The sequence below is a fragment of the Roseisolibacter agri genome, from assembly GCF_030159095.1.
GTDB classification, from domain to species: Bacteria; Gemmatimonadota; Gemmatimonadetes; order Gemmatimonadales; family Gemmatimonadaceae; genus Roseisolibacter; species Roseisolibacter agri.
The window spans coordinates 788,961-904,303 of the sequence record NZ_BRXS01000002.1; the positions used below are offsets into that span (position 1 = coordinate 788,961).

Consider the following 115,343-nt stretch of genomic DNA (forward strand, 5'->3'; position numbering starts at 1 on the left):
CCGCCCGGCAACGATCCGCGCGACAACCTCAAGGCCGGCCTGCACGACGCGGGCGAGGCGGCGAAGGGGATGAAGCTCGTCGGGCACACCGGCAAGCCCGCGCCGTTCGACTCGGCGCGCGGGCTGACCTTCGTGAACTCCGACCTCGCCTTCAAGGGGAACCTGGTCTACCAGGGGAACTTCGCGGGCTTCTCGATCTGGGACGTCAGCAACCCGGCCAGCCCGGTGATGCTGTCGGCCGTCGAGTGCTTCACGTCGCAGGGCGATCCGTCGATCGTCGGGAACCTGCTGTTCGTGTCCGCCGAGGGCGGCGGGAACCGCAAGGACTGCGGCAAGGGCGGCGTCGAGAACCCGGCCGACCACATGGCGGGCGTGCGCATCTACGACGTCTCCAACCCGCGCGCGCCGCGGCTGGTGAAGAACGTCGAGACGTGCAAGGGCTCGCACACGCACACGGTCATCCCGGACCCGAAGAACAAGGACGTCATCTACCTCTACGTCTCGGGAAGCCAGGGCGCGCGTCCGGACAGCGAGCTGGCCGGCTGCCGCAACGGCACCGACCCGGCGGACACGACGAACTCGCTCTACCGCCTCGACGTCATCAAGGTCTCGCTCTCCAAGCCCGAGGACGCGGCGGTGGTGACGGGCGCGCGCATCTTCACGGGCCTCACGCCCGCGCCGCGCCGCGGCGGGCAGCAGCGCCCGGCGCGCCAGCTCTCCGGCGCCGACAGCGCGATGATGGCCGCGATGATGGCGAACGGCCCGCGCAACTGCCACGACGTCACCGCGTACCCCGAGATGGGGCTGCTCGCGGGCGCGTGCGCGAGCCACGGCCTGCTCGTCGACATCTCGAACCCCGAGAAGCCGAAGCGCCTGGCCGCCGCGGCCGACACGAACTTCTCGCTCTGGCACACCGCGGTGTTCAGCAACGACGGCAAGAAGGTCGTGTTCACCGACGAGTGGGGCGGCGGCACCTCGCCCAACTGCCAGAAGCAGCACCCGCTGGAGATGGGCGGCAACACGACGCTGACCATCAACCCCGACAAGACGCTGAAGCAGCGCGCGTACTTCAAGCTCCCGTCGGCGCAGAGCGCGCAGGAGAACTGCGTCTCGCACAACGGCTCGCTGATCCCGATCCCGGGCCGCGACGTGATGGTGCAGGGCTGGTACCAGGGCGGCGTCGACGTGATCGACTTCACGGACGCCGACAAGCCGGTCGAGATCGCGTACTTCGACCGCGGCCCGATCGACAACCCGCCGCTCATCGACCAGGGCCCGCCGTCGCAGACGCGCCAGCCGCAGCGTAGCACGATCGGCGGCTCGTGGGGCGCGTACTGGTACAACGGGCGCATCTACTCGTCGGAGATGGCGCGCGGCCTCGACATCCTCGAGCTGACGCCGAGCGAGCACCTGACGCAGAACGAGATCGACGCGGCGAAGCTGGTGATGATGCGCGAGTTCAACCCGCAGAGCCAGCCGAGGATCGTGTGGCCGGCGGCGTTCCCGGTGGTGCGCGCGTACCTCGATCAGCTCGGGCGCAACGACGGGCTGCCGGCGGCGCGCCGTTCGGCCATCGCGGCCGCGCTGGACGCGGCCGAGAAGCAGAGCGGCACCGCGCAGCGCTCGGCGCTGATGACGCTGGCGACGCAGGTGTCGCGCGACGCGAACGGCGCCAAGGATGCCGCCAAGGTGCGCACGATGGCGCAGGCGATCCGCGACCTGGCGGGGGCGACGAACGCGGTGACGAAGTAGTGGTGCGGTAGTCGCGCGGTGGTCGCGCGACACGCCGTGTAGTGCGGAACGCCCGGCCAGCTGGCCGGGCGTTCCGCGCTTCCGGGGACGATTCAGGGCGTCGGCGCGAGCGCCCGCAGCGCGCGCATGGGGTTGGGCTTCCGCATCGCCGCGCGCCACAGGTCGCCCACCTGCTCCAGCCGCGCCGGCACCGTGCGCAGCGTGAACGCCGCGGGATCGAGGGCGTCGTCCAGCTCCTCCCACGCGAGCGGCGTCGACACCGTCGCCCGTGGACGCGCGCGCACCGCGTACGCGCCCGCGACGGTCTTGCCGGGGATGTTCTGCAGGTAGTCGACGTACACCGCGCCCGCGGACCGTGCACGCAGCGAGCGCTCGATCGTGGCCTCCTTCGGGTGCGCCGTCGCGACGCGCGTTGCGATCAGCTCCGCCAGCAGCAGCGCGCTGTCGGCCTTCGTTCCCGCCGGCAGCGGCAGCGCGATGTGCAGCCCCGTGGACCCCGACGTCTTGAGCGCCGCGTGCAGGCCGAGCGCGTCGAGCTCTCCCTTGATCCACCGTGCGACGTCCACGACGCGTGCGAACGGCGCCTTCGGGCCGGGATCGAGGTCGAGGATCGTGTAGTCCGCGGTGTCGAGCGCGCCGACGCGCGAGTGCCACGGATCGACGCTGATCGCGCCCAGCTGCACGCTGTACAGCACCGTCGCGAGGTCGCCGCCGACGAGGAAGGGCACCGACTGCCCGTCGCCGTCGGCGTCCACGGGCTCGGTGCGCACGCCGGCCGGCACGTTGTCGGCGCGGTGCTGGTAGAACGCCTTCCCGCCGATGCCGTTGGGGAAGCGGCGCAGCACGAGCGGCCGATCCGCGAGCACCGGCAGCACGTGGGGCGCGACGGTCGCGTAGTAGCGCATCACGTCGCCCTTCGTGATGCCGTCGTCGGGGAAGTAGACCTTGTCGAGGTTCGTGACGTCGAGCGAGGTGCGCGGCCCGAGGCGCACCACGCCGTCGCCACCCTCGGCCTCGATGCGCGCGAGCTGCTCGACGACCGACTCCTTCGCGTTGGACGTCGCGCCCTTCACGACGGTCTTCTTCGCGGTCTTCTTCACTGTCGCCTCGACCTCCTGCACGCTCTCCGCTTCGCGCCGCACGCTCGCCGCCGGCTTGTCGTCGCGCACGCCGACGAAGATCGGCTGCCGCAGCCGCTGGTCCTCGGTCCACTCGATGAACTTGATCTCCACGACCACGCTCGGCCGCACCCAGTGGGCGGGCTCGTTGGTGCGCGGCGGCTCGGCGAACGGCGACGTCCTGCGCGCCAGCGGCGCGAGCCGGCGCGCCATGTCGCGCAGCCCCTCGCGCGTGAAGCCGCCGCCGGCGTGGCCCGCGTACACCAGCCGCCCGTCGCCGTCGTAGTAGCCCAGCAGCAGCGCGCCGATGTGCTCCCGCGAGTTGCGCGGCTCGGTGTAGCCGCCGACGACGAACTCCTGCCGGTGCTCGACCTTGAGCTTGAGCCAGTGCCGCGCGCGCTGCCCGGGCGTGTACGGCGCGTCGGTGCGCTTGGCGATCACGCCCTCCCAGCCCTGCGCGCGTGCGCGCGCCACCATCGCCGCGCCGTCGCCCGTGACGGTCTCGCCGAGCTGCACACGCTCGGTGGCGCGCTTCCCGAGCAGCCGCTCGAGCCGCGCGCGGCGCGCGGTCCACGGCTGGTCGAGCAGCGAGTCGTCGCCCGCGTGCAGCAGGTCGAACGCGACCAGCGTGGCCGGCGCGTCGGCCGCGTGGCCCGCGATCCCCGTGGCGTCGCCGAGGTGCATGCGGCCCTGCAGCGCCTGGAAGCGCGCGGGCCTGCCGTCGACGAGCGCGACGATCTCGCCGTCCAGCACGAGGGCGCGCCGCGCCTGCCGCGCGAGCGCGCGCAGCGCGTCGACGATCTCGGGGAACTGCGCCGCCTTGTCGTTGCCGTTGCGCGTCACGAGCTGCGCCGCGTCGGCGGTCGCGAGCGCGAGGACGCGCACGCCGTCGTACTTCGGCTCGAAGGTCCAGTCGTCGCCCTCGGGGACCGCGGTGCCGACGCTGGCGTACATGGGTTCGAGCACGGGCATGCCGGTCGCCGCCTTCCAGAGGCGGTCGGCCGCGCGCACGGCGCGCACGCCGCGGGCGTTGGGCTTCGGCTCCTCCGCGGCGACCTTCTTCACCGCCGTCTTCTTCGCCGTCTTCTTCGCGGCCTTCTTGGCGGGCTCCTTCACCGCCCGCTTCCGCGCGCCGCCCGCGATCTCGTCCATCGTGCGCCCGCTGTCGATCGACGTCGTCTCGTCGGCGACGATGTCGGCCTCGCGATCGGCGTGCGCGTCGTCGCGCTTGATGAGCAGCCACTGCTGCCGGCTGCCCACCTTCCGCGTACGGACCAGCGCCCACGCGCCGCGCAGCCGCTCGCCCTGCAGGACGAAGTCGAGCTTCCCCGCCGCGTAGCCCTCGCGCAGCGCGTCCACGCTACTACCGTCCGCCGGCTCGTACGTCCCGCGGTCCCAGAGCATGACCGTGCCGCCGCCGTACTGCCCGCCCGGGATCGTTCCCTCGAACGTGTTGTAGCTCACGGGGTGGTCCTCCACCTCCATCGCGAGCCGCTTCACCTTCGGGTCGAGGCTGGGGCCCTTGGGCACGGCCCAGCTCTTCATCACGCCGTCGATCTCGAGGCGGAAGTCGAAGTGCAGCGCGCTCGCCGCGTGCTTCTGCACGACGAAGCGCAGCCGGCGCGACCCGCGCGCCGGCGCGTCGCCCGACGGCTCGGCGGTCTTCGTGAAGTCGCGCTTGCGCCGGTACTCGCCGAGCGCCGCCGGCGGCGCGGTCCTGGCCGTCTTCTTCGTCGTCGTTCGCTTCGCCATCGATCGGTACGGGTCAGGCGGTCTTCTTGCGCGCCGCCTTCTTCGGCGCGGCGGCGCGCGGTGCGCGCTTCGTGCCCGCGGCCTTCCGCCCCGCGGACTTCTTCGACGACTGGCCCAGGCTCGCCTGCAGCCGCGCCATCAGGTCGAGCACCTTGCCGTCGGCGGACGTGTCGTCGGTGGCCTTCGGCGCGACCTTCTTCCCCTTCAGCTTCGCCTGGATCACGCGCATCAGCTTCGCGCGGTAGTCGTCGGTGTACTTCGACGGGTCGAACGGCTCCGCGAGGTTCTGCACCAGCTGCTCGGCCATCGCCAGCTCCTGCGGCCGCACGAGCGACGCGTCGGGGAAGCTGTACTCGTCGGCGTCCACCAGCTCCGTGGCGAAGCGCATCGTCTCCAGCACCAGCGCGTCGCCCTCGACCTTGATGCTCACCAGGTGCTGCGTCTGGCGCATGGTCACCTTGCCGATGCCGACGACGCCCGCCTTGCGCACCGCCTCGCGCAGCAGCGCGTACGGCTTCTCGCCGCCCTTCGTCGGCACGAGGAAGTAGGGCGTCTCGAAGAAGCGCGTGTCGATCTCCGCGTGCTGCACGAAGTCGCAGATGTCGATCGTCTTCGACGACTCGAGCGCGGCCGACTTGAAGTCCTCGTCGGTGAGCACGACGAACTGCCCCTTCTCGTACTCGTACCCCTTCACGATGTCCTTCCACTCCACGGGATCGCCGTGGCGGTCGACGCGCACGTTCTTCACGGGCGCGAGGTCCGCCTTGTCGAGCATCCGGAAGCTCACGTGCTCGGAGCGCACCGCGGTCCGCATCTCGACGGGAATGTTCACCAGGCCGAACGTCAGCGCGCCTTTCCAGATGGTGGCCATGTCGTCGCCGGGCTGGGGTGGACGGGGGCGTCGGGTGTTCGTGAAAGGAGGCAAGAGCGGGGCCGGCTGCGACGCCCGGCGCGCCGGCTCTCGCGCGGTCGACGGAAGGGCCTATGTTCGCGGAGGCAGTGCGCGGATCCCCGAGATGCTCCTCAGGATGGGCTCGCCCGATCTACGATCCGTGACGGAACTCGGTGCCGGCGCTCGGCAGCCCCTCGCACCTGGCGACGTGCTGGGGGGCCGGTACGCGCTCGCGCGCGAGCTGGGCCGCGGCGGAATGGCCACGGTGTATCTGGCCGACGACGTCCGACACGAGCGGCAGGTCGCCGTGAAGGTGCTGCGTGCGGAGTGGTCGGCGACGCTGGGCGCGGACCGGTTCGCGCGCGAGATCCGCGTGCTCGCGCAGCTGCAGCACCCGCACGTCCTGCCGCTCTATGACTCCGGCGCCGCGGACGGATCGCTGTACTTCGTCATGCCCTTCGTGGATGGCGAGTCGCTGCGCGCCCGGCTCGATCGGGTGGCCGCGCTCGCCTTCGAGGAGACGACGCGGATGGTCCGGCAGATCGCCGACGCGCTCGACTACGCGCACGCCCGCGGCGTGGTCCATCGCGACGTCAAGCCGGAGAACATCCTGCTCGCCGGCGGACAGGCGCTGCTCGCGGACTTCGGCATCGCACGCGGGGCCGCCGCGTCGGCGACGGACGGCCACACGCTGACGTCCGTCGGCACCACGCTCGGCACGCCGGCGTACATGAGTCCCGAGCAGGCCACCGCGGACCAGTCGATCGATCATCGGACCGACGTCTACAGCCTCGGGTGCGTCGCCTACGAGGCGCTCGCCGGCGCACCGCCGTTCCGGGCGCGGAATGCGGCCGCGTTGATGGCGCTGCACGTCTTCAGTCCGCCGCCGCCGCTGGTGGGATCGCGCGCCCCACTCCCCGACGCCGTCGTGCGCGCGACGGCCCGCGCGCTGGCCAAGGACCCGGACGAGCGCTTCGCGCGCGCCGGCGACTTCGCCGCCGCCCTGGAGGAGGCACTCGTCGCCATGCGCGCCCCGTCGCCGGCGGAGCTGCACCTGCGGAGCGTGGCGGAGCGGCAGGCCGCGCGGTGGCGCGTGCTGGTGCTGGAGTTCGCGAACGTCGCCGCGGCGCCGGACGCGGACTGGCTCTCGACGGGCATCGCGGAGACGCTGAGCGCGGACCTCGGCCAGATCGCGGGCCTCAAGGTCGTCGGGCGGGATCCGGCGGCCAGGCGGCGCGCCGCGGCGGACGGCGAGGGGCGGCCCGTCGACGCCGCGCAGGCGGTCGCGCTGGCGCGATCGGTGAGCGCCCACTGGGTGGTCTGGGGCGCGTTCCAGAAGCTCGGCGCGCGCATCCGCATCACCACGCACCTCGCGCGCGCGGAGGACGGCGCGCCCGTCCTGGAGGAGAAGCTCGATGGCGTGATGGACGAGATCTTCGAGCTCCAGGACCGCATCGTCGCCGGGCTGTCCGCGGCGCTCGGCGTCGAGCCCACGACCGCCGAGCTGGCGCGCATCCGACGGCCCGAGACGACCGGCCTGACGGCCTACGAGCACTACGCGAAAGGCTATCGCGCGTTCTACCGCTTCGGGACGGACAGCGTGCGCACCGCGGTCGAGCACTTCCGCGCGGCGGTCGCCCTCGATCCCGGGTACGCGCTCGCGCATGCGGGGCTCGGCATCGTACACGGGCCGCTGTACATCGCGACCGGGCGTCGGGAGACGCTCGACGAGGGCGCGGCGCTGCTGGAGCGCGCGATCGCCCTCGACCCGTCCATCGGCGAGGCGCACGCGTGGCTGTCCTACATGCAGGCGCGCCAGGGCCGCTTCGACGACGCCGAGCGGACGGCGCGCGGCGGCATCGCGCGCGAGCCGGAGAGCTTCATCAGCTGGTACATGCTCGGCATCACCCACCTCGGTCGGGCGGTCTCGGTGCCGCAGCCGTCGGCAATGGCCCGGGCGGTGCCGCCGCTGCTGCGCTGCATCGCGATCAACCCCACGTACCATCCGGCGCACATGGTGCTCGGCATGAGCTACCTGCTGCGCGGCGCCCAGGGACACGCGGCCACGGTGCTCGACCGCGCCGTCGAGATCGAGCGCGGCGGCGTGGGGTTCCAGTTCGTCGGCTCGCTCGCGCAGCGCGCCGTCCTGCACCTGGGCGCCGGCGAGCTGGGGGAGGCCGCGCCGCTCCTCGATCAGGCGATCGAGCGCTACACCGGCACGGACCACGTCTACGCCGAGACGGTGACCGCGTACGCGCACTGGGCGCGCGGCTGCCTCGCGGAGCGCACCGGCGCGCTCGATCACGCGCTCGCGGACTTCGGTCGCGCGTGCGAGATCGCCGACGCGCACCCGCATCGCATCAGCATCGGTGCGCACTGGGTGAAGGCACGGTTCGGCCTCGCGCGCGTGCTCCACCGGCTGGGGCGACCGGACGATGCGCGACAGCGCCTCGCGGAGGGACACGACCTCGTCGCGTCGCGCGCGCGCTTCGTGTGGGCCTGGCTGAGCGGCAGCACCGATGCGGACATGACGTACGAGCTGTCGTCCACGCTCGCCACCCTCGGCGACGCCGACGCGGCACTCGACGCCCTGGCGCGCGCGGTGGACGCCGGCTGGTCGGACGTCCCCTGGCTGCGGCACGATCCGGCGTTCGCGGTGCTGCGCGACGATGCGGACGTGCGCCGCGTGTGTGCCGCGGGACTCTCCCGCGTCACGCTCCCCCCGCCCGTGGGGAGCGGCGGCCTCGCCTGACGCGCCCGTTGACGGCGCGCCCGTTCCGTACGATCATCCGCGCGCCCACCGGCGGCGTCGCGCTTCGACGCCGGACCGCGTCGGGAGCGCTCCCACGGACGTCGAGGTCTGCATGCGCACGGTCCCCATCGGTGTTCACCTCACGCGAACCGACGGGACCGGAGTGCTTCCGCATGCCAACCACGACCCACGCCGCGCACGCGGCGGGCGACGCGCGCATCGTCGCCACGCGCCTCTCGTACGCGCCGCCGCACGGCGCTGACGACCGGCCGCTTCTCCACGACCTCACCCTCGCCGTCGGCCGGGAACGCACCGGCCTCGTCGGCGCCAACGGGTCGGGCAAGACCACGCTCCTCCGCCTCCTCGCGGGCGAGCTGACGCCGACGGCCGGCTCGGTGCAGCGCACCGGCACGGTCGCGGTGCTGCCGCAGGACTTCCGCCCGGCGCCCGACGCGCCGCTCGCCACCGTCCTCGGCATCGCCGAGCGGCTGGCGGCGCTGCAGCGTCTGGAGGCGGGCACCGGCACGGCGGACGACTTCGATCTCGTCGGCGACGCCTGGGACCTGCCCGAGCGCACGCACGCCGTGCTCGCGGGGCTCGGCCTGGGCCATCTCCCGCTGGACCGGCCCGTGGGCACCGTCAGTGGCGGCGAGGCCACACGCGTCGCGCTCGCCGGCCTCGCGCTCGGGCGACCCGACGTCCTGCTGCTCGACGAGCCGACGAACCACCTCGACGCCGCGAGCCGCGCGGCGCTGTACGCGTTCGTCGAGGGGTGGACGGGCGGGCTGCTGTGCGTGAGCCACGACCGCGCGCTGCTGCGCCGCATGGACCGCATCGTCGAGCTGTCCACGCTCGGCGTGCGCGTCTACGGCGGCGGCTACGACTTCTATCGTGCGCGCCGCGACGCGGACGACGAGGCCGCGCGACGCGAGCTCGATGGCGCGCGGGCCGCGCTGCGGTTGGCCGAGCGGGAGGCGCGGGAGGTGCGCGAGCGTCAGGCGCGCCGCGCCGCGCAGGGCCGCCGCGACGGCGCCGCCGCCAACATGCCGAAGATCCTGCTCGGCGCCCGCAAGCGGCAGGCGGAGGCCACCGGCGCGCGCGTGCGCGCCATCACGGCCCGGGAGGTGGAGGAGCGGCGCGCCCGCACCGACGCCGCGCGCCAGCGCGTGGAGGAGCGCGAGCGCCCGCGCTTCGCGCTGCCGTCCACGCAGCTGCCCGCGGGACGCACGGTGCTCGCGCTGGAGGACGTGACGGTGCACCATCCGGGCGCGCCGCGGCCCGTGCTCGACGGCGTGACGCTGCACCTCGTGGGGCCGCAGCGCGTGGGCGTCGTCGGACCGAACGGGAGCGGGAAGTCGACGCTGCTGCGCGTCGCGACGGGAGAGCTCGCGCCGGACGCGGGCACGGTGCGCCGCCTGCCCGACGACGAGACGGCGAGCCTCGACCAGCACGGCGCAGCGCTCGACCCCACACGTTCGGTGCTGGAGAACTTCCATGCACGGCATCCGACGATCGAGGCGTCGGCCGCACGGCACGCGCTCGCGCGCTTCCTCTTCTCCGACGAGGCGGCGCTGCGGACGGTGGGGACGCTGAGCGGCGGCGAGCGGCTGCGCGCGTCGCTCGCGTGCGTGCTGGGCGGGGCGCGGCCGCCGGCGCTGCTCGTCCTCGACGAGCCGACGAACCACCTGGACCTCGACGCGCTGGAGGCGCTGGAGGCCGCGCTGCGCGACTACGACGGCGCGCTGCTCGTCGTCAGCCACGACGCGTCGTTCCTGGAGGCGATCGGCGTGGAGCGGTACCTCACCCTGGCGACCCCTCGCGCGTCTCCATAGCATCCACGCCACATGGCGACGAAGTCCGCTCCCGCTTCCCACTCGACCTCCGGACCCGATGGCGACGATGCCGCGCGCATCGCCGCCGCGGCCGACCAGTGGAAGCGGAAGCTGCTCGACCTCACGAAGCGCAACCGCGCGCTCAACTTCCGGCCGACGAAGGTCTCCACGGTCGCCGTCGTCGACGAGCATCCCGCGGAGGTCTTCCGCCAGCTCGTCGTGCGCGAGGCCACGATGCGCTTCAAGGCCGCGCCCGAGCGCGCCGCCACGACCGCACTCGCGCCAGTCGCGGATCCCGCGCCGCTCGTCGAGAGCCCGGAGGACGACGAGGCCGACCTGCCGGCGCAGGACTTCGCGCCGTACGACCCGGCCGTCCTCGACGAGCGCCACACCGACGACTGGCTGCAGACGACGCTCACGCCCGAGGCGCTGGACCGGTCGCTGCGGCGGCTCGACGAGCAGGCGCGCCTCGCGATCGAGGAGCAGGGCGTCAACACGCTCTTCCTCGGCCTCGGCATGCTGCACTACGTCGAGTCGTCGGACTCGACGCAGGCGTTCCGCGCGCCGCTCCTGCTCGTGCCCGTGCAGCTCGCACGCAAGTCGGCGCGCGCGGGCTACGCGCTGCGCGCCACCGGCGACGATCCGCTGGTCAATCCCGCGCTCGCCGAGTTCCTACGGCGCGGATACGGGCTGCAGCTGCCCGAGCTGCCCGACGCCGCCACCCTCGGCGACGCGTACGACCTGCAGGCGTTCCTCGGCGAGGTCGCGACGCGCGTGGGCGATCGTGCGGGATGGGCCGTCAAGACCGACGTCGTGCTCGCGCTCTTCAGCTTCCAGAAGTTCGTGATGTTCAAGGACCTGGAGACGAACGCGCGCGCCATCGGCGACCACCGGCTGATCGGCCAGCTCGTCACGCGGCAGGGCGGTGACGGCACGCACCTGGTCGGCCTGCCGGACGACGTGCGCACGATGGACCTCGACGCCGAGTATCCGCCGGAGCGCACCTTCCAGGTCGTGGACGCGGACGCGAGCCAGCTGCGCGCGATCGCCGCCGCGGCGCGGCAGCACGACCTCGTGATCGAGGGGCCGCCGGGCACCGGGAAGTCGCAGACGATCACGAACCTCATCGCGCAGGCGCTCGCCGCCGGGCAGTCGGTGCTCTTCGTGGCCGAGAAGATGGCGGCGCTGAGCGTCGTGCACTCGCGCCTCGTGGAGGCCGGCTTCGGGGAGTTCTGCCTCGAGCTCCACTCCACCAAGGCGAACAAGCGCGCGGTCATGCAGGCGCTCGGCGCCGCGCTGGACGCGTCGCTGCAGGCGGTCGCGGCGCCCACCGCGTCCACCGAGCGGCTGCCCGTCGTGCGCGCGACGCTGACGGACTACGTGCGCGCGCTGCACGCGCCGCGCGGCGCCCTGGGCGTATCGCCGTACCGCGCCTACGGCGAGATCGGGCGCGTGCTGGACGCGCCGCGCGTGGCATACGCGGGGCCGGTGGACGGCGTGACGTCGCCGCAGCTGGAGCAGGCCGTGCGCGACCTGCACGACCTCGCGCAGGCGGGCGCGTCGCTCGGCGTCCCGGACCGCCATCCGTGGCGCGACACGGCGCGCACGTTCTACACCGGCGACGACGTCGACACGGCGCGCGAGCTGGCGCGCGCGGTGGTGACGACGATCGAGGCGCTGACGAGCGCCGCGGCGCGCGTGCAGGCCGCGCTGCAGCTGCCCGCGATCTCGACCTTCGCGGACGTGGACACGGCGGCCGCCGTCGCCGACGTGCTGCACCGGTCGCCGGGCGCGCCGCTCGCGGTGCTGGAGAGCGACGCGTGGAACGCGCCGCCCGCCGAGGCGACGCGGCTCGTCGCGCAGGGGGAGCAGCTGGTGGCGCTGCGCGACCGGCTGCTGGCGCAGCTCACGCCCGAGGCGCTGGAGCGCGACCACGCGGACAACGCGGCCTACGTCGAGCGGAAGGCGCAGGGCCTCTTCGGCTTCCTCGCCTTCCTCGACGGGCGCCACCGCGCGATCCGGAAGCGCTGGACGGCGTACCGACGCGCGGGCTACGCGCCGTCGTCGCTGGTGGAGCAGGCGGACGTCATGCGCCAGGTGGACCGGCTGCGCGCCGAGCGCGCCGCGCTCGTGGCCGCGGAGCCGGCGGCGCGCGCGCTGTTCGGCGGGCTGTGGGCGGGCGAGGCGTCGGACTGGCGCGTGCTCGCGCAGTACGTGCGCTGGGTGGTCGAGTTCCGCGGCGTGTGCGTGCGCCACGGGCTCACCGGCCGCGCGCTGGAGCTGGCGACCCGCCCGAGCCCCGACGTCTCCGCCGTCGACGCACTGCGCGCCGCGGCGCACGAGGCGGACGCGGCGCTCGGGCGGCTGCGCGCCTTCGTCGAGTGGCCGGCCGACTACCTGGCCGCGGCGCCGTTCGCCGAGGTCGCGGCACGCACGGCCGCGCTGGCCGACGCGGCGCACGAGGCGCCGCGCTGGGCGGTGTTCGAGGTCGCGCGCCGCGCCGTCGACGCGGGGATCGCGCGCACGCTGCTGCCGCTCGGCCTCTCGGGCGAGCTGCCGCTCGACGCGCTGGCTCCGGCGTTCCGCCGCGCGTTCTGGCTGGCGTGGCTCAACGGCGCGCTGCGCGAGCGGCCGCCGCTGGAGCGCTTCGCCACGCTGACGCACGAGGCGCGCATCGCGGAGTTCCGCGAGCTGGACGCGCGCGTGCTGCACGAGAACCGCGCCGCGCTGGTGGGCCAGCTCCGCGAGCGCGTGCAGCAGCGGCTGCGCGCGCCCGAGGCGGCGGCCGGGCTGCCGGTGCTGCGCCGCGAGATCGCGCGCCAGCGCGGCCACGCGCCGCTGCGCCGCACGCTCACGCAGGCCGACGCGGCGGTGCGCGCCATCAAGCCGTGCTGGATGATGTCGCCGCTCACGGTCGCGCAGTACGTCCCCGGCGACCGGCCGACGTTCGACCTCGTGATCTTCGACGAGGCGTCGCAGCTGCCGGTGGAGGACGCGGTCGGCGCGGTGAGCCGCGGCGCGCGCCTCGTCGTCGTGGGCGATCCGAAGCAGCTGCCGCCCACCAACTTCTTCGCCGCGTCGCTGGGACAGGCGGACGTCGCGCGCGGCGAGGACGGCTCGCCGATCTACGAGGACTCCGAGAGCATCCTCGAGGAGTTCATGGGCGCCGGCGTCCCGATGAGCCGCCTCAAGTGGCACTACCGCAGCGCGCACGAGTCGCTGATCAACTTCTCCAACGTCTCGTTCTACGACGCGGACCTCCACACCTTCCCGAGCGTCGAGACCGCGAGCGCCACGGCGGGGCTGCAGTTCCGCCACGTCGCGCAGGGCGTGTACGAGGGCAAGGGGCTGAACCTCGCCGAGGCGCGCGCGGTGGTCGACGAGGTGGTGCGGTTCGCGCGCCAGCAGCTGGAGCGGCGCGCCGCGGGCGAGCCCACGCAGTCGCTCGGCGTCGGCACGTTCAACCTGCGGCAGCAGCTCGCGATCCAGGACGAGCTGGAGCAGCGGCGGCGCGACGAGCCCGCGCTGGAGGCGTTCTTCGACCGCGGCGTGCACGAGCCGTTCTTCGTGAAGAACCTGGAGAACATCCAGGGCGACGAGCGCGACGTGATCTTCCTCAGCGTGACGTACGCGAAGGGGCCCGACGGGCGCCTCCGCTACAACTTCGGTCCGCTGAACGGCGAGAACGGCTGGCGGCGCCTGAACGTGCTCACGACCCGCGCACGGCAGCGCATGGTCGTGTTCTCGTCCATGCGCGGCGAGGAGATCAGCGCCGCGGCGACGGCGTCGCGCGGCGCGCAGCTGCTGCGCGAGTTCCTGAGCTACGCGGAGCACGGGCGGCTGGAGAGCGCGGCCGCGTCGCGCGCGGCGGACACGGAGTCGCCGTTCGAGCGCGACGTGCTGCAGGAGCTCACCAACCACGGTCTCACGCTGGTGCCGCAGGTGGGCGTCGCCGGCTACCGCGTCGACCTCGGCGTGCTCGACGACGCCACGCCGGGGCGCTTCCTCTGCGGCATCGAGTGCGACGGTGTGTCGTATCACGCCTCGGAGACCGCGCGCGACCGCGACCGCCTCCGGCAGCAGGTGCTGGAGGCGCGCGGTTGGACGATCCAACGCGTCTGGTCTACCGACTGGTTCAAGGACCGGAAGGGGCAGGTGGAGCGCCTGCTCGCGCTGGTCGCCGAGTCGCGCCGGCGCGCGGGCGAGGAGCGCGAGGCGGAGCGCGACGCGCGCACCCGCGCGCTGGCCGACGCGGAGGCGCGCGCCGCGGCCGCCGCGGAGGAGCGCCGGCAGGAGGCGGTGGCGCTCGCGGCGGTGGCGTCGGTGCCGTACGCGCGGCCGGCAGCGGCGCCGTACGCGCTCGCCGCGGTGGAGGACCGCTTCGCCGGCGGCGACCTGCTGGCCGCACCCGAGAGTCAGCTGATCGGCGTGGTGCGCGACGTCGTGACGGCGGAGTCGCCGATCCACGAGGCCGACGTCGTCGCGCGGACGGCCGGCGCATGGGGCACGCGTGCGGGCAGCCGCATCACGGCACGCATCCTGGCGGCGTGCCGCGCGGCGGAGCAGGCGGGCCTCGTGCGCCGCCGCGGCGCCTTCCTGTGGGACCCCGCACACGCGGACGAGCGCGTGCCCGTGCGCTCGCGCGCCGAGGTGCGCATGCCCGCCGACCGCATCGCGCCGGAGGAGTATGCGTCGGCGATCCGCGCGGTGCTGTCGGGCGGTCACGCGTTCTCGCGCGCGCAGCTCACGACCGAGGTGCGCGCGCTACTCGGCTACGCGCGGACCGGCGCGGCGCTGGACGAGGCGATCGGCGGTGCGCTCGACGGGCTGCTCGCCACGGGTGTCGTGGGGGAGGGGAGCGCGGGCGTGCGGCTGCGACGCGAGTCGCCTGGCGCGTAGCGTCGCGCGCAGTCGCGCGCGCCGCCACTCGACGGCCATCAGCACGGCGAGGCCGAGGAGGATCGCGCCGACCGCGGCGACCGGCGCACGCAGCTCGCGCGGCACCGCGTGCGCCCATGGCCGCGACAGCGCGACGCTGAGGACCGCGGCGACGAGCACCACCGGCCACGCCGCGGCGGCGCGCGCGACGTCGGTGCGTGGCCGCGTCATCGCACACCCGCCACGTCGTCGAGCGGGCCCCAGAACGCGAGGCGCGACTCGGGTGGGAGCCGGCGCCGCGCGTCGGCGCTCGCGCGCAGCACGGCGCGATAGCGCGCGTACAGCCGCGGCGCGCGGCCCCAGAAGCTGCCGGGCAGCTCCATCAGCCCGCGCACGAGATCTCCCGGAAAGCGGCCGCCCGACGCGAGCGGATCGCGCTCCACGAGGTCGAGCGTGCTCGGCACGACGTCACTCAGCCGCCAGCCGTTCACGACCGCGGCGAGCAGCTCCTCGGGCGCGGGCGGCGGTGACGCCTCCGCGACCTCCGTTCCGGTGACGACTCGTCGGCCATGCATGACGCACGCTCCTGCCGTGAGGGGATCGATGTGTGTGGTGGGTGACGTCAGGCCGCGTCGGACGTGACGCGCGGCGCGGCCTCGCTCGCGAGCGCGTGCACGGCCTCGCCCATGAGCTGCGCCGCCGCGACGGCGAGGCCCTCGTGCGCGTACGATGGCAGCGCGAAGGCGAGCGTCAGCCCGTACGCGTGCGGCGCGTCCACGTGCGTGTCGTGCGGCGCGCGCAGCACGAGCGCGAGGCGCGTGTGGCCGTCGGAGAGCCACTCGTCGATGCCGTCGTGGATGACGCGCAGCGCGTCGAAGGCGGGCGCGTAGCGCGGCCAGCCCGCGAACGTGCGCCGCAGCACGGCGTCGAGCGCGCGCCACGCCGGCGCGGTGGCCGCGATCGCGTGCCGCTCGTCTGCGAAGCCGCACAGGCCGATGATGCGGCCGCGGATCCAGCCGACCTCGCGGCCGGTCGCGTCCTCGATTCGATGTCGATCCTCGCCGTCGGCGAGCACTCGCAGCATGGGGGTCCTCCGGGCGCGTGTCATGTGGGATGCGCCGCCGACCTCGCGCTCCACGGTGGTCCCGGGAGTCGCGAGGTGGCGTGCGCGTCGAGTGCCTGGTCGAGCGGGATGCGGTCCTCCACCGCCTGAGGTGAGGGGCGGGAGGACGCACGTCGCGCGTGGGAGGGCCGCAGGAGTCGCGTGTGTGGCGGCCGTCCCCGGGCGCGCGTGCGCCTCCGGGGGATGCGAACCGCCCCGCCGGGCCCGGAGGGCGCAGCGGGGCGGTGGGCCGTGGCCCCGCCGTCGCGGGACCCCTGGACTCGACCGATGCTCGGCGCGGCCGCGCCGGCGCGCTCCGCTAGGGAGTGCCGGCGGTCGGCCGCACGAGCGCGCTGCGCGCGGGCGGCATGGGGGCGGGGGCCCGCCGGACGGCATGCGCCGCCGGGCGGGCCGCGAAGCCCCGCATCTCGGACACCCGCGTGCGGTGCGTGCGCGCGCTCACCAGCAGCAGCGGCAGGCCGCTGTCCGTCGCGCGCGAGGTCGCGGCGCGCCCCGTCCAGCGCCCCGTCCAATGGCCCGCCCGGGCGCGCGGCGCGACACGCCCCGCCATCGGCGGGGTCGCGGCGCGTGCGCTGCGCGGATGCTGGACGGGGAGCGACGTCATGGGAGGCAACCGGCTGGAATGCACGAAGTCGCGTCTCCGATGTCGCGGCGAGCCACACGGCTCGCCGGGGCGGCTGCGCCCGCGCTGCAACGCGCGGCGGCCACCATGCACATCGGGACGCGACTCCCTGGTCGTGAGTCTAGCCCTGGGCCCCGCGAAGTCAACCCGACGCGACGCCACTCGAAACCCGGCGCCACCACGCGGCCGTAGGCTGGCGATGCTCCGCTCTCTCCGCCTCGCCGCGTGCATCCTCGCGCTGCCGAGCCTCGCGACCGTGCTCGGCGCGCAGCCGTCCCGGGCGCGCATCGTCGCGCGGCTCGACTCGATCGCGGGCGCGCCCGTCGCGCGCGGCGACGTCGCGGGGCTCACGGTCGTCGTGCGGCGCGGCGGCGACACGCTGCTGGCGCGCGGCTACGGCCACGTCGACCTCGCGCGCGCGGTGCCGATGACGGTCGACCGCGTCTTCCCGATCGCGTCGCTCACGAAGCAGGTCGCGGCGGCCGCGGTGCTGCGGCTGGTGGAGCGCGGCGTGGTGGGGCTGGACGACGACGTCAGGCGCCACGTGCCCGACGCGCCGACGCAGGGCCGCCGCATCACCGTGCGCCAGCTGCTGACGCACACCGCGGGGCTGCCGGACTTCGCGGACCGGCCGGACCCGGACTCCACCCGTGCGCGCGACGTGCGCCCCATGGAGACGCTCGCGCGCGTGCGCGGGCTGCCCCTCGACTTCGCGCCCGGCACGCAGCTTCGCTACTCCAACACCGGCTACCTCCTGCTCGGCATGCTGCTGGAGCGGCACGCGGGCGTGAGCTTCGCCGAGCACGTGACGCGAACGCTGCTGCGCCCGGCGGGCGCGGCGACGGCGGGCTACTGCGGCGTGCGCGCGGGCGCGACGGCGCCGGTGTCGGGGCATCGCCGGACCCGCGAGGGGCTGCGCGTCGTCGAGCGGCCGCTGCATCCGAGCGTCGCGCACGCGGCGGGCGGCACGCACCTGTGCGCGTCGGCGCTCGACCTGGCGGCGTGGAACGACGCGCTCCATCGCGGCCGCGTGCTGGCGCCGGCGTCCTACGCGGCGATGACGACGGGCGCGCTGGTGCGCGGCGCGGGCGCCGACACGCTGCGCGCGCGCTACGGCTTCGGCCTCGCGCTGTCGACGCTGGCGGGGCGGCGCGCGCGGCACCACGGCGGCGACGTCGGCGGCTACGCGTCCTACCTCGCGTACCTGCCCGACGACTCGCTCTCGATCGTGCTGCTGCTGAACACCGAGGGCCCGGTGCGCCACGTCGCGCTCGCCGAGCAGCTGATCGCGGCCGCGCTCGGTCCGGCGGCGCCCGAGCGCGAGACGCCGGTGCGCGCCTCGCCGGCGACGCTGGACGCGCTGGCCGGCGCGTACGGCGACGGGCCGGCCGCGTTCGCGCGCTCGGGCGACGGGCTGGCGTTCGTGTGGGATGGCGGCCCGCCGGAGCCGATGCGGCAGGTGGCGCCGCTCGCGTTCACCAATGGCGCGAGCCGGTTCACCTTCGTCGTGCGGCCGGGCGCGCCGCCGGCGGTGTGGGCCGACCTCACGTACGTCGTCGCGCGGTGGACGCGGCGCGGGGCCGCGGGGCGCTGACGCCCGTCGGGGCAGCGCGCGGGGCGCGTGACATCCGGGACGCGTGACGCCATGGGGTACGACGAAGGGCGGGCCATCGATCGATGGCCCGCCTTCGTGTCGTGCGGATGACCGGGAACGGCATCGCGGAGGGTGGACCGGGCGCCTCGCGGCGTGCCCGGTCCACCCTCCGCGACGAGGAGCTCAGTAGTCCCGGCCGCCGCGCCCGCCGCCGTAGTCGCCGCCGCCGCCACGGCCGCCGCGACCGCCGCCGCCACCACCGTAGCCGCCACCACCGCCGTAGCCGCCGCCACCACCGCCGCCGCCGTAGTCACCACGGCCGCCGCGGCCGCCGCCACCGCCGCCGCCCGGGGTGCCGCCGCCGAGCCGGGTCACGTTCTCCGCCTGGGGGCCCTTCTGGCCCTGCGCCACGTCGAACTCGACCTTCTCGCCTTCGTCGAGCGACTTGTAGCCCGTTCCCTGAATCGCGGTGTGGTGGACGAACACGTCCTTGCTACCGTCCTCGGGCGCGATGAAGCCGAAGCCCTTGTCGTTGTTGAACCACTTCACGGTTCCCATCATGCGCATGGTGCTCGTCTCCATACCGAGATCGTGGGGAGGAGGACCGCTCTGGCCCTCCCAACCCCGGAGTGCGCCCCGCCGGTGTGCGGGGTGTGCGGGGGCGCGGTCGTGCGGTTACAGTCTCGCCCTCCGGGATGCGTGCTTCCCATAGCAACCGGGACGCCACCGCGCCGGAGAGGACGGTCCGATCGTCCCGGCCGCGTGACAGCATGATGTGATGGGGAGCGGTTTCGCACCACCGGGAATCGTGACGCAGAACGCAGAATCATCAGCCGGGCGCGGCCGTGTCGGCCCTGTATGGCCCCGCTTCGGCCCGTCACGCCCCCGCGCGGCACCCCATCCGGTCATCGTGCCCGCCCTTCGCCTGTTGGTGAGGATCCGGATGCTCCGGATGATGCGGATGCTCCGGATCGCCCCGAGTAGCGCACGGGGCGTCGCCGCCACGGAGAGCGATCCGGACGATCCGTTCAGATCCGAAGCATCCGTACCCTCACCAAAGGGTGAGGGGGTCTGCCACGCCCACGTGTCCCGAGCGGTCATGCACGCAGCACCCAGCCACCTCTACCCTGGCTCGACCCCCAGCAGCTCGTGCACGTCGCGCCTCGCGCGCGCCGCGATGTCGTCCAGCGGCAGGTCGTTGGGGTCGGTGCCGAACGGCTCCTCGATCTCCACCGCCAGCAGCTCCAACCCCATCGTCGCGAAGAAGGTCATCATGCTGGCGATGATCGTCGCGTAGCGGAACTCGCGCACCAGCCCGAACGGCAGCACCAGCGCGTACAGCAGCACGAACTGCTTCACGTACGAGCTGTACGAGAACGGGATCGGCGTGTTGCGGATCCGCTCGCACGCGCCCGTCACGTCGTCGTACGCGACCAGCAGCGGCGTCAGCGCGACCGCCGCCTCGCGCGGCAGCGCGCCGATCAGCACGTCGCCGTGCACCTGCCGCGACAGGTCGCGCACGAGCTGGTTGGGGACGTGCGGCCCGTCCGCCGTGCGCGCGCGGCGCAGGTGCGCGGCCAGCGCCGCCGGGAACGCCGCCATCATCGCGGCGTACACGCGGCGCTGCGGCGCGTCGGGCGCGAGCTGCGCGTCCAGCTGGTGCGCCAGCGCGCGCGACACGTTCAGCAGCTGGCCCCACAGCCGCCGTCCTTCCCACCACCGGTCGTACGCGGTGTTCGTGCGGAACACCAGCAGCAGGCCGAGGATGATCCCGAGGATCGACAGGAAGGACGGGCCGATCGGGAGCGCGACGCGCACCACGTCGAGCTCGATCCACGCCACCAGCCCGCCCCACACGCCCGCCAGCAGCACGTCGATGGCGAGCGTGCGGAAGACGGGGCTGCGCGGGAAGTCGAGGAGGACGCGGACCCAGTTCTTCGGGTCGTAGGTGATCACGCGGTCAACGTACGCTCGACGGGCGCATCGCGCGCCCGCGCACGCTCAGATGCCGGTCGCCGCGCGGCGCCGCGCGCCCTCGGCGTCGCCGTTCACGGCGTGCTCCGCGATCGCGACGAACGCCTGCGTCTCGAGGTCGTACGCGAACACCTCGCCCGTCTCGATCTTGTAGACCCAGCCGTGCAGGTGCAGGTCGCCGCGGCGCAGGCGCGAGGCGACCACCGGCAGCGTGCGCAGGTGCTCCAGCTGCACGAGCACGTTCTCCTCGATCGCCGCCACGAGCTTCCGGTCCTCCGGCAGGTGCCCGTAGTGGTCGGTGACGATGCGGCGCGTCGTGGCCGCGTGCTCCAGCCACCCGGCGACCGCGGGCAGCTCCGTCAGCGACTCGGGGTGCAGCAGCCCCTTCATCGCGCCGCAGTGCGTGTGGCCGCAGACGATGATGTCCTTCACGCCGAGCGCGCCGACGGCGTACTCGATGGTCGCGACCTCGCCGCTGGTCGTCCCGCCGGCGAGCGGGATGATGTTGCCCGCGTTGCGCAGGATGAACAGGTCGCCCGGGCGCGAGCGCGTCAGCAGGTTCGGATCGATGCGCGAGTCCGAGCACGTGATGAACAGCGTCTCGGGCGACTGCCGCTCGGCCAGCTGCTCGAAGAGCGTCGCGAGCGGGCGGAAGTCCTCGGTCTGGAACTGGTGGATGCCGCGGATGAGCTGCTGCATGAGTTGTTCGGGAGTCGGTCGGGGATGTGCCGTATCGCGCGGGTTGGCGCGCCGGGAATGCTAGGTGCTTCGGGGCGCGCCGTCTGTCGGAAGCCGGCGCCGACCGTGTAGGACCGCGACGTACGCGCCATGGCGGCCGGAGGGATTGCATGCCCCTGGGGGGTATCCTAGATTGCTCTTACCCCCTGGGGGTATCGCCCACCCGTCCGGCAGGAGTACACGACATGGAGACCATCGCCCTCGCGATCACCGGCATGTCCTGCGGCCACTGCGTCGCCGGCGTCCGACGCGCCCTCGCCGCGGTGCCGGGCGTCGCGGTGCAGGACGTCCGCATCGGCGGCGCCACCGTCACCACGGACGGCGTGTCGGCGGCCACCCTCCTCACGGCGGTCGAGGACGCCGGCTACCAGGCCACCGTCGTCGATTCCGCGGCTCCGAGCGCGCCGGCCGAGCCGCTGCACGCGCTCCGGAGGGCCGCGCCATGACCACGGTCGACTGGCTGGTGCTGGCTGGCGGGGCCGCCGGCATCGCGTGGGTGAACTGGTACTTCTTCCTCGCGCAGCGGACCGCGGCGGTCGCCACCGTGGCCAGCGGCGCCACCGCGGCCGGCGCGCCGCAGGAGGCCACGATCGCCGTGCACGGCGGCTACACGCCCGCGGTCGTGCGCGTGAAGGCCGGCCGGCCCGTGCGCCTGACCTTCGACCGCCAGGAGACCTCGAGCTGCTCCGAGGAGGTCGTGTTCGGGGACTTCGGCGTGCGCCGCTTCCTCCCCGCGCACCAGCGCACCGTCGTCGAGGTGACGCCGCCGGCCGCGGGCACGTACGAGTTCACGTGCGGCATGGGCATGCTGCGCGGAAAGCTCGTCGCCGAGTGAGGAGAGGCATCCCATGACCACCACGCAGACGCCCGCACCTGCCGCGCCGTCCGAGCGCGTCGTCATTCCCGTGACCGGGATGACGTGCGCCGCGTGCCAGGGGCGCGTGCAGCGGACGCTGAGCCGGACGCCCGGCGTCGTCGACGCGAGCGTGAACCTGATGATGGGCAACGCGACCGTGTCGTACGACCCGGCCGCGGTCACGCCCGACGCCCTCGTCGCGACGATCCGCGACACCGGCTACGGCGCCGAGCTGCCGCGGCCCGACGTGTCGGCGTTCGACGAGCAGGCGGCGCGCGACCACGCGCAGACGGAGGAGTTCCACGACCTGCGCACGAAGGCGATCGCCAGCGGCGTCGTCGGCGCGCTGGCGATGGTGCTGTCGATGCCGCTGATGGTCGCCGAGACGCACGGCGTCGTCGCCGACCCGTTCATGCGCTGGGCGATGCACGCGCTGACGCCCGCGCTGCGCGGCGTCGCGCCATGGCTGTACGCGATCCCCGCGGCCGCGATCTCGTGGACGCTGCTCGTGGTCACGCTGGGCGTGATGGCGTGGGCGGGCCGCGACTTCTACGTGCGCGCGTGGGCGGCCTTCCGCCACCACGCGGCGGACATGAACACGCTCATCGCCGTCGGCACGGGCGCGGCGTTCGTGTACTCGGCCGTCGCGACCGTCGCGCCGCAGCTGTTCCGCGCCGCGGGGCTCGCGCCCGACGTGTACTACGAGGCGGTGGTCATCATCATCGCGCTCATCCTCACGGGCAACGCGTTCGAGGCGCGCGCGAAGCGGCAGACGTCCGCGGCGCTGCGCGCGCTGGCGGCGCTACAGCCGCCCACCGCGCGCGTCGCGCGCCCCACGCCCGACGGCGGCACCGAGGAGGTCGACCTGCCGATCGAGGCGGTGCGCGCGGGCGACGTCGTGCTGGTGCGGCCGGGCGAGCGCGTGCCGGTGGACGGCGAGGTGCTCGCGGGCGCGAGCGCGGTCGACGAGTCGATGCTGACCGGCGAGTCGATCCCGGTCGAGAAGGCGGTGGGCGACCGCGTCATCGGCGGCACGATCAACCGCACCGGGGCCTTCCGCTTCCGCGCCACCACCCTCGGCGCCGACAGCGTGCTCGCGCGCATCGTGCGGCTGATGCGCGACGCGCAGGGCTCGCGCGCGCCCATCCAGGCGCTCGCGGACCGCATCAGCGCGGTGTTCGTGCCGGTGGTGCTCTCGATCGCGATCGCGACGTTCACCGCCTGGTTCGTGGTCGCGCACGCGACCGGCACGCCCGTGGGCGCGGCGACCGTCCGCGCGTTCGCGGCGGCGGTCGCGGTGCTGATCATCGCCTGCCCCTGTGCGATGGGGCTCGCCGTGCCGACGGCGGTGATGGTCGCGACGGGCCGCGGCGCGGCGCTGGGCGTCCTGATCAAGGGCGGCGAGGCGCTGCAGCGCGCGGGCGACGTGACGACGGTGGTGCTGGACAAGACGGGCACGGTCACGGAGGGGCGGCCGGCGGTCACCGACGTCGTCGTCGCGAACGGCGCGTCGGAGGACGAGCTGCTGCGCCTCATTGCATCCCTGGAAACCATGAGCGAGCACCCGCTGGCCGAGGCGATCGTGCGCGCGGCGCGCGACCGCGGGCTGGCGCTGGCGGCGCCGGAGACCTTCGCGTCGGCGACGGGGCGCGGCGCGACGGGCGTGGTGGACGGCCGCGCGATCGCCGTCGGCAATGCGGCGCTGATGCGCGACTGGGCCGTCGACGTCGGGCCGCTCGCCGATGCCGCCGCGCGGCTGGCCGGCGATGGCAGGACACCGATGTACGCCGCCGTCGACGGCGCGCTCGCGGGCGTGGTCGCGGTCGCGGACCCGATCCGCGCGATGTCGCGCGACGCGATCGCTCGGCTCCGCGCGCTGGGGCTCGACGTGGTCATGCTGACGGGCGACCACCGCACGACGGCCGAGGCGATCGCGCGCGCGGCCGGCATCGCGCACGTGGTGGCCGAGGTGCTGCCGGAGGGCAAGGTGGCCGAGGTGCGGCGCCTGCAGGCGGCGGGGCGGGTCGTCGCGATGGTGGGCGACGGCGTCAACGACGCGCCGGCGCTGGTGCAGGCCGACGTGGGCATCGCGGTCGGCAGCGGCGCGGACGTCGCGGTCGAGGCGGCGGACGTCGCGCTGATGCGCGGCGACCTCGCGGGCGCGGTGGACGCGATCGCGCTCTCGCGCCGCACCATGCGCACGATGAAGCAGAACCTGTTCTGGGCGTTCGTCTACAACGTCGTCGGCATCCCGATCGCCGCCGGCGTGCTCTATCCCGCGTTCGGGCTGCTGCTGAGCCCCATCCTCGCCAGCGCGGCGATGGCGTTCAGCTCCGTGAGCGTCGTGTCCAACAGCCTGCGGCTGCGCGGGGCGCGCCTGTCCACCTCCAGGTCGTGACCATGTCGACGCACGAGCACGAGCACACCCACGCGCCGACGGCCGCCTGCGGCTGCGGCGCCGATCACGGTGCCGACCACGACGCCGAGGGGCGGAAGGCGGTCGCCGTGGACCCCGACGCCAAGACGCGGAACCTCAAGCGCCTGCGGCGCATCGAGGGGCAGGTGCGCGGGCTGCAGAAAATGGTCGAGGAGGACCGCTACTGCGCCGACGTCATGACGCAGATCTCATCGGTGCACGAGGCGCTCCGCGCCGTGGGCCGGGAGCTCATGCGCAACCACCTCAAGCACTGCGCGACCTCGGCGCTGCGCGGCACGCCCGACGAGGCGAGCGCGATGTACGACGAGCTCGTGGACCTGATGTACCGGCACAGCCGGTGACGGCCGATGACGGCGGGTGACCGCCGTCGGCCGACCCGCTAGCTTCCGCGCGTGATGTCCCGCCTCCGCACCGCCGTCGCCCTGCTGTGCCACGTCCTGCTGCTCCACGTGAGCGTGCTGGGCGGCGGCATGGCGTGCGCGAGCCCCGCGTCGGCGACGCCTGTCGCGGCTGCCGCCTCCCACGCCGCGGCGGATCACGGCGCACATCACGACGCCGCTGACGAGCGAGACGCGCCGGCGCCGCACCATGACGGCGCGCCCACGCACTGCATCACCGCGGCCGGCTGCGCCGCCGTCGCGGTGGCCGCGCCCGCGGTGACGCCCGCGTCGCTCGCGTCCGTGCACGCGGAAGTCTCGCGCGTGCGCGTGCGCGTGCCCGCCTCCACGCGCGCCGCGCCCGAGCCGCCGCCGCCGCGCGCCTGATCGACCCGCACGCCGGCGCATCGCCGGCGCGTGCCGCGCGCGCTTCCCGCGCGCTCCACTCGCTCGCGTGCGCGCGGGCGACCATGGTCGATCCCTTCACGCAGGACGCATGTCTCCGAAGCCTTCCGCCCCGCCGGCGCCGCGCGCCGGCCGAGGGCTCGTGGCCGCCTCGCGCGCGGCCGCCTCGCTCGCAGCGCTCGCATCGCTCGTCGCGCGGCCCGCCGCCGCGCAGACCGACTACTACAACACCGACGCCGGCCGCCCCATCACGGTCGAGGACGCGTATCCCGTCGAGCGCCGCGCGCTCGAGCTGCAGCTCGCGCCGCTGCGCCTGGAGCGCGCGCGCGGCGGCACGTACCACTGGGGCGTGGAGCCGGAGGTCGCCGTCGGCATCCTCCCGCGCACGCAGCTCGAGGTCGGGCTGCCGTTCGCGTTCGTCGAGCGGGGCGCGCAGCGCGCGTCCGGGCTGGCGGGCGTCGAGCTGTCGGTGCTCCACAACCTGAACGTCGAGACGGCGCTCCCCGCGCTCGCCGTCGCGGCCGACGTGCTCGTTCCCGCCGGCGGGCTCGGGCCCGAGCGCGCGTATCCGTCGGTGAAGGGGATCGCGACGCGCACGCTCCCGTGGGCGCGCTTCCACCTCAACGGGCAGTACACGTTCGGGACGGAGTCGGATGCGGGCACGGACGCGGGCACCGCGGAGCTGTCGCGCTGGCAGGCGGGCGTCGCGGTGGACCGCACGCTGCCGCTGCGATCGCTGCTGCTGACCGGCGAGGTGGTCGCGCGCCGGCCGCTGCGTGCGGACGACGCCGCCGTCGAGTGGAACTCCGGCGCCGGCGCCCGCTACCAGCTGAGCCCTCGCGTCGCCGCCGACGCGGGCGCGGGCTACCGCCTCACCGGCGACGACCGCGGCTGGTACGCGACCGTGGGCGCCGCCGTGGTGGTGGGCATGCCGTGGAGGACCCGCTGATGCGGAGCGTGATGCGATCGATCGTCGTCGCCGCCGCGCTGCTCGCGCCGGCCGCCGCGCGCGCGCAGTGGGTCACGACGCACGAGCAGTTCTACCTGCAGGCGCCGCACAACTGGGTGTTCCGGAACAACTACCAGGGCGCGGACCGGCTGTTCAACGCCTTCGACTACGGGCACGCGATCCTGTACGAGAAGCTGTGGACGAGGCCCGGCGCGCCGGCGTCGCTGCTGGAGGAGCAGGAGTACGCCTACCTCACGCAGAAGGTGCTCGTGCGCCCGCCGCGCGTGCCGCTGGAGGAGGCCGCGATCGAGGTGCGGTACGCGCGCCTCGCGCCCGAGGCGAAGCAGATGTTCGAGTGGGCGCACGTGCTCCATCGCCAGCTCTACGACGTGCTGGCGGACGCGCGGCTGGACCAGGCGGGGAAGGACCGCGAGGTGCGGCGGCTGCTCGACTACTACCGCTCGCGCCGCGACGTCGCGTTCAGCGCGGTGCCGAAGAGCATGAAGCTGATGCAGGAGCAGCCGTACTCGCTCGCGTTCCGGCAGCGCTACCCGAAGTTCAACGGGCTGATCTGGGCGTACCACTGGCTGCAGGTCGGGCTCTACGAGCCGCTGATGGTCGGCACGACGGAGGCCGAGCGGCAGGCGGGCGTGCGGGCGACGGTCGCGCGGTTCTGGCAGATGCTGCAGGACCCACCGCGCACCTTCCCGTACCAGATGCCGATGACGCCGGCTATCGCGCCGACGTTCGCCGCGCGCTATCCCGAGGCGGCGATCATCTTCGACAACCTGCACTCGATGCACGACGTCATCAGCGACATCCTCGCCAACGACGCCGTGCCGCGCGACCGCAAGCGGGCCGAGATCGTGCTGGCGGCGCGCCGCTTCCGCGACGACACGTCGTACGTGATGACGCCCGAGGCGTGGCGGACGATGGCCGCGCACATGGGGCGGGAGAACATGGGCGGCCCGTCGGTGGGCTTCCTGCCCACGCTGCCGACGCCGACGGTGACGTACGGCGCGGTGATGACGCACGACGACCGCACGGGCGCGATGACGGGCTTCAAGCACGGGCAGGCGACGGGCGGCGAGCATGCGGGGCACGGCACCGACGCGGCGGCGGCGAGCGCCCCGGCCGCGAGCGCGCCGGCCGCGAGCGCCCCGGCCGCCGCGCCGGACACGGGGCACGCGATGCACCACGCGGCGCCAGTCACACCGGCCGCGCCGGCGGCCGACACGACGCCGGCGCCGCGGGTGACGAAGGACGCGCCGGCCGCGAAGCCCGCCGCGCGGCCGGCGCCGAAGCGAGCCGCGAAGCCCGCGGCCAAGCCGGCCGCGAAGCCGGCCGCGAAGCCGGCCGCGAAGCCGGCCGCGAAGCCGGCCGCGAAGCCGGCCGATCCGCACGCCGGCCATCATCCGTGACGCGACGCGGGGCCCCGGCCGATGCCGGGGCCCCGCGTCGCGTCACTTGGCCTTGTGGTCGATCTCGTCCTCGGCCGTGATCTTCTTGTTGTCGTTCTTCAGCGGCCCGTAGCCGCTGCGCCCCGGATGATCCGGGATCGTGATCGTCGTGCGGCCGACGTTGTTCGTGTAGTCGCTCTCGGCGAACTGGTGGCAGAGGCCCGTCGCGGCGTCGGTCACCCGCGGGCAGCCGCCGGCGGACGGGGCGTACGCCGGGTTCACCTCGACCTCGATCGTGTAGACCCCGGGCGGCACCGCGGGTTGTCCGTCCCCGCCGTCGAGCACGAAGTACTGGCCGCCCAGCTTGAACGTGTAGGTGTCGGCCCACCCGTCGCTGATGCCCTGGAAGCCGTCGCGCGTGGTGGTGCCGCAGTTCCGGTAGCTCCACGTCCCGTCGCCCGTGCCGACGTTGTACGGGTCCGTGTCGAGCATGCAGAAGCCGCGCTTGGCCGCCTTCCACTCGGTGCCGCTCGCGTCGAGCAGCCGGTACGTGGCGTAGTGCTGGAAGTGGAAGTGCCCGTGGCACGACGCGAACTCGAACAGCCCGTCCTGGTCCGAGAAGTCGCCGTCGCCGTTGGGATCCATGTGCGCCAGCGGGCTGCCGACGAACACGTCGCCCTCGCCGATGTTGGGCGTCGTCACGGTGAAGCGCAGCACCGTGTGCGTGCCGGGCGTCACGCCGCCCTCCTGCACGCTGCAGAACTCCGCCGGGAAGTCCTCCACGCGCACCAGCCAGTTGTTGCGCGTGGCCTTCGTGTCGACGATCAGGTCGGGGAGCGCGGACGTGTTGACGGTGTTGCGGTCGAGCGCCGGCCCACGCTCCGGGGCGCGCAGGGCGGTCGGGCCGTCGGGGCTCGCGCACGCGGTGGCGAGCAGCACGAGCAGCGCTTGCAGCACTTGCAGCGACTGACGCATGACGGATCCTCCGGGCCTGGGAAAGGGATCCTGGCGGCCGCGCCACGGACTGCGCGCGGCGTGCGACGGACTGCTACAGTGGGACCTGCCGGGACGCGCTGCAAGCGCGACCGGTGCACCGGCCGCCCTTCCGCATCGCGTGCGCAAGCATCACGATCCCGTCATGTCGTCGCCACGTCCCCGCAGCGTCACCTACCGCGCCCGCCGCATCCACCGCTGGCTCGGCCTCCTCATCGGCGTCCAGTTCGTGCTCTGGACCGTCGGTGGGCTGTACTTCTCGTGGACCGACCTCGACGCGGTGCACGGCGACCACCTGATGCGCCCCGCGCCCGCCGTCGATGCCGACGCGGCGCGCATCGCGCCGGGCGCGGCCCTCGCGGCGTTGCGCGCACGCACGCGCGTGGACTCGGTGGCCGCCGTCGAGCTGGCGAGCGTGGTCGGGCGCCCGACGTACCGCGTCACCTACTTCGCGACCGACGGTGCGCGCGCGATCAAGCGGCGGCAGCTGGTGGACGCGACGACGGGCGCGCTCCGCGGCCCGCTCGACCGCGACGAGGCGGTGCGCGCCGCGCGGGCGGCCTACCGCGGCGCCGCGCCCGTCACCGGCGTGTCGCTGCTGACGGCCGACTCGGTGGGCGCGCACCACGAGTTCCGCGAGCAGCCGCTCCCCGCGTGGGCGGTGCGCTTCGGCGACGCCGAGGGCGCGACGGCGTACGTGCCCGCGGAGCTGGGCCAGGTGCTCCGCATCCGCAACGACCGGTGGCGCGCGTTCGACTTCCTCTGGATGCTGCACACGATGGACTACGCCGGCCGCGACGACTTCAACAACCTCGTGCTGCGCGCGTTCTCCGTGCTCGGCCTGGTGACGGTTGGCTCGGGCTTCCTGCTGTTCGCGCTGACGTCGCCGACGCTGCGCCGCCGCCCGCGCGTGGAGCCCACGCACCACGCGCACAAGGCGCCGGTGACGAACGCCGCCTCCCGGGCATGAGGCACGCGCTCGGATCGGGTGTGGCAGCGGTCCTCGCTCTGGCCGTCGCCGCGCCGGCGCATGCGCAGGACACGCTGGCGACGGTGCGCGTCACCGTGCGCCACGAGGGCGCGCCGGTGGAGGGCGCGATCGTGCGCGCGCTCGCACCCGACCGCGCCGCCACGCAGACCGATGCGCACGGCGCCGCCACGCTGCGGCTGCCCGCCGGTGATCGTGCGCTCGTGGTCGAGCGGCTCGGCTTCCGCGCCGACACGCTGCGGCTCGCGCTGCGCGCGGCGCAGGACACGGCCGTCGCCGCGTCGCTGACCGCGAAGGGCGCGGAGGTGGAGGCGGTGGTCGTCACCGCGACGCGCGACGAGCGGCGCGTGGAGGACACGCCGCTGCGCGTCGAGGTGATCGACGAGGAGGAGGTGGCCGAGAAGGTGGCGATGACGCCCGGCGACATCGCGATGATGCTGAACGAGACGAGCGGCCTGCGCGTCCAGGCCACGAACCCCTCGCTCGGCGGCGCGAACGTGCGCGTGCAGGGGCTGCGCGGGCGCTACACGCTCATCCTCGCCGACGGGCTGCCGCTGTACGGTGGCCAAGCGGGTGGATTGGGGCTGCTGCAGATCCCGCCGCTCGACCTCGCGCGCGTCGAGATCATCAAGGGCACCGCGTCGGCGCTCTACGGCAGCTCGGCGCTGGGCGGCGTGATCAACCTCGTGTCGCGTCGGCCCGGCGACGAGGACGCGCAGACCGCGCTCGTGAACCGCACGTCGCGCGGCGGCACCGACGCGGTCTACTTCGGCGCGGGACCGGTGACCGCGCGCGCGGGCTACACGCTGCTCGCGGGCGCGCACCACCAGCAGCGTCAGGACGTGGACGACGACGGCTGGACCGACCTGCCGGGCTACGCGCGCGTCGTGCTGCGCCCGCGCCTCTACCTCGACGACGGCGCGGGGCGCACCGTGTTCCTGACCGGCGGCGTGACGGCCGAGAAGCGTGAGGGCGGCACGATGGACGGGCGGACGGTGCCCGACGGGACGCCCGCGGGCCGCGCGTACGCCGAGGCGCTGCGCACGCGCCGCGCGGACGTCGGCGGGCTGGCGCGCTGGGTCGTCCCGGCGGAGCGCGCGCTGCACGGCGCGATCGTCACCGTGCGCGCGTCGGCGATGGAGCAGCGGCACGCGCACCGCTTCGGCGCGGTGCGCGAGGAGGACCGGCACCGCACCTGGTTCGGCGAGGCGGCGGTCGCCGTGCCGCGCGGCGCGGTCACCTACGTCGCGGGCGCCGCGTTCCAGCGCGACGCCTACCACAACGCGGACGTCGCGGGCTTCGACCACGCGCACGCGGTCCCCGCCGCGTTCGTGCAGCTGGACGCCGATCCCGCGCCGTGGGCGTCGGTCTCCGCGAGCGCGCGCCTGGACGCGCACGGCGCGTACGGCACGTTCGTGAACCCGCGCCTGTCGCTGCTGCTGCGGCGACCGGGCGAAGCGGACGGCGGCGCGCTCGCGGGCTGGACGACGCGGCTCTCCGGCGGCACGGGCGCGTTCGCGCCGACGCCGTTCACCGAGGAGACGGAGGCCACGGGGCTGACGCCGCTCGCGCCGCTGCGCGGGCTGGTCGCGGAGCGCGCACGCAGCGCCTCGCTCGACGTCGGCGGGCCACTGGCGACGGCGCTCGGCCGGCTGGAGGTGAACGCCACCGCGTTCGGCTCGCGCGTCGCGCACGCGCTGCAGGTCGCCGATGCGCGCGGCCTCACCGCCGACGGCGCGCGCCGCATCGCGCTCGTCAACGCGCCGGGCGCCACGCACACGTGGGGCGGCGAGCTGCTCGCGCGCCTCGTGCATGCGCTGGGGGAGGAGGGCCCGGAGGGCGCGGACGGCGAGGAGCCGCCGGCGCTGCGCGTCACCGGCACGTACACCTTCCTGCGCGGCAGGGAATGCGATCCGTCGGTGCCGGCGGGCAGTGCGGCATCGTGCGCGCGCCGCGAGGTGCCGCTGACGCCGCGCCACGCGGCCGGCGTCGTCGCCGCCGTGGAGCGCGAGGGGACGAGCCGCGTGGGGCTCGAGGTCTACTACACGGGGCGCCAGGCGCTGGCGGACGATCCGTACCGGCGCGAGAGCCGGCCGTACGTGATCGTCGGGCTGCTGGGCGAGCGCGCGTTCGAGACGCGCGCGGGCCTCGCGCGCCTGTTCGTGAACCTGGAGAACCTCACGAACGTGCGGCAGACCCGCTTCGATCCGCTGCTCCGCCGCACGCGCGGGCCCGGCGGCCGGTGGACCACCGACGCCTGGACCGATCTCGCGGGCTTCACCGTGAACGGCGGCGTGCGGCTGGCGTTCTGACGGCTGCCTGACGGTTGCCTGACGGCCGCGCGTGATCGTGCTGCTGCCGTCGGGGCGCGACAGTCGAACGCGAGGTGCGCAGCGGCTCGTGGCGCATCCCGCATCCTGCCCACGTCGTCGATTGCGCGCTCCGACCGCGCGCGACAAGCTGGGCTGGAGGTCATGCTGCCGCGTCCCCGGTTGCATGAACGAACCGTCATGTCGTGTCGTCTGTGAGGGAGATCGCGCGACCGTCGACGGGCAGGCGCAGGTCATGCTGACATCGCTGTCAGACTTCGCCCCGCGCGCGTGACGTCGAGCCGGAACGGCCCCGGCCGACGCGCGCTGCGCAGGACGTGCGCGACGGCTCCCGTCTCCCTCACGTCCGCATCGCATGCATCACCTCGCGCACGATCCGGACATGCCAGTCGGCGGTGAGCGCTTCACCGAGAGCGCAGGCCGCATCGCGCTGCCGCTGGACAACATCACGGACGCCGTCGTGATCCTCGACCGCGACTGGCGCTACGTGTACGTGAACGCGCGGGCCGCCGCGCTGTTCGGGCGCGTGCCCGAGGAGCTGATCGGCCGGCACATCTGGACCGAGTTTCCCGACGCGGTCGGGCAGCCGTTCCAGGAGCGGTACGAGCGCGCGATGACGGCGCGCACCGAGGAGCGCTTCGACGCGTGCTACGAGCCGTGGGACCGCTGGTTCGAGAACCGCGTCTTCCCGATCGACGACGGCATCCTCGTCCTCTTCACCGAGACGACCGAGGCGCGCCGCACGCAGGCCGCGCTGGAGCGCAGCGAGCGCCGCTTCCGCGCGCTGCTGGACGTCACGGCGGCGACCGCCTGGTGGACCGACGCCGAGGGCACGGTCGTCGAGCCCATCCCGCGCTGGCAGGCGTTCACGGGCCAGACCGCGGAGGAGGCGAGCGGGTGGGGCTGGCTGTCGATGGTCCATCCGGACGACCGCGCGGCGGTCGCGGCGGCGTGGCACGACGCGATCGAGCGCCGCGGGCCCTACCACATCGAGCACCGGCTGCGCCGCCACGACGGCGAGTGGCGCACGATGATCGCGCGCGCGGTGCCGCTGCTCGGCCCCGAGGGCGAGATCCGCGAGTGGGTGGGCGCGCAGGTGGACGTCACCGAGGAGCGCGTCGCGATCGCCGCGCACGCCGCCGACGAGGCGCGCTTCCGCTCGCTCAGCGCGTCGTCGCCGATGGGGATCTACGAGACGGACATGAGCGGCGCGGTGACGTACGCGAACCCCCGTGCGCTGCAGATCTTCGCGATGTCGGCGGAGGAGGCGGCGGGCCACGGCTGGCAGCGGCGCGTGCACCCCGACGACCTCGCGGCGATGCTCGAGGCGTGGCACGCCGCGCTCGAGGCGGGCAGCGACTACATCCGCGAGTACCGCCTCTGCCTGCCCGACGGCACGACGCGGTGCGTGCGCAAGCGCTCCGGTCCGCTCCGCGACGCGCAGGGCACGCTCGTCGGCTCCGTCGGCACGATCGAGGACATCACCGAGCATCGCGAGCTGGAGGCGCGCCTGCGCCAGGCGCAGAAGATGGAGGCCGTGGGCCAGCTCGCCGGCGGCATCGCGCACGACTTCAACAACCTGCTGACGGTCATCAGCGGCAACCTGGAGCTGGCGACGCACGAGCTGCCCGAGGGCCACGCCGCGCAGGCGGACCTCGTCGAGGTGACGACCGCGGTGAAGCGCGCGCGCGCGCTCGTGCGGCAGCTGCTGACGTTCAGCCGCAAGCAGGTGCGGTCGGTGCGCCCGATCGACGTCAACGTCGTGGTGCGCGACGCCGAGCGGCTGCTGCAGCGCGTGCTCGGCGAGCAGATCGTGCTGCACGTGCATCTCCCGTCGGCGCCCATGGTGGTGGAGGCGGACCCGAGCCAGATCGAGCAGATCCTGCTCAACCTCGGCATCAACGCGCGCGACGCGATCCTGACGCCGCGGCACGGGCGGCCGGCGGGGCGCGGCACGCTGTCGATCGAGGTCGACGGCCTGACGCTGACGACCGCGAACTCGACGCGCTGGGGGATCGCCGCGCCGGGGCCGTACGTGCGCCTCGCGGTGCGCGACACGGGGCACGGGATGGACGCGGCGACGATGAGCCACGTCTTCGAGCCGTTCTTCACCACCAAGCCGGTGGGCGAGGGCACGGGGCTCGGCCTCGCGACGGTGTACGCGATCGTGACGCAGAGCGGCGGCGCGATCCGCGTGGACAGCGCGCCGGGCGAGGGCGCGCACGTCGAGATCCTGCTGCCGCGCGTCGGCGTGGTCGCGCCGGCGGCCGAGGCGCCCGGGCCGACGGACGGCGTCGCCGCGCCGCGGCGCGAGACGATCCTGCTGGTGGAGGACGAGCGCGCCGTGCGCGCGGCCGCGCGGCGGCTGCTGGAGCGGCGCGGCTACGTGGTGCTGGAGGCGCAGCACGGCGCGGACGCGCTGCTCGTGTGGCGCGAGCACCGTCACGCGATCGACGCCGTCGTCACCGACATCCGCATGCCCGAGATGGGCGGGCTGGAGCTGGTGTCGCTGCTGCGCGCGGAGGCGCCCGCGCTGCCGGTGGTCTACGTCTCGGGCTACGCGGAGCAGCAGGACTCCGCGGCGCTGCGCGTGGACGAGGCGTACGTCGAGAAGCCGTTCACCGGCGACGCGCTCGCCGAGGCCGTCGGGCGGGTGCTGGGCGCCGCGCGCTGAGCGCTGCCTCAGCGCTGCCTCAGCGCTGCCTCAGCGCTGCCTCAGCGCTGCCTCAGCGCTGCCTCAGCGCTGCCTCAGCGCTGCCTCAGCGCTGCCTCAGCGCTGCCTCAGCGCTGAGCGAGCGCTGGCGGTCGCGGACCGGAAGCACGATACTGGACGCGCCTCGCTCCAGCGAGGCGCCGCCGCCGCCGTGTCCGCTCTCCGGGAGCCCGCGTCATGAGGCCGAGCCACGCGTCCGTCGCGCTCGCGCTGGTCGCCACGCTGAGTGGCGGCCGCGTCCCGCCGCGCGCGCCGTCCGCGACGCCGACGGTCGTGCGCCGCGTGGTCGAGCTCACGCTCACCGCCGCGCCCGCGAGGCTGGAGCTGCGCGCCGGGACGCCGAGCGACGTCTTCGCGTACAACGGCCAGGTGCCCGGGCCGACGCTCGAGCTGCGCGAGGGCGACAGCGTCGTCGTGCACTTCCGCAACCAGCTGCCGGAGCCGAGCACGATCCACTGGCACGGGCTGCACCTGCCGTTCGCGCACGACGGCAGCCCGTTCCATCCCGTGCCGCCGGGCGGGCGCCACGACTACGTGTTCACGATCAAGCCGGGGGCGGCGGGCACGTACTGGTACCACCCGCATCCACACCATCGCACCGGCCACCAGGTGGCGAAGGGGCTGTACGGCGCGATCGTGGTGCGCGCGCCGGACGATCCGCTGCCCGCGTCGCTGCGCGAGCGCGTGCTGCTGCTCTCCGACAACCGGTTCACGGCCGACGGCGAGATCGACTTCCCGGCGAAGGGCACGCCGGCCGCGCGCGTGGACGCGGAGAACGGCCGCGAGGGCGACGTGCTGTTCGTGAGCGGCGCGGTCCTGCCGACGTTCGCCATCCGCAGCGGCGAGGTGCAGCGCTGGCGCGTGATCAACGCGTCTGCCGCGCGCGTGTACCGCCTGGAGCTCGAGGGGCACACGCTGCTGCGCATCGGCACCGACGGCGGGCTGTTCGAGCGGCCGGTGGAGGCGCGCGAGGTGCTGCTGGGCGTCGGCGAGCGCGCGGAGCTGCTGGTGCGCGCGACGGGCGAGCCGGGCACGCGCGCGCTGCTGCGCGCCCTGCCGTACGACCGCTACATCCCGCAGACGCGCCCCGTTGACTGGAACGTGCCGCGCACGCTGGCGGCGCTGCAGTACGGGCCCGAGCCGCCGGTGACGCTCGCGTCGTCGGTCGCGCTGCCGACGGTGCTGCGCCGCGTGCCCGCGCTCGACACGACGCGCGTCACCGCGCGCCGCACGATGGTGCTGACGCAGCACCTCATCAACGGGCGGTCGATGGACCCGCGCCGCGTGGACGTGTCGGCGCGGCGCGGCGCGACCGAGATCTGGGAGGTCGAGAACCTCGTCGGGATGGACCACCCGTTCCACCTGCACGGCTTCCAGTTCCAGGTGCTGAGCCGGAACGGCGTGCCGGAGCCGTTCCCGGCGTGGAAGGACGTCGTCAACGTGCCGCGGCACGAGTCGGTGCGCTTCGTGGTGCGCTACGACGACTACGCGGGGAAGTGGATGTTTCACTGCCACATCCTGGATCACGAGGATCACGGGATGATGGGCGTTCTCGAGGTCAGGCCCTGACGCGGAGGTCGAGATGCGATCGTCACGCGCGGCACTGAGGTGGATGGCGATTCCGCTGGTCACGCTGCTGGGCGCGGCGACGCGCGGCGGCGGCACGGAGGGCGACGGACAGCCGCCGGCGGCGCGCCAGGCGCAGGTGCTGCGTGGCCGCGCGCTGCTGATCAACCACGGCTGCGCGGACTGCCACGGCGGCGGCCCGAACCCGGCGGCCGACGGCTACCTCGCCGGCGCGCGCTCGCCCGAGATGGAGTTCCCGATCGGGCCGTGCGCGGTGACGCCCGGCGCGACGCCCTGCTTCCGGACGCGCCCGCGCAACCTGACGCCCGACAACGCGACGGGGATCGGCCGCTTCAGCGAGCGGCAGCTGTTCAACGCGCTGCGCTACGGACTGCGACCGGGCGAGACGCCCGACGTGCAGATCACCGGCACGACGCCGGGCAAGGGCAACTTCCCCGAGAACCCGAAGTACCTCGCGCCGCCGATGCCGTGGCCGGCGTTCCGGCACATGAGCGACCAGGAGCTGCGCGACATCGTCGCGTACCTCAAGTACGGCGTGCAGCCCGTGAGCAACCGCGTCGCCGACAGCGAGGGGCCGCCGGACTTCTGGGCGAGCGAGTACACGGTCGCGAAGATCGGCCCGTACCCGGCGCCACCGTTCCCGACGGCGAAAGAGCGGGCGCCGTCGGTCGCCACGAAACCCTGAGCGAGCACCGGACGGCGGAAGGCGGAACGGCGGAGTACGGGAAGGCGGAGGACGGGAAGGCGGAGGACGGTGGGGCGTGACACGAGGGAGCGGAACGGCGCGTACGGCTTCAGGCCAGTCGCGTCCGCCGTTCCGTCTCACGCTTTTCCGTCTTCCGCCTCATCGTTCTCCGCATGATCGTCCCGCGCCTCATCGCGCTGCAGGAAGCCTTGCGCATCGGCGCCGACGCCCTGCGCGTCAACCCGCTGCGCACCGCCCTCTCGACGACGGGCGTCGTCATCGGCGTGGCGGCGCTCGTCGCCGCGTTCGCGATCACCGACGGCGTCGCGGTCTGGTCGCGCGAGCTGATCATGCGCGAGTCGAGCGTGCAGGACGTCGCCGTCTCGCCGGTCACGAGCCGCACGGTCAACGGCCGCGCGGAGGTGGTGCGCGGCTACCCCGTCTTCGGGCCCGCCGACGGCGCGGCCGCGCGCATCGAGGTGCCGGGCGTGGCGCAGCAGGTGCTCACGCTCACCGGCACGACGCACGTGGAGTACCTCGGCCGCCGCGCGAGCGTGCTGCTGACGCTGAGCAGCGCCGGGCTCGCGGAGTTCTCGCAGCTGTCGCTGGCGGCGGGCCGCTTCTACACCGAGGCCGAGGTGTCGCGGGAGGCGCCCGTGGTGGTGGTCGGGCACCGGCTGGCCGGCGAGCTGGCCGGGAGTCGCGACGCACTCTGGCTCGTGGGGCGCATGCTGCGCGTGGGCGCCGAGCGGCTGGAGGTCATCGGCGTGCTCGCGGCGCCGACGACGGGACCGGAGGCCGATCTGGTGGCGTTCGCGCCGCTCCGCGACGCGGGCACGGTGTTCGAGTCCGCGCGCACGCCGCTCGCCCCCACGCTGCGGCTGCGCGCGCGCAGCATCGAGGCGGTGGACACGCTGCGTGCCGCGACGGTGGACTGGCTGGCGGCGCGCTACGGCCGCCGCGTCGATCGGCTGCAGGTCGCGGTGGCCAACCAGCAGCTCGCCAACACGCGCATGGCCATCCTGCTCACCAAGCTGTTGCTCGGCATGCTGGTGGGGCTGATCCTCGCGGTGGGCGGGATCGGGATCATGAACGTGCTGCTGGCGTCGGTCTCGGAGCGCACGCGCGAGATCGGCATCCGCAAGGCGGTCGGCGCGCGGTCGCGCGACATCCAGCTGCAGTTCCTGGTGGAGTCGGTGACCATCACGGGCGTGGGCGCCGCCGCGGGCTTCGTGGCGGGCCTCACGCTGGCGTTCGGGGGCACGGCGGTGTTCCGCCACTTCCTCGGCTCCAACATCCATCCCGTGGTCCGGCCGACGACCGCGGTCCTCGCCGTCGGCTCGGCGGTGCTCGTGGGGCTCGTGTTCGGGACGTACCCGGCGCGGAGGGCGGCGCGGCTGTCGCCGGTGGATGCGATCGCGAGAGAATGAGAAGCGGAGGACGGAACGGCGGAGGACGATGAAGCGGAGGACGGAAGGGCGTGAAACGAAACAGCGGACCCTTCGAGCTTGAAGCTCACAGCATCCGCTGTTTCGTCTCACGCCTCACCGGCTGCCGTTGGTTCGTCCTCCGCTTCATCGTCTTCCGCAGGATCAGGTCGCGCGCAGCCGCGCCGCGAGTTCCCGCCGCGACCCCACGCCCAGCTTCTGCATCACCCGCTGCGTATGGTGCCGCGCGGTGTGCACGCTGATGCCGAGCGCGCCCGCCAGCTCCGCGTTCGTCAGCCGCTCGACGAGCAGCCGCGCCACCTCGGCCTCCCGCGCCGTCAGGCCGAGCGCGCGTGCGGCCGCCGCGACGTCGGGCGCGGCGGCGTCGCGCGCCACCGACACCAGCACCACGCCCGGCGCGCCCCACGCGGCCTCGGGCGCGGGGCGGGCGCGCACGACGTAGCGTGCCCGCGTGGTCGCCACGGCGCGCTCCGGCGGCGTGCCGTGCAGCGTGGCGGCGATCGAGGACGCGTCCGCGCGCGGCCGGCGCAGCGCGCGCAGGCCGCGCGCCGCGTGCGCCATCGCGTCCTCCAGGCGATCACGCTCGGGCTCGGACGCCAGCAGCGCGCCGAGCGCCGCGTTGCGGTGCAGCGTGCGGCCGTCCGCCGCGACCACCTGCAGCGCCTCGGCGCCCGCGTCCAGCAGCGCGACGGCGGCCGCCAGCCGCGCCGCGGCGGTGGCCTGGGCGTGGTGCGCCACGCGCAGCGCGGGAAGGAGGAGCGCCAGCAGCGCCGTGTCGTCCGCCCCGAAGTGCGGACGTCGCTGCGCCGGATAGCCGACCGTGACGATCAGCTCTCCCGCGGGATAGTGCTCGCTCGTGATCCCCGAGTAGTGGTGCAGCCCCGCCGGCCGCAGCCCCTCGTGGCGGAACGGGCTGCGCTCGATGGGCATCCGGCGCTCGGCCAGCAGGCGCACGTGCATCGGCTCGTCCCAGCTGCCGATGCCGTGCGCGCGGCGGTGGCGGTACCACCACGCCGGCACCGGGTCGGGCGACTGCATCAGCCCCGTGCGCGCGCGTCGACCGCCGTCAGCTCCTGCATCAGCCGCAGCGGCTCGGGCGGCGCGGAGGCGCACAGGAAGCGGAGCCGGCCGTCCTGCGGCACCGCGAGCAGCGCGTTGGAGCCCGGGAAGAGGGCGCACAGCCGCGTCTCGACGTCCGCCCACCACGCGTCCACGTCGCCCCCCGCCGCGTGCGGCGCGAGGATCGACTCGGTGGCCGCGGCGAGGCGGCGCTGGTCGTCGTGGGTGAGGCGGAGGGTCATCGGTCGGGACTAGGATCCTCTAGCGTGCAGCGACCAGCAGCACAGCGGAAGACGGAACGGCGGTGGACGGAACGGCGGAGGACGGAACGGCGGAAGACGAGGAAGCGTGAGACGGTGGGGCGGACTCTTCGAGCTTGACGCTTCCAGCTTGACGCTTCCAGCTCAAAGGGTCCGCCCTTTCGTTTCACGCCGTTCCGTCCTCCGCTCCACCGTTCTCCGCCGTTCCGTCCTCCGCCGTTCCGTCCTCCGCCCTACAGCGCGGAGCGCCCGCAGGCCGTAGTCCACGAGTCCGCCGCTCCGCTTCTCGCCCCCGCTCCAGACTCCGTGCGCTCCACCCGTCTCGCACTCGGCGCGCTGCTCTTCGCGCCCGCCACCGCCGTCGCCCAGGCCACCGTCGTCCCCGCCGCCGAGGATCCGCGCATCCACGCGATCGCGACCGGCGCGTCGGCCGCGCGCATCGAGGCCGACATCCGCAAGCTCGTCTCGTTCGGGACGCGGCACACGCTCTCCGACACCGTGTCGGCCACGCGCGGCATCGGCGCGGCGCGCCGGTGGATCCACGCCGAGTTCACGAGGATCTCGCAGGCGTGCGGCGGCTGCCTGGAGGTGCGCTACGTGTCCGACGTCGTGAAGGGCGACCCGAACGGCCGCATCAAGCAGGACGTCAACGTCGTCAACGTCGTCGCGATCCAGCGCGGGAAGACGGATCCCAACCGCTACGTGCTGCTGAGCGGCGACATCGACTCGCGCGTGACGGACGTGCTGGACGCGAGGAGCGAGTCGCCCGGCGCCAACGACAACGCCAGCGGCATCGCGGCGACGCTCGAGGCGGCGCGCCTGCTCACGAAGCACCAGCCCGACGCGTCGATCGTCTACGCGGACCTCTCCAGCGAGGAGCAGGGGCTGCAGGGCGGCGAGATCCTGGCGAAGGTCGCCAGGCAGGAGGGGTGGCGGCTGGAGGCGGTGATCAACAACGACATGGTCGGCAACACGCAGGGCGGCAATGGCGTCACCGAGAACACCAAGGCGCGCGTGTTCGCGCCCGGGCTGCCGCCCACGACGAGCGCGGCGGAGCTGCGCCGCGTGCTGACCAACGGTGGGGAGCTCGACACGCCGTCGCGGCAGCTCGCGCGCTACATCGACCGCATCGCCGACACGTACTTCCCCAACCTCGACGTCGAGATCATCTACCGCCTGGACCGGTACGGGCGCGGCGGGCACCACACGCCGTTCTTCAACCAGGGCTTCCCCGCGGTGCGGCTGATGGAGGCGCACGAGAACTACACGCGCCAGCACCAGAACCTCCGCACCGAGGGCGGCGTGAAGTACGGCGACGTGCTCGAGGGCGTGGACTTCGCCTACGCCGCGAAGATGACGGCGCTCGACGCGGCGACGCTCGTCTCCCTGGCGTGGGCGCCGGCGTCGCCGGACTCGGTGACCATCCGCGGCGCGGTGCAGCCGTCCACGACGCTGCGCTGGAAGGCGGTGAACGCGCCCGACCTCGCGGGCTACCGCGTCTACTGGCGCAAGCCGTCCGAGGTGAACTGGACGCGCTCGCGCTTCGTCGGCAACGTGACCGAGTTCACGCTCGAGAACGTGATCATCGACGACTACTTCTTCGGCGTCGCCGCCGTGGATCGCGAGGGCCACGAGAGCCTCGTGTCGTTCCCGCGCTGACCCCTCCCACCGAGACCCGTCCGATGCTGAAGCTCACCGCCGTCGCCGCGCTGTTGATGGGCGCCGCGCCCCTCCCCGCGCAGCCGCTCCCCGACGCCGCGCAGGAGGCCCGCGCGCGCGCCATCCACGAGCGCGTCATCACGCTCGACACGCACGTCGACATCAGCCCCGCCAACTTCCAGGCGGGGCAGCCCAACTACGGCGCCAAGCTGCCACGCACGCAGGTGGACATCGCGAAGATGGAGGCGGGCGGCCTCGACGCGGCGTTCCTCGTCGTCTACGTGGGGCAGGGCGCGCTGAGCGACAGTGGCTACGCGGGCGCGTACGCGCAGGCCATGGAGAAGTTCGCCGCGATCCACCGCCTCGCGGACACGCTCGCGCCGACGCGCGTGGGGCTCGCGCGCACCGCGGCCGACGTGCGCCGCATCGCCGCCAGCGGCCGCAGGGTCGTGCTCATCGGCGTCGAGAACGGCTACCCGATCGGCACGGATGCGACGCGCGTGCGCCAGTTCGCGGAGCAGGGCGCGCGCTACCTCTCGCTCGCGCACAACGGGCACAGCCAGCTCTCCGACTCGAACACCGGGGAGCGCGACAACGTGTGGCTGCACCACGGCCTGAGCCCACTCGGCAGGCAGGTGGTGGCGGAGGCGAACCGGTGGGGCATCATGCTCGACGTGTCGCACCCGTCGAAGGAGTCGATGGCGCAGACGCTGGCGCTGTCGAAGGCGCCGATCATCGCGTCGCACTCGGGCGTGCGCGCGATCTGCAACCACAGCCGCAACCTGGACGACGACCAGCTGAAGGCGCTGGCGAAGGCGGGCGGCGTGGTGCAGCTGGTGGCGTTCAGCAGCTACGTGAAGTGCGATCCGGCGAAGGACGCCGAGCGGGCGGCGCAGCGTACCGCGGCGCTGACGGAGCTGTGGAAGGAGTTCGGCATCACGCCGCCCGCGGGCGCCGGCCCGGGCGCGATGCGCGCCGTGCGCGCGCAGGCCGACTCGCTCCCCGAGCCGCGCCGCAGCGCGTACGCCGCGAAGGAGCGCGAGATCAACCAGCGCCTCGCCGCGCCCGTCGCGACGGTGCGCGACTTCGGCGACCACATCGACCACGCCGTGAAGCTGATCGGCATCGACCACGTCGGCATCAGCTCCGACTTCGACGGCGGCGGCGGCGTGGAGGGGTGGCGCAGCGCGGAGGAGACGCTCAACGTGACGCGCGAGCTGGTGCGCCGCGGCTACACCGAGGCGCAGATCGCGAAGATCTGGAGCGGCAACCTGCTGCGCGTGATGGAGCGCGTGGAGGCGGTGTCGCGCCAGCTGCAGGCGCAGGCGTCGCGCTGACCGCCTGCTGACGATTCACTCGGCGCGCAGCGCCAGCGCGGGGTCCGCCCGCGAGGCGCGGCGCGCCGGGAGATACGCGGCCACCGCCGCCGCCAGCACCAGCGTCGCCGTCACGGCGACGTACGTCGCGGGCTCGCGGATGCTGGTCGCGTAGACGATCCCCGACAGCGCGCGTGCGCCCGCCGCCGCGCCCGCGAGCCCCACCAGCACGCCGAGCCACACCGGCGCGAGCGCGCGGCGCACCACCTGCCGCAGCAGGTCCGCGTGCCGCGCACCCAGCGCCAGCCGCACGCTCATCTCGCGGCGGCGCTGCGCGACGCCATACGACACGACGCCGTAGACGCCCACGGCCGCCAGCGACAGCGCCAGCGCGCCGAAGAGCGCCAGCAGCGTGGTCTGGAAGCGCGGCCGCGCGACCGAGTCGTGCACCACCGCGTCCAGCGTCGCCACGCGCGCCAGCGGCAGCTCGGGATCGACGTCGAGCGCCGCGCGTCGCACCGCGGGGAGCAGCGCGAGCGGATCCGGATCGCTGCCGTCGGCGCGCGCGCCACGCACGAACAGGTTCATGCCGGGGAAGGGGTCCTGCGCGAATGCGTAGTAGACCGCCGGCGCCGCGTCCGTCGCGAGCCCGCCGTAGCGCACGTCGCCCACCACGCCGACGACGGTCATCCACCGCGTCTGGTCGAAGGAGATGCGGCGGCCGAGCGCGCGCGTCAGCCCCTCGCGTCCCGGGCCCGCGTCGAGGTGGCGGCGCGCGAACGCCTCGCTGACGACGGCCACCGGCGCGCTGCCGGCGCGGTCCGCGTCCGTGAACGCGCGCCCCGCCCGCACTGGCACGCGCAGCGCGCCGAAGTAGTTGGCACCCACGCGCACCTGGTCCACCACGGGCGCCGGCGCGTCGGGCGCGCTGCCGTCCACCGCGACGCTGCCGGCCTGCCGCACGTTCTCGGGCGGCATGCAGTCGCACAGTCCCACGGCCTGCACGCCCGGCAGCGCCGCCACGCGCTCGGCCACCGCGGTCAGCACGGCGCGCTGGCGCTCGGGCTCGGGGTAGCGCATGGGCGCCGCGAGCACGAGCGCCGTCAGCACGCCCGCCGGTCGCACGCCGGGATCCACCGCGTTCAGGCGCTGGAAGCTGCGGAGCAGCAGCCCCGCGCCCACCAGCAGCACGAGCGACGCCGCGACCTCGGCCACCACCAGCGCGCCCTGTGCCGCGTGCGCGCGTCGCCCGGTGCCCGCGCCGCGCGTGCCGTCGCGCACGCCGGCCGCGAGGTCGGTGCGCGACGCGCGCAGCGCGGGCACGAGGCCCACCAGCACGCCCGTGAGCGCGACCGCGCCGAGCGTGAACGCGAGCGCCCAGCGATCGACGCGCACGTCCTCCAGGCGCGGCAGCGCGTCGCCCGCGAGCTTCCCGAGCACGGTGACGCCGGCGTACGCCAGCGCGACGCCCGCCGCGCCGCCGAGCGCCGCGAGCACGAGGCTCTCCGTCAGCAGCTGCCGCGCGACCCGCCCGCGCCCGGCGCCGAGCGCGGCGCGCACGGCCAGCTCGCGCTGCCGCGCGGCGGCGCGCGCCAGCAGCAGGTGCGCGACGTTCGCGCACGCGATCAGCAGCACGCCCGCCGTCGCGCCGAACAGCACCAGCAGCGCGGGACGCACGTCGCCCACCAGCTGCTCGCGCAGCGGCACCAGCGCCGCGCCGCCGCCGGGGTTGTCGTCGGGATACTGCGTGGACAGCGAGCGCGCGACCGCGTCCAGCTCGCGCGCCGCGGCGTCCGGCGTCACGCCCGGCGCGAGCCGCGCGACGACGCGCTGGAAGCGGCGCCCGCGCTGCTCCGACCACGTGCTGTCGGAGAGGACGTTGGCGTAGCCGGTCCACAGCTCGACGTCGTTGCGCGGGAAGCGGAAGCTCCCGGGCATGACGCCCACCACCGTGTACGGCCTCCCATTCAGGCGCACCGCGCGCCCCAGCACCTGCGGATCCGCGCCGTAGCGCCGGCGCCAGAGCTCCTCGCTCAGCACCACCGTGTAGGCGCGCGCGTCGCCCTCGCCGAGCGCGCGGCCCAGCAGCGGACGCACGCCGAGCAGGCGCGGCACGTCGCCCCACAGCTGCGCGCCCTGCACCTGCTCCGGCGTCGCGGCGGCGCCGTCGGCGAGCGAGAAGCGGTTGAACGCGTACGCCATCGTCGATTGGAAGGCACGCACACGCGTGCGCCAGTCGGCGTAGTTCGGCACGCTCACGGGATTGCGGTCGCCCGGCGTGCGCGTGGACGTCTCCCACAGCTGCACCAGCCGGTCGGGCTGCGCGTACGGGAGCGGGCGCGCCAGCACGCCGTAGACGACGGTGAACACCGCCGTCGTCGCGCCGATGCCGAGGGCGAGCGTCGCCAGCGCCGCGACGGTGAACGCGGGCGCGCGGCGCAGTGCGCGCAGCGCGTACCGCGCGTCCTGCACCACGGAGTGCGCGAGCTCCGTGCGCGCGCTCGCGTGCTCCCGTGCGACGTCCTCGGCGCGGCAGGCGGCGGCCACGTGCCGCGCGTCGCCGAAGCGGCGACGCGCCTCGCGGCGCGCCTCCTCCTCCGACAGGCCCGCATCGCGCAGGCGCGCCTCGCGCATCGCGAGGTGGAAGGTGATCTCCTCGTCGACGTCGCGCGCGGCCTGCTCCACCGCGCGCCGCCGGCCGAACGGCAGGCGGAACGCGCGCCGCACGCCCTCGGGGAGCGACGGGCCGCGGCGGTCGCCGCGGGCGCTCACGCGACCTCCGGCGACTGCGCGCGCAGCGCGCGCGCGATGGCCTCCGCGTGCCGCAGCCACGTGGGCGTCTCGCGACGAAGCTGCGCGCGCCCGGCCGTGGTGAGCGCGTAGAACTTCGCCCGCCGGTTGTTGTCCGACACGCCCCACTCGGCGCTCACCCAGCCGTGGCGCTCCAGGCGGTGCAGCGCCGGATAGAGCGTGCCCTCCTCCAGCAGCAGCACGTCCGCGGTGGCCTGCTCCACCCACTCCGCCACCGCGTACCCGTGGCGCGGGCCCCACGTCAGCGCCTTCAGGATCACGAGGTCCAGGCTGCTGCGCAGGACGTTCAGCTCCGACTCGGCCATCGCTCTCTCTCCCCTGGTGACGCAAGGGAAGGTGCGGCGTCTCCCCTTGTGGCGCAAGGGGAGACGCCGCCGCGTGGCCGGCTACTCGCTCCGCAGCGCCAGCACGGGGTCCAGCCGCGCCGCGCGGCGCGCCGGGCCCACGCTCGCCGCCCCGGCGACGAGCAGCAGCACCGCGCCCACCGCCGCGAACGTCAGCGGATCGGTCGGCTCCGTCTGGAAGAGGATCGCGCGCAGCGCGCCCGCGGTGACGTACGCGCCCGCGCCGCCGATCACCACGCCGACCACCGCCAGCCGCACGCCGCGCGCGAGCACGCCGCGCACCACGCGCCGCGGCTGCGCGCCGAGCGCGAGCTGCACGCCGATCTCGCGCGTGCGCTGCGCGACGCCGAACGCGATCAGCCCGTACAGGCCCACGGCCGCCAGCGCGAGCGCCGCCGTCGCGAACAGCCCGAACACCAGCACCGTCAGCCGCGGCTGCGCGGTCGCGTCGGACACCAGCTGCGCCAGCGGCTGGACGCGCGCCACCGGGAGCGTCGGGTCGAGCGCCGCGACCTCGCGCCGCACGGCGGCCGTCAGCGCGGCGGCGTCACCCGTCGCGCGGATGGTGAGCCACATCGACGGGAAGGCGAAGCGCGACTGCGAGAAGTAGATCGTGGGCGCCGGCGCGGAGTCCACCGCCAGCAGCCGCGCGTCGCTGACGACGCCGATGACGCGCGCGGTCTGCCCGTTGCCCAGGCGCAGCCGCTGGCCGACCGCGGGCGCGTTGGGCCAGGCGCGCCGCGCCAGCGTCTCGCTGATCACCAGCGTGCGCTCGGAGCCGCGCGGCGCCGAGGCGTCGCTGGCGTCGTACAGGCGCCCCTGGCGCAGCGTGATGCCGAGGGCGGGGAAGTAGCCCGTGGTCACCGCGCGCCACGACGCGATCGGGTACTCCGACCTGTTCGCCGGCTCGCGCCCGAGCGCGGCCCACCCCATCGCCGTGTTGCCGCCGCCGTACGGCGCGATGTTCGTCGCGCCCACCGCGCGCACGCCGGGCAGCCCGCGCAGGCGCTCCGTCAGCTGGTCGAAGAAGGCAACCACCTGCGCCGGCTGGTAGCGGTCCTCGGGCAGCACGATCGAGCCGGTGAGCACCTGCTCGCTCGAGAAGCCGAGGTCCACGCGCATCAGCCGCAGGAAGCTCCCGCCGACGAGCCCCGCGCTCACCAGCATCAGCGTCGCCAGCGCGACCGAGCCGACGATCAGCACGTTGCGCATCGCGCCGGCGTCGGCGAGGCGCGTGCCGCTGCGCAGCAGCGCGTGCAGCGCGGGCCCCGTCCCCGTGCGCGCGCGGCGCGACGGCGACGCCGCACGCGCCAGCCGCGCCGCCGGCGCGAGCCCGAACACGAGCCCGGTGACCACGCACGCCGCGAGCGCGAAGCCGAGCACGCGCCAGTCGAGCCGCATCGTCGAGAGCAGCGGGATCGCGGCGCTGCCGGTGCGGCGCACGAGCGGCACCGCGGCGGCGGACAGCGCCACGCCCACCGCGCCGCCGAGCAGCGACAGCAGCACGCTCTCGGTGAGCAGCTGCCGCACGATGCGGCCGCGTCCCGCGCCCAGCGCGGCGCGCACCGCCATCTGCCGCTCGCGCGCGGTCGCGCGTGCCAGCAGCAGGCTCGCGACGTTCGCGCAGGCCATCGCCAGCAGCAGCCCCACGGCCACCAGCAGCGTGACGACGCGGGCGCGCATCTCCGGGCTCACGTACCACTCGGTGAGCGGCCGCACGCGCGCGCCCCAGTCGGTGTTGGACGTGGGATGGTCGCGCGCGAGCTGCGCCGCGATGGCGGAGAGCTCGCGGCGCGCCTGCTCCTCCGTCGCGCCGGGCGCGAGCCGCCCGATCATCGCGTCCATCCGCCGGTCCGCGCGCGGCCAGCTCATCGACGGCGCGAGCGGCGTCCACACCTGCACCTGGCCGGGGAAGTCGAAGCCGCGCGGCATCACGCCGATGACGCGATAGCGCACGCCGTCGAGCTGCACGGTGCGCTCGAGGATGCGCGGATCGCCGGCGAAGCGCTGCTGCCAGAGGTCGTGGCTCAGCACCGCGACGCGCTGGTCGCCGCCGGGCGCGGTCTCCTCGGGCGTGAACGTGCGCCCCAGGATCGGTGCGACGCCGAGCACGGGGAAGAAGCCGTGCGTCGCGCCGGCGCCGACGAGCTGCTCGGGGCCCGCGTCGCTCATCAGGTTCGCGGTGCGCCCGGCGAACGCGGCGACGCGCGAGAAGCGCCGCGTGCGCGCGGCCCAGTCCAGGTAGTTCGGCTCCGACACGGAGAACGCCTGCCGGCTCGGCGTCTCCTCCCACACGATCGCGAGGCGATCGGGCTCGAGGAACGGGAGGGGGCGCAGCAGCACCGCGTCGGCGATGCCGAAGATCGTCGTCGAGGCGCCGAGCCCGATGGCGAGCGTCAGCACCGCCACCAGCGTGAAGCGCGGGCTCGCGCGCAGCTGCCGAAGCGCGTAGCGCGCGTCCTGCGCCAGCTCCTCCAGCCAGCGCGTGCGGCGATACGCGCGGTCGCGCGAGCGGCCGATCTCGCGGCACTCGGCGCCGATGCGCGCCGGGTCGCCGAAGCGGGCGCGCGCCTGCGCACGCGCCTCGGCCGGCGCGACGCCGCGCGCGCGCAGCTCGGCCTCCAGCCGCTCCAGGTGATGCGCGAGCTCGTCGTCGACCTCGCGCTCGACGGTGGGCTTCCAGAGGAGCGCGCGCAACTCGCGGGCGAAGCGTCCCAGCTCGGGCATCGGTCCCTCGCGGTCGGACGGTCAGGTGGCGTCGATCGGGGCGTGCAGGATGCGGCCGACCGCGTCGGCGAAGCGGCTCCACTGCGCCGTCTCGACGGCCAGGCGCGCGCGTCCCTCGTCGGTGAGCTGGTAGAGCTTCACGCGACGGCGCGTCTCCGAGAGCCCCCATTCGGCCGCGATCCACCCGCGCCGCTCGAGGCGGTAGAGGGCGGGGTAGAGCGAGCCCTCCTCGATGCGCAGCGCGTCGGCGCCCATCGCCTCCAGCCAGCGCGCGATGGCGTAGCCGTGGCGCGGCCCCCAGGCGAGGGTCTTGAGGACCAGCGTGTCGAGCGTGCCGTGGAGCAGCTCGGTCGGATCGGCCATGAACACCCCTTGATGGTCTAGGCCTACGGTGCAACTCCATCCCTAGATAGTCAAGGTGTGCCCCGCGCGGTGCATCGGGCGTATCGTCGCGCCATGCCTCGATCCCACCTGGTCGCCGCGCTCCTCCTCGCGTCCGCGACCGTGACCGCAACGGCGGGCGCGCAGCCGGCGGACTCCGTCCACCAGGGGTTCTGGATCGGTGTCGGCGCCGGCACCGGCTGGCAGTCGTTCGAGTGCGTGACCTGTGGGCCGCCGCCGGTGCCCGCGAAGTGGCGCAGCGGCCGGAGCGGCGGCGGCTACCTCGCGATGGGCGGCACGCTGCGCCCCAACCTGCTGCTCGGCGGCGAGATCGCGGTCAACCTCAACGCCGCCGAGGAGCCGAGCGCGTCGGTCGGACACGTGGGCGTGGTCGGGCAGCTGTATCCCACGCGCGGGCGCCGGCTCTTCCTGCGCGCGGGCGTCGGCGTCGGCGTCGCGATCCTGGTCGATCCCGCGCGCGGCTTCCCCGAAGACGAGGAGCTCGGGAGCGGCGGCCTCGCGTTCCGCGCCGGCATCGGCTACGACGTGCGCCTGGGCGGACGCTTCGCGCTCGCGCCGTACGTGGACGTTATGCAGGCGCTCGCGTCGGGCGACGTGCGGACGGTCGACGGCCGTGCCTACCGCGGCCCGCGGAACCCCGCCGCGCTGCAGGCGGGGCTGAGCCTCAACTGGTACTGACCGCCGATGAAGCGCCTCTTCCTCGTGGGCATCGCGTGCCTGGTGATCTTCGAGATCGCCAACGTCTGGCTCGTGATGCCGCTGCCCGGCAGCCAGCGCCTGCGCAGCATCGACGTCGCGTACGCCCTGTACGGCGCGCGCTGGGCGGTGCGCGCGGTGTGCGCCGCGCTGATCCTCGCGGGACTGCGCGCCGCGTGGCGCGCGCCGGGCCGACGGCGGTGGATCGTGCCCGCGTCGCTCGCGGTCGCGGCGGCGGTCGTCTGGGCCGCCAACGTGCGCATGGCCGCCGACCACATGTTCCGGCGGCCGAAGCGCCTCGTGATGGCGCCCGCCGCGCGCAGCACGGTGGATCCCAACCGGCTGGTGGTGGGCATCGAGATCGACGGCGACGCGCGCGCCTACCCGCTGCAGTACCTCGGCTACCACCACCAGGTGCGCGACAGCGTCGGCGGCCGGCCGGTGCTGGTGAGCTACTGCACGGTGTGCCGCTCGGGGCGCGTGTTCGACCCGATCGTCGACGGGCGCGCGGAGACGTTCCGGCTGGTGGGGATGGACCACTGGAACGCGATGTTCGAGGACCACACCACGCGCAGCTGGTGGCGGCAGGCGAGCGGCGCGGCGATCGTCGGCGCGCGCACGGGCGCGACGCTGCGCGAGCTGCCGAGCCGCCAGACGACGCTGAAGCTCTGGCTGGCGATGCATCCGCACAGCCTCGTGATGCAGCCCGACAGCGCGTCGCTGAAGCGCTACGCGAAGAACTTCGACTACGAGAGCGGCGCCAGCCGCAGCACGCTCACCGGCACGGACACGGTGTCGTGGCGCGAGAAGGCGTGGGTGGTGGGCCTGTCGCTCGGCGGCGAGCACCGCGCGTACGACTGGAACCGCCTGCGCCGCGAGCGCGTGGTGAACGACGTGGTGGGCGGCACGCCGGTGGTGGTCGCGATGGCCGACGACCGCGCGAGCTTCGTCGCCTTCACGCGCCCCGATCCCGAGACGCGCTTCGCGCTGCGCGGCGACTCGCTGGTGGGCGGTGGCCGCAGCTACGCGCTCACCGGCCGCGGCGCGACGGACGCGCTGACGCCCGTGACGGCGTACCAGGAGTTCTGGCACAGCTGGCGGACGTTCCATCCGGGGACGACGACGTACTGAAGCGCTGCGTGCGGCGTGCTGCGTGCTGCGTGTACGGCCACTCGGGATGCGTCGCAGCGCCGGTCCTGTCAGCCTTTGGGGAGGATGCGGATGCTCCGGATGGTGCGGATGCTCCGGATCGCTCCGAGCGGCGGCGACGCCCCATGCGCCACAAGGAGCAATCCGCACGATCCGCCGGATCCGGAGCATCCGTATCCTCTCCAACAGGCAATAGGGGCCGGCGCGAGAGTGCGGCCACGCAGCACGCAGCACGCAGCACGCAGCGGTCGTCAGCCCCGCGCCGCCGTGTAGTCGCACGCTGGATGTCGTGCGCACTCCCAGAATGACGACGCGCCATCGGCCGAGCGGCGCTCGAGGACCACGCCGCCACAGTGGGGGCAGGGCTGCGCGCGGCGGCGGGCGCCCACGAGGAGCGTGAACCCGCACGCGCGGTCCGTGCACGCCCAGAAGGGCGCCTCGCCGCTCGGCGTCACGACATCCAGCGTCGCGCTGGAGCAGCGCGGACACGGGCGGTCGGTGGCGTCGCGCGCGGTGGGGCGGGACGACGCGGCGGGCACGCGCTCCGCGGCGGGCGGCGGCGCGGCGACCGCGCGCTTCGCGCCGGCGCGCTGGGTCGTCGAGGTCTTCGCGGCGCGCTTGACGGCACTCTTCGTCGCGCGCGCCGGCACAGCCGCCGCATCGGGCGTCGCCGTCGCAGTCGGCGCGGGGCCGCGCTCCGCGTACGTGCACGGCCGCTCCGCCGCGCCGTAGCGCACGCAGCCCCAGAACGGCGTCATCTTCCCGATCTTCTTCTCGATGAGCGCCGAGTGGCACGTCGGGCACGCGCCGGGGCGCACCTTCGCGCGCACGTCGCGCGTCATGCGGCACGCGGGGCAGGCGAGGAAGCTCCCCTTGCCCTTCTTCCGCGCGATCTTGCGGTACGTCGCCTCGCCGCAGCGGTCGCAGCGCACCGTCGTCTCCTCCGCGGCGCCGCCGCCACCGCCGGGGCGCCGCGCGCGCAGGCCGTGCGCCTGGCGGTACTCCGCGCCCAGCTGGTGCGCGCGCGCCATCGCCGCGCGAAACGCGTCGTACCACGCGCGCAGGTACGCCGGCCGCGTCGCCGCGCCGCCCTCGATCGCGTCGAGCTGCGCCTCCATCTCCGCCGTGTAGCGCTCCGTCACGAGGTCGGGGAAGGTGTGCGACATCAGGCCGTCCACCTGCAGCCCGAACTCGGTCGGCTGCAGGAACTTCTTGCCCTTGCCGCCCGCCAGCTCGCGCACGTAGTCGCGCTTCAGCAGCGTCTCGATGATCCCCGCGAACGTCGCCGGCCGCCCGATGCCCGACGTCTCCAGCTTCTTGATCAGCGCGCCCTGGTCGTAGCGCGACGGCGGCGTCGTCTGCTTCTCGTGCACCAGCAGGTCCGTCGGCGAGAGCACCTGGCCCGGCGCGAGCGCGGGCAGCACGACGTCCTCCTGCCGCGAGTACGGCCCCCAGAACACGAGGAAGCCCGGCTCGCGCAGCACCGCGCCCTCCGCCACCCACGCGATCGGGCCGCTGTCGATCCACACCGTCGTGCGGTCGAACACCGCCGGCTTCGCCTGCGACGCGAGGAAGCGCGCGCGGATCATGGCGTACAGCTTCGCGGCCTGCGGCGGCGGCGCGTCCTCGCCCTCGAGGTGCGTGGGGCGGATCGCCTCGTGCGCGTCCTGCGCGCCGGCCTTCGGCGCGCGCGCGCGCGGCGCCTGCGCGGGCAGCGTCTCGGAGTGGTGCGCGGCCATGAACGCGCGCGCCATGTCCACCGCGTCGTCCGACACGCGCGTCGAGTCGGTGCGGTGATACGTGATGAGCCCCGCCTCGAAGAGCGCCTGCGCCGCGTCCATCGCCTGCTTGGCCGAGAGGCGGAGCTTGCGGCTGGCGTCCTGCTGGAGCGTGGAGGTCGTGTACGGCGGCGGCGGCCGGCGCTCGGTGCGCCGCGGCTCGACGCCGCGCACGCGGTGCGCGTGCGCGCGCGCGGTCGCCAGCACCGCCTCGGCCTCCTCGCGCGAGGCGTACTGCTTCGGCGCCAGGCGCCCTTCTCCCGAGCGCCGCGAGGGATCGTCGGGCTCGCGTCCGTCCGTGTCCGGCTGGCTCGCCTGTTCCTTCGGGTCCGCCGGCACGAACGCCGACAGCCCCTCGGCGTACGTCGTCTCGAGCGTCCAGTAGGTGCGCGCCGCGAAGGCGAGGATCTCGCGCTCGCGCTCGCAGAGCAGGTGCAGCGCGGGCGTCTGGCAGCGCCCCGCGGACTGCGCGCCGGCGGGCCAGCAGATCTCCTTGGAGCAGTCGAAGCCCACGATGCGGTCGAGCACGCGGCGCGAGCGCTGCGCGTCCACGCGGCGCATGTCCACGGGGCGCGGCGACGCGACGGCCGCGCGCACGGCGGCGGCGGTGATCTCGCGGAACTCGATGCGCGACGCGGCGCGCGCGGGGAGCTTGAGCTGCCGCGCGAGGTGCCACGCGATCGCCTCGCCCTCGCGGTCGGGGTCGGACGCCAGCAGCACCTGGTCGTACCCGCCGCCCTGCACGGCCGCGCGCAGCGTCTTCACGATCTCGGCGCCCTTGCCGCGCAGGACGTACTGCTCCTCGAGCGTGTCGAGGTTCACGCCGTAGTCCTTGGGCGGCAGGTCGGCGACGTGGCCGAACGACGCCTTGACCGTGTAGCCCGGTCCGAGAAAGGCGGTGAGCTTCTTCGCCTTGTTCGGCGACTCGACGATGACGAGGGTCCTGGGCACGGCGATACGGCGGGTGCGGATGTGGTGCCCGAAATCTAACGTCGGCTGCGTGCTGCGTGCTGCGTGCTGCGTGCTGCGTGCACGACCGCTCGAGACGCGTCGGCTCGGCGGCCCTCTGTCTATTGGGGAGGATGCGGATGCTCCGGATCGGAACGGATCATTCGGATCGCTGCTCGCGGCGGCGCGGTGCCGTGCACCTCGAGGAGCGATCCGGAGCATCCGCCATCATCCGGAGCATCCGCATCCCTCCCGGAGGCAAACGGCGTCCGGTGCATCGGTGCCGGCCGCGCAGCACGCAGCACGCAGCACGCAGCACGCAGCACGCAGCACGCTTCAGGATCCGCAGCCCGCAGCGCTAGCTCGCGGTGGGCAACGTGAGCGTGAACGTGCTGCCTTCGCCCGGCGCGCTCGCCGCCACCAGGTCGCCGCCCATCCCGCGCGCCAGGTCGCGGCTGATCGCGAGGCCCAGCCCCACGCCTTCCTGTTCCCGCGTGCGCGAGGCGTCCACCTGCACGAACGGCTCGAACACGCGCTCCAGCTGCGAGGGATCGATGCCCGGGCCCGTGTCCGCGACGACGATCGCGACGCGGTCGCCCACGTGCTCGCCGCGCATCGTCACGCGGCCGCCCGCGGGCGTGAACTTGACCGCGTTCGACAGCAGGTTGAGCACGATCTGCTGCAGCTTCTCGCGGTCCGCGCGCACCATCATCCCCGGCGCAGACGTCTCCAGCTCCAGCGCCAGCCCCTTCGCGCGGCGCTGCGGCGCGATGAGCGCCTCGCACGCGTGCAGCGTCTCCGCCACCGGCACGTCGGCCAGGTCGTAGCGCACCGCGCCGGCCTCCACGCGCGCGTAGTTCAGCACCTCGTTGATGAGGCCCAGCAGGTGGCGCTGGCTGCGCCGGATGCGCGCGAGGTCCTCGCGCTGCGGCTCCGTCACCGGGCCGCGGATGCCCAGCTCCAGCAGCTCCGCGTAGCCCCCGATCGCGTTCAGCGGCGTGCGCAGCTCGTGGCTCATCACGGCGAGGAACTCGCTCTTCGCGCGGTTCGCCGACTCCGCCTCGTGGCGCGCCGCGCGCTCGGCGTCGAACAGGCGCGCCCGCTCCACCGCCACCGCCGCCTGCTGGCCGAACGCGAGCAGGAGCGCGCGCTCCTCGGGCGTGAAGGTGCGCGGCGCCGGGAAGCCGAACGAGATCACGCCCACCACCTGGCCCGCCACCGCCAGCGGCACCGCGGCGCCCGCATGGAGCTCGAGCGACTCCCAGATGTCCGACAGGATCGGGAAGCGCGCGTCGAGGCCCTCGGGGCCCTCGCGCGACGCGATCCACACCGCCTCGCCCGTCCGCACCACGTGCGGGAGGATGCCGTTGCTGGACAGCGCCTGGCGCTGCACGCGCGCGCCGGCGGCACCGGGGAAGCCCACCTGTCGCACGAGCCCGATCTCGTCGCCCCCCGGCGCGAGGATGCCCATCGCGCCCGTGCGCGCGCCCAGCGCGACCACCATCTCGGCCACCACCACCGTCGCCACGTCGTCGATCGTCCGCGCGCTCGCGAGCGCGGCGGTCAGCGCCTGCAGCCGCTCGACGCGCCGGCGCGCCAGCACGTGGTCGGTGACGTCGCTGCCGTGCGCCACGATCCCCACGCGCGTGCCGTCGGCGTCGGTCAGCGGCTGGTAGACGAAGTCGAGGTAGCGGAGCTCCGGCGTCGCGCCCTCCGTGCGCGCGAGCTGCAGCGGCACCTCGCGCCCCACGTACGGCTCGCCGGTGGCGAGCACGCGGTCCAGCAGCGTCTCGAAGCCCTGCCCGCGCACGTCGGGCAGCGCCTCCAGGGCCGGCCGGCCGAGCAGCGCGCGGTGGCCCACGAGCTGGTAGTACGCCTCGTTGACGAACTCGAAGACGTGCTCCGGTCCGCGCAGCACCGCGACGAACGCCGGCGCCATGCGGAACACCTCCGCCAGCCGCGCGCGCTCGACGTCGAGCTGCGCGTACAGGCGTGCGCGCTCGGCGTCCGCGGCCTGCTGCTCGGTGACGTCGGTGTTGACGCCCACCCACTCGCGCACCGCGCCGTCGGGGAGCAGCACCGGCACGCCGCGCGCGACCGTCGTGCGGTACTCGCCGTCGTGGCGGCGCAGCCGGTAGGTCGTGTCGTAGGTCGTGCGCGCCGCGAGCGCCGCGCGCCACACGCGCTCGGTGGTGGCGCGGTCGTCGGGATGGAGCGCGTCCAGCCATCCCCACCCGTGGTACGCCGCGCGCGCCTGGCCGGTGAACGCGCTCCAGCTGGCGTTCTCGCTCGTCATCGCGCCGTCGGCGTCGGTCGTCCACACCACCGCCGTCGTCGCCTCCACCACCGACCGGAAGCGCGACTCGCTCAGCGCCAGCGTCGCCGCGGCGTCCTCGGCGACCTGCGTGCGCGCCGCGAGGCGCTGGTTGAGCGTCTGGAGCGCCTGCTCCGCCTCGATGCGCGCGGTCGCGTCCTCGTGCACGATGGCGACGTGCGTGACCGCGCCGCTGGCGTCGCGCACGGGATGGCAGTGGCCCTGCGTCCAGACGGCGCGCCCCGGCCCGGCGGTGGCCTCCGCCGCGTCGTAGCGCACCGGCGGCAGCGCGATGTGCTCGCCCGCGTACGCGCGGCGGAGCAGCGGCAGCAGCCCGGCGCGCTCCAGCTGCGGATCGGCGAGCAGCGAGTAGTCGGGCGGCACGTCGGCCAGTCGGATGCCCCAGTGGCGCTCGTAGGCCGGGTTGGCGGCGACCACGCGTCCCTGCGCGTCGTACAGCGCGACGCTGGACGGCGACTGCGCGAACAGCGCGTCCACGAGCGCGGCGCGCACGTCGGCGCCGACCGCGGAGATGCGCGACGGGGTGGTCGGCGGAGAGGGCATCACCGCAGCATGACGGCACGCGCCGCGCCACGCAACCGAAACCGCCGGATCTGTCGAGGGGGGCCGTTGGCCGGTGCGCGATCCGGACGCTCGCGCAGGGATGGTGAGCGCCGAGCGCCAAGCGCGGAGCGGATCCGTCACCGCGGGAGGGTGGGCAGCGCGAGCGACGGCGGTGCGCGCAGGCGACCTGCGAGATCGCCAAGGAGACTCGCGCGCAGCCGCGAGGCTCCGCCGTGCGAGATCGCTGGGAGCCGGAGCACGCCGCCGTCGCTCGCGCCGCGGCGCGCTGCGCTCAGCCTGACAGGCCGCGTCCCGCGGGAATCAACCGGTGCGAGACGGGGCCCGGTCGAGCGCGGCGCGCACCTGTTCGAGCAAGGTCTCCGCACTGAACGGCTTCGCCAGGAACACCTCGCGCTCCAGCAGCAGGCGCTCGTCCGAGTCCTCGACGCTGGCGTAGCCCGACATCACCACGATCGGCAGCGTGGGCTGCTCGGCGCGCAGGTGGGCGACCAGCGTCTTGCCGTCCACCGCGGGCATGCGCAGGTCCGTCACCACGACGTCGACGCGCGCGCCGTGGTCCGCCCACGACATGAGCGCGTCGCCGCCGTGGCGCGTGGCCAGCACGCGGTAGCCGTGCCGCTCCAGGATGCGCGCGGCCGTCTCGCGCACCGCGCCCTCGTCCTCCACCAGCAGCACCGTCTCGGTGCCGCCGGGCAGCGCGGTGCGCGTGCCCACCGCCACCACGTCGGCCGGGCCCTCCACCAGCGGCAGCACCACCGTGAAGGTCGCGCCGGCGCCCGGCGCCGACTCCACGTGCACCGCGCCCCCGCTCTGCTCGACGATGCCGAGCACCGTCGCGAGGCCGAGGCCCGTGCCGCGCCCCTGCGGCTTGGTGGTGAAGAACGGCTCGAAGGCGCGGCGGAGCGTGGGCTCGTCCATGCCGTTGCCCGAGTCGCGCACCACGAGCAGCGCGTAGCCGCCGGGCGGCAGCGCCGGCGCGCCGCGCCGCACGAGGAGCGGGTCGCCCGCCGCGAGCGCCCGGCGCGAGGCCGCGATCGTCACCAGGTCGGGCGCGGCGTCCGGATCGGGCGGCCGGCCGTGCGCCGCCGCGCGCTTGGCGAGCACCGCGTCGCGCGCGTTCACGACGAGGTTCATCAGCACCTGCTCCAGCTGGCCCGCGTCGGCCCGCACCACGAACGGCGCGTCGTCCACCGCCACGTCGAGCGCGACGTCCTCGGGCAGCAGGCGGCGCAGCAGCTTCGCGCTCTCGCGCACCTGCTCGCGCAGGTCGATCGGGCGCGGCTGGCTCACCTGCGTGCGGCTGAACGCCAGCAGCTGCCGCGTGAGCTGCGCGCCGCGCTGCGCGGCGTGGCGCACGTCGTCCAGGTCCTGGGCCAGCTGCGAGTCGTCGGGCACCTCGAGTCGCGCCAGCTCGGTGCCGCCGATGATCGCGCTCAGCAGGTTGTTGAAGTCGTGCGCGACGCTCCCCGCCAGCAGGCCGAGGGCATCCATCTTCTGCGACTGCCGCACCTGCTCCTCGAGGCGGCGGCGCCCCGTGATGTCGCGCGCGATGCCCACGGTGCCGGCGATGCTGCCCGCGGCGTCGCGGTACGGCGCCTTCACCGTCTCGTACCAGCGCGGCGCGCCGTCGGGCCCCGTCTCCTGGTGCTCGATCAGGACCGGCCCGCCCGACTCGAGCACCGCGCGGTCGTGCGCCAGCCGCTCCGCCACCACGTCGGGCGGGAAGAGCTCCGCCGCCGTGCGGCCCAGCACGTCCGCGGCGCCGAGGCCGCGCGCGCGCCACGCGCTCTCGTTCAGCGCCACGTAGCGGCCCTCGATGTCCTTCAGCCACGCCGCGTCGGGGATGCTCTGCAGCAGCGCCAGCTGCTGCTCCTGCGACAGCCGCAGCGCGGCCTGCGCGGCGCGGTGCTCGCTGACGTCCTGCACCGAGCCCACCACGCGCACCACGCGGCCGGTGTCGTCGGTGATCATGCGCGTGCGCGCGTGCACCGTGATGGCCGTGCCGTCGGCGCGCACGAGGCGGTGCTCCAGCTCCAGCGTGCGCCCGGTCGCGAGCCCCTCGCGGAAGCGCTCCAGCACGAGCTCCAGGTCGTCGGCGTGCACGAGCTCCGCGAAGCGCCGCGGCGACGCCGCCGGCGGCAGCGGCAGCCCCACCAGCCGGAACATCTCGTCCGACCAGGTGAGCGCGTCGGTGCGGCGGTCCCACTCCCAGCTGCCCACGTGCGCGAGCCGCTGCGACTCCTCGAGCAGCGCCTGCTGGCGCGCCAGGCGCGCCTCGCCCTCGACCACGTCGGTGACGTCCTGCAGCGTGCCGCGCCCGCGCACCAGGACGCCCTCGGCGTCGAACGTCCACGCGCTGCGCATCTGCACCACGCGCTGCACGCCGTCGGGCCGCTCGATGACGTAGCGCCCCTCGGTGTGCGTCGGCCGCAGCGCGCGGATCCGCGCCTCGCGCGCGCGCAGCGCCTCGCGGTCCTCGGGACGCAGCCGCGCCGCGAACGTGCCGAGCGGGTCGTCCCGCGTCTCCGGCCCCGTGCCGAGCACGCGCAGGATCTCGTCGGAGACGACGTGGCGGCCGTGCACGAAGTCGATCTCCCACGACCCGACGTGCGCGATGCGCTGCGCCTCCTGCAGCCGCTCGCGCTCCGCCTCCAGCGCGACGCGCGCCTCCTCGCGGTCGGTGACGTCGACGATCAGCCCCTCGAGCATCCGCGGACCCGCGCCGTCGTGCGGCACCTCGCGCCCCTGCTCCCATACCCAGCGCGTCACGCCGTCGGCGCGCACGATGCGGTACGTGATGGCGAACGGGCGGCCCTGCTCCAGCGCGTCGTTCACCTGGTCGCGCACGTCGCCGCGGTCGTCCGGGTGGATCAGCGACTCGAACGACACGCCGTCGGCGCCCTCGAACGCCTCGGGCGCGTAGCCGGTGAGCGCGAGCACGCCCTCGCTGACGAACTCCGTCGTCCAGCGCGCGTCGTCGACCATCCGGTACGCCATGCCGGGCAGGTTGCTGAGCAGCGTCGCCATGCGGCGCTGGCTCTCGCGCAGCGCGGTCGCCAGCGCGACCTGGTCGGTGACGTCGCGCCCGATGGCGAGCGCGGTGACGATCGCGCCGCTGGCGTCGCGCTCGGGCGCCATGCGGTACTCGATGCACCGGTCGCCGCGCTCGCCCACGCGCCGGATCTCGAACGTCTCCGGCTGGCCGGTGGCGAACACGCGCTCGCGCGCCGCCGCGAAGCGCGCCGAGATCTCGGGCGCGGCGCCCGTGGTGCCGGCGCGCTTCCCCAGGAAGTGCGACTGCGGCTGCCCCGTGGCGCCGACGATGGCCGCGTTGACGTAGCGGATCACGCCCTCGCGGTCGTAGCGCAGGACGACGTCGGGGAGGCGGTCGAGCGTCGTGGCGGCCTCGCGGTCCGGCGGATCGTCCGCGAGCGCGGTGACGGTCACCAGGAGCGCGTCGCCGGCGGGGCTCGCCCGCACCACGAGCGCGGGGCCCTGGTAGGCCGGGCAGGTGCGCGTCTGCGTCGGGCGGCCGGTGGTGGCCGCGCCGGACACCGCGGGGCCTACCGCCTCGCGGGCGGTGGCGGGCCACGCGTCCCAGTCGGGCGTGGTCTCCAGCGTCCCCGGGGCGGCGCCCAGCAGCTCGAGCGCGCGCGGCGTCGCGAAGTGGCAGGCGCCGTCGCGGTCGACCACCAGCACGCCGTCGGCCGCGCTCCCGAGCGCGGCGAGCAGGCGGTCCGCCGGCGTGCGGGCGGGGGCGCTGGCAGGTGGCGGGTCGACCGAGAGGGACACGAGAGCGGCGGAATCGGGAACGATCCCCCTGGGGGGACCGGCGGCGCGGTGGCCCGCCGCCCGCCGCGGGCGCGGCGGAATGTGGCGTGCGTCACCGGGACGCACGACGCAGGCACGACGACGGGTGCGCCCTGGCGTCACGATGGCGCCATCGGGCCGGGCGCGAAACCCTCCAGCGCGCCGTCGGCAGTCGCGAGGCGCCGCCGGCCGGCCCGCGTCCCGGAATGGGCGATTCGACCCACGCTGGCGTCCTGCGGCCCTCGTAAGATAGTGGATGACCGGGATTTCATCGGCATCTCATCGGTCTGTCATCCTGGCGGTGGCGCGGCGACCCGGTCCTCGACTATTTCGCAGTCTTGTCCAGCCGCGTCGCGCGCAGTCGCCTGCTGCCGCGTCGGCGCGACGCCCCGACGGTGTGCCGGCTCCCGTCGCGCCGCCCGCCCCGCCGACCCCCGTGGTGCCCATGCGCATCCTCCTGGTCGAAGACGACCGCACCCTCGCCCAGCTCCTGCAGCGCCGACTGGCCGCCGACGGCATCACCGTCGTCCACGCCCCGACGGTCGCCGACGGGCAGCTCCTGACCCAGGCCGACGCCTTCACGGCCGTGATCCTCGACCTGCAGCTCCCGGACGGCACCGGGCTGGAGGTGCTCCGCCTGCTGCGCGCCCAGGATCACGCGGTGCCGGTGCTGGTGCTCTCGGGGCTGGACCGCGAGGAGGTCGTGATCCGGGTGCTGGACGCCGGCGCCGACGACTACGTCGTGAAGCCGGTGTCGCTGGAGATGCTGCGGGCGCGGCTGCGGGCGCTCGTCCGCCGCGGCACGGGCGCGGTGGGCGCGGTGACCCGGATCGGCGCGCTGGTGGTGGACTCGGGGCGCCGGCAGGTCTGGCTGGACGGGGTGCCGCTGGCGGTGACGCCGCTGGAGTTCGCGCTCCTGGCGCACCTGGTGGCGCACGTGGACGTGCCGCAGACCCGCGAGGCGCTGCTGCGCGACGTCTGGGGGCAGGGCTACCACGGCGGCAGCAACGTCGTCGACGTGACGATCATGCGCGTGCGCCAGCGCCTGGGCGAGGGGCCGACGGCGCCGGTGATCGAGACGGTGCGCGGGGTCGGCTACCGGCTGCGGGCGCCCGAGGGCGCGGGGGTCACGCCGGTCGGTCCGGCCGTCCAGCACGAGACGCCGGCCGAGGCGGAGATCCCGCCGGCCACGGCGGTGCCGCTGGACGAGTCCGACGCGGGGTAGGGCCGGGGCGCGGGCGGGGATGACGCCGCAATGACATGTGGATGACATCTCTGTCAGAAGGCCCCCCGCTCGTCCGGTCCACCCGATAATGCGTGTCCTCGCGCCGACCGGCGCCACACCCCGAGGATCGCGCATGCGCCATCGCTTCCGGTTCGCCAGCCCGAGCGGCCCCTTCGCGGCCGACGACCTCTACCTCAGCCCCTCGGCCGTCGCGCTGGAGGGCCCGGACGTGCCCTCGTTCGTGACGCGGCTCCTGGGCGAGCTGCGGGCCGGCACTCCGCTGGTCGAGGAGCTGCGGCTCGCGGTGAGCGACGACGAGCGCGACGGGATGCGCTTCGCGCTGACGCTGCTGGGCGCGATGGCCTTCGCCAGCCGCGCCGGCTGCCGGCCGGCCCAGGTGCGCCGGTTCGCCGAGTCGTTCGTGCAGACGACGCTGGAGGGGGTGCGCGACGCGGCGGTGGTCGAGGAGTGCGCGCTGCGCGCGGTGGGCGTGGTGGACACGCTCTACCTGCTGCACGGCGCCCGCGCGTTCGGCGGCGACATCGGGATGCTGGCCGACGTGGCGGCGATGTTGGAAGGGGAGCCGGTGCACTGAACCGCTGCGTGCTTCGTGCTGCGTGCTGCGTGTCCTGAACCCGGGACCCGTTGGCGCGCCGGACCCGCACGGGGAGCTGCTTTGACAGGATGACCAGGAGGCTCCGCGTGGCGCGACGTTCCAAGCGCCGGTGCGGAGCCTCTTCGTCATCCTGTTACCCCGTCCGATGCTGTTCTGGGGCCCGCGCGCTGGACCCCGACTGCCTGTGGGGAGGACGCGGATGCTCCGGATGCCGCGGATGCTGCGGATCGCGCCGCGTGGCGGCGACGCTCCGTGCGCGCCGAGGAGCGATCCGAACGATCCGTTTCATCCGGAGCATCCGTATCCTCACCACAGGGCAACAGCCCGGGCGCGACGACGACTGTCGAGGGCACGGCGCAGGATCCGCAGCCCGCAGTCCGCAGCGCTCAGAGGAACTCGACCTCCACGCCGGGGGCGAGCGCCGACGCCAGGAACAGCGCGTCCCAGTTCGTCAGCCGCACGCACCCGTGCGACTGCCCGCTCCCCACGCGCGCCGGCTCGGGCGTCCCGTGGATCCCGATGTGCGCCTTCGAGAGCTGGATCCACACCACGCCCACCGGCGAGTTGGGGCCCGGCGGCAGGTCCGCGGTGCGCCCCTTCACGCTCGCGTCGCCCGCCAGCACGCGCGGGTTGTACTGGTACCACGGATAGCGCGTGATGCTGCGCACCTTCAGCAGCCCCGTCGGCGACGGCGTCTGCGTCGAGCCGACGCTCGCCCGCAGCGCGAACAGCAGCCCGCCGTCGGCATCGTACCCGTGCAGCATGCCGAGGCGCTTGTCGACGACCAGACGCGCCGGCGCGGCGCGCGGCGGCAGCCGCCAGACGTTCGGCACCACGAGCACCGTCCCCGGCACGACCTTCTCCAGGTCCACGCCCGGGTTCAGCTCCTTCAGCACGATCGGCGTCGTGTGGAAGCGCTCCGCGAGCCGCTCCGCCACCGTCTCGTAGCCCAGCCACTCGAGCTTCGCCTTGTCGTGGTAGCCCGCGGGGATCTTGCGCAGGGGGGCGCGCAGGTCGTCGCGCGAGATGCGGTAGTCCACGAGCGTCGGCCGCTCCTGCGCGGCCGCCACCAGGCGCGCGTAGGTGTCGGCGTTCACCGCCTCCCCGGCGCCCAGGCCGTGCGCCTTGCGGAAGGCCCGCACCGCCGCGCGCGTCCCCGCCTGCCAGCGTCCGTCCAGCACCCCGGGCGAGAAGCCCGCGGCGCCCAGCAGCACCTGCACGTGCAGCACGCGCGGCCCCGTGCCCCCCGACACCGGCAGCCGCACGGGCGCCCGCACGGCCTCCGCCGCCAGCCAGCTGGCGCGCGGCGCCGCCGCGCGGTCCGCGGGCGGCGCACTGTCCACGCGCACGCTGTCCATGCGCGAGGTGTCCAGACGCAGGCTGTCGCGGCGCGCGCTGTCCGCCCGTACCGAATCGACGCGCAGCGTGTCCGGCGCGGGCGGCCGACGGGTGGTGTCGGCGGGCGGCTGGGCCGCGGCGAGGGCGGGCGCCGCGACGGCGGACAGGGCGAGCAGGGCGAGCAGGGCGCGAACGACGGGGGGCAGCATCGGTCCTTCGAGTGAACGCAGGGTCACAGTCTAGCCGTTTCCGACGCGCCACGCTGCATCGCCGCAACGCACCGTCGTGCACCCCCGGGAAACGACGCGGCGCCCCCGGCCGTTCCGCCGGCCGGAGGCTGGCGCGACTGGACAGGTCCCGCGCGCGGGGCGAGCGTACCTCGCCCGCTCCGGGTGCCGCACGCCTCACCTTCGTCCCGCATGGCGAACCGCAGTACGCTGGCCTCCCCCCGACCCGAGCCGACCGCCGCCGAGCGGCTGTTCGCCGGCGGCGGCGAGATGGGCGCGCTGATGCGCGCGCACGACTGGGCCGCCACGCCGCTGGGGCCACCCGAGACGTGGCCGCAGAGCCTCGCGACCGCCGTGCGCATCCTGCTCACGTCGCGCTTCGCGATGTGGATGGGGTGGGGCCCCGACCTCACCTTCCTCTACAACGACGCCTACGGGCGCATGACGCTCGGCGCCAAGCACCCGTGGGCGCTGGGGCGGCCGTCGCGCGAGGTGTGGGCGGAGATCTGGGCCGACATCGGCCCGCGCATCCAGTCGGTGCTCGACACCGGACGGGCGACGTGGGACGAGCAGCTGCTCCTCTACCTCGAGCGCAGCGGCTACTCCGAGGAGACGTACCACACCTTCTCGTACAGCCCCCTCGCCGACGACGCGGGCGCGGTCGCGGGGCACCTGTGCGTCGTCACCGAGGTCACCGAGCGCGTCATCGGCGAGCGGCGGCTCGACACGCTGCGCCGGCTCTCGTCGGCGCTCGCCGCCGCGGGGCACGAGGAGGCCGACGTCCTCGCCGCCGCGTCGGCGTCGCTCGCGGACGCGGGGCGCGACCTGCCGTTCACGCTCGCGTATCTCTTCGACGACGACGGCGGCGCGCGCCTCGTCGCCGCGTCGGGGCTCGCGGTGGGACACCCGGCCGCGCCCGCGCGCATCCCGGCGGGCGACGCGCACGCCGTGTGGCCCGCGGACGCGATGCGCACGGCGCCGGCGACGCGCGTCGTCGACGACCTCGCCGCACTGCCGGCCGCGCGCGCCGCGCTCGTGCCGCTCGCGCGGCAGGGCGAGGAGAGCCCGGCGGGCTTCGTCGTCGCCGCGCTCAGCCCGCACCGCGTGTTCGACGAGGCGTACGCGGGCTTCGTGGAGCTCGTCGCCGGCCAGCTCGCGGCGAGCCTCGCCAACGCCCGCGCGTACGAGGCCGAGCGGCGCCGCGCCGCCGCGCTGGCGGAGCTGGACCGCGCCAAGACCGCGTTCTTCTCCAACGTCAGCCACGAGTTCCGCACGCCGCTGACGCTCATGCTCGGCCCCGCGGAGGACGCGCTCGCCGATCCGACCACGGTGCCGGAGAACCGCGTCCGGCTGGAGCTCGTGCACCGCAACGCGCTGCGGCTGCTGCGGCTCGTGAACTCGCTGCTCGACTTCTCGCGCATCGAGGCGGGGCGCATCGAGGCCGTGTACGAGCCGACCGACGTCGCCGTCCTGACCGCCGAGCTGGCGAGCGCGTTCCGCTCGGCGTGCGAGCGCGCGGGGCTGGCGCTGACGGTGGACGCGCCGCCGCTGCCCGCGGGCCTGTCGACGGTGTACCTCGACCACGACATGTGGGAGAAGGTCGTCCTCAACCTGCTGTCGAACGCGTTCAAGCACACGTTCGCGGGCGGCATCACGGTGCGCGTGCGGCCCGCCGACGATGGCGGCTTCGGCGACGCGGTCGAGGTGACCGTCGAGGACACGGGCGTCGGCATCGCGCCGGACGAGCTGCCGCGCATCTTCGACCGCTTCCACCGTGTGGCCAACGCGCGCAGCCGCACGCACGAGGGCACCGGCATCGGCCTCGCGCTCGTGCAGGAGCTGGTGCAGCGCCACGGCGGCACCATCGACGTCGCGAGCACGCCGGGCGTCGGCACGCGCTTCACGGTCCGGCTGCGCCCCGGCACCGCGCACCTGCCGGCGGAGCGCCTGGGCCCCGCGGGCGCGCGGCGCGCGCATGCGTCCACCGCCACCGGCGCCGCGCCCTTCGTGCAGGAGGCGCTGCGCTGGCTGCCGCAGACGACGGGCGAGCATGGCGTCGTCTCGGTGTCGTCCACCGGGAACGGTGCGCGGCCGGCCGTCGCGCATCCCGGCGCGCGCGTGCTGCTCGCCGACGACAACGCCGACATGCGCGAGTACGTCGCGCGCCTGCTGGCCGCGCAGGGCTGGGACGTGGACGGCGTGGCCGACGGGCAGGCAGCGCTCGACGCGGCGCGCGCGCGGCGGCCCGACCTCGTGCTGAGCGACGTGATGATGCCGCGGCTCGACGGCTTCGGGCTGCTGCGCGCGCTGCGCGACGATCCGGCGCTGCGCGACCTGCCGGTGATCCTCCTCTCCGCGCGCGCGGGCGAGGAGGCACGCGTGGAGGGCGTGCAGTCCGGCGCCGACGACTACCTGGTGAAGCCGTTCGCCGCGCAGGAGCTGGTGGCGCGCGTGGGCGCGCACCTCTCGCTCGCGCGCCTGCGGCGCGAGGCCGAGACGACGCTGCGCGAGAGCGAGGCGCGCTTCCGCAACATGGCGGACCATGCGCCGGTGATGCTCTGGGTCACCGAGGCCGACGGCGGCTGCTCGTTCCTCAACCACGCATGGTACGCCTTCACCGGCCAGACGGCGGAGACGGGGCTCGGCTTCGGCTGGCTGGAGGCCGTGCACCCCGACGACCGCGAGCGCTCGAGCGACGTGTTCCTCGACGCCAACGCGCGGCACGCGCCGTTCCGCCTGGAGTACCGGCTGCGCCGCACCGACGGCGAGTACCGGCGCATGGTGGACGCCGCGGCCCCGCGCTTCGGCGACGCGGGGGAGTTCCTGGGCTACATCGGCTCGGTGGTGGACGTCGAGGAGCGCGCGCGGCTGCTGGACGCGGAGCGCGCCGCGCGTCACGAGGCCGAGACCGCGCGCGCGGAGGCCGAGGCGGCCAACCGCGCGAAGAGCGAGTTCCTCGCTGTGATGTCGCACGAGCTGCGCACGCCGCTGAACGCGATCGGTGGCTACGCCGAGCTGCTGGAGATGGGGATCCGCGGCCCGGTGACGGACGAGCAGCGCGACGACCTCGCGCGCATCCAGAAGAGCCAGCAGCACCTGCTGGGCCTCATCAACGACGTGCTGAACTACGCGCGCGTCGAGACGGGCAACGTGCGCTACAGCATCGACGCCGTGCCGGTGGACGAGTCGATCGCGACGGCGGAGGCGCTGGTGGCGCCGCAGGTGCGTGCGCGCGGGCTGACGCTGGAGTACGCCGGCTGCGACCGCGCGCTGACCGTGCGCGCGGATGCCGAGAAGCTGCGGCAGGTGCTGCTCAACCTGCTGACGAACGCGGTCAAGTTCACCGCGCCGGGCGGCCGCATCACCATCGGCTGCGAGACCGACGCCGCGCGCGTGCGCATCACCGTCGCCGACACCGGCATCGGCGTGTCGCCGGACAAGCTGACGAGCATCTTCGAGCCGTTCGTGCAGGTGAACCCGCGCCTCACGCGCACGCAGGACGGCGTGGGGCTCGGCCTCGCGATCAGCCGCGACCTCGCGCGCGGCATGGGCGGCGACCTCACCGTCGCCAGCCAGGTCGGCGTGGGCAGCACCTTCACCCTCACCCTCTCCCGCTGACCATGCGTCGCGTCCTTCCGCTGCTGTTCGCATTAGCCGCACCGCTCGCCACTCCGCTCGCCGCGCAATCGACCCTGACCGCGCACCAGCAGCTCGCGCGCGCGGTCTACAAGGAGCTGGTCGAGATCAACACGGTGGACTCCGTGGGCTCGACGACGCGGGCCGCGCAGGCGATGGCCGCGCGCTTCCGCGCCGCGGGCTTCCCGGCGGCCGACGTGCGCGTGCTGGTGCCGCAGGGGAAGCCGAGCAAGGGCAACCTGGTCGTGCGCTACCGCGGCCGCGGGCAGGGGAAGCCGATCCTGCTGCTGGCGCACCTCGACGTCGTCGCCGCGAACCGCAGCGACTGGCCGCGCGACCCGTTCGTGCTGCACGAGGAGAACGGCTACTTCCTCGGGCGCGGCACGGCCGACGACAAGGCGATGGCGGCGATGTTCGTCGCCAACCTGCTGAAGTGGAAGCGCGAGGGGTGGACGCCCGACCGCGACCTCGTGCTCGCGCTCACCGCCGACGAGGAGGGCGGCGACGCGAACGGCGTGTCGTGGCTGCTCGCCAACCATCGCCCGCTGATCGAGGCCGCGTACGCGATCAACGAGGGCGGCGGCGGCACGCTGGACGGGCCGGGGCCGGACGCGCGCCCGCTGTTCCACTCCATCCAGGCGGCGGAGAAGGTCTACACCGACTACGCGCTGTCCGTCGCGAACACCGGCGGCCACTCCAGCGTGCCGCGCGCCGACAACGCGATCTACCGGCTGGCGGAGGCGCTGGGCCGGCTGTCGCGCTTCCGCTTCCCGGTGGCGCTCAACCCGGTGACGCGCGGCTTCTTCGAGGAGACGGCGAAGGTCGAGCCACGCGCCGAGATGGCGGCGGCGATGCGCGCGCTGGTCGCGAACCCGGGCGACTCCGCGGCCGCGGCGACGCTGTCGCGCGACGACCGCTACGCGTCGATGCTGCGCACGACCTGCGTCGCGACGCGGCTCGGCGGCGGGCACGCGAACAACGCGCTGCCGCAGATGGCGACGGCGAACGTGAACTGCCGCATCGCGCCGACGTCGGGCTCCGAGGAGACGATGCGCGTGCTCACGGGCGTGTTCGCGGACACCGCGGTGCACGTGCGGATGCTCGAGGCGCCGCGGGTCGGCGTGGCGCCGAGCGCGATCGAGCCGGCGGTGCTGTCGGAGGCGAGGGCGCTGACGAAGCAGATGTTCGGCGACATCCCCGTGATCCCGACGATGTCCACCGGCGCGACCGACGGGCGGCAGCTGCGCGAGGCCGGGATCCCGACGTTCGGCGTCAGCGGCATCTTCTCGTCGCCCGGCGAGACCAACTCGCACGGCCGCGACGAGAAGCTGCGCGTGCGCTCGTTCTACCAGGGGCTCGACTTCCTCGACCAGCTCGTGCGGCGACTGGCGGGCGCGCCGCGCACCTGAGCGCGCCTGTACAGGCTCACGCGTCCTCGGCCACCCACCGGTCGCCGTAGCGCGTCACGAGCCCGTGGGCGTCCACGTCGAGCGTCGCGCGGAACGCGCCGCCGCCGCTCGCGAACGCCCACGTGCGCTCGGCGGTGCGCGTGTACGTCTGCGACAGCACCTCGAGCGTGAGCTCCGGAAAGCGCAGCCACGCGGTGCGCACCGGCCCCGCCTCGCCCACCGCGAGCGCCAGGCGCCGGATGGGCAGCAGGTTGGTGGACGGGCTGAAGCCGTAGTCGACGTCCACGCACCCGTCGACGGCGGGGCAGCGCACGCCGTTCAGCGTCCACCGGTCGTCGGCGTCGCGCGCGAGCGCGAGCTCCACGTCGCGCGCGCCGATCCGTCCCTGCACGGTGCCGGCGCGCGTGCGCCACGCGGCGTCGCAGTCCACCGTGTGGCGCAAGGCGACCGCGTCGCCGTCGTGCCGGAGCGCGACGCTGCCCTCCAGCCGCCAGCCGTCGATCGTGCGGAGCAGGCGCACGCTCTCGTGGCCCGGCACGTCGAGGCGCCGCCAGCAGACCGTGCGGACGAGCGTTGGCGATGCGCTCACGCGCCGAGCGTCACGACGCGCCCTTCCGCCGCCGAGACGCGCGCGGCCTCGAGGATCTCGAGCCCCGCGATCGCGTCCTCGGGCGACACCGGCGGCGGCCCGCCGTTGCGCAGCGCGTCCACGATGCCCGCGTAGTAGCGCGGATAGCTGCCCGCGTGCGTGTGCACCGTCTCGCGCGCGTCGCCGGCGCCGAGCGTGCCCCAGCGCTCGGGCGGCTCCTCGCCCCAGCCGGCGCCCTCGGGACGCGCGCCGGCGCGCAGCGCGTCCTCCTGCGGATCGGCGTGGTGCTTCACGTACGCCGCGCGAGATCCGTACGCCGCGAAGCGCGGGCCGGGCACGCCGGCGACCGTGCTCGCGTGCAGGTGCGACCGCAGCCCCGATGCGTGCGTCAGCGCGACGAACAGGTCGTCGGGCACGGTGACGTCGGGGTGCCGCCGGTCGAGCTCCGCGTACACGCTCCGCACGGGCCCGCCCAGCACGAGCGCCTGGTCCACCAGGTGCGTGCCGAGGTCGAGGTCGATCCCCTCGCCGTGCCGCTGCGCGTCGGGCGTGGTCCAGCGCGGCTTGGCGCTTGGCCGCCAGCGGTCGAAGCGCGACTCGAAGCGGTGCAGCGTGCCGAGCGCGCCGTCGTCCAGCAGGCGCCGCAGCGTGAGGAAGTCGCCGTCGAAGCGGCGGTTGTGGTAGGGCGCGACGAGCAGCCCGCGGCGGCGCGCCTCGTCGGCGACCGCGCGCGCGTCGGCCGCCGACGTCGCGAAGGGCTTGTCCACCACCGCGTGCAGGCCGTGCGACAGCGCGGCCATCGCGAGCGGCGCGTGCGCGCCGTTCGGCGCGGCGATCACGACGAGGTCGAGCGCGTCGGCCATCGCCCAGAGCGCATCGGCGGTCGGGACGATGCGCGCGGTGGGATGCTCGCGCGCGGCCTGTCGCTGCCGCTCGGGGTCGCGCGTGACGATGGCGTCCAGCCGCAGCCCGTCGGTGACGGCGATGCACGGGGCGTGGAAGACCGCGCCGCCCAGCCCGTAGCCGATCAGTCCGACGCGCAGGACGTCGTCGTGAGAGTGCATCGGAGAACGATATGGCGGAGGACGATGAGGCGGAGGACCGAAGAGCGTGAAACGATAAAGCGGATCTTCGCTTCAGGCGTCAAGCTCGAAGCGTCCGCTCTTCGTATCACGCCGTTCCGTCCTCCGTCGTTCCGTTCTCCGCACCACCGTTCTCCGCGATCATGGTCCTGAGCGCGGGCCACACCCCGCGTACCGCCTCCGCCAGTCGCGCCAGTGCCCACTCCTCCGCGCGCCGGTGCCCGACCGCGAAGACGTGCAGCTCCGCGCGCAGGGCGGCCTCGCGCGCGGGCGCACGCAGCTGCCCGGTCACGTAGGCGCCGGCGCCCAGGGCGGCCGCGCGCTCGACCAGCGCGGGCGTCATCGCGCGCGCCATCGCCACGCGCGCCGTCGGCGCGATCGCGCGGGACGGCGCCAGCTCGGCCTCCACGCCGCCGAAGGTGCGCACGAGCGCCGCGCGCAGCGTGTCCACGTCCACCCCGCCGCCCGCGCGCACCGTGCCCACGCTGCCCAGCGGATGCCCGTCGCGGTCGCCGAGCGAGTCGCGGGCGTCGCCGAGGGTGAGGGAGAGCGCGTCCGCCAGCTCGGGCGTGCGGCCGAAGCCGTAGCGCCGGTCGAAGGCGTCGTGGCTGGCCAGCACGCCCACCGCCGCCGGCCAGCGGTCGAGCGACAGCGCCCAGTGGCGGTGGAGCAGCACGGCGTCGAGCGCCGCCGCATCGACCCACGCGCGCAGCCCGGGCCACGGCTCCAGCGCGAGCCCCAGCCGCGCGACCGGCGCCGCGCGCTCGCGCAGCACGAGGACGGGGTCGTCCGCCGGCGCGAGGATCGCGTCGAGGCTCGCGGCGAGCGTGGTGAGGTCGGGATGCACGAAGGGGCCGAGGACGATACGGCGGGAAACGATACGGCGGAGGACGGAACGGCGTGTCACGGTGGAGCGCACTTGCTCCGCTTTCCCGTTCCACGCGGTATCGTTCGACGCCGTTCCGTCCTCCGCGGTTCCGTCCTCCTCCGTTCCGTTGTCCGTTTCATCGTGCTCCGCTTCCTCGGACGACTGGCCCTCGCGCTCCTGCTGGCGTTCCCGTCCGCCGCGCTCGCCCACGGCGTGCTCCGCGCGTCAGATCCGCGCAGTGGCGCGCGCCTGTCCGTCGCGCCGCGATCGCTGCGCCTCACGTTCAACGAGGCCATCGAGCTGGCGGTCGCGCGCCTCGAGCTGCTCGATCCCGACGGCCGCGGCGTCGCGCTCTCCGCGCTGCGGCGCGGCGACTCGGCCGCGGTGCTGGTGGCCGACGTCACCGGCGCGCTGCGCGCGGGCCGCTACACCGTCGCGTGGCAGATCGCCGGGCGCGACGGCCATCCGGTGCGCGGGCGCTACCGCTTCTCGATCGACAGCGGCGCGACGGGGCTCGCGCCGGCGGCGCCCGCCGTCGACACCGCGGCGCACGCCGAGCACGTGGACGTGCCGGACACCGCGTCGGACACGACGACGCACGCCGCACACGCCGTCGCGCCGCCGGACACGTCGTTCGACGCGCAGTCGCCCGCCTACGCCGCCGTGCGCTGGCTCGGCCTCGCGGCGATGCTGACGCTCGTCGGCGCGGTGGCTTTCCGCACGCGCGTGGTGCCCGCGGCCGCGCGCCGGGGTGCGCCGGACGTCTGGGCCGCCGCCGCGACGCGCGACGCCGGCCGCCTCGCGGTCGCGGCGAGCGCGCTGCTGCTGGTCGCGTCGCTGCTGCGGCTCGCGGCGCAGTCGGTCGCGCTGCAGGGCGCCGGCGCGTGGCGTGATCCCGCGCGGCTCGGCGCGCTGCTCGGCGGCACGACGTGGGGCACGGCGTGGTGGCTCCTCGTCGCCGCGACGCTCGTGGCGCTGGTCGGGCTGCTGCTCGCGCGGCGCGCGTCGTCGGCGGGGTGGATGCTCGCATCACTCGGCGTGGTCGGCGTCGCGCTCGCGGCCGCGCTGTCGGGGCACGCGGCGTCGGTGTCGGGGCGCGCGCCGTTCGCGGTGGTCGTCGACGCCGCGCACGTGCTGGCCGCGGGCGGCTGGCTCGGCACGCTGCTGCTGGTGGTGGCCGCCGGGCTGCCGGCCGCGCTGCGCCTGCAGCCCGACGCGCGCGTCGCGGCCACCACCGCCGCCGTGAATGCGTTCTCGCCCGTGGCGCTCGCGTGCGCCGCGGTCGTGGCGCTCACCGGCGGCCTCTCCGCGTGGCTGCACCTCGGCGCACTCGACGCACTGTGGCGCTCCGCGTACGGCCGCACGCTGCTCGTGAAGCTCGCGCTGCTCGTGCTCGTCGCCGCGGCCGGCGCGTACAACTGGCGGCGCGTGCGCCCCGCGCTCGGCGACGCGTCGGGCGCGGCCCGTCTGCGTCGCAGCGCGACCGTCGAGCTGGCGCTCGGCGCCCTGGTGCTGGTCGTGACCGCGGTGCTCGTCGCCACGCCGACCGACGTCGTCCCCTGATCGTCCCTCGATCGCTCCCTCCCACGCACACCACGTCCATGCTCCGATCGCACGTCTCGCTCGCCGCGCTCGTCCTGTGCGCGGGCACCGCCGCCGCGCAGCCCGTGACCAAGGCTTCGCCGTCCGCCGCCACGTCCGACTCGGTCGAGGCGGCCGCGGTCGTGACGCGCTTCCATCGCGCGCTGGAGCAGGGCGACAGCGTCGCGGCGCTCGCGCTGCTGGCGCCCGACGCGGCGATCCTCGAGAGCGGCGCGGTCGAGACGGTGGCCGACTACCGCGCGCACCACCTGCCGGCGGACATCGAGTACGCGCGCGCGGTGCCGGGCACGCGTGCGCCCGTGCGCGTGCAGGTGCGCGGCGACGTCGCGTGGACCGTCGGCAGCAGCGAGACGAAGGGCGAGTTCAGGGGGCGTCCCGTGAACAGCGCGGGCGCGGAGCTGATGGTGCTGACGCGCATGCCGCACGGGTGGCGCATCAGCGCGATCCACTGGTCGTCGCGGCGGAAGACCAGCTGAGGAGCACTGGCAGTGCCGGATGTGACACGGGGGCGATCGCCGATGCGATCGCCCCCGTGTCGTCCCGTGCGCGTGTCGCGGTCAGGCCGGCGGCGCGCCCGCGCCGCGCTGCGCGCGCATCTGCTTCATGCGCTCCTCCATCGCGACGAGGTTCTTGTCGAACGTCGCCTGCTGGTCGGCCGTCAGCACGGCGCGCAGCTGGTTGCGCTCCTGCACCGTGCGTTCGCGGCGCGCGGCCATCGTCGCGCTGTCCGGCGGGCCGCCGGCGTTGCCGGCCGCGGCGCGCTCGGCCATCGCCTTCTCGCGGAAGGCCGTGCGCAGCGAGTCGATCTTCGTCTGCTGCGCGGCCGTGAGGGTGATCCCCTCGAACAGCATCTGCTGCTGCATGACCTGGCGACCGCCCTGCGGCGGCTGCGCCGCCACCGAGGTGGCGCTGACGGCGAAGAGCAGGGCCGCGGCGGCGGCGGCACGGGCGATCGTGCGGGCGGGCTGGTGCGTCATGGGGATTCCGGCGGCTGGACGTGCGGACGGAGGCGCGGTCCGACCGGGTCGAAACGGGGTCGGGCCGCGTGGGGAACAGAGGGGAGACGCCGCCGATTCACGGGCGTTAAGGGCCCGATTGCGGTCCGATTGCGGTTCAACATCGGGGGGGCGGGGCGCGTTCTCTGCTCCGGTGGGCGGCCGCGCGACGTGGCCGTCCGGTGGGGAGGACTTCGGGCGGGGCGCTGAACGAATGCCGCTGCCGGACGTCTGCCATGCTCCGGCCCCACGCCAGCGCTCCGTGACCCTTCCATGACCGATCACTCCCGCACGCCGTCGCCCGTCCGGCCGCCCCGCGCGGCCCGGCGCGCGCTCGCCGTGCTCGCCGCCACCGCCGCGCCCCTCGCCCTGGGAGCGCAGCAGCCCGTGGCCGCCGACCCCGGCGCCGCCCGCCCCATCGGGCTGGCCGAGGCCGTCCAGCTCGCCCAGCGCAACGCGCCGGCCGCCGTGCAGGCGCGCGGCACCCTGCGCGCCAGCGAGGCCACCATCCGCTCCGCCTACGCGGCGTTCATCCCGAGCCTCTCGCTGAACGCCAACACGACCCAGCAGAGCCCCGCGACCGCGCGCGTCAACCAGCAGACCGGCGAGCTCCAGGCCGGCCGCTGGGCCGGGAGCGCGGGCTTCAACGCGCAGGTCGACCTGTTCGACGGCTTCCGCCGCACCTACGACCTCCGCAGCGCCCGCGCGGCGCAGGCGGCCGCGGTCACCGGCGAGTCCGCGCAGGCGTTCACGCTCGCCTACCAGGTGAAGCAGCAGTACTACGCGTCGCTCGCCGCGCGCGAGGCCGAGAGCGCCGCGCAGGCGCAGCTCGACCAGGCGCGCCAGCAGCTGCGCGTGTCGATCGCGCGCGTCGTCGCGCAGACGGTCACGCGCTCCGACTCGCTGCGCTCCAGCATCGCCGTCAGCAACGCCGAGCTGCAGCTGCTCACCGCGCGCAACGACCGGCAGCTCGCCGACGCCGCGCTCACGCGCCTCGTCGCGACGCCGTTCACCGTCACCGCGACGCCCGCGGGCGCGCCCGCCGACAGCGTCGCGCTCCCCGACAGCGCGACGCTCGCGCGCCTGGCCGACGAGTCGCCGCAGGTGCGGCAGGCGATGGCCAACCTCGCCGCCGCGCAGGCCGCGGGCCGCGCGTCGCGCACGCCGTACTTCCCGACGCTCGCCGTCAGCTACGGCCGCAACCTGACGACGACGTCGACGAACTTCGACCTGATCCCGAACGATCCGCGCTTCAGCGGGCAGCTGCGCTTCACCTTCAGCTACCCGGTGTTCAACCAGTACGCGCGCGAGGAGGCGGTGGTGCGCGCGGACATCGCCGTCACCAACGCCGAGGCGGCGCTGCGCGACGCGCGCTTCGCGGCGCAGCAGGGGCTCGTGCAGGCGCAGGTCGCGCTCCGCACCGCGCTCCGCCAGGCCGAGATCCAGCAGGCCACCGTCCTCGCGTCCGAGGAGGACCTGCGCGTGCAGCAGCAGCGCTACGAGCTGGGCGCCTCCACCCTGCTCGACGTGCTCACGTCGCAGACGCAGATCAACCAGGCCCGCGTGGCGCTGGTCCAGGCGCGGCTGAACGCGCGCGTGGCCCGGGCGCAGCTCGAGTCCATCATCGGGCGCGACCTGTGAGCGCCTCCGCCACCGCCGCTTCCACCACTCCGTCCCGCACGCCGGCCGCCATGTCGCCCTCGTCTCCCGTCCGCTCGCGACGCCTGCTGGCGACGCTGCCGTACGCCGCGCTCGCCCTCGTCGCCACCGGCGCCGTCGCCGGCCTCTCGGCCTGCACCGACAAGAAGGCCGACGCCGCCGTCATCGAGACGACGCCCGTGCGCCGGCAGACCGTCGTCGTCGACGTCGAGGCCACCGGCGTCATCACGCCGATCGCCGCCGTCGAGGTGCGCTCCAAGGCGTCGGGCCAGATCGTCGACATGCCCGTGCAGACCGGCTCGCAGGTGAAGCCGGGCGATCTGCTGGTGCGCGTCGATCCGCGGGATCCGCAGAGCCGCTACGACCAGGCGCGCGCGTCGCTCTCCGCCGCGCAGGCGCAGCTCGAGGTCGCGAAGTCGCAGTTCGACCGCAACCGCACGCTGTCGCAGCAGGGCGTGATCACCGCGCCCGAGCTGGAGCAGACGCGCGTCGCCTACGCCAACGCGCAGTCGCAGGTCACCAGCGCGCGCACGCAGCTGTCGCTGGCGCGCATCGCGCTCGAGGACGTGACGATCACCGCGCCGTCCGCCGGCACCGTGATCGCGCGCAACGTGTCGCAGGGCCAGGTCATCACGTCGTCCACCAGCGGCGCCAGCGGCGGCACGGTGCTGCTCTCGATCGCCAACCTCGGCACCGTCTACGACTCGACGCTCGTCACCGAGAGCGACATCGGCAAGGTGAAGCCGGGCCAGACCGCCAGCGTGACGGTGGACGCGTACCCGGGCCGCACCTTCCGCGGCGTGGTCGAGAAGATCGAGCCGCGCGCCACGGTGCAGCAGAGCGTGACGATGTTCCCGGTGCTGATCCGCATCGACAACCGCGACGGCGCGCTGATGCCGGGGATGAACTCCGACGTCTCGATCCTCGTCGACGAGCGCGACAACGTGCTCGCCGTGCCGGTGGACGCCGTGCGCTCGCTGCGCGAGGCGCAGACGGCGGCGACCGCGCTCGGCCTCGATCCCGCGCAGGTGCAGCAGCTCGTGCAGTCGCAGGGCGGCGGCGGGCGTGGCGGCCGTCCCGGCGCGGGCGGCGCGGGTGCCGCCGGCGGCGACACGCCGACGACCAACGCGGTCGCGGCGGCGCCGGGCGCGAACGGCAACAATGGCAACGCCGGCGGCAACGCGAACGGCAACCGCGGCCAGGGCGGCCAGGGCGGACAGGGCGGCTTCGGTGGTGGGCAGGGCGGCTTCGGCGGCGCGATGAACGTCACGCCCGCGCAGTGCGACTCGGTCACCAAGAAGCTCGCGGCCAAGCCCGCGCTCCGCGATCGCATCGGCGCGCTGCGCCGCCAGATGATGGACGGCTCGGCCGGCGACGACGCGCGCCAGCAGATCCGCGCGCTCTACGACAGCGTCGGCGTCGATCCGCGCGAGGCGCGCGCCTGCACGATGCAGGCGGGCGGTGGGCAGGGTGGGCAGGGTGGGCAGGGTGGGCAGGGTGGGCAGGGCGGCGCCGCGGCGGGTGCTGCCGGCGCGGGCGCCGGCGGGCGTGGCGGCTTCGCGGGCATGGGCGGCGGTCGTGGGCGCGCGCAGCGCGGCCTCGTCTTCGTGAAGAAGGGCGAGACGTTCGAGCCGCGCGTCGTCACGCTCGGCCTGGGCAACTTCGACGTCACCGAGGTCGTCTCGGGGCTGCAGGACGGCGAGCAGGTCGCGCTCGTGTCGGCGGCGGTGCTGCAGCAGTCGCGCACCGAGTTCCAGGACCGCCTGCGCAGCCGCTCGGGCCTGCCGGGCATGGGCGGCGGCGCGGGCGGCGGTGCGCCGGCCGGTGGTGGTCGTCCCGGCGGCGGTGGCGGTGGCGGCGGCGCGCCCGGCGGTGGCGGTGGTGGCGGCGGCCGCGGAGGCGCGTGACATGGCGACGACGGTGAATGCGGCGGACGTGGCCAGCGCGATCGCGGCCCGCGACGCGCGCCGCGCGCAGCTGGCGGCCGCCCGCGGCGGCATGCCGGTGGGCGAGATCCTGCGCGTCTCGCTCGAGGCGCTGCGCGTCAACAAGATGCGCTCGCTGCTGACGATGCTCGGCATCATCATCGGCGTGTCGGCGGTGATCGCGATGCAGGCGCTCGGCAACGGCGCCAAGGAGGCGGTCAACGCCCGCATCGCGTCGCTCGGCACGACGCTGGTGACGATCAACCCCGGGCAGGTGTTCACCGGCGGCATCGCCTCCGCGACCGACCGCGCGCGCCTGCGCGTGGAGGACGCCGAGGCGCTCGCGGAGCAGGGGCGCGGCTTCGTGGCCGTGCAGCCCGAGATGGGCCGCCAGCTCCAGGTGCAGCATCAGAGCACGAACACCAGCGTCAACGTCATCGGCACGACGGCCAACTACCCCACCGTGCGCAAGTACACGATGGGCGTCGGCCGCATGTTCGACGAGGGCGAGGACATCGGGCGCAAGCGTGTCGCGGTGCTCGGCGCCACGACCGCGGCCAACCTCGGCTTCGTGACGCCGGACGCCGCGATCGGCCAGGAGATCCGCGTCGGCGGGACGCAGTTCGAGATCGTCGGCGTCTTCGCGCCCAAGGGCGGCGCGACGGGCTTCAACGATCCCGACGACCAGGTCGTGATCCCGCTCGGCACCGCGCGCTTCCGCGTCATCGGCAGCGACAACCTGCGCTCGATCAACATCCTCGCCCCGAGCGAGAGCGCGATCAACGCGACGATGGCCGAGGCGCAGCGCATCCTGCGCCGCGAGCACCGGCTGCCCACGGGCCGCCCGGACGACTTCCAGATCCGCAACCAGGCCGACTTCCTCAACACGGCGGCCGAGACGACGCAGGTCTTCACGTACCTGCTGCTGGGCGTCGCGACGGTGAGCCTGCTCGTCGGCGGCATCGGCATCATGAACATCATGCTCGTGTCGGTCACCGAGCGCACGCGCGAGGTCGGCGTGCGCAAGGCGCTCGGCGCGACGCGCGCGACGATCCTCTCGCAGTTCCTGATCGAGGCGATCGTGCTGTGCGTGCTCGGCGGGATCATCGGCATCCTGCTCGGCGTCGGCATGGCGACGACGCTGCGCGTGGCGCTCGGCTGGACGACGTCGGTGTCGACGCCGTCGATCGTGCTCGCGTTCACCTTCTCGGCCGCGGTCGGGCTGATCTTCGGCGTGTGGCCGGCGCGCCGCGCCGCGTCGCTCGATCCGATCATCGCGCTGCGCTACGAGTGAGCGAGCGCTGACCGCCGGCTCCGGCGGCGAACGCGGCGGCGTGTGCTCCGGCACACGCCGCCGCGTCGCGTTCTCGCCCACCCGCATTCGACGGCGTGGCCGACATGGGGCGCGGAAGTTGATGCATCGCCCCCTCCCCGCGGCGGCCCGATCCGCCGCGACGGTCGGCCGCACCGGCACTGCGCGGTGCGGCCGCGGCATCCATCCACGGAGGACGACGCGATGGCGAACCGGGACTACGGATCCGGCCGCGGCGACCAGGATCGCGAGCATCAGGGCGGCCAGGGCCAGTATCAGCGCGGCGACGACCGCGACCGCGACCGTGACCGCGGCGGCCAGGGTGGCTACGGCCAATCGCAGTACGGCCAGGCGAACTACGGACAATCGAACTACGGACAGTCGAACTACGGACAGTCGGGCTACGGGCAGTCGAGCTTCGGCCAACCGGGCCAGGGCCAGTCGCAGTACGGGCCGTCGCAGTACGGGCAGTCCGGTGGATCGCAGGGGTGGCAGTCGGGCGGGCAGCAGCAGTCGTCGCAGAACGCGCCGTGGAACGACCCGCAGGCGCACGGCCGCTTCGAGGCGGGCAACTACACGTCGCCCTCGCAGGGGCAGTCGGGCCGCCAGGACTACGGCGCGTCCAACTACGGCCAGTCGAGCTATGGCGGCTCGAGCTCCGGCCAGCAGGGCTACGGTCAGCAGGGCTACGGTCAGCAGGGCTATGGTCAGCAGGGCTACGGCGGCACGTCGGGCTACGGCCAGCAGTCGTACCGCAACCGCGGCCCCGAGAGCGACTACGGCTGGTCCGGCGGCGGGATGGGCGGCGGCACCGGCGGCTACTACGGCGGCACCGGCGGCATGAGCGGCGGCATGAGCGGCGGCATGAGCGGCGGCATGAGCGGCGGCGAGTCCGACCGTCAGTCGTTCTCGCGTCCGCGCGACCTCGGCGATCGCAACCCGAGCCAGGGCTTCACGGGCGGCTACGGCGGCGGGGTCGGCGACGATCGCTACCACTACGCGAGCGCGGGCGACCGCATCGGCCAGGGGCGCGGCATGGGCGACAGCGCGTACGCGCGCGGCACCGGCATGCAGCCCAGCCACGCCGGCCGCGGGCCGCGCAACTACCGCCGCAGCGACCAGCGCATCGAGGAGGAGGTGAACGAGGCGCTCACGCACCACCACGCCATCGACGCCAGCGACATCGACGTGCGCGTGGAGCAGGGCGTCGTGACGCTCACGGGCGAGGTCGAGGACCGCCGCAGCCGGCGGCTGGCCGAGGAGATCGTCGAGGAGATCCGCGGCGTCAGCGACGTGAAGAACGAGCTGCACGCGCGGCGCGGCCTCCTCAGCAGCCTGTTCGGCGACGACACCGACCGCACGCGCACCGATCGCGACGTGACGCCGAGCGCGCACCGCGACACGAGCATGTCGTCAGGGATGTCCGGCGCCTCGAGCACGGGCACGACGGGCGGAACGTCCGCGACGACGGGTGGCACGTCCGGGACGTCGGCGACGGCGAGCACCGGCGACGCCTCCAACACGTCGGCCACCAGCGGGTTGGGCGGCACGACCGGCGGTACGAGCGGCGGCACGACCGGGCGCTCCTCGCGGACCTGAGCATCGCATGACGTGCGGCGCATCCGCTGGATCGGATGCGCCGCACGCAGCGGGGCTTGCCCTCCCGTGCGCGCCGGGCAACTTCCCGCGCCGTGTCCCAGAGCACCCGCACCTTCGCCGCCCTCGCCGCGGGCCTCGTGATCGGCGCCTCCCTGCGCGCGCTCCTGCCGCCGGGGGCCGTCGACTCGCTGCTCGCGGTGGCCGAGCCGGTGGGGACGACGTGGGTCAACGCGATCCGCATGACCGTCGTCCCGCTGGTGGTGTCGCTGCTCATCGGCGCCATCGCCGCGGACGATGCGCGCGTCGTCGGCCGGCTGGGCGCGCGCGCCGCGATCGCGTTCGCGATCAGCCTCTCGCTCGGCGCCGCGCTGGTCGCGCTGGTCGCGCCGCCGCTGCTTGCGCTCATCCCCACGCCGCCGCCCGAGGCCCTCGCCGCGCTGCGCGCCGGCGCCGCGGCGCCCGCGGGCACGGCGGCGCCCGTCGGCCTGCGCGACTGGATCGTGGGGCTCGTCCCGACCAATCCCGTGCGCGCCGCGGCGGACGGCGCGCTGCTGCCGCTCGTCGTCTTCACGCTCGCCTTCGCCGCCGCCGCGACGCGCATCCCCGAGGCGTCGCGTCTCGCGCTCGTCGCCGTCTTCCGCGCGGTGGGCGACGCGCTCCTGGTGCTCGTGCGCTGGGTGCTGCTGCTCGCGCCGCTCGGCGTGTTCGCGCTCGCGCTGCCGCTGGGCGCGCGCGCCGGCGCGGCCGCCGCGGGCGCGCTCGCGGGCTACGTCGTGCTGACGATCGCGCTCTGCCTGGTGCTGATCGCGGCGATGTACGTGGCCGCCGTGACGATCGGCCGCGTGCCGCTGCGGCAGCTCGTGCGCGCGGCCTCGCCCGCGCAGGCGGTGGCGCTGGGCACGCGCTCGTCGCTCGCCGCGCTGCCGGCCGCGCTGCGCGGCGCGGAGACGCACCTCGGCCTGCCGCCGGCGTCGGTCGCGATGCTGCTGCCGCTCGCCGTCGCGACGTTCCGCATCTCGGTCACGGTCGCGATCACCGTCGGCACCTTCTTCCTCGCGCAGCTCGCGGGCGTCGACCTCACGCTCGCGCAGCGCGTCAGCGTCGCCGCCACCGCGGCGCTGCTCAGCCTCGGCGTGCCGGGCGTGCCGGGCGGCGTCTTCCTGGTGATGGCGCCCGTGCTGACCTCCGTCGGCGTGCCGGCCGAGGGCGTGGGGCTGCTGCTCGCGGTCGATCCGATCACGGACGCGTTCCGGACGCTGACGAACGTGACGGGGCATGTCGTCATCACTGCCATCGTCGGCAGAGCGGAGGACGGAACGGCGGAGAACGCGACAACGGAAGACGGAACGGCGCGATACAGAGAAGCGGACCCTTCGAGCTCGAAGCTGTCAGCCTGAGGATCCGCCCCACCGTTTCACGCAGTATCGTTTTCCGCCGTTCCGTCCTCCGCCTCTTCGTCCTCCGCCGTGCCCGCCTTCACCTACGTTCTTGCGCTGCTCTTCACCCCCGACCGCGGGCAGGTCGTGTTGATGCGCAAGACCCGCCCCGCCTGGCAGGCCGGCCGCGTCAACGCGCTCGGTGGCAAGCTGCTGCCCGCGGAGAGCGCGCTCGACGCCGCGCGGCGCGAGGTGCGCGAGGAGGCCGGCGTCGAAGTCGTCGAGTGGGAGGAGTTCCTCGTCTGGGACGATCCGCAGTACCGCATGCACGCGGTGCGCGCCTTCGACGCCGTGGCGCTCGACGCGCACACGGCGGAGGATCAGGAGGTCTTCCGCGCCGACTGCGCCGCGCTGCCGCCGGAGCTGATCGACAACCTGCGCTGGCTCGTGCCGCTCGCGCTCGACCGCGACGTCGCCGTGCCGGTGCGCGTGACGAGCCGCGACCCGGCCGGCTCGGGGCTCACGGAGCCGGTGCCGACGGCGGACTGAGTCCCAGCAGGAACTCGAGCGCCGCATCGCGACAGACGTCGGGCGCGTCGGCCCAGAGATCGTGCGTCGCGCCCTCCACGCGCACGCGGCGCACGTCGGGCAGCAGCGCCGCCAGCTGGTCGTCGACCAGCGCGTGCAGCCGCGTCGTGCGCGTGCCCGTGAGCATCAGCGTCGGGATGCGCAGCGCCGCCAGCGCGTCGCGCGACAGGGTGGGGAAGGGCTCGGGCGAGCGCACGTGCGCCTCCCAGTCGCGCGCGTTCTGCAGCACGCGCGCGCGGGCGCGGTCGGGCAGCCCGTCGAACGTACCGGCGCCGAGGAACCCGTCGATGATGCCGCGCATCGCGCGCGTGGGGTCGCCATCGCGGAACGCCGCGGCTGCGGGCGCGAAGACGTCCGACAGGAACGCGCGTCGCAGCGTCGCGCCCTCCTCCGTCGCGTCGGCCAGCGGCAGCACCGGCGGCTCGGCCAGCACGAGCGAGCGGAAGGCGTGCGGACGCTCCAGCGCGAGCGCGAGCGCCGCCACCCCGCCGATCGAGCCGGCAACGACATGGGCCGGCGCGAGGTCGAGCGCGTCCATCAACGCGCGCAGGTCGTCGGCGTCGGTGCGCGGCGTGTGCGCGTCGCCGGGCGGCGCGTTCAGGTGTGGGGCCGCGTGGCGGCGGCTGTACGCCACGACGCGGAAGTGCTCCGCGAACGGCGCGACCTGCTGCCGCCAGTAGCGGAGGTCCTTGCCGCCGCCGTGCACGAACACGAGCGGCTCGCCCGCGCCCGCCTCGACGTACGCCAGCGTCACGCCCGCCGGCAGGACGAGCCGCGACGTCGGGATCTCCGACGCGGTCATCGCGTCCTCACGCCGGGACGACCGCCGTCGCCTCGATCTCGACCAGCGCGCGCTCCTCCAGCAGTCCCGCGACGACGACCACGGACATCGCCGGATAGTGCGCCCCGATGGTCGCGCGGTACGCCGCGCCGATCGCGCGCCGCGCCGCGACGTACGCCGCGCGGTCGGTGACGTACCACGTCAGCCGCACGAGGTGCTCCGGCCCCGCGCCGCCCGCGCGCAGCACCGCGACGACGTTGCGCAGCGCCTGCGCCGTCTGCTCCGCGAAGTCGTCGGTGGCGAAGGTGCAGGTGACGGGATCCCAGCCGATCTGGCCGGAGATGGAGAGCACACGTCCCTCCGCCACGACGCCGTCGGCGTAGCCGTGCGGCCGCGGCCAGCCCTCGGGGCGGACGACGCGTCCCTCGACGCTCGACGCTGCACGCTCGACGCTCACTTCGCCCCCTCGCGTAGCCGGTATCGCTGCAGCTTCCCGGTCGCGGTTCTGGGAAGCGCATCCACGAAGACGATCCGCCGCGGATACTTGTACGGCGCGATCGTCGCCTTCACGAAGTCCTGCAGCGTCCTCACCATCGTCTCGTCGGCCGTCACGCCCGGCTTGCACACCACGAACGCCGTCACCAGCTGCCCGCGCTCCGCGTCCGGCAGCCCCACCACGCCGCACTCCTGCACCGCGTCGTGCAGCAGCAGCGCGCTCTCTACCTCGGGGCCCGAGATGTTGTAGCCCGACGAGACGATCATGTCGTCGGTGCGCGCCTGGTACCAGAACCAGCCGTCCGCGTCCTGCACGTACGAGTCGCCCGTGAGGTTCCAGCCGTGCTGCACGTAGGCGCGCTGGCGCTGCGGGTCGCCCAGGTAGCGGCACCCCGTCGGCCCGCGCACCGCCAGCCGTCCCACCGTGCCGCGCGGCACCTCCGCGCCGTGCGCGTCGATCACCTTCGCCTCGTAGCCCGGCACGACGCGGCCGGTGGAGCCGGGCCGGATGTCGTCGCCCGACGCGCTGATGAAGATGTGCAGCATCTCCGTCGCGCCGATGCCGTCGACGATCGCGATCCCCGTCGCCGCCTTCCACGCCTCGAACGTCGCCAGCGGCAGCGCCTCGCCCGCCGACACGCAGATGCGCAGGCTCGACACGTCGTGATCGCCCGCGGCCAGCAGCCCGGCGATCGCGCGGTACGCCGTCGGCGCGGTGAAGCTCACCGTCGCGCGGAACCGCTCGATCGCGTCCAGCAGGTTCGGTGGCGAGCCCTGCTCGAGCAGCACCGCGGACGCGCCGGCGCGCATCGGGAAGAGCACCAGCCCGCCCAGCCCGAAGGTGAAGGCGAGGGGCGGCGTGCCGCAGCACACGTCGTCGGGGCGCAGGCCGAGGAGGTGCGGCGGGAAGCAGTCGCACACCGCGAGCACGTCGCGGTGGAAGTGCATCGTCCCCTTGCCCTGGCCCGTCGTGCCCGACGTGAACGCGATCAGCGCCACGTCGTCGGCCGCCGTATCCACCGCGGCGAAGGTGTCCGGCCTGCCCGACATCAGCGCCTCCAGCGAGCCGGCACCGCCGTCGCCGCCGAAGGCCACCGTGCGCCCGTTCGCGCGCGGCGTGCCGTCGAGTCGCGTGCGCATCGCGGGCTCGCACTCCTCCAGGCAGCGCACGTCGCACAGCGCCAGCGCCACCTCCGCCTTGTCGGCCGTGTAGGCGATCTCGCGCGTGCGCAGCAGCGGCATCGTGCACACCACCACGCCGCCCGCCTTCAGCACCGCGAACCAGCACGCCACCAGCAGCGGCGTGTTCGGCGCGCGCAGCAGCACGCGGTTCCCGGGGATGATCCCGAGGTCGTCCACCAGCGCGTGCGCGATGCGGTTCGCGGTCGCCTGCAGCCGCGCGTAGCTCCACGTCTCCGCGTGCGTGTGGAAGGCCGGGCGGTCGCCGAGCCCGCGCTCGATCGCGCGGTCCAGCAGCTCCACCGCGCAGTTCAGGCGCGGCGGGTACGCGGCCAGCTCGGGCAGGCCGTCGTACTTCAGATCCGGCCAGAGCGCGCGCGCGGGCAGGTGCTCGCGGCAGAACGTGTCGACGTGTGCGGACTGGGTCATCGCTCGGCCTTGAGCAGCTCGCCCGCGATCACGAGCCGCTGGATCTCGCTCGTCCCCTCGTAGATCCGCAGCGCGCGGACCTCGCGGTAGAGCCGCTCCACCACGCCACCGACTGCCACGCCCAGCCCGCCGAGCAGCTGCACGGCGTCGTCCACCACGCGCTGCGCGGCCTCGGTCGCGTGGAGCTTGGCCATCGCGGCCTCGCGCGTCACCCGCTCGGCGCCCGTGTCGCGCGTCCACGCCGCGCGGTACACGAGCAGCGCGCTGGCGTCGATCGCGAGCGCCATCTCGGCCAGCCGCGCCTGCGTCAGCTGCCAGTCGCCGAGCGGCTTCCCGAACACCTGCCGCGTGCGCGCGTGCGCCAGCGCCTCGTCCAGCGCACGGCGCGCCATGCCCAGCGCCGCCGCACCCACCGTCGACCGGAAGACGTCGAGCGTGCCGAGCGCGACGCGCAGCCCGCGTCCGGGCTCGCCGATGCGCTGCGCGGCCGGGATGCGGCAGCCCTCGAACGTGATCGTCCCGAGCGGGTGCGGCGCGGTGACGTCGATGCGTCGCGTGACGGAGAAGCCCGGTGCGTCGGCGTCCACGACGACCGCGGCGAACGCCCGCTCGCCCGCCTCGGGCTCGCGCGCGAACACGACGTAGTGGTCGGCGATCCCCGCGTTCGAGATCCAGGTCTTCTCGCCGTCCAGCACCAGCGCGTCGCCGTCGCGTCGCAGCGTGGTCGTCATCGCCGTGACGTCGGAGCCCGCGTGCGCCTCGCTGAGCGCGAACGCCGCCACCGCGCGCCCCGCGGCGATGGCGGGCAGGTAGCGCGCGCGGAGCGCCTCGCTCCCGAACAGCGCGATCGGCCCGCCGCCCAGCCCCTGCATCGCGAACGCGAAGTCGGCCAGCGCGTCGGCGCGCGCCAGCGTCTCGCGCGCCAGGCAGAGCGCGCGCACGTCCAGCGTCTCGAACGTCCCGCCGTGCGCCGCGGGCACCGCCAGCCGCAGCCATCCTGCGTCGCCCAGGCGCGCCACCAGCGCGCGCGTCGCGGCGCCCACGTCGTCGTGCCCGTGCGGCGCCTCGTCGGCCAGCTCGCCCGTGGCCCACGCGCGCAGGTCGCGCCCGATCGCGCGGTGCCGCTCGTCGAGGAACGGCCACTGGAGGTGCGGCAGCGGCTCGTGCGCGGGCACGCTCACGTCAGTTCCCCTCGAACACGGGCGTCTCGCGCGCGGCGAAGGCGCGGTAGGCGCGCGCGAAGTCGCGCGTCTGCATGCACAGCGCCTGCGTCTGCGCCTCCGCCTCGATCGCCTCGTCGACGCCCATGCTCCACTCCTGGTGCAGCGCGGCCTTGGTCATCGCGTGCGCGAACGTCGGCCCATTCGCGAGCTCGCGCGCCATGGCGGTCGCCTCGGCGAGCAGCGCATCGGGCTCCACGAGGCGGTTGTGGAAGCCCCACCGCTCCGCCTCCTCGCCGCCGAGGAAGCGCCCCGTGTACAGCAGCTCGGACGCGCGCCCGTGCCCGATGATCCGTGGCAGCAGCGCGCACGCGCCCATGTCGGCGCCCGAGAGCCCGACGCGCACGAAGAGGAACGCGACCTTGCTGCGCGCCGTCCCGACGCGCAGGTCGGAGGCCATCGCGACGATCGCTCCGGCGCCGGCGCAGACGCCGTCAATCGCGGCGACGATCGGCTGCGGGCAGGCGCGCATCGCCTTCACCAGCTCGCCCGTCATGCGCGTGAAGCGCAGCAGCCCCGGCGCGTCGCCGGCCTCCTGCAGCGCCACCAGCGGCCCGATGATCTCGTGCACGTCGCCGCCGGAGCTGAAGTTCCCGCCCGCGCCGGTGATCACCACCGCGCGCACGTCGCGCGCGTGCGGCAGCCGCCGGAAGAGCTGCGCCAGCTCGGCGTACGACTCGAAGGTCAGCGGGTTCTTGCGCGCCGGCCGGTCGAGCGTGACGGTGCCGACGCGGTCGGCCACCGTCCAGCGGAAGTGCGTCGCCTGATAGGCGCTCGCATCGAACGTCGTCGGGTCGGTCATGCCTGTCGTCTCGGGATTCGCCGCGCTCACATGACCTCTCCGGCCGCCACCGCGACGGCCTGCCCGGTGATGGCGCCCGACGACGGCGCGCACAGCCACACCACCGTCGCCGCGACCTCCTCGGGCGTCACCAGCGCGTGGCGCGGGTTCAGCCGCTCCAGCGCGCGGCGCGCCTCCTCGGGCGTGCGGCCCGCGGCCACGAGGTTGTCGATCGCCGCGCGCGCCATGTCGGTCTCGGTGTAGCCGGGGCACACCGCGTTGACGGTCACGCCGTCGCGCGCCACCTCCGCCGCCAGCGCCCGCGCGAGCCCCAGCAGCCCGGCCTTCGCCGCCGCGTACGCCGCCGTGCGCGGATAGCCCTTGAGCGCGCTCGTGGACGACACCAGCACCACGCGCCCGAAGCGCGCCGCGCGCATCGCCGGCAGCACGGCCTGCACGCAGAGGAACGCGCCGGTGAGGTTCACCGCCAGCATCCGGTCCCAGAGCGCGCGCGACGTGTCGCCGGCCGTCGCGCTCGCGGCCTCGCCGGCGTTGGCCACCAGCACGTGCGCGTCGCCCAGCGCCTCGCGCGACGCGTCGAAGGCGCGCGCGACCGCGTCCGCGTCGGACACGTCGCACGCCACTGGCAGCGCGCGCACGTGGTGGCGGGCAGTCAGCGCCGCGGCGCGCTGCGACAGCGCCGCGACGTCGCGCCCCATCAGCGTCAGCGACGCGCCCTCGCGCGCCAGTGCCTCCGCGATCGCCGCGCCGATGCCGCGCGACGCGCCGGTGACGACCGCGTGCCGGTCCGTGAGCGTTCGGACATCGGTCGTGACGGTCATCAGATGGCCGCCGTGCCGCGCAGCTCCAGCTCGCGCTCCCGCGCGCGCTCCAGCTGCTTCCGTCCGGAGAGGTACTGCACCGGCCACCACTGCGCGTCGTGCCCCTGCGCCACCGCCGCGTGCAGCGTCCAGTGCGGGTCGGCGAGGTGCGGGCGCGCCAGTGCGCACAGGTCCGCGCGCCCCGCGGCGAGGATCGCGTTCACCTGGTCGTACTCGGTGATGTTGCCGACCGCGATCGTCGGGATGCCGGCCTCGTTGCGGATCCGGTCACTCAGCGGCGTCTGGAAGAGGCGCCCGTACACCGGCTTCGCGAGCGGCGACGTCTGCCCGGCCGACACGTGGATCATGTCCACGCCCGCCGCGCCGAACGCGCGCGCGATCTCCACTGCCTCCGCGCCGTCCACGCCCCCCTCCACCCAGTCCGTCGCCGACACGCGCACCGACATCGGCCGCTCGGCCGGCCACGCGTCGCGCATCGCGCGGAACACCTCCAGTGGGAAGCGCAGCCGGTTCTCGAGCGAGCCGCCGTAGGCGTCGGTGCGCGCGTTGCTCAGCGGCGTGATGAATGCCGACAGCAGGTAGCCGTGCGCGCAGTGCAGCTCCAGCATGTCGAACTCCGCGTCCACCGCCATGCGCGTCGCGCGCACGAAGGCGTCGCGCACGTCGTCCATGTCGGCGCGCGTCATCGCCCGCGGCACCTGCATCCCCGCGCGGTACGGCGTCGCCGCCGGTGCGAGGATCGGCCAGCCGCCCGAATCCAGCGGCTCCTCGTTCCCCTCCCACATCAGCTTCGTCGCGCCCTTGGGCCCCGAGTGCCCGAGCTGCAGGCAGATGCGCGCGGGCGACCACTCGTGCACCATGCGCGTGACGCGCCGCCACGCCTCCACGTGCGCGTCGTCGTACATCCCCGTGCAGCCGGGCGTGATGCGCCCCTCGGGCGTGACGCACGTCATCTCCGTGAACACCAGCCCCGCGCCGCCGAGCGCGCGCGCCCCGTAGTGCACGAGGTGCAGGTCGTTCGGCGTGCCGTCGGTGGCGCTGTACATGTCCATCGGCGCGACGACGACGCGGTTGGGGAGCGTCATGCCGCGCAGCCGGAACGGCACGAACATCGGGGGCACGGCGCCGTTCTCGCTCGGCGCGCCGGGGGCCGAGGAGCTGAACCAGTGCTCGATTCCGCGTACGTACCCGTCGTCGCGCAGCCGCAGGTTCTCGTGCCCCAGCCGCTGGCTCCGCGTCAGCAGGCTGTACGCGAACTGCTCCGGCGGCAGCGACAGGTAGCGGCGCACCGACTCGAACCACTCCATCGAGTTGCGGGCGGCGTTCTGCAGCCGCAGCGCCTCGACGCGCCGCGACGTCTCGTACGCGGCGAACGCCTCCTCGACGCTCGACGCTCCCCGCTCGACGCTGGCGAGCTGTGAGGCGAGCTCGATCGAGTCCTCCATCGCCAGCTTCGTCCCCGAGCCGATGGAGAAGTGCGCCGTGTGCGCCGCGTCCCCGAGCAGCACGGTCCGCCCGTCGTGCCAGCGTGCGTTGGCCACGCGCGTGAAGCGCTGCCACGGGTGCGCGCGCTGGTGCGGCGCGAGGTTCACCTCCAGCCGGTGGCCCTCCAGCCACGGCGCGAACAGCGCCTCGCACGCGGCGGTCGTCGCCTCCGCGTCCATCGCGTCGAAGCCGGCGGCGCGCCACGACCGCTCGTCGCACTCGACGATGAACGCCGAGCGCACGTCGTCGAAGCGGTAGGCGTGCGCCTGGAAGACGCCGGCGTCCGTCTCCGTGAAGAGGAAGGTGAACGCCGCGAAGCGTCGCGTCGTCCCGAACCACATGAAGCGGTTGGGGCGCACGTCCAGGTCGGGCTCGAACGCCGCCGCGCGCTCGCGCCGCAGCGCGCTGTTCACGCCGTCCGCCGCCACCACCACGTCCGCGCCGCCGAGGCCGAGCGCGTCGAGCGCGGCCTCGTTCGCGACCTCCGTGTGGAAGCGCAGCTCCGCGCCAAGCGCCGCGGCCCGCTCGGCCAGCACGCGCAGCAGCGTGCGCCGCGCGATGCCGACGAAGCCGTGGCCACCCGACGTCACCACCGTGCCGCGCACGTGCACGTCGATGTCGTCCCAGCGGACGAAGTGCCGCGCGATCGCGTCGTACGTCTCGGGGTCGGCGGCGTGCAGGTGCTCGAGCGTCTGCTCCGAGAACACCACGCCCCACCCGTAGGCGTCGTCCGGCCCGTTGCGCTCGAGCACGACCACGCGGCCGGCGGGATCGGCGCGACGCTGGAGGATGGCGAGGTACAGCCCGGCGGGGCCGCCGCCGACGGTGACGACGAACAACGAGCACTCCGGGAGAGGGGCCGGCCGGCGCGCGGCGTGCGGCGCAGGCCCGCGGCAAGTCTCGCCGCGGGGTGGGGGCCAGGCAAGCCCGTCGCCGTCGGCGCCGGATGGCGGGCCCTGGTACCTTCCGGCGCTCGCGCCGCCCGCCTGGCATCGCCGTTGCGCCGAAGGGCGGCGCCCTCGGGTACCGTCTCGGTGCCCGTCGCTCTCCCGTGCCCCGTCCCGTGTCGTCTCGCCTCCGCCCGTCGCGCGCCGTGCGCCGCGCGCTCGTGCATGCATCCGCGCCCTGCGCGCTCGTCCTCGCGGGGTGCGCCGCGCGCCCGCAGGCGCAGGTCCTCACGCCGGTGCGGCTGGACGCGACGTCCATCGTCGGCAGCGCGCCGTCGGGTGGCACGTCCGACGTCTTCCAGACCTTCGCGCCGCTCGACCGCGCGGAGTGGGCGGGGCCCAACCAGTACCGCGGCGCGAACGGCGCGCCCGGGCCCGCGTACTGGCAGCAGCGCGCCGACTACTCCATCACGGCGACGCTCGACACCGCGAACGGCGGCACGGTGAGCGGGCAGGTGCGCATCGCGTACACCAACAACTCGCCCGACACGCTGCGCTTCGTCTGGCTGCAGCTCGACCAGAACCTCTATCGCGCCGGCTCCAGGGGCTCGGCGCTGTTCGCGTCCGACTCGCGCTGGGGCGTGCGCGGCTTCCAGGGCGGCTACGACCTGAGCGACGTCACCGTCGACGGCCGCGCCGTCACGCCGCGCGTCGACGACACGATGCTGCGGCTCGACCTCGCGCAGCCCGTCGCGCCGCGCGGCGGCCGCGCGACCATCAGCCTGCGCTTCCGCTTCGCGGTGCCGGAGCACGGCTCCGACCGCATGGGACGCGACGGCACGCTGTTCGAGATCGCGCAGTGGTATCCGCGCATGGCCGTCTACGACGACGTGCGCGGCTGGAACACCGACCCGTACCTCGGCCAGGGCGAGTTCTATCTGGAGTACGGCGACATCGACTACGCGGTCACCGCGCCCGCGGGCTACGTCGTCGCCGGGAGCGGCACGCTGCAGAACGCGGAGCAGGTGCTGACGTCCGCGCAGCGCGAGCGGCTGGCGCGCGCGCGCGCGTCGGTCGCGACGCCAGGCACCAACGACGGCGTCGTCGCGGTGGTGACGCGCGCGGAGGCGGAGGCGGCCGCGCGCGCGCCGGTGTCGGGCACGCGCACCTGGCGCTTCCGCGCCGAGAACGTGCGCGACGTCGCGTGGGCCGCGGCGCCGGACTTCCGCTGGGACGCGACCAGCTGGAACGGCATCCTCTGCCAGGCCTTCTATCCGTGGCCACGCGCCGGCCGCGCCTGGGAGAGCGGCGCCGAGCAGACCTGCTGGAGCATGCGCACGTACTCGGGGCTGTTCTTCCCGTATCCGTATCCGCAGGCGACGAGCGTCGCGGGGCCGGTGGGCGGGATGGAGTACCCGATGTTCGTGATGGTGCACTACGGCAGCGGCGATCCCGCGTCGATCTTCGAGACCATCGACCACGAGCAGGGACACGAGTGGTTCCCGATGCTCGTCGGCTCGAACGAGCGGCGCTACGCGTGGCAGGACGAGGGCTTCAACACGTACATCAACGCGTTCTCCAACGAGCGCCGCTATCCCGGCACGAGCGCGTACGAGGGCTATCGCCAGGACTGGGCGAACGCGCGCGCGGCGAACGTCGACGCGCCGCTGATGACGCGGCCCGACCACATGGAGAGCGCGGCGCTCGGCGCGCTCGCGTACCGCAAGCCCGCGACGGTGCTGCTGACGCTGCGCAACCACGTCGTGGGCGCGGAGACGTTCGACCGCGCGTTCCGCGAGTACGCGCGCCGCTGGGCGTTCCGGCATCCCACGCCCGGGGACTTCTTCCGCACCATCGAGGACGTGAGCGGCGCCGACCTCGCGTGGTTCTGGCGCAGCTTCTGGTACACGACCGACGTGCTGGACATCGGCATCGACGGCGTCGAGACGAAGGGTGACGCCGGGCGGCAGATGGCGACGCTCGCGCTGCGCCGCCACTCCAGCATCCCGTTCCCCGTCGCGGTGCGCCTCCGCCTGGCCGACGGCAGCACGCGCGACGTGCGCTTCCCCGTGGACGTCTGGGCGAAGCCCAGCGGGGGCGACCAGGTGACGGTGTCGGTGGGCGTGCCGGCGAGCGTCGTCGGCGCGCGGCTCTGGCCCGACCCCACGGTCCCCGACTGGAACCCCGCCAACGACGTCTGGGGGCAGGCGCCCGCCGCGGACGCCCCGGGACCGGTGACGACGGGGAAGGCGGGCGGCGCGATGGGCGGCGCCCCCGCCCGCGCCGCCGCGCCCCGCTGACCCGGCGCCCGCTGCGTCGAGGTCGGGCCGGGGATTCCCTCACTGGCCACGTGGTCAGTAGACGCTAGATTACGCCGCCGTTCGATCCACCCTCTCGGAGTCGCGACAATGTTCGAGTTCGGAAGCTGGGCGTCCCACTGGTGGAAGCCGGTGCTCTTCGTGGTCATCGCGGGGCACATCACCAACGTGTGCGTCACCCTCTTCCTCCACCGCGCCCAGACGCACCGCGGGGTGAAGTTCCACCCGCTGGTGGAGATCCCGATGCGCGTGTGGCTCTGGCTGACGACCGCCACCAAGACCAAGGAGTGGGTCGCCTGCCACCGGAAGCACCACGCCTTTGCGGACCGCGACGGCGACCCCCACAGCCCGCTGCTCGAGGGGCTGCGCAACATCATGCTGAAGGGGGCGCTCTACTACCGCGACGCGGTCCGCCAGCCGGGCGTGCTGGAGAAGTACGGCAAGGGGACGCCGAACGACTGGCTCGAGCGGCACCTGCTCGACAAGCGCTCGCAGCTCGGGATCTTCCTGCTGCTCGGGATCGACATCTGGCTGTTCGGCTTCTTCGTCGGCCCGCTCGTCTGGGCGGTGCAGATGATCTGGATCCCGTTCTGGGCCGCGGGCGTCATCAACGGCGTCGGGCACGCGCTGGGCTACCGCAACTACGACGTGAAGGACGAGAGCCGGAACATCTCGCCCATCGCGATCTGGCTCGGCGGCGAGGAGCTGCACAACAACCATCACGCCGACCCGCACTCGGCCAAGTTCGCGCACCGGAAGTTCGAGTTCGACATCGGCTGGCTCTACATCCGCCTGATGTCGCTCGTCGGGCTGGCGAAGGTGAAGTACGCGCACGGCGTCGCGGGGCACGACCGCGACCGTGGCGGCGATCCGACGAACCAGGTGATCCAGCCGGCAGCCTGACGGCGGCATTCGGCCGGCGCGCGACTCCGCTCACCGGGAGCTGCGGGCTGCGGACTGCGGATTCGAGGGGCCGGCTGCCAGGTGGCAGGCCGGCCCCTCTGGCGTCGGAGACCCGACTGGCGTCACCGCCTGCATCGGGCCGACGTCGGGAGCGGGGCGCCGGGGCTGGGCGGAGGCGACCTCGATCGCAGCAAGGAGACTCACGCGAAGCGGTGAGGCTCCGCAGCGGCCGCGATCGTGGGGAGCCGGAGTCCGGCCCCGGCGCCCGCTGGCGCGCCGATGCCCGTCGGGAGGCGCTCCGCCGTCTCGCGGCTCGATTAGCTTGAGAGAGCCGGCCGCCCTTGGCCGGCACGACTTCCTCCGTCCGTTTCCATGCCCGACGTCACCTGCTCCCGCTGCGGCCAGACGCGCGCCGGATTCGAGCGCCCGCCCGTGGGCGTCGGCGGCGCGACCGGCGAGCGCATCGTGCGGGAGATCTGCCAGGACTGCTGGGGCCAGTGGCTGAAGCAGCAGACCATGCTGATCAACCACTACGGCCTCAACCTGATGGACCCCCAGGCCCGCTCCTTCCTCTCCAAGAACCGCGACGCCTACCTGTTCAAGGCCGGCTCGGGGGAGGAGGTCGACACGACCAAGCAGGGCACCATCAACTGGTGAGCCACCCCGTCGCCCCACGATTCCAGGCCTGATTCCCGCTCGCTCCGACGCCCGCGCCCCCAGCGCGGGCGTCGTTGCCTGGAGACACGTGCCGGGGTTCGCGGGCGCCTCGGGGCGGCCTTGACTTAAGTAGCGGTGTGCTCATAATTGCGCTCCATGAGCCCCGTCCTCGCCTCTCCCCGACCGCGCACCGGCACCCGCCGGAGCGCCCCGCCACGGGCGGGGTACTCCGTCGACGTCGTGCTCCTCACCGTCCTCGATGGCCAGCTCGCGGCCGCGCTGGTGCGGGCCGAGGGGCGGCCGGGCGAGCGGCTGCGCGAGCGGTGGACGCTGCCCTGGGAGCCGGGGGCGGCCGAGGAGTCGCTGACGGACGCGGCGGAGCGGCTGGCGCGGGACGTCATGGGGACCGCGCCGCACTACCTCGAGCAGATCGGGGCGTTCGGCGACGGCCGCCGGCATCCGGGCCCGGCGTCGCTCTCGGTGGCCTACGTCGGGCTGGTCCCGGCGGGGGCCTCGCTGCCGGGCGACACGGACGGCGACTTCTTCCCGGTGAACGACCTGCCGGCGCTGGCGCCGCGCCAGCGGGCGATGGTCGACGCCGCGGTCGCGCACGTGCAGCAGCGGGTGGGGCAGGCGCCGGTCGCGTTCCGGCTGCTGCCGCCGACGTTCACGCTGAGCGAGCTGCAGGAGCTCTACGAGCTGCTGCTGGACCGGCGGCTCCACAAGGCGAGCTTCCGCCGGTCGCTGCAGGCGGCCCGCATCGTGGAGCCGACCGACGAGTGGCGCTCCGAGGGGCGCGGCCGTCCGGCGCAGCTGTTCCGCTACGCGCCACGCCGCCGCCGCAGCGCCCCGCGCGGGGTGCGGTTCGAGTAACCGCCATCGCCCGTTCCAGCGGTTGGACGCGAAGGGGCCCGACACGATCCGTGTCGGGCCCCTCGTCGTGCTCGCCGGTCCGGCGCGGGTCAGCCCGCCCGGTCCGACTGCCAGCGGCGGAGCGCGCTCGCGACCGAGACGTTGTCCGACGCGATCCCACGCAGCGATGCCACCGCGCTCTCCAGGTCGTCCGCGTGCGCTTCGGCGATGACCGGCGGCGGGTGCCCGGCGCGGCGCCCCTCGTCCGCGCGCCGCTCGACCCACAGGCGCACGTGGTGGTCGGAGCCGCTCACCTCCGCGTCGATGGCGACGAAGCCGCCGCCGGGCAGGGTGCGGGTGTAGACGAGCGGGCGCGACGACATCGGGACGGCGGGATCGGATGCTGGCCTGGGCGCGCGTCGGGGCGGGCGCCGATACGATCTCTACCGCCGACGATCGTGTTGCAGCGGGGCAACAGGCGCCGCGGCGCCCTTCGCGGCCCTTCACCGCCTCATGACGTCGCGGAGGTGGGGCGCCACACGCCCGACGGGGCGGCGGCCCGCCAGGCCGCGAGCCACACGCGGCGCAGCTCGGTGACCTGCGTCGATGGCGACGAGACGCTGGCGCGATCCAGGCGCATGCGCGAGCGCAGCTGCTCCCACGCGAGCGGCGTCGAGATGGGCGCGCCCGGCTTCGCGCGGGCGCAGAAGGCCGCCGCCAGCGTCTTGCCGCGGGCGTTCTGCAGGTGGTCCACGTAGACCGTGCGGGGCGGGCGCTCCGCCTTCGAGCGCTCGACGGTCGCGATGTCCGGATGCGCTGCGGTGACCGCGGTCGCGACCTCCTCCGCCAGCGCGGCGGCGGCCTCGTAGGTCGCTCCGGGCTCGAGCGGGACGAGCAGGTGGAGTCCGCGCGACCCGGACGTCTTCAGGACAGCATCGCGCCCGCGTCGTACCAGCTCGGTCCGCAGCGCGCGGGCGAGCGTCGCCAGGGCCGTGGGTGGGGCGTCCGCGGCCGGGTCGAGGTCGAGCACCGCGTAGTCCGGCGTGTCGGGATCGTCCACCCGCGAGTGCCAGGCGTCCACGCCGACGGCGCCCAGCTGCACCGCGTGGAGCAGCGAGCCCAGGGAGCCGATCAGGCGGCGCGCGGGCGGGCCGTCCGCCGTCGGGAGCATCGCCACGTCCACCGCGTCCGGGGTGTCGTCGCCGGGGTCGTGCTGGTGGAAGGACGGGCCGCCGACCCCGGCGGGGTGGCGCGTCAGGACGAGGGCGCGCCCCGCGAGCACGGGCACCACGGCGCGGGCGGCGCTCACGTACCAGCGCATCAGCGCGCCCTTGGTGATCGCCTCGTCGGCCCAGACCACGCGGTCGAGGTTGGAGACCGGGAGCGACCGCCCGGCCGGAAAGCGCAGCACGCCGTCCCCGCCCGCACGCTCGATCCGGCGGAGCTGCGCGAGGAGGGACGGCGTGCGGGCGGGCGCGTGGGGTGAGGCGCGGGACCGCGGCGCGGCGCCCGTCGCGCCCTTCGCGGTGGTGGCCCGGGACCGGCCCGGGCCACGCGCGGGCCGGTCAGGCAGCGGTCAGGCGGCCTTGGTGACGTTCGAGGCCTGCGGGCCCTTCTGGCCCTGGACGATCTCGAACTCCACCTGATCCCCCTCCTGCAGACTCTTGAAGCCCTGCGACTGGATGGCGCTGAAGTGGACGAACACGTCGGGGCCACCCTCGCGCGCGATGAACCCGAAGCCCTTCGCGTCGTTGAACCACTTCACGGTGCCGGTGAGACGAGCCATGGAACACGTTCCTCTGTTGCCCAGACACGGGCCTGACGGTGGAGCAGGACCCGCCGCGAGGTCCGCCACTCGCGCCCGCCCGGGGGTGCCGGGGAAGGGGGCGCGGGGCTCCATCGGGCGGGGTGGGGAGACCGATAGTGCGGACGTGGGCAACATCCGTGCAAGCTCAGCCGCAGGCGAGAGTTCGGCGCCGCGTGACGCACCGCACGCTGGCGCCCGCCGGCACCGGTCGACGTCCGGCTCCCGAAAAAAACCCGGCGACGACGGGACCCTCACGTCGTGCCGGGGTATGAACAGATGGAGCACGGGAGGGGCGGGCGACCGCACGCGCCGTGCGGGATCTTGGCCAACCGACCCCCTGAAACGCCACGCGGCCCCGGAGCCGAAAGCTCCCGGGGCCGCACAGGCGGCAAGGAAAGTCGCCGCGTCCCTGCGTCTCGCTTCGCTCGTCAGGCCGCGCCGGCGATGTACCGGGCAAAACGGCCGCAGGTGGTGCAGCGGAGCGTGACGTGGGCACGCGGTGGTGGAGGAGCCAGGCCAGGATCCCGCTCGATCGCGCCGGAGCACGACGGACAACTCAATGGAGAGTTCGTCCGGTCGCTCGTGATGAGGTGGAGCGCCTGGGCCGGGTTGTACGTGTTCGGGCGTGGCTTCCTCATGTCCCCTCCTGATGGGTACTGCGCCTCCGCCCGATCCGAGCGGGCGGAGATGGGCACCTGAACGCTAACCCGCTAAGAGTGCGAATCACAGTGGCGCTCGCCGAAAATTTGTCGCGCTTCGGTTCGATCCTGCGCGCCTCCGCGGCCGTCTCCGGCGTCGCACTCCTCGCGGCGTGCGGTCCCGTCGCTCGCATCCCGCTCCGGCCGGTGCCCGTTCCGGGCACCGCCGACGGGCGCGTGATGATCCCGAGCGCCGGGCCGATCAACAGCTTTACGGACGCCGCCCCCGTTCCGCTGACGGGCGACGTCGTGCCCGATCACGCCGACTCGGCCCAGGCCGCGCTGGCGCGGGCGCTGGCCCCCGTGCTCTACCTCCATCGCGACGAGCCCTTCCCGCTCTCGCGCGTGGTCGCGGTCGTCCATCCGGAGCGGCGCGTCATCGCCTACCACCTGCTCTGGCAGGACGACGCGGTGGGCGCCTGGATCCCGCACACCAAGGCGACGGACGAGGAGATCGTCTGGGTGGGCTACGACCGCTCGGGCGCGCCGACCGACCTCTGGACCTACTGGCACGGGAAGCTCCTCCACGCCCCGTGGGCCAACCGCCAGGTCGAGGTGGACGTCCAGTGGGGCAAGCACGGCTCCCTGCCGCGCGGCACCCGCGAGGAGGACCTCCCGCGCGGCCAGTCGCTCAAATCGTTCTACCGCATGACCTACGCGCTGCCCGACTTCTGGCTCGGCAACCTGTCCCGCAAGGGACCCTGGTGCTTCTGCCAGAGCTACGGGAGCTACCGCCAGTTCACCAAGCCGCAGCTGGTCGCGAACCAGCTCGACGCGGTGATCCTCGCGAACGATCCGCGCCCCGCGCTGCGGCGCGTCTTCGGCACGCCGTACTCCGACAAGCCGTGGTGGCCCTGGCTCATGTCGCCCGATCCCGTCCCGGTGCGCGGCGCCGTCGCGTCGGCCGCGAACCACTAAGGGGGAGTCGCGCCGGACCTGGACGACAACAGCAGCAAGGATGAACGTCTGAGAAAATCTGATAACGACGGATGGCTCCGGTGGGGTGCGAGGAACCTCGCGCCACGCGGAGCCATCCGTCGTTATCAGACCTTATTCGATCTTCATCCTTGCAAATGCCGTTCGCAGTTCGGGTCCGGCGCGCCTTTCGGAAGTCAGTTGCTCGCCGCCGGCCCGCGCAGCCAGGCCGCGCGTAACCGCCGCTGGCGATCCGTGACGGTTGGCAGGTCGGCCAGCCGCACGCGCAGCGTCTCGTAGGTGCCCGGGACCACGGTCGCGCGCACGGGCGTGCCGGCGCGGAGCACCTCCACCTCGATCCGGTCGGTCGGCTGCACGCCGGCGAGGGCGGCGCGCCAATCATCTGGCGTCGCGATCGGGCGGCCGCGCACCGACACCACCTCGTCGCCGCCGCGCAGCCCCGCGCGGTACCACGAGGTGTGCGGGCCCGGCACCGAGAGCCGCGGGCGGTTCCCCGCCGCGCCGCCGGCCGAGCCGATGCCGGCGAAGGTGCCGACGCTCGCGCGCAGGTCCGCGCGCGGCCGGCCGGCCGAGTCGACCGCCGTCACGCGCGTCGTGTCGAGGCGCCAGCCGGCGAGCCCCAGCCAGCGGGCCCAGTCGATGGGCTGCGCGGCGCGCACGTGCGCCGCGAACACCGGCGACAGGTCGCAGCCGCAGATCGCGTTCGCGGTGCGCTCCACGTCCGGCGCGGTGAAGCCCGTGGGCCCGGCGTAGCGGTCGTACAGCGCGCGCATCACGTCGTCCATGCCGCGGCGCCCCTGCGTCTCGTCGCGCAGGCGCAGCTCCAGGAGCTCGCCGAGCAGGGCGCCCTGCAGGTAGTACGAGATGCTGTAGCCCGCGTTGGCGGCCGGCGGATCCCATGCCGTGCGGCTGGACTGCTCCGGCGCCACGCGCGTGGATCCCGGGTTGTTGAGCCACGACTCGATCGAGGACGCGAGCCCTCGCACCGCCGCGGCCGAATCCTGGAGCCCGGTGCGGCGCAGGATCTCCTCGGCGAAGTAGTCGGTGACGCCCTCGCTCCACCAGAGGTTCGGCGTGCGCACGACGCGCAGGTAGTCGAACGGGCCGAGCTCGCGCGGGCGCAGCCGCTTCACGTTCCAGGTGTGGAAGAACTCGTGCGCGGTGACGCTGGCCGCCGACGCGGGATCGCGCGCCAGCGCCGACGCGCGTGCGCCGATGGTCGTCGAGTTGAGGTGCTCGAGCCCTCCGCCCGCGCCGTCGACGAAGAGGAAGCTGTACTCGCGGTACGGCAGCTCGCCCATGATGTCGCGCGCCGCGCGCACCACGCTGTCGGCGACGAGCACGAAGCGCGCGGAGTCGAACGCCGCGGCGCCCGGCTGGGCCCAGTAGGCGACGCGGTGCGGGACGTCGTCGACGCGGAAGCGCCACACGTGCAGCGCGTCGGGCGGGCCCGCGAGCGACGGCGCGTCGATCAGCACGTCGTAGCTGGACGCGAAGAACGTCTTCGGGTCCGCGGTGGGCGCGAGGCCGGTGACGACCTGCCACGACGCGGGCACGTCGAAGCGGACGTGCGCGGGCAGTCGCTCGTAGCCGGGGAGGAAGGCGAACGTCAGCGGGCCGTCGAACAGGCCGCCGCGCGCCGTGAGGAAGTTACGGTTGTTGGGGGACGCCGCGGCGGTCGGCGACGGGAAGGTCACGCGGTAGCGCGCGACGAGCGTGCCGCCCGCCGGCTCGGGCGCGAGCAGCCAGGTGCCGTCGGTGCCGATGGAGGTCGCGACCGGCTTCCCGTCGCGCGTCACGACGAGGTCGCGCGCGTAGCCGCCGAACTCGGCGAGCCGGTACGCGCCGGGCGCCCAGCGCGGGAACGCGAGGCGCGTGACGGGCGGCGCCTGGCGCACGGTCATGGTGACCTCGTAGCGCACGAGGTCCGTGGTGTCGACGCGCACCGCGTACGTCACGACGGGATCGCGGCGCGCGCGGCGCACCTCGAAGGCGTCGGAGTAGGTGGCGTTCGGGGCCTGCGCCGCTGCGGTGCTGGCGGCGAGCAGCAAGGTGGAGGCGAGGTATCGCATGCCCGGAAGCTATCGGCGTGCTGCGTGCCGCGTGCTGCGTGAGGGGCGTCCCGAGCGGCCGGACACGCAGCACGCAGCACGATGCACGCAGCTCCCGAGGTTCAGAACCGCGCGACCGCGTACGAATCCCACCGCCACCGCGCGCCCGGCGTCAGCGCGCGCGCCGCGTCGAAGCGGAACAGGCCGTTGTAGAACGCGACGCCCGCGCCGGCGCTGCGCAGCATCGTCGCGTGGCGGAAGCCGTCGTGCAGCGCGTCGCGCGGGCCCGCCCAGCCGGCGTCCGTGAAGACCGCGGGCTGCACGTACGGCGGGCGCTCCCAGCGCAGCTCCGCGCGGCCGAGCCAGAACGCGTCGCCGCGGCGCGTGCCGGCCGTGTGGCCGCGCACCGTCTGCCAGCCGCCGAGCGCCCACCAGCGCTGCGGGGGGAGCGTGCCGGCGCTGGTGCCGCCGGCCGCCGTCGTGGCGATGCGGAATGCGCCCGGCAGCGTGCGCTCCACGCCCACGTCGAGCGCGGCGCGCAGGTACGCGAGCGAGCCCGCGGCCGCCTCGGCGCGCGCATCGCCCGTCAGGCGCCAGGGCGCCGCGTCGTCGCCGCGGTGGGCACGCCAGCGCACCGCGGCACCCGCGAGCGACGCGGCGCGCGCCGGGATCGTGTCGACGACGTTCGAGTCGAACGCCGCGCGGTCGTTGCCGAATGCGCGCTGCACCGTGAAGCGGGCGTGCGCCGGCGCATCCGTCTGTCGCTCCGCGAAGGCCCGCCACGTCACGCCGTGGCCCGCGACGGCACCACCGCGCGCGGCGCGCACGCCCGTCAGCTCCGCGCCCGCGGCGCGGTAGTAGAACTGCTCGTCGAGGCCCGACATCACGTTCTGCAGGCTGGCGCCGAAGCGGAATGCCGCGCCGTAGTTGTCGGCCTGCTCCAGGCGGCGATAGGCGCCCGCGCGCCAGCGCCGGGCCACGTCGCCGCGCTCCATCCACGCCTCCGCACCGAATTGCCGGTCGGCCTCGGAGAAGCGCGCGCTCGCCTCCCAGCGGTAGCCGAGGCCGAGCGTCTGCCGCAGCGCGCCACCGACGGAGAGCCCCTCGACGCGGTTGTAGCGCGTGTAGCCGAACGGCCCGTGCAGCGTGACGGGCTGCGGCGCCCACGCCGGCTGGCGGTCCGCGTCGAGCAGCCGCGCCAGCTCCTCGCGCGCCGGCACCCGCCACCCCGCCTCGTCCTCGGCCAGGATGGGCGTGGTGAAGATCGACGCCGTCGCGAGCGCGGCCTCGTCGCACGGCACGACGACGCGTGCGGGCAGGCGGCGCCCGTAGCGCGTGCGGGTGCGCGTGGACTGCGTGCCGTCGCGGCACTGCGCGCCCACGTCCTCGCGGCGGGCGCGCGCGAGCGTGCGCAGGGAGCTGTCGCGCCACGCGCGATGCGCGCGCCAGAGGCGCAGCGAGTCGCGCCCCGTCCGCACGCCCGCGAGCGCGCCGCGCAGCGCGCCCGTGCGCAGCGAGTCGAGCGCCACCAGCGAGTCGCGCCACGCGGCCAGCGCGGCGGCGCGCGGCGGGAGCGGTGGAAGCGCCGCGACCTCTGCGCTCGCGTCGACGCTCACCTGCGCGTACTCGAAGCGCTGCTCGATGCGCAGCCCGATGCGCGACGCGCCCGCCTCCAGCACGCCCTCGGCGTACTGTGCGCGTGGGAGCCAGATGCGCCCCTCGTGCAGCGCGTGCTCGATGGTGACCGCGCGCAGCTCGCCGCGCGCGGGGCCCAGGAGCCAGGGGATCCAGCGCGGCGGCCGCTCGGTGCGGTCCTCCGACGCGCGCGCCTGCTCCCACAGGTCGATCGGCGCGGTGGTGCGGTAGGCCGCGCGCACGAGCTGCGCGGTGCGCTCGTCGAACCAGAAGGAGCCGACGCTGAGCCGCCAGCCCGCGCGCCGCGGCGTCACGCGCAGCTCGCGCAGGCGCACCGCGCCGCCGTCCGGCAGGCGGATGCTCACGGAGTCGCCGACCGCGTACGCGTAGTACGTCTCCGCGCCGTCGGCGAGCGGGTGCACCAGCTCGTTCTCGCGCGTCTCGGTGCGCACGAAGCGGCCGCCGCCGATCCAGAGCGCGTCGCGGCCCGGGTAGTACGGCACCGGCGCGTCCACCGCGGCCGCGTCGTTCGTGCGCAGGCCGGGCACGCCCACGTACCGCCGCCGTCCGAGGATCTCGAGATCGACGCCGGCGGCGCGCGTCCAGCGCACGCGCGCCGCATTCTCCTGCCGGAAGATCGTGCGCTCCGGCCCCAGGTCGCCGAGCACGCCGAGGGTGGCGGTGACGCGCTCGCGGGCGAGAGCCTCGTAGGCGCGGAGGGCGGAGTCCTGCGCCAGGCGCGCGACGCGCGCGCGGGCGAGCAGCGCGGGCGCCGTGACGGGCGGCGGTGCCGTGTCGGCGCGCGGCTGCGCGACCGACACGAGCGCGACGGCGACGACGACCGCGAGCGGCATGGCGCTAGGCGAGCGCGGTCACGCGTCGCCGCCGCGCACGCGGTCGTCCACGCCGGCGCGCGCGGCCGCGTCGCGCACGATGGGATCCGCGGTCACGAGCACGCGCGGCGCGCCGCCCACGGTGAACGCGAGCTGCAGCGTCCACAGCGTGCGGCGCCACGCCGCGCCTTCCAGCTCGACGTCGCCGCGCACCACCTCGCTCACGACCTCGCGCCAGAGCGCGATCCCCGGCGCGCACGCCGTGGCGATGTGCGCGGCGGCGCGCTCCGCGCCGACGGCGCCGAGCTGCTCCGCGCGCGCCGCGCGGCCCGCGAGCACCGCGCGCACCAGCCCCTCGGCGCCGCCGGCCACGCGGTCCTGCCGCTCGCCGACCGTCGTCGCGTCGTCCCACTCGTTCGCGGCCGCGTCGTACGCGGCGACGATCGCGTCCTGCATCTCGTCGCCGAACTCGCCCTCGGCGAACGCGGCGCGCTCGCGCACGTGGTCGAGTGGGCCGGAGAGCCGCTGCGCGCGCGCGGGCGTCGGGTCGGCGCCCAGCTCCGCGGCCACCGACAGCAGGTAGCCGTTCCACGCGGCGAGCGTCGTCGGCAGCTTCCCGCCGGTGATCTGCACGAGCAGCGTCTCGGGATCGTCGATGGACACCGGCAGCGGCGCGGCGACGGGCCGCTCGTCGTCCTCATCGCGCACCGGCTGCGGCGCGGGCGTCTCCGGCGCGCAGTGCGCGGCGCACGCGGCCAGCGCGAGGCGCGCGACGATCGCGCGCCGCTCGGCGGCGGGCACCACGTCCTCCGTCTTCGCCGCCGTCCTCGCGGTGGACTTCGTCGCGGTCGTGCGGCGCTTACGCGGCGCGTCGTCGTCGGGCGGCACGAACGCCTCCGCCAGCAGCGGCCAGAGCGCGAACGGGCTCGCCGCCGGCGTCAGGCCGGCCGCGCGCTCGCGGGCGGCAGCCGCGCGTGCGGCCTCGCGCACCGCGGCCACGTCGCCGTCGGCCGCGCGGGCCAGGGCGCGGTAGGCGCTCGCGTCCCACGCCACCGTCGGCGTGTCGGAGTCGAGCGGCGCGGGCGTGGCGACGGAGCGGGACGGAGCGGACACGGCGAGGCGACGGTCGGATGTGAGCGCGAATGCATGCGGCGACGGAGCCCGATGGCCCCGTCGCCGCGAAAGCTAACCGTCCCCGACGCCCGTCAGTCGTCGGCGCCGTCGACGTGCACGTTGAGCACGGTGGTCGCGGGCGTGCCGCCCTTCGGCGTCACGATCAGCTCGACGCGGTACTCGCCGGGCGGCACCGAGGGCCAGCTGACCGTGAGCGCGCGGCCCGGCAGGCCGTCCGGACGTCCCGTGTCCTGGAAGCGCACCGACACCGGCCGCACGGCGCTGCCCACGCGCATCGCGCTGCGCACGCGCTCCAGCCGCGTCGTGTTGAGGCGCGTCGCGTTCAGCGACACCTCGGCCGGCGCGCCGGGCGACGCGGGGCGGTAGCTCTCCCAGTAGATGCCGATCGTGCTGCCCGCGCGGATGCGGTTCGCGCCCAGCGCGTCCGGCAGCACCGACTCGAGCGTGGGCGCGTTGCCGGCGCCCTTCTTCAGCAGCAGCACGTCGGAGAGCGCCGCGTCCGCGGCCAGCGGCTCGATGGCGTAGCGCGCGCGCGCGGCGCGGCCCTGCTTCTCGCCGAGCACCTCGAGGCTCACGAGCACGGGCTTCGGCGCGACGGTGGCGCGCACCGCGCCGCGCCGCGGCTGGTCCGCCGCGCGCGCGACCACGCGCGGCCCGCCGCTGTCGGCGACGCCGAGCCCCACGCGCACCGTGCCCGAGCCCCAGTCGCGGTCCGTCTCGACGTCCCACGCGCCCACGACGACGGCCGAGTCGCCGCGGCGGAAGCGCGCGAGCTGGTGACGCAGCGGCACGAAGCCGCGCGGCGCGTAGCGCGGCGCGTAGCGCATGCGCGGCAGCGCCTCGTCCAGCTTCCACGCGTCGGCCGGCGCGGTGGCCGGCGACGACAGCGCGGCGGCGCGCGGCGTGAAGTCGAAGCTCGGCGTCGGCTCGTGGCCGATGACCGACGGCGCGCGCGTGTCGAGCGCGCCGGCCGTCTGCACCGACCACGCGACGGGCCAGCCGTAGCGCAGCTCGCTCTCCGCCATGTCGTCGCCGTACGTCATGTCGTACGGGATGCCGCCCATCGCGTGCGCGCGCGTGATGACGCGGCGCGCGGCCAGCTCGTTGCGCGCGTCGTTGCCGTCGAGCATCCAGAGCGGCTGCGCGAGCCACCAGAAGCGGCGCTCCCAGCCCGCGCGCGCGTCCGTCGGGCTCCCCTCGCAGCCGAGCGCCCTGTAGGCGTCGCGCTCCTTGCTGGTGAGCCAGAGCGAGAGGTCGCGCCACGCGCAGCGCTCGTTGGCGGGCATGAGCGCGAGCGCGCTGTCGAACGCCGCGGTGGCGTCGGCATGGCGGTTGGCGATGTGCGCCGCGGTGCCGCGCAGCGCCGCGCACCACCACGGCGTGCCCGCGCACGCGGCGGCGGCGCGGATCGCGTCCTCGGGACGCTTGGCCTCGTCGAGGTAGCGCACGCGCTGCGTCGCGGCCCAGTCGTCGCGCGGATCGGCGGCGGCGGCGCGGGCGAGCAGCGCCAGCAGCTCCTCGCGCTCGGTGACGACGTTGGAGCGCTCGTCGAGCGGCGGGACGTCGCCGTTGTTGTTCCAGTAGCACAGGCGCCCGATGCGCTCCTCGCAGCGCGCCTCGGCCCCGCCGTTGTAGAAGCGCAGCCCCTCGCGGCGCGAGCGCTCGAACGCCTTCTGCGCGGCGCGCGCCTCGGTCACCAGCGGGTGGTCGACGTGGCCCGCGGTGGCGGGGGCCGGGGCGGAGGCCACCGGCGTGGCGGCGGCCGGTGCGGCGGGCGACGCGGGCGTGGCGCCCTGCGCGGCGCCCGCCACGGGGGCGAGCGCCACGGCGAGCGGGATCGCGGCGGCGAGGAGCCGGCGACGGAGAGGCATCGGACGGGGCGGGACCGGGGGCGGGACGGCGCCGGCGGCGTGTCCCTCTGTCCCCATGTTAGCGCCGTTCGCGCCAACGTGTTCCGCCCGCCGGCCAGTGGCCCCTGGGGAGCGGGTGGGCCGTCCCGGCCTCAGGCCTCGCGCATCGTCAGCACGAACCCCACGCCGCGCGAGGTGCGGATCTCGGGGCGGGTGACGCCGCGCAGCTTCTGGCGCAGCCGCGCCACGTGCGCGTCGACGACGTTGGAGCCCGGGTCGAACTTCATGTTCCACACGTGCTCCAGCAGCTCGGTGCGCGACACGACCTCCTCGGCGCGCAGCATGAGGTGCTCGAGCATCGCGAACTCCTTGGGCGTGAGCGACACGTCCTTGCCGTTGCCCAGGACCGTGCGGGCGAGGCGGTTCATCGCCAGGTCGCCGATGACCAGCTGCTGGTCGGCGCGGTTGGCGCCCCCGCGGCGCACGGCGGCGCGCAGGCGGGCCTTGAGCACCTCGGGGTTCACCGGCTTGAGCAGGTAGTCGTCGGCGCCGGCGTCCAGCCCCTTCACGATGTCCTGGTCGTCGTCGCGGCCGGTCATGATGAGGACCGGCACGTCGCGGCCCTCGCGGCGCAGCGTGCGCACGACCTCGAGCCCGCTGCGATCGGGGAGCTCGAGGTCCAGCAGCACGGCGTCGTAGGCGGAGGCGAGCGCGGCGTCGCGCCCCTCGTCCGCGCTGCGGGTGACGTCGACCGCGTATCCGGCCTCGCCGAGCGTGCGCTCGACGAGCCGTGCCAGCATCCGGTCGTCCTCGATGATCAGGACGCGCATCGTACTCTCGGAAAGGGGACGACCACGCGCGATGCGCGTGTCGTGCGGTTCATTCGGCTCGTGCGGTCCCGTTCGGCATCGCGACCGACCGTGCGGCCACTGCCATCCTACGCGCGCATGCCGACGAGGCAAGAGACGCCGCACTTCGTCCGCGCGCACGTCTGACGAATTCTTCACGAGTGACGCCTGTCGCCGGCGTCATCGCTTGGCGGTGCGACGATTCTCGCGGGGAAGCGTCACGTGGAAGGTGCTGCCCACGCCGATCGACGATTCGACCGTGAGCGCGCCGCCCAGCAACTCCGCGAGCCGTCGCGAGATCGGAAGGCCGAGTCCGGTGCCACCGGGTGCGGTGCCCGGCAGCTGCACGAACTCCTCGAAGATGCGCTCCTGGTCGTCGCGCGCGATGCCCGGCCCGCTGTCGCTGACGCTGATGAGCACGGCGTCGGCCGCGGTACGCCGGCGGCGGCGGCCCGGCTGCACGGCTCCGTGCGGCAGGCACTCGCACGTGATGCGCACCGGATGGCCGGCGCCGAACTTGGTCGCGTTGGAGAGCAGGTTGAGCAGGATCTGCCGCAGCCGCCGCGGATCGGTGCGGATCGACAGCGCGCACGCGGAGCGCGAGAGCTCGAGCACGCACCCACGCTCCTGCGCCATCGGGCGGATGGTCGTGAGCAGGTCCTCCAGCAGCTCGTCGAGGCGCACCGGCTCCGGCGCGACGTCGATCTTCCCCGCCTCGAGCTTGCTGAGGTCGAGCACGTCGTTCACCAGCTCCAGCAGGTGGCGCGCGGCGCGCTGGCTGCGGCGGATCCCGTCCTCGTGCGTCGGCGGCAGCGCGCCGTACACGCCGCCCAGCAGCAGGTCGTTGTAGCCGAGGATCGCGTTGATGGGCGTGCGCAGCTCGTGGCTCATCGCGGCGAAGAAGCGCGAGCGCATCGCCTCGCTGCGCTCCGCGCGCTCGCGGGCGCGCACCTCGGCGCGCGTGAGGAGGAAGAGCGCCAGGCTGACGCCGAGGCCCGCGAGCGCGACCAGCACGGCGAGCGCGTCGCGCGACGCGCCGCCGCGCTCGGGGATCGACTCGAAGACCAGCGTCCACGGCCGTCCGCCCACGTCGAGCGTGCGCACCGCCTGCAGCGGCGGCGCGGCGAGCGGGTCGAGCACGGCGCCGTCGTTCACCGGGAGCTGCACCCCGGGGAGCCGGCGCGAGTCGGCCAGCAGCGTGGCGCGCGAGGTGTCGCGGCCGTCGTGCAGGCGGAAGAGAACGCGCGGCTCCTGCTCGCTGCCGAAGATGCCGGCGAGCAGGTCGTCGGCGCGGAAGGCGGCGTAGACGAAGCCGGTGAGCGCCTCGCGCCGCGCCGCCACGTCGCCCACCGGCGCACCGGTGCGGTAGACGGGCACGTAGACGAGGAAGCCGCGCTGGCGCTCGGGCCCCGCGTCCTGCACCAGCGTGACCGCGCCGCTGGACGCGGGCAGGCCGGTGTCGCGCGCGCGCGCCATCGCCGCCCGGCGCACCGCGTCGCTGTACATGTCGTAGCCGAGCGCGGTGCGGTTGCGCGCGTCGAGCGGCTCGAGGAAGACGATCGCGTGCTGCTCGTCGCGCGGGACGTCGGGCCAGAGGCGTCCGGCCGCGCTGCCGCGCGCGTGCAGCGACACGAGCCGCGCGGCGACGGCGGCGGTGTCGGCGGTCCACGGCCCCAGGCGCTCGCTGTAGCCGAGGGCGCGCACGCCCGGAAAGCGCCCCGCGAGGTCGAGGTGCGAGACGAAGCTGCCGAAGTCCGCGGCGGTGACCGTCTCGCTCGCGGCGAACAGCGCGCCCGCGCCGTGCAGCAGCGCGATGTAGGTGTCGATGCGCGCGTTGATGCGGTCCTCCGCCCCCTGCCGCGCGTTCTCGAAGCGCGCTTCCGCGCGGCTGCGCCCGGAGATGGCGACGAAGGCCGTGGCCGCGACGGTGAAGAGCAGCGACGCGGCCAGCACGAGGAAGGGCGAGCGGCGCGGCCAGCGCCGCGCGGCCCGCTGGCGGGCCTCGACGTCCCCGGCCCGCAGCACCGCATGCGCGCTGACGCCGCGGGCCGGATCGTCGCTCGCGTGGTCCCCGGGATGCTCGCCCGCGTGCTCGCCCGCGTGATCGCCCGCGCGGTCGCCACCCCCGGCGCCGGCCGCGCGGGGGCGGACCGCATCCGGGGGCGCGGCGTCGAGCGCGCCGGGCGCGTCGGGGGCGCCGGGCGGCGGGGGCGAGGACATCAGGGCAGGATGCGCAGGGGCGGCGGAGCGACGAAGGTAGCGGTCCCTGCCGTCCGCTTCGCAAGCGCGGGGCCGGATGGGTGGCCCGACGCGCGACTGGCCTCCGGGCGCCGTTGGTTTAGACTCCACCGCGGCGCACGGCGGCGCCAGCCTCGTCGTCTCCGAGGCCTGTCCTGGCCCCCGCCGCGCGAGCCCCCGCGGTCACCGAGCCTCATGTCGCCAGCCATTCCCGCCGACGCCGTCGCGGCGCCGGGCCCGCCCGCCGCCCTGTCCGCCGCCGTGGTGCACGCGATGCCCACCGCGGTCGTCGTGGTGGACGCGCAGGGGCGGGTCGCGCTGGCCAACGCGGCGGCGACCGCGCTCCTCGGCGCGGGCGCGGGCGCGCTGCCGGACGCCGCGCTGCGCGCCGCGCACGCGCGCGTGGCCGCCGGCGGCGCGCCGGAGACCGTGCAGGCGCGCGGCGCCGACGGGCGCTGGCTGCAGCACCGGCTGGTCGCGATCGCCGACGGCGTGGCGATCTTCACGACCGACGTCACGGTCATGCCCGCGGGCGAGGCGCTGCGCGCCGTCGGTGACGGGATGTGGGCGTGGGACGTCGCGACGGGCCGCGTGACGCTGAGCGCCGAGTGGTGCGCGCTGGCGGGGCACGCGCCGGGCGAGCTGGGGGAGGACGTGGAGGCGTGGCGCGCGCCGATCCACCCCGAGGACCTGCCGGACGCGCTGGCGCTGCTCGAGGAGCACCTGGACGGGCGGACGCCGCACTACGAGAGCGAGCACCGCATGCGGCGGACGGACGGCCGCTGGGCGTGGGTGCTGGACCGCGGCCGGGTGGTCGCGCGCGATGGCGCGGGGCGGCCGCTGCGCGTGGTGGGCACGTGCACCGACGTGAGCGCGCGCAAGCTGCGCGAGGCGATGCTCATCGAGCGCACGCGGCAGCTGGAGCTGGCCGTGCGTGCGGGCGGGCTGGGGACGTGGAAGTGGGACATCGCCAGCGACGTGATCTCGTTCTCGGCGAGCTACTCGCCGGTGTTCGGCCCGCGGGCGGCGGAGCGGGTGCCGCACCTGGAGGCGTTCCTCGGCACGATCCATCCCGACGACCGCGCGCACGTGCGCGGCGCGATCGGCGACGCGCTGGCCGGCCGCGCCGAGTACGACGTCACGTGCCGCGTGCTGCAGGCCGACGGGAGCGTGCGGTGGCTGGCGGACCGCGGCGACGTGATCCGCGACGCGGCCGGCGCGCCGGTGGCGATGATCGGCGTCGCGCGCGACGTGACCGAGGAGCGCGTGCAGGCCGACCTGATGCGGGCCAGCGAGGCGCGGCTGCGGCTCGCGCTGGAGGCGGCGCGCATGGGGACGTGGGAGTGGGACGCCGACGCGCGCGTCGCGAGCTACAGCGACACCGTCGGTCCGCTGCTCGGCCAGCCGGCGGGGTGGACGCCGTCGCCGGACGAGCTCCTGGACCTGGTGCCGGTGGACGAGCAGGAGCGCGTGCGCACCGCGATGTTCGAGCTGCCCGCGGGCGGCGGGCCGTCGGTGACGGAGTTCCGCGTCTCGCTGCGCGAGGGCGGCTCGCGGCACCTGGAGGCGCACGCGGTGGCGCGGCACGACGGCGGGCACACGCGCGTGGTGGGCGCGCTGAGCGACGTCACGGACCGCGTGCGGCTGGAGGAGCAGCTGCGCCAGGCGCAGAAGATGGAGGCCGTGGGGCAGCTGGCCGGCGGCGTCGCGCACGACTTCAACAACCTGCTGACCGTCATCGGCGGGAACCTGAGCTTCGTGCGCGCGGACCTGCCGCCGGACCACGCCGCGCAGGCCGACCTGGCGGAGATCGCGCGCGCGTCGGACCGCGCGCGCACGCTGGTGCGGCAGCTGCTCGCGTTCAGCCGCAAGCAGGTGCTGTCGCCGCGCGCGCTGGACCTCAACGAGGTGGTGCGCGGCGCGGAGAAGCTGCTGCGGCGCGTGATCGGCGAGGAGATCGTGCTGGAGACGGCGCTCGGCCGCGACGTGGGGATCGTGCTCGCGGACGCGGGGCAGCTGGACCAGGTGCTGCTGAACCTCGCCGTGAACGCGCGCGACGCGATGCTGACGGCGCAGCACGGCCACGCGGGGAGCGGCGGCACGCTGACGCTGGAGACGGGGACCGTGACGCTGGACGCGCGCACCGCGCCCGCGTGGGCGCCGCTGGCGCCGGGCCGCTACGTGCGGCTGATCGTGCGCGACACGGGGCACGGCATGGACCAGACGACGCGCGCGCACGCGTTCGAGCCGTTCTTCACGACGAAGCCCGTGGGCGCGGGCACGGGGCTGGGGCTGGCGACGGTGTACGGCATCGTCGCGCAGAGCGGTGGCACGGTGCGGCTGGACAGCGCGCCGGGGCAGGGGACGACGGTCACGATCCTCCTCCCCGAGGTCGAGGCGATGCCGCGGGAGGGCGATACCGGCAGCTGGCCCGTCCCGACGCCGGGGCAGCAGGGGATCGTGCTGCTGGTGGAGGACGAGGCGGCCGTGCGGGCGACGGCGCGGCGCATCATGGAGCGGCACGGCTACGCGGTGCTGGAGGCGCGCCACGGCGCGGACGCGCTCATGCTGTGGCAGACGCATGGCCGCGAGGTGACCGCGGTGGTGACGGACCTGCGCATGCCCGAGATGGGCGGGCGCGAGCTGGCGAGCGTGCTGCGCGAGGACCGCCCCGACCTGCCGCTGGTGCTGGTGACGGGATACGCGGACCAGCCGCTCGTCGCGCACCTCGGCCGGGGAACCGCGTACGTCGAGAAGCCGTTCACGGGAGACGCGCTGCTCGCGGCGCTGCGCCAGGTGGTGTCGGGCGAGCCGTGAGCGTCCGCTCCCCCGACCCGTTGCCGATGGCGCCGCCCGAGACCGACCTCGCCGCGCACCGCGAGGTGCAGGACGTCGTGCGCGACGCCGCGCGGCTCGAGGCGCTGCGCGCGAGCGGGCTGCGCAATGACGGCGAGGGGCCGGAGCTGGAGCGCATCGCGCGGCTGGCGGCGCGCGCGCTGGGCGCGCCGGCGGCGTTCCTGTCGCTGGTGGACGAGTCGTGCGACCACTATCTCGCGTCGCACGGGCTGCCGGAGCCGCTCGCGACCACGCGGCAGCTCACGGGGCCGACGCTCTGCCACCACACGATCGCGGTCGCCACGCCCGCCGAGCCGCTGGTGATCGGCGACACCGCGGCCGATCCGCGCTATCGCGACGTGCCCACGGTGCGCTCGCTCGGCGTGGCGGCGTACGTCGGCGTGCCGCTGCTGTGGGACGGGCAGGCGATCGGCGCGCTGTGCGCGATCGACGTCGTGCCGCGCGCGTGGAGCGACGACGACGTGGCGGCGATGCGCGACGCGGCCGCGGCGGCGCAGCACGCGCTGGAGCTGCGTGGGCTCGCGCGCCAGGCGGCGGACGCGCACCGGCGCGTGGCGTCGGTGCTGTCGAGCATCAGCGACGCGTTCTTCACGCTCGACCGGCAGTGGCGCTTCACCTTCGTGAACGACCGCGCGGAGCAGGTGCTGCTGCGCCGCCGCGACGGGCTGCTGCGGCGCACCATCTGGGACGAGTTCCCCGCGGCGGTGGACTCGGCGTTCGACCGCGAGTACCGCCGCGCGATGGCGACCGGCGAGCCGGTGGCGTTCGACGCGTACTACCCGCCGCCGCTGGACGCGTGGTACGAGGTGCGCGCGTATCCGGGCCCCGAAGGGCTCGCGGTCTACTTCCAGGACGTCACCGCGCGGCGCCGCGCCGCGGCCGCGCTGGCCGAGAGCGAGGCGCGCTTCCGCACGGTGCAGGACGCGTCCACCGACGGCTCGTTCCTGGCGCACGCGGTGCGCGACGCGCTGGGACGCATCGTCGACCTGCGCTTCGTCTACGCGAACGCGGCAGCGCGCGAGATCCTGGGGCTCGGCGACGTGCCGGTGGTGGACCGCACGCTCTCCGAGCTGTTCCCCGCGAGCGTCGCCGAGGGGCGGCTCGCGGTGTACGCGCGCGTGATCGAGACGGGCGAGCCGTGGCTGGGCCAGGTCGCCTACGCGCATCATGGCGTGCAGCGCGGGCTGCGCGCGACCGCGGTGAAGGTCGGCGACGGCGTGCACATCGCGTTCGCCGACCTCTCGGAGCGCATCCGCGCGGCGGAGGAACGCGAGCGCCTGCTGCTGGCGCTCCAGGAGGAGCGCGCGGTGCGCGACGCCGTCAACGCGCAGATGCCGGCGGGGCTGATCGTGGTCGAGGCGCCGAGCGGGCGCCTGCTCTACTGGAACCACGAGACCGAGCGGCTGTTCGGGCACCCGATGATCCCCGTCGACGAGGTGTCGGAGTACGGCCCGTACGGCGGCGTGCACGCCGACGGCCGGCGCTTCGCGCCACAGGAGTACCCGATCGCGCGCGCGGTGCGCGGGGAGGTGCTGGACCAGTTCCCGCTGACGTACCAGCGGCCCGACGGGACGATGGTGCGCCTGAGCGTGAACGCGACGCCGGTGCGCGACGCGGCGGGCACGATCACGCACGCGGTGTGCACGATCATGGACGTCACGGCGCGCGAGCGCGCGGCCGAGCGCACGCGGCAGCTGCAGGTCGTGTCGGCGGCGCTGGCGGCGGCGGTGACGCCGGCCGACGTGACGGAGCTGTTCGTGTCGCACGCGGTGGAGACGATCGGCGCGTTCGGCGGCTCGCTGGCGCTGGTGGAGGGCGACGGCACGCACGCGGCGTTCGCGCACGCGGTGGGCTACGACGCCGCCGACGTCGCGCGCTGGCAGCGGTTCCCGATCGCGCTGGCGACGCCGTTCGGCGACGCGATCCGCACCGGCGAGACGATCGCGCTGGCGACGCGCGACGAGTGGCTGGCGCGCTATCCGCACCTCGTGCCGGCGGACCGGCCGCACGCGTGCGAGTCGCTGCTCGCGCTGCCGCTGCTGGTGGGCGACCGCGCGATCGGCGTCGTGGGGCTCGGCTTCCACGGCGCGCGCGGGCCGTCGGCCGACGAGCGCACGTACCTGCAGACGCTGGCGGGCATCACGGCGCAGGCGCTGGACCGCGCGCGCGCCTACGAGGGCGAGCATGTCGCGCGCGCGGAGGCCGAGGAGGCGCGCCACCGCGCGGAGGTCACGCGCCGCGAGGCGGAGCTGGCCAACTCGGTGAAGGCGCAGTTCCTGGCGACGATGTCGCACGAGCTGCGCACGCCGCTGAACGCGATCGGCGGCTACACGCAGCTGCTAGAGATGGGCGTGCACGGCCCGGTGACGGGTGCGCAGTCGGAGGCGCTGGCGCGCGTGCAGCGCAGCCAGCAGCACCTGCTGGGGCTCATCAACTCGGTGCTGAACTACGCCAAGCTGGAAGCGGGGAAGATCACGTACGAGCTGACCAGCGTGCCGGCGCCGGAGATCGTGCGCGCGGTGGAGGCGCTGGTGGCGCCGCAGGCGCGCGCGAAGGGCGTCGTGCTGACGGTCGAGGAGCCGGCGGCGCCGCTGGCGGTGCGCGCGGACCTCGAGAAGGCGCGGCAGGTGGTGCTCAACCTGCTCTCGAACGCGGTGAAGTTCACGGCCGGCGGCGGGCGCGTGACGGTGGCGTTCGCGCGCGCCGACGGCATGGCGACGATCGCGGTGCGCGACACGGGGCGCGGCATCCCGGCCGACCAGCTGCCGCGCGTGTTCGATCCGTTCGTGCAGGTGGGACGCCGGCTGACGTCCGAGGACGAGGGCACGGGGCTGGGGCTGGCGATCAGCCGCGACCTGGCGCGCGGGATGGGCGGCGACCTGACGGCGGAGAGCGCGGAGGGCGTGGGGTCGACGTTCCGGTTCACGCTGCCGGTGGCGACGGGCGCGTAGCGTGATCCGTCGCGACGGCAGCGCTCCAGTCGCACGCGCCAGGCGCCGAGACTCGGAGCGGCATGTCGTCTCCCGATCTAGTCCGCAGCCCCATTCCCGCGATCCTCCGTCTCTGGCGTCGCTATGTGACCTGGCGTCGCACGCAGGACATGAATGGCGTGGAGATCGCGTGGTTCGTCGGCGGGATCTGGTCGCTGTGCGCCGTCGGGTGGCTCGACACGCGCCTCCCGCCGGCCGTCGCGCGCGACCTCCTCTATCTCGGGCCGCTCGCGCTCGTGGGGTGGCGCCTGGGACCTCGGGCCGCGTGGACGCTGGCGTTGTACGCGGGCTCCATCCGCGTGTTCGCCGCGAGTGAGCGGCTCGACTGGCCCGTCGACGCGACCGGCCACTGGAAGGTCGTGCTGTGGGGCAGCGTGCTGGGCTCCGTGCTCCAGTTCTCCCTGGTCACGTACGGCCTGCTGCGGCTCCGCGCGGCACTGGCGTCCGAGCGGCGGCGCGCGAACGAGGATGGCCTCACGGGGCTGCTGAACCGCCGGGCGTTCGGCGACGCCCTGTCCGCCGTGCTGCGCGGCGACCGG

General features: G+C 74.9%; 81 protein-coding genes (2 of these 81 cut by a window edge). 42 read left to right on the forward strand and 39 right to left on the reverse strand.

Going from position 1 to position 115,343, the window contains the following annotated elements; genetic code table 11:
• Positions 1 to 1,752, forward strand: partial view of an LVIVD repeat-containing protein gene (locus rosag_RS08220; RefSeq protein WP_284349589.1) — the 3' portion only. 87 nt of this gene lie to the left of the window's left edge; 1,752 of the gene's 1,839 nt are visible here — the last part of the coding sequence; the start codon falls outside the window, past its left edge; it ends in the stop codon at positions 1,750 to 1,752.
• Between the two features lie 92 nt (positions 1,753 to 1,844).
• Here rosag_RS08220 and ligD (rosag_RS08225) read toward each other — a convergent pair whose 3' ends face one another.
• Positions 1,845 to 4,622, reverse strand: a complete 2,778-nt coding sequence (ligD, locus tag rosag_RS08225; protein WP_284349591.1) for a DNA ligase D — start codon at positions 4,620 to 4,622, stop codon at positions 1,845 to 1,847.
• A gap of 13 nt (positions 4,623 to 4,635) precedes the next feature.
• Positions 4,636 to 5,493, reverse strand: coding sequence for a non-homologous end joining protein Ku (gene ku, locus rosag_RS08230; protein ID WP_284349592.1), 858 nt, complete (start codon positions 5,491 to 5,493; stop codon positions 4,636 to 4,638).
• Positions 5,494 to 5,722: 229 nt separating this feature from the next.
• On the opposite strand from ku, the gene rosag_RS08235 reads away from it, so the two are divergent.
• From rosag_RS08235 to rosag_RS08245, 3 genes are all read left to right on the forward strand, one after another.
• On the forward strand, positions 5,723 to 8,266 hold the full coding sequence (locus rosag_RS08235; RefSeq protein WP_284349593.1) for a protein kinase domain-containing protein: 2,544 nt from the start codon (positions 5,723 to 5,725) through the stop codon (positions 8,264 to 8,266).
• 173 nt (positions 8,267 to 8,439) lie between these two features.
• Positions 8,440 to 10,098 (forward strand): ABC-F family ATP-binding cassette domain-containing protein, encoded by a 1,659-nt coding sequence (locus rosag_RS08240; RefSeq protein ID WP_284349594.1) that lies wholly within the window; start codon positions 8,440 to 8,442, stop codon positions 10,096 to 10,098.
• Positions 10,099 to 10,110: 12 nt separating this feature from the next.
• Complete coding sequence (locus tag rosag_RS08245; RefSeq protein WP_284349595.1) at positions 10,111 to 14,997, forward strand: DUF3320 domain-containing protein; 4,887 nt, start codon at positions 10,111 to 10,113, stop codon at positions 14,995 to 14,997.
• A gap of 206 nt (positions 14,998 to 15,203) precedes the next feature.
• Here the strand turns inward: rosag_RS08245 and rosag_RS08250 are convergent, their stop codons facing one another.
• From rosag_RS08250 to rosag_RS08260, 3 genes are all read right to left on the reverse strand, one after another.
• Complete coding sequence (locus rosag_RS08250; protein WP_284349597.1) at positions 15,204 to 15,551, reverse strand: hypothetical protein; 348 nt, start codon at positions 15,549 to 15,551, stop codon at positions 15,204 to 15,206.
• 47 nt (positions 15,552 to 15,598) lie between these two features.
• Positions 15,599 to 16,060, reverse strand: coding sequence for a hypothetical protein (locus rosag_RS08255; protein ID WP_284349598.1), 462 nt, complete (start codon positions 16,058 to 16,060; stop codon positions 15,599 to 15,601).
• Between the two features lie 337 nt (positions 16,061 to 16,397).
• Complete coding sequence (locus tag rosag_RS08260; protein ID WP_284349599.1) at positions 16,398 to 16,703, reverse strand: hypothetical protein; 306 nt, start codon at positions 16,701 to 16,703, stop codon at positions 16,398 to 16,400.
• Between the two features lie 217 nt (positions 16,704 to 16,920).
• Between rosag_RS08260 and rosag_RS08265 the strand changes: the two genes are divergently transcribed.
• On the forward strand, positions 16,921 to 18,315 hold the full coding sequence (locus tag rosag_RS08265) for a serine hydrolase domain-containing protein (protein WP_284349600.1): 1,395 nt from the start codon (positions 16,921 to 16,923) through the stop codon (positions 18,313 to 18,315).
• A gap of 183 nt (positions 18,316 to 18,498) precedes the next feature.
• Here the strand turns inward: rosag_RS08265 and rosag_RS25400 are convergent, their stop codons facing one another.
• The 3 genes from rosag_RS25400 to rosag_RS08280 all read right to left on the reverse strand — a co-directional run bounded on the left by rosag_RS25400 (position 18,499) and on the right by rosag_RS08280 (position 20,988).
• The gene (locus rosag_RS25400; RefSeq protein WP_345784821.1) at positions 18,499 to 18,897 is read right to left on the reverse strand and encodes a cold shock domain-containing protein; all 399 of its coding nucleotides are present in this window, start codon (positions 18,895 to 18,897) and stop codon (positions 18,499 to 18,501) included.
• A gap of 540 nt (positions 18,898 to 19,437) precedes the next feature.
• A complete protein-coding gene (locus rosag_RS08275; RefSeq protein WP_284349601.1) occupies positions 19,438 to 20,271 on the reverse strand; it encodes a bestrophin family protein in 834 nt (277 codons plus the stop codon).
• 45 nt (positions 20,272 to 20,316) lie between these two features.
• Positions 20,317 to 20,988 carry a carbonic anhydrase gene (locus rosag_RS08280; protein ID WP_284349602.1) on the reverse strand — a complete coding sequence of 224 codons (672 nt, stop codon included), beginning with the start codon at positions 20,986 to 20,988 and terminating at the stop codon, positions 20,317 to 20,319.
• Positions 20,989 to 21,212: 224 nt separating this feature from the next.
• Here rosag_RS08280 and rosag_RS08285 point away from each other — a divergent pair, with 224 nt between their 5' ends.
• From rosag_RS08285 to rosag_RS08315, 7 genes are all read left to right on the forward strand, one after another.
• Positions 21,213 to 21,473, forward strand: a complete 261-nt coding sequence (locus tag rosag_RS08285) for a heavy-metal-associated domain-containing protein (protein WP_284349603.1) — start codon at positions 21,213 to 21,215, stop codon at positions 21,471 to 21,473.
• Positions 21,470 to 21,862, forward strand: coding sequence for a cupredoxin domain-containing protein (locus rosag_RS08290; RefSeq protein WP_284349604.1), 393 nt, complete (start codon positions 21,470 to 21,472; stop codon positions 21,860 to 21,862). The genes rosag_RS08285 and rosag_RS08290 overlap by 4 nt, the downstream gene beginning before the upstream one ends.
• A gap of 13 nt (positions 21,863 to 21,875) precedes the next feature.
• Complete coding sequence (locus rosag_RS08295) at positions 21,876 to 24,281, forward strand: heavy metal translocating P-type ATPase (protein WP_284349605.1); 2,406 nt, start codon at positions 21,876 to 21,878, stop codon at positions 24,279 to 24,281.
• 2 nt (positions 24,282 to 24,283) lie between these two features.
• Positions 24,284 to 24,661, forward strand: a complete 378-nt coding sequence (locus rosag_RS08300; protein WP_284349607.1) for a metal-sensitive transcriptional regulator — start codon at positions 24,284 to 24,286, stop codon at positions 24,659 to 24,661.
• Positions 24,662 to 24,712: 51 nt separating this feature from the next.
• Positions 24,713 to 25,084, forward strand: coding sequence for a hypothetical protein (locus rosag_RS08305; RefSeq protein WP_284349608.1), 372 nt, complete (start codon positions 24,713 to 24,715; stop codon positions 25,082 to 25,084).
• A 160-nt stretch (positions 25,085 to 25,244) separates the two neighbouring features.
• Entirely contained in the window at positions 25,245 to 26,051 is an 807-nt protein-coding gene (locus tag rosag_RS08310; RefSeq protein ID WP_284349609.1) for a transporter, read from the forward strand.
• Positions 26,052 to 26,062: 11 nt separating this feature from the next.
• Positions 26,063 to 27,472 (forward strand): hypothetical protein, encoded by a 1,410-nt coding sequence (locus rosag_RS08315; RefSeq protein WP_284349610.1) that lies wholly within the window; start codon positions 26,063 to 26,065, stop codon positions 27,470 to 27,472.
• 42 nt (positions 27,473 to 27,514) lie between these two features.
• On the opposite strand, the gene rosag_RS08320 is transcribed toward rosag_RS08315, so the two are convergent.
• Positions 27,515 to 28,426, reverse strand: coding sequence for a lysyl oxidase family protein (locus rosag_RS08320; protein WP_284349611.1), 912 nt, complete (start codon positions 28,424 to 28,426; stop codon positions 27,515 to 27,517).
• A gap of 163 nt (positions 28,427 to 28,589) precedes the next feature.
• On the opposite strand from rosag_RS08320, the gene rosag_RS08325 reads away from it, so the two are divergent.
• From rosag_RS08325 to rosag_RS08350, 6 genes are all read left to right on the forward strand, one after another.
• Positions 28,590 to 29,414, forward strand: a complete 825-nt coding sequence (locus rosag_RS08325) for a PepSY domain-containing protein (RefSeq protein WP_284349612.1) — start codon at positions 28,590 to 28,592, stop codon at positions 29,412 to 29,414.
• A gap of 20 nt (positions 29,415 to 29,434) precedes the next feature.
• Positions 29,435 to 31,744, forward strand: a complete 2,310-nt coding sequence (locus rosag_RS08330) for a TonB-dependent receptor (RefSeq protein WP_284349613.1) — start codon at positions 29,435 to 29,437, stop codon at positions 31,742 to 31,744.
• A 400-nt stretch (positions 31,745 to 32,144) separates the two neighbouring features.
• The gene (locus rosag_RS08335) at positions 32,145 to 34,436 is read left to right on the forward strand and encodes a hybrid sensor histidine kinase/response regulator (protein WP_284349614.1); all 2,292 of its coding nucleotides are present in this window, start codon (positions 32,145 to 32,147) and stop codon (positions 34,434 to 34,436) included.
• 216 nt (positions 34,437 to 34,652) lie between these two features.
• Entirely contained in the window at positions 34,653 to 36,044 is a 1,392-nt protein-coding gene (locus rosag_RS08340; RefSeq protein WP_284349615.1) for a multicopper oxidase family protein, read from the forward strand.
• A 43-nt stretch (positions 36,045 to 36,087) separates the two neighbouring features.
• Positions 36,088 to 36,747 carry a c-type cytochrome gene (locus tag rosag_RS08345; protein ID WP_284349616.1) on the forward strand — a complete coding sequence of 220 codons (660 nt, stop codon included), beginning with the start codon at positions 36,088 to 36,090 and terminating at the stop codon, positions 36,745 to 36,747.
• A gap of 173 nt (positions 36,748 to 36,920) precedes the next feature.
• Positions 36,921 to 38,177 carry an ABC transporter permease gene (locus rosag_RS08350; protein ID WP_284349617.1) on the forward strand — a complete coding sequence of 419 codons (1,257 nt, stop codon included), beginning with the start codon at positions 36,921 to 36,923 and terminating at the stop codon, positions 38,175 to 38,177.
• A 162-nt stretch (positions 38,178 to 38,339) separates the two neighbouring features.
• Here the strand turns inward: rosag_RS08350 and rosag_RS08355 are convergent, their stop codons facing one another.
• Together rosag_RS08355 and rosag_RS08360 are read right to left on the reverse strand one after the other, a co-directional pair.
• Positions 38,340 to 39,233 carry a helix-turn-helix transcriptional regulator gene (locus rosag_RS08355; protein WP_284349618.1) on the reverse strand — a complete coding sequence of 298 codons (894 nt, stop codon included), beginning with the start codon at positions 39,231 to 39,233 and terminating at the stop codon, positions 38,340 to 38,342.
• A complete protein-coding gene (locus tag rosag_RS08360; RefSeq protein ID WP_284349620.1) occupies positions 39,233 to 39,496 on the reverse strand; it encodes a hypothetical protein in 264 nt (87 codons plus the stop codon). The genes rosag_RS08355 and rosag_RS08360 overlap by 1 nt, the downstream gene beginning before the upstream one ends.
• A 324-nt stretch (positions 39,497 to 39,820) precedes the next feature.
• Between rosag_RS08360 and rosag_RS08365 the strand changes: the two genes are divergently transcribed.
• On the forward strand, positions 39,821 to 41,173 hold the full coding sequence (locus rosag_RS08365) for a M28 family peptidase (RefSeq protein ID WP_284349621.1): 1,353 nt from the start codon (positions 39,821 to 39,823) through the stop codon (positions 41,171 to 41,173).
• A gap of 23 nt (positions 41,174 to 41,196) precedes the next feature.
• Positions 41,197 to 42,510, forward strand: a complete 1,314-nt coding sequence (locus rosag_RS08370; protein ID WP_284349622.1) for a dipeptidase — start codon at positions 41,197 to 41,199, stop codon at positions 42,508 to 42,510.
• Positions 42,511 to 42,525: 15 nt separating this feature from the next.
• Here the strand turns inward: rosag_RS08370 and rosag_RS08375 are convergent, their stop codons facing one another.
• From rosag_RS08375 to rosag_RS08390, 4 genes are all read right to left on the reverse strand, one after another.
• A complete protein-coding gene (locus rosag_RS08375) occupies positions 42,526 to 45,261 on the reverse strand; it encodes an ABC transporter permease (protein ID WP_284349623.1) in 2,736 nt (911 codons plus the stop codon).
• Positions 45,258 to 45,605: a PadR family transcriptional regulator gene (locus rosag_RS08380; RefSeq protein WP_284349625.1), complete on the reverse strand. Its 348-nt coding sequence runs from the start codon at positions 45,603 to 45,605 to the stop codon at positions 45,258 to 45,260. The genes rosag_RS08375 and rosag_RS08380 overlap by 4 nt, the downstream gene beginning before the upstream one ends.
• Positions 45,606 to 45,686: 81 nt before the next feature.
• Positions 45,687 to 48,371, reverse strand: a complete 2,685-nt coding sequence (locus rosag_RS08385) for an ABC transporter permease (RefSeq protein WP_284349626.1) — start codon at positions 48,369 to 48,371, stop codon at positions 45,687 to 45,689.
• Between the two features lie 21 nt (positions 48,372 to 48,392).
• Positions 48,393 to 48,734: a PadR family transcriptional regulator gene (locus rosag_RS08390; protein ID WP_284349627.1), complete on the reverse strand. Its 342-nt coding sequence runs from the start codon at positions 48,732 to 48,734 to the stop codon at positions 48,393 to 48,395.
• Between the two features lie 93 nt (positions 48,735 to 48,827).
• On the opposite strand from rosag_RS08390, the gene rosag_RS08395 reads away from it, so the two are divergent.
• Both rosag_RS08395 and rosag_RS08400 read left to right on the forward strand, forming a co-directional pair.
• On the forward strand, positions 48,828 to 49,451 hold the full coding sequence (locus rosag_RS08395) for a hypothetical protein (protein ID WP_284349629.1): 624 nt from the start codon (positions 48,828 to 48,830) through the stop codon (positions 49,449 to 49,451).
• A 6-nt stretch (positions 49,452 to 49,457) separates the two neighbouring features.
• The gene (locus tag rosag_RS08400) at positions 49,458 to 50,600 is read left to right on the forward strand and encodes a DUF3179 domain-containing (seleno)protein (RefSeq protein ID WP_284349630.1); all 1,143 of its coding nucleotides are present in this window, start codon (positions 49,458 to 49,460) and stop codon (positions 50,598 to 50,600) included.
• A 269-nt stretch (positions 50,601 to 50,869) separates the two neighbouring features.
• Here the strand turns inward: rosag_RS08400 and topA are convergent, their stop codons facing one another.
• The 3 genes from topA to rosag_RS08415 all read right to left on the reverse strand — a co-directional run bounded on the left by topA (position 50,870) and on the right by rosag_RS08415 (position 60,035).
• A complete protein-coding gene (topA, locus tag rosag_RS08405) occupies positions 50,870 to 53,347 on the reverse strand; it encodes a type I DNA topoisomerase (RefSeq protein ID WP_284349631.1) in 2,478 nt (825 codons plus the stop codon).
• Positions 53,348 to 53,702: 355 nt separating this feature from the next.
• Positions 53,703 to 56,222, reverse strand: a complete 2,520-nt coding sequence (locus rosag_RS08410; protein ID WP_284349632.1) for a PAS domain-containing sensor histidine kinase — start codon at positions 56,220 to 56,222, stop codon at positions 53,703 to 53,705.
• 321 nt (positions 56,223 to 56,543) lie between these two features.
• Entirely contained in the window at positions 56,544 to 60,035 is a 3,492-nt protein-coding gene (locus rosag_RS08415) for a PAS domain S-box protein (protein WP_284349633.1), read from the reverse strand.
• A gap of 463 nt (positions 60,036 to 60,498) precedes the next feature.
• On the opposite strand from rosag_RS08415, the gene rosag_RS08420 reads away from it, so the two are divergent.
• Both rosag_RS08420 and rosag_RS08425 read left to right on the forward strand, forming a co-directional pair.
• Positions 60,499 to 61,278, forward strand: coding sequence for a response regulator transcription factor (locus rosag_RS08420; protein WP_284349634.1), 780 nt, complete (start codon positions 60,499 to 60,501; stop codon positions 61,276 to 61,278).
• Positions 61,279 to 61,411: 133 nt separating this feature from the next.
• Entirely contained in the window at positions 61,412 to 61,873 is a 462-nt protein-coding gene (locus rosag_RS08425) for a hypothetical protein (protein WP_284349635.1), read from the forward strand.
• Between the two features lie 407 nt (positions 61,874 to 62,280).
• Here rosag_RS08425 and rosag_RS08430 read toward each other — a convergent pair whose 3' ends face one another.
• Positions 62,281 to 63,441: a L,D-transpeptidase family protein gene (locus tag rosag_RS08430; RefSeq protein ID WP_284349636.1), complete on the reverse strand. Its 1,161-nt coding sequence runs from the start codon at positions 63,439 to 63,441 to the stop codon at positions 62,281 to 62,283.
• Between the two features lie 210 nt (positions 63,442 to 63,651).
• On the opposite strand from rosag_RS08430, the gene rosag_RS08435 reads away from it, so the two are divergent.
• Together rosag_RS08435 and rosag_RS08440 are read left to right on the forward strand one after the other, a co-directional pair.
• Positions 63,652 to 67,077 (forward strand): ATP-binding protein, encoded by a 3,426-nt coding sequence (locus tag rosag_RS08435; RefSeq protein WP_284349637.1) that lies wholly within the window; start codon positions 63,652 to 63,654, stop codon positions 67,075 to 67,077.
• Positions 67,078 to 67,079: 2 nt separating this feature from the next.
• Positions 67,080 to 68,504, forward strand: coding sequence for a M20/M25/M40 family metallo-hydrolase (locus rosag_RS08440; protein WP_284349638.1), 1,425 nt, complete (start codon positions 67,080 to 67,082; stop codon positions 68,502 to 68,504).
• Positions 68,505 to 68,520: 16 nt separating this feature from the next.
• On the opposite strand, the gene rosag_RS08445 is transcribed toward rosag_RS08440, so the two are convergent.
• The 3 genes from rosag_RS08445 to rosag_RS08455 form a co-directional block, all read right to left on the reverse strand.
• Entirely contained in the window at positions 68,521 to 69,093 is a 573-nt protein-coding gene (locus rosag_RS08445; RefSeq protein ID WP_284349639.1) for a putative glycolipid-binding domain-containing protein, read from the reverse strand.
• Positions 69,090 to 70,157, reverse strand: a complete 1,068-nt coding sequence (locus rosag_RS08450; protein WP_284349640.1) for a Gfo/Idh/MocA family oxidoreductase — start codon at positions 70,155 to 70,157, stop codon at positions 69,090 to 69,092. The genes rosag_RS08445 and rosag_RS08450 overlap by 4 nt, the downstream gene beginning before the upstream one ends.
• Before the next feature lie 106 nt (positions 70,158 to 70,263).
• A complete protein-coding gene (locus tag rosag_RS08455) occupies positions 70,264 to 71,022 on the reverse strand; it encodes a Nif3-like dinuclear metal center hexameric protein (protein ID WP_284349641.1) in 759 nt (252 codons plus the stop codon).
• Between the two features lie 162 nt (positions 71,023 to 71,184).
• On the opposite strand from rosag_RS08455, the gene rosag_RS08460 reads away from it, so the two are divergent.
• Together rosag_RS08460 and rosag_RS08465 are read left to right on the forward strand one after the other, a co-directional pair.
• The gene (locus rosag_RS08460) at positions 71,185 to 72,606 is read left to right on the forward strand and encodes a copper resistance CopC/CopD family protein (protein WP_284349642.1); all 1,422 of its coding nucleotides are present in this window, start codon (positions 71,185 to 71,187) and stop codon (positions 72,604 to 72,606) included.
• A gap of 38 nt (positions 72,607 to 72,644) precedes the next feature.
• On the forward strand, positions 72,645 to 73,121 hold the full coding sequence (locus tag rosag_RS08465) for a DUF4440 domain-containing protein (RefSeq protein ID WP_284349643.1): 477 nt from the start codon (positions 72,645 to 72,647) through the stop codon (positions 73,119 to 73,121).
• Positions 73,122 to 73,202: 81 nt separating this feature from the next.
• Here rosag_RS08465 and rosag_RS08470 read toward each other — a convergent pair whose 3' ends face one another.
• Positions 73,203 to 73,622, reverse strand: coding sequence for a hypothetical protein (locus rosag_RS08470; protein ID WP_284349644.1), 420 nt, complete (start codon positions 73,620 to 73,622; stop codon positions 73,203 to 73,205).
• 291 nt (positions 73,623 to 73,913) lie between these two features.
• Here rosag_RS08470 and rosag_RS08475 point away from each other — a divergent pair, with 291 nt between their 5' ends.
• The 6 genes from rosag_RS08475 to rosag_RS08500 all read left to right on the forward strand — a co-directional run bounded on the left by rosag_RS08475 (position 73,914) and on the right by rosag_RS08500 (position 82,060).
• Positions 73,914 to 75,281, forward strand: a complete 1,368-nt coding sequence (locus rosag_RS08475; RefSeq protein ID WP_284349645.1) for a TolC family protein — start codon at positions 73,914 to 73,916, stop codon at positions 75,279 to 75,281.
• Positions 75,282 to 75,331: 50 nt separating this feature from the next.
• Positions 75,332 to 77,206: an efflux RND transporter periplasmic adaptor subunit gene (locus rosag_RS08480; RefSeq protein ID WP_284349646.1), complete on the forward strand. Its 1,875-nt coding sequence runs from the start codon at positions 75,332 to 75,334 to the stop codon at positions 77,204 to 77,206.
• On the forward strand, positions 77,124 to 78,518 hold the full coding sequence (locus rosag_RS08485; protein ID WP_284349647.1) for an ABC transporter permease: 1,395 nt from the start codon (positions 77,124 to 77,126) through the stop codon (positions 78,516 to 78,518). Before rosag_RS08480 ends, rosag_RS08485 begins: the two co-directional genes overlap by 83 nt.
• Before the next feature lie 222 nt (positions 78,519 to 78,740).
• Complete coding sequence (locus tag rosag_RS08490) at positions 78,741 to 80,135, forward strand: BON domain-containing protein (protein ID WP_284349648.1); 1,395 nt, start codon at positions 78,741 to 78,743, stop codon at positions 80,133 to 80,135.
• Between the two features lie 92 nt (positions 80,136 to 80,227).
• A complete protein-coding gene (locus tag rosag_RS08495; protein ID WP_284349649.1) occupies positions 80,228 to 81,532 on the forward strand; it encodes a dicarboxylate/amino acid:cation symporter in 1,305 nt (434 codons plus the stop codon).
• 69 nt (positions 81,533 to 81,601) lie between these two features.
• Positions 81,602 to 82,060 (forward strand): NUDIX hydrolase, encoded by a 459-nt coding sequence (locus tag rosag_RS08500; RefSeq protein ID WP_284349650.1) that lies wholly within the window; start codon positions 81,602 to 81,604, stop codon positions 82,058 to 82,060.
• Here rosag_RS08500 and rosag_RS08505 read toward each other — a convergent pair.
• The 7 genes from rosag_RS08505 to rosag_RS08535 are packed head-to-tail and all read right to left on the reverse strand — an operon-like array spanning position 82,032 to position 90,150.
• Positions 82,032 to 82,901 (reverse strand): alpha/beta fold hydrolase, encoded by an 870-nt coding sequence (locus rosag_RS08505; RefSeq protein WP_284349651.1) that lies wholly within the window; start codon positions 82,899 to 82,901, stop codon positions 82,032 to 82,034. The genes rosag_RS08500 and rosag_RS08505 overlap by 29 nt on opposite strands.
• 7 nt (positions 82,902 to 82,908) lie before the next feature.
• Complete coding sequence (locus rosag_RS08510; RefSeq protein ID WP_284349652.1) at positions 82,909 to 83,337, reverse strand: RidA family protein; 429 nt, start codon at positions 83,335 to 83,337, stop codon at positions 82,909 to 82,911.
• Positions 83,334 to 84,983: a benzoate-CoA ligase family protein gene (locus rosag_RS08515; RefSeq protein WP_284349653.1), complete on the reverse strand. Its 1,650-nt coding sequence runs from the start codon at positions 84,981 to 84,983 to the stop codon at positions 83,334 to 83,336. Before rosag_RS08515 ends, rosag_RS08510 begins: the two co-directional genes overlap by 4 nt.
• Positions 84,980 to 86,164 carry an acyl-CoA dehydrogenase family protein gene (locus tag rosag_RS08520; RefSeq protein WP_284349654.1) on the reverse strand — a complete coding sequence of 395 codons (1,185 nt, stop codon included), beginning with the start codon at positions 86,162 to 86,164 and terminating at the stop codon, positions 84,980 to 84,982. The genes rosag_RS08515 and rosag_RS08520 overlap by 4 nt, the downstream gene beginning before the upstream one ends.
• Before the next feature lies 1 nt (position 86,165).
• Complete coding sequence (locus tag rosag_RS08525; protein ID WP_284349655.1) at positions 86,166 to 87,005, reverse strand: enoyl-CoA hydratase family protein; 840 nt, start codon at positions 87,003 to 87,005, stop codon at positions 86,166 to 86,168.
• 26 nt (positions 87,006 to 87,031) lie between these two features.
• On the reverse strand, positions 87,032 to 87,826 hold the full coding sequence (locus rosag_RS08530; protein ID WP_284349656.1) for an SDR family NAD(P)-dependent oxidoreductase: 795 nt from the start codon (positions 87,824 to 87,826) through the stop codon (positions 87,032 to 87,034).
• On the reverse strand, positions 87,826 to 90,150 hold the full coding sequence (locus rosag_RS08535; protein ID WP_284349657.1) for a bifunctional salicylyl-CoA 5-hydroxylase/oxidoreductase: 2,325 nt from the start codon (positions 90,148 to 90,150) through the stop codon (positions 87,826 to 87,828). Before rosag_RS08535 ends, rosag_RS08530 begins: the two co-directional genes overlap by 1 nt.
• Positions 90,151 to 90,374: 224 nt before the next feature.
• On the opposite strand from rosag_RS08535, the gene rosag_RS08540 reads away from it, so the two are divergent.
• The 4 genes from rosag_RS08540 (at position 90,375) to rosag_RS08555 (ending at position 94,949) form a co-directional block, all read left to right on the forward strand.
• On the forward strand, positions 90,375 to 92,498 hold the full coding sequence (locus rosag_RS08540) for a M1 family metallopeptidase (RefSeq protein WP_284349658.1): 2,124 nt from the start codon (positions 90,375 to 90,377) through the stop codon (positions 92,496 to 92,498).
• 108 nt (positions 92,499 to 92,606) lie between these two features.
• A complete protein-coding gene (locus tag rosag_RS08545; protein WP_284349659.1) occupies positions 92,607 to 93,419 on the forward strand; it encodes an acyl-CoA desaturase in 813 nt (270 codons plus the stop codon).
• 372 nt (positions 93,420 to 93,791) lie between these two features.
• Positions 93,792 to 94,076, forward strand: a complete 285-nt coding sequence (locus rosag_RS08550; protein ID WP_284349660.1) for an oxidative damage protection protein — start codon at positions 93,792 to 93,794, stop codon at positions 94,074 to 94,076.
• A 240-nt stretch (positions 94,077 to 94,316) separates the two neighbouring features.
• On the forward strand, positions 94,317 to 94,949 hold the full coding sequence (locus rosag_RS08555) for an NUDIX hydrolase (RefSeq protein ID WP_284349661.1): 633 nt from the start codon (positions 94,317 to 94,319) through the stop codon (positions 94,947 to 94,949).
• An 89-nt stretch (positions 94,950 to 95,038) separates the two neighbouring features.
• On the opposite strand, the gene rosag_RS08560 is transcribed toward rosag_RS08555, so the two are convergent.
• The 3 genes from rosag_RS08560 to rosag_RS08570 form a co-directional block, all read right to left on the reverse strand.
• The gene (locus tag rosag_RS08560; RefSeq protein ID WP_284349662.1) at positions 95,039 to 95,311 is read right to left on the reverse strand and encodes a hypothetical protein; all 273 of its coding nucleotides are present in this window, start codon (positions 95,309 to 95,311) and stop codon (positions 95,039 to 95,041) included.
• Positions 95,312 to 95,439: 128 nt separating this feature from the next.
• Positions 95,440 to 96,339, reverse strand: coding sequence for a non-homologous end-joining DNA ligase LigD (gene ligD, locus rosag_RS08565; RefSeq protein ID WP_284349663.1), 900 nt, complete (start codon positions 96,337 to 96,339; stop codon positions 95,440 to 95,442).
• A 165-nt stretch (positions 96,340 to 96,504) separates the two neighbouring features.
• The gene (locus rosag_RS08570) at positions 96,505 to 96,714 is read right to left on the reverse strand and encodes a cold shock domain-containing protein (RefSeq protein ID WP_284349664.1); all 210 of its coding nucleotides are present in this window, start codon (positions 96,712 to 96,714) and stop codon (positions 96,505 to 96,507) included.
• An 866-nt stretch (positions 96,715 to 97,580) separates the two neighbouring features.
• Between rosag_RS08570 and rosag_RS08575 the strand changes: the two genes are divergently transcribed.
• Entirely contained in the window at positions 97,581 to 98,351 is a 771-nt protein-coding gene (locus tag rosag_RS08575) for a hypothetical protein (protein WP_284349665.1), read from the forward strand.
• A 194-nt stretch (positions 98,352 to 98,545) separates the two neighbouring features.
• Here the strand turns inward: rosag_RS08575 and rosag_RS08580 are convergent, their stop codons facing one another.
• The 6 genes from rosag_RS08580 to rosag_RS08605 all read right to left on the reverse strand — a co-directional run bounded on the left by rosag_RS08580 (position 98,546) and on the right by rosag_RS08605 (position 108,940).
• A complete protein-coding gene (locus tag rosag_RS08580; protein WP_284349666.1) occupies positions 98,546 to 100,441 on the reverse strand; it encodes a M61 family metallopeptidase in 1,896 nt (631 codons plus the stop codon).
• 101 nt (positions 100,442 to 100,542) lie between these two features.
• Entirely contained in the window at positions 100,543 to 102,909 is a 2,367-nt protein-coding gene (locus rosag_RS08585) for a ShlB/FhaC/HecB family hemolysin secretion/activation protein (protein WP_284349667.1), read from the reverse strand.
• Positions 102,910 to 102,927: 18 nt separating this feature from the next.
• On the reverse strand, positions 102,928 to 104,001 hold the full coding sequence (locus tag rosag_RS08590; RefSeq protein ID WP_284349668.1) for a hypothetical protein: 1,074 nt from the start codon (positions 103,999 to 104,001) through the stop codon (positions 102,928 to 102,930).
• A gap of 92 nt (positions 104,002 to 104,093) precedes the next feature.
• Entirely contained in the window at positions 104,094 to 105,893 is a 1,800-nt protein-coding gene (locus rosag_RS08595) for a hypothetical protein (RefSeq protein ID WP_284349669.1), read from the reverse strand.
• A 131-nt stretch (positions 105,894 to 106,024) separates the two neighbouring features.
• Complete coding sequence (locus rosag_RS08600) at positions 106,025 to 106,702, reverse strand: response regulator transcription factor (protein ID WP_284349670.1); 678 nt, start codon at positions 106,700 to 106,702, stop codon at positions 106,025 to 106,027.
• Positions 106,703 to 106,900: 198 nt separating this feature from the next.
• Entirely contained in the window at positions 106,901 to 108,940 is a 2,040-nt protein-coding gene (locus rosag_RS08605) for a CHASE domain-containing protein (RefSeq protein WP_284349672.1), read from the reverse strand.
• Between the two features lie 213 nt (positions 108,941 to 109,153).
• Here rosag_RS08605 and rosag_RS08610 point away from each other — a divergent pair, with 213 nt between their 5' ends.
• The 3 genes from rosag_RS08610 to rosag_RS08620 form a co-directional block, all read left to right on the forward strand.
• Entirely contained in the window at positions 109,154 to 111,775 is a 2,622-nt protein-coding gene (locus tag rosag_RS08610; protein ID WP_284349673.1) for a PAS domain-containing protein, read from the forward strand.
• Positions 111,772 to 114,765 carry a PAS domain-containing protein gene (locus tag rosag_RS08615; RefSeq protein ID WP_284349674.1) on the forward strand — a complete coding sequence of 998 codons (2,994 nt, stop codon included), beginning with the start codon at positions 111,772 to 111,774 and terminating at the stop codon, positions 114,763 to 114,765. Before rosag_RS08610 ends, rosag_RS08615 begins: the two co-directional genes overlap by 4 nt.
• A gap of 125 nt (positions 114,766 to 114,890) precedes the next feature.
• Positions 114,891 to 115,343: the 5' portion of a GGDEF domain-containing protein gene (locus rosag_RS08620; protein WP_284349675.1), read on the forward strand. 432 nt of this gene lie beyond the right edge of the window; 453 of the gene's 885 nt are visible here — the first part of the coding sequence; its start codon is at positions 114,891 to 114,893; the stop codon falls past the right edge of the window.

Excerpts from the sequence above, each read along its gene's own strand:
- ligD (WP_284349591.1), bottom strand. The coding sequence starts at position 4,622 with ATGGCGAAGCGAACGACGACGAAGAAGACGGCCAGGACCGCGCCGCCG.
- ku (WP_284349592.1), bottom strand. The coding sequence starts at position 5,493 with ATGGCCACCATCTGGAAAGGCGCGCTGACGTTCGGCCTGGTGAACATT.
- rosag_RS08240 (WP_284349594.1), top strand. The coding sequence starts at position 8,440 with ATGCCAACCACGACCCACGCCGCGCACGCGGCGGGCGACGCGCGCATC.
- rosag_RS08245 (WP_284349595.1), top strand. The coding sequence starts at position 10,111 with ATGGCGACGAAGTCCGCTCCCGCTTCCCACTCGACCTCCGGACCCGAT.
- rosag_RS08250 (WP_284349597.1), bottom strand. The coding sequence starts at position 15,551 with ATGCATGGCCGACGAGTCGTCACCGGAACGGAGGTCGCGGAGGCGTCA.
- rosag_RS08255 (WP_284349598.1), bottom strand. The coding sequence starts at position 16,060 with ATGCTGCGAGTGCTCGCCGACGGCGAGGATCGACATCGAATCGAGGAC.
- rosag_RS08260 (WP_284349599.1), bottom strand. The coding sequence starts at position 16,703 with ATGACGTCGCTCCCCGTCCAGCATCCGCGCAGCGCACGCGCCGCGACC.
- rosag_RS08265 (WP_284349600.1), top strand. The coding sequence starts at position 16,921 with ATGCTCCGCTCTCTCCGCCTCGCCGCGTGCATCCTCGCGCTGCCGAGC.
- rosag_RS25400 (WP_345784821.1), bottom strand. The coding sequence starts at position 18,897 with ATGGAGACGAGCACCATGCGCATGATGGGAACCGTGAAGTGGTTCAAC.
- rosag_RS08280 (WP_284349602.1), bottom strand. The coding sequence starts at position 20,988 with ATGCAGCAGCTCATCCGCGGCATCCACCAGTTCCAGACCGAGGACTTC.
- rosag_RS08285 (WP_284349603.1), top strand. The coding sequence starts at position 21,213 with ATGGAGACCATCGCCCTCGCGATCACCGGCATGTCCTGCGGCCACTGC.
- rosag_RS08290 (WP_284349604.1), top strand. The coding sequence starts at position 21,470 with ATGACCACGGTCGACTGGCTGGTGCTGGCTGGCGGGGCCGCCGGCATC.
- rosag_RS08295 (WP_284349605.1), top strand. The coding sequence starts at position 21,876 with ATGACCACCACGCAGACGCCCGCACCTGCCGCGCCGTCCGAGCGCGTC.
- rosag_RS08300 (WP_284349607.1), top strand. The coding sequence starts at position 24,284 with ATGTCGACGCACGAGCACGAGCACACCCACGCGCCGACGGCCGCCTGC.
- rosag_RS08315 (WP_284349610.1), top strand. The coding sequence starts at position 26,063 with ATGCGATCGATCGTCGTCGCCGCCGCGCTGCTCGCGCCGGCCGCCGCG.
- rosag_RS08320 (WP_284349611.1), bottom strand. The coding sequence starts at position 28,426 with ATGCGTCAGTCGCTGCAAGTGCTGCAAGCGCTGCTCGTGCTGCTCGCC.
- rosag_RS08325 (WP_284349612.1), top strand. The coding sequence starts at position 28,590 with ATGTCGTCGCCACGTCCCCGCAGCGTCACCTACCGCGCCCGCCGCATC.
- rosag_RS08335 (WP_284349614.1), top strand. The coding sequence starts at position 32,145 with ATGCCAGTCGGCGGTGAGCGCTTCACCGAGAGCGCAGGCCGCATCGCG.
- rosag_RS08340 (WP_284349615.1), top strand. The coding sequence starts at position 34,653 with ATGAGGCCGAGCCACGCGTCCGTCGCGCTCGCGCTGGTCGCCACGCTG.
- rosag_RS08345 (WP_284349616.1), top strand. The coding sequence starts at position 36,088 with ATGGCGATTCCGCTGGTCACGCTGCTGGGCGCGGCGACGCGCGGCGGC.
- rosag_RS08350 (WP_284349617.1), top strand. The coding sequence starts at position 36,921 with ATGATCGTCCCGCGCCTCATCGCGCTGCAGGAAGCCTTGCGCATCGGC.
- rosag_RS08355 (WP_284349618.1), bottom strand. The coding sequence starts at position 39,233 with ATGCAGTCGCCCGACCCGGTGCCGGCGTGGTGGTACCGCCACCGCCGC.
- rosag_RS08360 (WP_284349620.1), bottom strand. The coding sequence starts at position 39,496 with ATGACCCTCCGCCTCACCCACGACGACCAGCGCCGCCTCGCCGCGGCC.
- rosag_RS08370 (WP_284349622.1), top strand. The coding sequence starts at position 41,197 with ATGCTGAAGCTCACCGCCGTCGCCGCGCTGTTGATGGGCGCCGCGCCC.
- rosag_RS08380 (WP_284349625.1), bottom strand. The coding sequence starts at position 45,605 with ATGGCCGAGTCGGAGCTGAACGTCCTGCGCAGCAGCCTGGACCTCGTG.
- rosag_RS08385 (WP_284349626.1), bottom strand. The coding sequence starts at position 48,371 with ATGCCCGAGCTGGGACGCTTCGCCCGCGAGTTGCGCGCGCTCCTCTGG.
- rosag_RS08390 (WP_284349627.1), bottom strand. The coding sequence starts at position 48,734 with ATGGCCGATCCGACCGAGCTGCTCCACGGCACGCTCGACACGCTGGTC.
- rosag_RS08395 (WP_284349629.1), top strand. The coding sequence starts at position 48,828 with ATGCCTCGATCCCACCTGGTCGCCGCGCTCCTCCTCGCGTCCGCGACC.
- rosag_RS08400 (WP_284349630.1), top strand. The coding sequence starts at position 49,458 with ATGAAGCGCCTCTTCCTCGTGGGCATCGCGTGCCTGGTGATCTTCGAG.
- rosag_RS08410 (WP_284349632.1), bottom strand. The coding sequence starts at position 56,222 with ATGCCCTCTCCGCCGACCACCCCGTCGCGCATCTCCGCGGTCGGCGCC.
- rosag_RS08420 (WP_284349634.1), top strand. The coding sequence starts at position 60,499 with ATGCGCATCCTCCTGGTCGAAGACGACCGCACCCTCGCCCAGCTCCTG.
- rosag_RS08425 (WP_284349635.1), top strand. The coding sequence starts at position 61,412 with ATGCGCCATCGCTTCCGGTTCGCCAGCCCGAGCGGCCCCTTCGCGGCC.
- rosag_RS08430 (WP_284349636.1), bottom strand. The coding sequence starts at position 63,441 with ATGCTGCCCCCCGTCGTTCGCGCCCTGCTCGCCCTGCTCGCCCTGTCC.
- rosag_RS08435 (WP_284349637.1), top strand. The coding sequence starts at position 63,652 with ATGGCGAACCGCAGTACGCTGGCCTCCCCCCGACCCGAGCCGACCGCC.
- rosag_RS08440 (WP_284349638.1), top strand. The coding sequence starts at position 67,080 with ATGCGTCGCGTCCTTCCGCTGCTGTTCGCATTAGCCGCACCGCTCGCC.
- rosag_RS08450 (WP_284349640.1), bottom strand. The coding sequence starts at position 70,157 with ATGCACTCTCACGACGACGTCCTGCGCGTCGGACTGATCGGCTACGGG.
- rosag_RS08465 (WP_284349643.1), top strand. The coding sequence starts at position 72,645 with ATGCTCCGATCGCACGTCTCGCTCGCCGCGCTCGTCCTGTGCGCGGGC.
- rosag_RS08470 (WP_284349644.1), bottom strand. The coding sequence starts at position 73,622 with ATGACGCACCAGCCCGCCCGCACGATCGCCCGTGCCGCCGCCGCCGCG.
- rosag_RS08475 (WP_284349645.1), top strand. The coding sequence starts at position 73,914 with ATGACCGATCACTCCCGCACGCCGTCGCCCGTCCGGCCGCCCCGCGCG.
- rosag_RS08480 (WP_284349646.1), top strand. The coding sequence starts at position 75,332 with ATGTCGCCCTCGTCTCCCGTCCGCTCGCGACGCCTGCTGGCGACGCTG.
- rosag_RS08490 (WP_284349648.1), top strand. The coding sequence starts at position 78,741 with ATGGCGAACCGGGACTACGGATCCGGCCGCGGCGACCAGGATCGCGAG.
- rosag_RS08505 (WP_284349651.1), bottom strand. The coding sequence starts at position 82,901 with ATGACCGCGTCGGAGATCCCGACGTCGCGGCTCGTCCTGCCGGCGGGC.
- rosag_RS08515 (WP_284349653.1), bottom strand. The coding sequence starts at position 84,983 with ATGACCCAGTCCGCACACGTCGACACGTTCTGCCGCGAGCACCTGCCC.
- rosag_RS08525 (WP_284349655.1), bottom strand. The coding sequence starts at position 87,005 with ATGACCGACCCGACGACGTTCGATGCGAGCGCCTATCAGGCGACGCAC.
- rosag_RS08530 (WP_284349656.1), bottom strand. The coding sequence starts at position 87,826 with ATGACCGTCACGACCGATGTCCGAACGCTCACGGACCGGCACGCGGTC.
- rosag_RS08545 (WP_284349659.1), top strand. The coding sequence starts at position 92,607 with ATGTTCGAGTTCGGAAGCTGGGCGTCCCACTGGTGGAAGCCGGTGCTC.
- rosag_RS08550 (WP_284349660.1), top strand. The coding sequence starts at position 93,792 with ATGCCCGACGTCACCTGCTCCCGCTGCGGCCAGACGCGCGCCGGATTC.
- rosag_RS08560 (WP_284349662.1), bottom strand. The coding sequence starts at position 95,311 with ATGTCGTCGCGCCCGCTCGTCTACACCCGCACCCTGCCCGGCGGCGGC.
- rosag_RS08570 (WP_284349664.1), bottom strand. The coding sequence starts at position 96,714 with ATGGCTCGTCTCACCGGCACCGTGAAGTGGTTCAACGACGCGAAGGGC.
- rosag_RS08580 (WP_284349666.1), bottom strand. The coding sequence starts at position 100,441 with ATGCGATACCTCGCCTCCACCTTGCTGCTCGCCGCCAGCACCGCAGCG.
- rosag_RS08585 (WP_284349667.1), bottom strand. The coding sequence starts at position 102,909 with ATGCCGCTCGCGGTCGTCGTCGCCGTCGCGCTCGTGTCGGTCGCGCAG.
- rosag_RS08595 (WP_284349669.1), bottom strand. The coding sequence starts at position 105,893 with ATGCCTCTCCGTCGCCGGCTCCTCGCCGCCGCGATCCCGCTCGCCGTG.
- rosag_RS08600 (WP_284349670.1), bottom strand. The coding sequence starts at position 106,702 with ATGCGCGTCCTGATCATCGAGGACGACCGGATGCTGGCACGGCTCGTC.
- rosag_RS08605 (WP_284349672.1), bottom strand. The coding sequence starts at position 108,940 with ATGTCCTCGCCCCCGCCGCCCGGCGCCCCCGACGCGCCCGGCGCGCTC.
- rosag_RS08610 (WP_284349673.1), top strand. The coding sequence starts at position 109,154 with ATGTCGCCAGCCATTCCCGCCGACGCCGTCGCGGCGCCGGGCCCGCCC.